The organism is Bradyrhizobium sp. IAR9 (assembly GCF_013408065.1).
Taxonomy (GTDB): Bacteria; Pseudomonadota; Alphaproteobacteria; order Rhizobiales; family Xanthobacteraceae; genus Bradyrhizobium.
Window position 1 is genome coordinate 57499 of sequence record NZ_JACBZW010000017.1, and the last position, 112394, is coordinate 169892.

The window sequence follows — 112394 nt, forward strand, 5'->3', positions numbered from 1 at the left end:
CCGAGCGGCAGCCAGGCATAGATACCGGCGGCCTCCTGCCGGATCATGCCGGCGCGCAGCATCAGCCGATGCGAGACGATCTCCGCCTCTTTCGGATTTTCCTTCAGGATGGGCAGAAAGAACCGCGACAACCGCATGGTAATACTCTGGGAATCAGTGATGCGTTGCAGTGAAACCGGATTGAGAGCGAAAACACAAGACCGGGAATGAGGAAAAGCCGCTAACGCAACGGAATTCCTGTCATTTTTCCGTCGGACTTCAGGTTCAGCCCGAGCTGCGGCTCACGGCGGCGTGACGTCGAGTTCATCTTCGAGCGTGATCTGCTCGAAGTCGGTCACCAGCGCGTCGATCCGCGCGTGCCAGCGGCCGGCAAAGGGCAGCTCGACCTTGCGCACATGCCAATAACCATCGGGCCCGAGCGAGGCCCTTCGCTCCATCGGCTCGATGCCGCGCTCGGGCAGGCTCAGGGTCAACGTCGCCTCCTTGGCCGCCAGCGGCGTCCCCTCGCCGGTCATGAGCTGGAGCACGACATCATTGGCCCCCGCCTTGCCTGGCGAGACCAGGACCTGGAACATCGCCTTGTCGCTATGGATGTGGATCGCCAAAGGCGTCTCCGGCACGATCGTCCGCGGCGGCGGCGTGAAGCGCCAGCCGGCGACCACCGCCAGGACGGCGAGAGCAATCGTACCTTCCAGCACGATCGAGCGCTTGAGCGCGGGCGTCCCTGTCTCGTTCCGTGCCAGGGCCGGAGTCAACCGGAACCGATTGAGCGCGGCCAGCGCCAGCAATCCCGTGACCAGAACTAGCTTGACCGAGAGGATCAGCCCGTAGCGAGTCTCGACCAGCGCTCCAGGCTTTTCGAGCTGCACGATCGCGAGTGCGAGGCCGGTCAAGGCCAACACGCCGACCGCGAGCGCAGCAATGCGGGAAAAGCGGTTCACAATCGCGAGCGTCGCAATCGTCGGCTTCGATACCAGCGCTACGAGCGGCGCGAGAGCACCGATCCAGATGGTGACACCGAGGCCATGAAGAAAGATTGCAGGCCGGGTCAACGCCTCAGGCGGGGCCGTTGCGGCGTGCCCGGTCATGGCGAGCGACAGACCGACGCCGACCAACGCCATGATCGCAAGAGCACGCGCGTACCACGCACTGCGCAGCGCCATCAACGCGAGTAGCATTGCAAGCAGGGCAACCAGCAGCGCAGGGCCGGCGCTGGTCGCGAGCGCGACTTTCCAGGGAGCAGCGGTCGCGAGGGCTGCCAGCGGCAGCCCGAGGAGATCGAGGCCCAACGCGCCGACGGACGCCACCGCGCTCGGGAGACCGAGCGCGAGCGCCATGCGCGGCACGGCCATGCCGGTCATCGACCAAGCAACCCAGCGCGCGAAGAACACGCCGCCGACGCCGATGAACAGCCCAACGTACAGGCCGACGCGCGCCAGCCAGATCAGCGCGTTCAACCCGCTATCCTCAGCGGCGGCAGGCTTCGTCGCGGTCGGCATGCCAATCGAGAAGATCACCGATCCGGTGACGGGATGACCGTCCTGCGAGATCACGCGATAGCTGACGACCGCGGTCCCCTCAGGCAGATCCGCCGGCATCGCGACCGAAATCGTCTCGCCCGATGCGCTAACGCGCGCATCATCCCGCGCCCTGCCCGCACCATCGATCAGCCGGATCGCGCCCGGCGTTACCGCCTCGTTGAAACGCAGCTCCACCGCCTTGGGCGCGGCCGCGAGCATGCTGCCGCTCGCCGGCTCAACCGAGAGCAGCGCCGCATGCGCCGACGCACCGCTTGCGAAGCCGGCAACGAGGAGCAGCGTCGCAAGCGCGGCGAAGAGGCGCATCAGGGTTTTGGCAGCAGTTTCACGCCCGGCGCCGGCGACTTGCCCTCGGACTTGCCCTCATGCGAATGCCCTGCCCCCGCCGCCGGAATTTCGATCCAGCGGCTGACGCCAGCCTCGCATTCCTGAACGACGGGGAAGTACAGCACCGTGTTCGGCTTCAGGCTGTCGGTCAGGAACGTGCTGAGGACGAATTCGTCATAGTTCTTGTCCGGCAGCTTGCCGCCGGACCACGCCACCTCCTTGACGCCGGAGGAGAGCTTGTTGCCGTGATAGTCGTACTCCGCGGCATATTTGCCCTCGACGACATCGATGGTCCAGCCGGCCTTCGGCATCGGCTTCACCGCGATCACCCCTTCCGGAATCTGCACCCGGATCTTCACCGTCGGCGAGCCCGCGCAGCCATGCGGCACAGTGAAGACGGCCTTGTAGGACGTGCCGACAGTGGCTTGCTTGGTCTCGATCGACACGTGCGCCGCCGCCGGCGAGGCGGCGAGCGCGGCAACCAGGATCAGGCAGGATTGCTTCGACATGTTCGGTCTCCCGAGAGTCCAGATCCGTCTCATTTCATCTTCATTCCCGAGTGATCCGGCATTTTCTTCATGTCCATATGACCTGAATGCCCGGCATCGCCAGGCGCCTGCGCGCCGACGCCCTGGACGTCGAGGGACACCGCGACCTTGCCGGCCTTCTCGAATTGCAGCGTCACCGGCACCTTGTCGCCCTGCTTGAACGCGCCCTTCAGCTCCTGGAGCATCAAATGATTGCCGCCGGGCGCGAGCTTCACCGTCTTGCCGGCATCGACCACCAGCCCCTTGTCGAGCGGGCGCATCTTCATCACGCCATTGTCCATCGCCATCTCGTGAATCTCGGCCTTGCCCGCGATATCGGCGGACACGCTGACCAGTCTGTCGGCCGCCGTGCCCTTGTTCTCGATGGTCAGATAGCCGCCGGCGACCTTCGCGCCGCCCGGCGTCGCCCGGCTCCAGGCCTGCGAGACGACGAGATCGCCGGCCTTGACCTCGTCGGCGACCGCCGGTGCTGCGGAGATCGCGAGAGCGAACGCAGCGAGCAGCACGTTTTTCGAGATTGTCTTCATATCGGTATTCCCTTTGCAGACTGAACTTCAGTGTTTGGAGCGTTGTTGCGCTGACCATTTTTCGAGATCGGCAATTTCAGCCGAGCCTTCGATCGTCGTGACGGTCCCTTCCGGGGAGATGAGCATGGTCCTGGGGATGTCGCCCTGCCAAGCCGGATCGATCTCGAACCGCAAACGCTCGACAAAGCCGTCGTTGAAGATGAAATTTTCGGTCGACGACAGACCCGCCTTGTCGAGCATCGATTGCGTGGCGGCCGGCAGGTTCGGCACGAGATCGGCGCTGACAGTGACGACGTCGACGTCAGGATGATCCTTGGCAAACTGGCCGAGCAGCGGCAGCTCGACCTTGCAGGGGCCACAGGTCACGCCCCAGAAATGCACGAGCACGGGGCGGCCGGCGTGCCCCCGAAGGACCCTTTGCCAAGTGCCGCGTTCGAATGGCTTCAAAGCGGGAGATGCGGCAAGCGCAGCCACTGAAGCGATCAGAACGACAAGTCCCGCAATGCCTACAAATCGAAATCTCATGGTTGGTCCTCGATAGCCCTGAGCCGATAGCCATCCGCCTTCGTCATCCACGACAGGTAGGTCTGCTTGCCGTTGGAGACGAGCAAAGGATGGTCGGACGTGTCGGTCGTACTCGATATCGTCTTCGGCGGCGACCACGTCTCGCCATCGTCGCGGGAGATCGTCATCTGGACCGAGGTCTTCTCGCCGTCGAACTCCTTCCAGACCATCACCGTTCCCGGCGCGCCCGCGAGCACGAAGGGGCGCGTCGGATTGCGATCCGGCCGCCCCAACGCCATCGGCGAAGAGAACGTGCGGCCTTCGTCGCGCGAGTGCGCGTAGAAAAGTCCCTTCCGCGCCTTTCCGTTGGTGTACCAGGCGACGTGATAGGTGCCGTTCGGCGCAACGGTGAGGCTCGGCCCATGGTGTGGGCAGGCATTGATCTGCCAGTCGTCGTTGCTGACCCGGCGGACTTCGCCTGGCGTCGCGACGTCGGTGAAGGTCATCACCGCGTGGTCGCGCACGCCGCCCTCAAAAATGTTCCTGAAGATTGCGACCGGCCGCCCAGACGCAGCGAATGCCAGCCCCAACCGGCAGCATTCGCAGGTGCCCTCACGCGCCAGCTTCGCGTCTGCGTAGGCGGTGCCGCCGTCGCTGGACGACGTGAAGAACAGCCCGGCCCCCTCGTACTTCTGTCCCGCTTCCTTCGCAAAAATGCGATTGCGCTTGTCCAGCCACGCCGCAAATACTGTTCCATCCTGATCGAGCGCCAGCGCCTCGAAACGTTGGCTCTCGTTGCTGGCGGTGATCGGCTTCAGCTCCGCGAAGCTTTTCCCGCCGTCGGCCGAGCGCGTGGTGAACACCTGACCGTTGAAGGCCTCGTCCCTGAAGGTCGAGAACGCGAGCGCGATGCCCCCCTTGCGGTCGACCACGATCTTCGGCCGCGCATCCGGCCCCCAATCGAGGTTCAGCCGCTTCGTCGTGACTTGAGTGGGCGTCGAGAAACTTCGGCCGTAGTCCTGCGAACTTGCGACCGAGACCTGCCCTCCCGCCATCCAGACCAGCCACAGCGTCCCGTCCGGACCGAAGGCGGGCGTCGCCTTGGTCGCACAGCGCAGCGTCGGCTCCTCGCACGCAGCTTCGGACGCGTGCTTGCCGTGCATCTGCCCCAGCGCCGCACCTTGCAGGCATGCGAGAGCGGCTATCGCGAGCAAGCCAGTTCGGATCATGGCCCTATTCCCTTCGAGAGCCCGGATCATTTGAAGGCCACCTTCATACCTGCAACGAACAGGCGTGGCGAGCCCGCATAGATCGACCCCGGTGCCGTGCTTGCGAGCGTGTTCCCTGGAATTTGCAGGCCGGCCGCCGTCACGGTGTTTGCGATGTTGTTTGCCGACGCAACATAGGTGCGATCGAATACGTTCCTGACCTCAAGAAACAGATTGAGTGACTTGAAGGTGTCCGACACCAAGTCGGTCTTGTAATGGACGTTCACATTGACCAGCTCGTAGCCCGGCGCCTTCAGCAGATTCGCGTTGTCCATGTAGAAAGAGTCCTTCCACTGGACCTCGACGAAGCCGCCGAGGCCTGCCAGCGGGCCGGCGAACTCGTCGTAGCCAATTCGAGCCGTCAGCTCGTTGGGCGAGATACCAGGAATTCTATTGCCGGCACGGTTGAAGCTGAAGACGGCGCCATTGGTGATGTTCTCGACATATTCGGTGTAGACCTCGTCGAGATAGGTGTACGCCGCCATGAACCGCCAGCCCGGATAGAACTTCCAGTCGGCGGCAAGCTCGATGCCCCGATGCTCCGATCGCGGCGCGTTGAACGAGTAGTTTACACCCGCGACCGATGTGGCCTGGTTGACGATCTCGTTACGGAAAAACTCGTAAAAGCCGGTCGCGCTGAGCTTGAACGCGCTGTTCGGCGTCCAATCGAAACCGAGATCGTAGCCAAGATTCTTCTGGGCCTGGAGCTGGGTATTGTTGCCCGGCAATCCCGTTTGAGCGACGAAAAGATTTGAGACCTGCGGTGTGCCATACCCCGTGGCAACGCGTGCCCGGAACAGCCATTCGTTGTTGAGATTGTAGAGCAACGCCAACTCTGGCGCAGTATTTTGAAACTGCCGGTCCGCGGTCGTCGGCGTCGTCGTGGTGATGCCGGTGGGACCAGCATATGAATAGGCCGTGTTGGTGCCCTTGAGCAAGGTCGTCTCCCAACCGATGCCCGCAACGGCCGTTAGCGACGATGTAAGCTTGAGCTCTTCCCTGGCACGAACACCATAATTGGTCGTCTCGCTGTAGAGATTGCTCGACAGCCTGCCGAGCGTCGCGTTGCCTCCCGGCATCACGTTTCGCGTATCGCTCGATGCCGTCAGGGTGTTGTAGAAGGCGCCGAAGAACGCGGTGGACTCCAGGCCGAGAATCTCTCCGCGCTTGGTGAGATCACTCATGTAGTTGTAGGACGGGAAGTCGCCGATCGAGCTGGTGGAGCCAGTTGGCTGACTGATGTTCCGGTCGTCGAACACGAACTGGTTGCGCCAGGTCGTATTGTTGTCGAAATCGTGCTCCCACCGGCCCCCGACGATGGTGCGGCGGTCGTTGCGGCCGAGCCCGGCCTGTACGGCCGTCTGCGTATCGGTCCCGGCGGTCGCGTTGAAGCCATTGTTGAACAGCCTGACCGTACCGCATCCGGGCGCCGCCGTGGCACCGGTCGCACAGCCCTGCTGGAAGGGATTTTGATAATATTGGTTCAGCGTGGAGCGAAGCGGCAGCCGCGCGCTGAGATCGTTGTTGATGATCTTGACCGTGAAGCGGTCGTCCGGCGTCGCCTTGAGCGTGCCAAGGAAGTTGACGGTCTGCGTATTGAACCAACTATTGCCGATATAGCCGTCGCCTCTTGTGTCGCTCGCAAACAGCGAGCCCTCGAAGTTCCCGACCTTCTTGCCGGCCGCAAGGTAATTGTTGAGGTAGCCATAGCTGCCGCCGTCGACGCCGTATTCGACGCCGTCGATCGTGCCGCCCGGCCGTGTGCGGAAATTGAGCGCGCCGCCGGTCGCATAATTGCCGTAGAGCGCCGATGAGGGGCCGCGGATCACGTCGATCGCACCATAGGCGTGGGGATCGATCAGGTCGCTACGCGACAGTCCGTCCGGCTGCGTGACGGGGAATCCGTCGTCGAAGATCACGAGATTGCGGATGCCGAATCCGTTCCGGGCATTGGATCCGCGAATCGAGATGCCGAAATCGCGCGGACCATTACCCTGCTTGATCGAAATGCCCGGACTGTCCCGCAAGACGTCGCTGACCGAAAACGAGGGCCGGTTGTCGAACTGGCTGCGATCGATGGTCGTCGCGGTCTGTCCGGCCGGCGCCTGATTGAGACCGGCCCGCACTGCGCCGGCGGACATCGTGTTGCTCTGCCCCTGGGCACCGTCGGTCGCGTTCGGCGCGACCGGCCTCGCTGCGCGCGCCGCCGAAGCGGAGAGCTGCCGCGTTGCCCGGGTGATTGGCTTGGGACGGGACGTCTTGGGCGCCTCGACCGTCACCGCGGGAATCGCTTCCGAGGCAGCCTGGGCGAGCGCGTCTGAACCGATCGGGGACACCAGTCCGAAAAGCACGGGCAAGCCCGCGCGCCCGATCGCACGAATGCGTAACATCTCTTGAATTCCTGACATCCGGCACCTCGACCGGTCCATTGAGCACGCCCATCGGCACAGCAACGGCGCGCGCCAATGGTTCGGTTTGTCGCTACGTCAGGAAAATTGAGGGGGGGCGCGGGCCTGGGCGCTCGAACCCCTGGGAGCGGCGATGGCGGACGCATCCGCCGGCTGCCACACCACGCGCGCGGCATGGCGGAAGGGAATCGAGAGTGCCGCGTGCGTCGGCGAATCCAGCGACGCGCCCGCTTGGGCCAGACAACACAGGGCGCACGCACCCGCATGCGCGGTCGGGGTGCCCGTCCGATCGTCGAGGCCACCCTGATCGCTCGCACTGTGGCAGATGACGGCGACTGACAGCGGATCGGCGATGGCTTGTCCCGTCGCCCAACAGGCGGCGATCGGCGCCAGCACCTGCATCACCAAGGCGAGCAGGACCAGGGGTAGGAATTTCTGTAACCGCGCGCGCATCCGCCGAACCGTTCGTTCGTCTGCTAACTAAACACCGCGCCGGGCCCAAGTCGAGATCAGTTCCGCCGCCTTCTTGGCCCAGCGCAAATTTGTCGGAAAACCATGGTCGGGCTACCCCATCATGGGCTCAGGGGCCGGCATTTGAGCCAGATCAAACGGCCCGAATTCCACAGATTTCTTATATCTGTCATATACTTGCGGGGTGGGAAGCCCGATCATTTCGTCTATTGCTCGAATTTTGAACATTCGTTGCCGAAAATGATGACAAGTGAGAAAAGTTGATCTAGCATCCCCTTGCTCAGGCTGGCCGTGAGGTCGAAGTCTGGTGGTCCAAGTCTCGGGAGGAGCCCCTGGCGCGCAAAACGCAGCGTCGCCCCGTCAATCAAGAGCAAATCTTAGAATCGGGGATAATAGGGTCGACACAATTTTTGAGCGGGGCCAGGGCCCCGCTCTTTTTTTGTCCGCATGGCACTTTCGCCGATGAATATGCCCTCCAATCCAGTCGAACTCAGCTTTGAACTCGCGGCCTCGCGCTGCGCGGATCTCACGCCCCTCGTCTACCAGCGCCTGTTCGACGAGCATCCCGAAACGCAGGTGATGTTCCGCTCGGAGGGCGCCGACCTCGTGAAGGGATCGATGCTCGCGCTGACGATCGAGGCGATTCTCGATTTCGCCGGGATGCGTCATGGGCATTTCCGGCTGATCGCCTGCGAGGTGGCCTCACACGACGCCTATGGCACGTCGCCCCAGCTGTTCACCGCCTTCTTCACCATTATCAGGGATACGCTGCGCGATCTGCTCGGCGATGAATGGTCGATCGAGATCGCGCAAGCCTGGGACACATTGCTCGTCGACATCGACGCACTCGCCGGCACGACGGCCTGACGCTTTGCGCTGCACCAACGCGGCGTGCTGCGATGGCGCGTGTGATTGCAGATTGAGTGGCATCAACTCTTGTGAGACACTTTCGACATCGGTTGCGCAATCAATGACGCGCCGACGATAAAATTTATGGGAGCGAGCGATGTCCGGGACGAAAGATTTCTCGACGACGAGGCGCGATCTTCTTCAGGCGGCTGCGACCGCCGGCGCCGGAGCTGCCCTCCTCGGCAGCATGGGCATAAACCCCGCATTGGCCGCCGAGGTCGGGCGAAGCGAGAAGCCGTTGAAGGCGGCGTTCTCCAATGCAGGCCTGCAGGCTACATGGTGCGCGCAAGGAAAGCAGGCCGCCGAATTCTGGGGCAAGCTGTTCAACGTCGAGGTCACCTGGTTCGACGGCCAGCTCGACGCCGTGAAGCAGCGCGCGGCCATCGACAACATGGCCTCGCAGAAATGGGACTTCGTCGCGATCCAGGCCTTCGGTATCGGCACCCTCACCCAGCCTGTGCAGAAGATGATCGACGCCGGCACGCCCGTGATCGACATGGACACGCTGATTGCGCCGCTCGACCAGATCAACGTCCACTCCTTCCTCGCTCCCGACAACGAGTTCATGGGCGCCTCGGTGACCCAGGCGCTGTGCAACGCGATGGGCGGCAAGGGCAAGATCATCATGACGCAGGGCGCGCTCGGCCACACCGGCGCGCAAGGGCGCGCAAAGGGCTTCACCAACACGGTGAAGCAATTCCCCGGGATCGAGGTGCTGGACACCCAGCCGGCCGACTGGGACGTCTCCAAGACCGCGCGCCTCTGGGAAACATACCTGACCAAGTATCCGCAGATCGATGCGGCATTCTTCCACAATGACGACATGGCGCTCGCCGCCGCCAACATCATGAAGGCGCGCGGCCGCACCAACATCCTGATCGGCGGCGTCGATGCCATGCCGCCGGCGATCCAGGCGGTGAGCGAAGGACGCATGTTCGCGACCGTCCGCAATCCGTCCTGCCGCATCCATGGCGGCGCCATCATCGCGGGCGTCTCCGCCGTGGTCGGCGGCGAGAAGAGCGGACAGGGCATTCCCAAGAACGTCGTCACCGACGGCCCGGTCGTGACCAAGGCCAATGCCGCCGGGATGCAGTGGATGCAGGATCACTTCCTGATCTGAGCTTTCATGCCCGAGGTGCGTTCGCCCATCCTTGAACTGCAGGGCATCACGAAGAGCTTCGGCGGCGTCGAAGCGCTTCGTGGTGTCGACTTCGCGCTCCATCCCGGCGAGATTCACGGTCTCGTCGGCGAGAACGGGGCTGGAAAAAGCACGCTGATGAAGATCATCGCCGGCGTGCATACCGAATTCTCCGGCCGCTTCCTGATCGACAGTCAGGAGACGCATTTCCGCTCGGCGCGCGATGCGCATGCGGCCGGCATTGCCATGGTGCACCAGGAGCTCTCTGTCGCGCCCGACCTCACGGTCGCTGAGAACGTTTTCCTTGGCAACCAGCCAACCAACGCCCTTGGCCTCGTGCAATGGCGGCGCATGGCGCGCGAGGCCGGCGAGCAGCTCGCCCGCTTCGGCATCGACGTCGATCCGATGAGCAGGCTGGGTGATTTGCCCATCGGGCTGCAGCAGTTGATCGAGATCGCGCGCGTGCTGTTCTCCGGTGCCCGCATCGTGATCCTGGACGAGCCGACCTCGGCCCTCTCCCCGCCCGAGGTCGAGCGGCTGTTCGCGACGCTGCGGCGGCTGCGTGAAGAAGGCACCAGCATCGTCTTCATCTCGCATTTCATCGAGGACATCCTGCGCGTGTCCGACACGGTGACCGTGTTCCGCAACGGGCGGAAAGTCGCAGAGACGGCCAGCGCCGCCACCAGCAAGGGCGCGCTGATCGAGGCCATGATCGGGCGCGGCGGCGAAGCGCTCGAGCACAGCTACACCGACGACCTGCTGCTGCCGCAACCGAGCGACAGCGCGGTGGTTCTGAAGGTCGACCAGCTGACGCTCGCCCGCAGCCTGAAGGACATCTCCTTCGAGGCGCGCGCTGGCGAGGTGCTGGGCATCTACGGCTTCATGGGCTGCGGCCAGCAGGAGCTGTCGCGCATCCTGTTCGGCAAGCTGAAGCCTGATAGCGGCGCGCTTCTCGTCGAGGGTCAGCCAAAAACCTTTGCCAGCACGGCGGCGGCGCGGCGCGCCGGCGTGGCGCTGGTGCCGGAGAGCCGCCGCGACATGCTGTTCCACCAGGAGCCGGTCTACAAGAACATCTCGATCAGCATTTTGGACCGCATCTCCTCCCTGCTGCTCAAGCCGGCGCAGGAGCGCGATATCGCGAAGCGTCAGGTCGAGCAATTGCAGATCCGGCCCCCGGTGGTCGGCCTCGATCTCGGCATGCTCTCCGGCGGCAACCAGCAGAAGGTGGCGCTGGCAAAATGGCTGACCTATCCGCCCAAGCTCCTGGTGCTGTGCGAGCCGACCCGCGGCATGGACGTCGGCGCCAAGAACGACGTCATCAACATCGTCCGCGACCTCCGCGCCAAGGGACTCGCGATCATCGTGCTGTCGACCGAGCCGGAAACGGTGCTGTCGCTGGCCGACCGCATCCTCGTGCTCAAGCGCGGCGCACTGGTGCGGGAATTCAAAAACGAGCCGGTCAGCAAGGACCGCCTGCTGCAAGCGGCGTGACGGAGAAGCACAATGACGAGCAGTGAGACGGCTTTGGCGGCGGGGCAGCGGGCGCGCGGGCTGGCGCCCTTCCTGCGCTCGCAGATGCGCAACATCGCCCCGTTCCTCACCCTGATCTTCCTGTCCGGCTTCTTCGCCTTTGCCAGCCCCTCCTTCGCGACGCTCGACAATCTCGGCAACATCCTCACGCAAGTGTCGGTCACCGGCATCATCGCCGTCGGCCTCACCTTCGTGATCCTGTGCGCCGAGATCGACCTCTCGATCGCCAGCATCGCCAATGTCACGGGCATCGCGGTCGCCTACTTCACGCTGCAGGAATCCTACGTCAACATCGCCAACATTCCCCTCCCCGGCGCGGTCGCCATCCTGCTATCGATCCTGCTCTGCGCCTTGCTCGGCCTCGTCAATGCGCTGGGGCTGACCGTGATCGGCATCCCCTCCTTCATCATGACGCTGGCGATGATGCAGATCGCCGCCGGCATCTCGGCGCTGCTGGTGCGCGGCCAGATCGCCTACAAGGTGCCGAGCCTGATCACCACGCTCGGCTCCGGCTCGATCGGCGGCATCCCCTGGCTCGTCATCATCGCCGCGCTAATGCTGCTCGGCGGGCATCTGGTGCTGACCTACACGCGCTTCGGCCGCTACGTCTACATGGTCGGGGGCAATCGCGAGGCGGCCGAATATTCCGGCCTCAACGTCAAGCTCATCCTAGGCGCGGTGATGGTGATCTCGGCGGTGTGCTCGGGCATCGGCGGCATGCTCGGCGTCGCCCATTTCGGCAGCGCGCAGCAGAACGAGTTCGACACCTATCTGCTCGACTCCATCGCCGCCGTCGTGGTCGGCGGCACCAGCCTGTTCGGTGGCCGCGGCGGCATCGGCAACACCATCGTCGGGCTTTTCGTTCTCGGTGTGCTCAACAACGGCCTCGATCACGTCAACATCGACAGCTTCCTGAAGATCCTGATCCGCGGCCTGATCCTGCTGGCCGCACTGGTCATCAACGTCTATGCGCAGCGGCTGAGGGAAAAGGCGGCGGACTAGACAGTCCTCAAAACAAAAACTGCGAAAACAACCCCATGCACAGTAGAAACTGTGAGGAAGTTCAGCTGCTTATCGAAGCCGCAAGTGCGTGAGCCCACCGCACCGGGATTGACCCGTCGGGCAAAACAGAAGCAGAAGCAACAATGACCCCGTCATCCCTAAGGAGCGGAGCAGGCGATGCGACAGCATCACATGCGGAGCCTCAGGATGAGCGGCCACGCTGCCAGCCGCTTCGAGGCGCGTTGAAGAAGCGGCCACCTCAGGGTGACGGTGACAGGGCAAGGCTCGCTGCACCGATCTCATCCGCCCGCCAACACCTCACCGCGTGTCCATCGGCTCGCGTCTCCAGCAGCGGCCCCGGCTCGTGCCGGCACACCGCCTCCGCATAACGGCATCTTGGGCTGAAGGCGCAGCCGTTTGGGGGATTGAGCGGGTTGGGAAGGTCGCCGCCTGTGGTCGCCAGCGGGGCATGGTGTAACGGATCAGGAATCGCGGCGATCAGGGCTTGCGTATAGGGATGCGCCGGGCGCTCGAAGATCTCGCGCCAGTGGCCGTTCTCGACGATGCGGCCGAGATACATCACCGCGACGCGGTCGCTCATGTGCTCGACGACGCCGAGGTCGTGGCTGATCATGATGTAGGACAGGCCGAGCGTGTCCTTCAGTTCCAGCAGCAGATTGATGATCTGAGCGCGGATCGAGACGTCGAGCGCCGAGACCGGCTCGTCGCAGATGACGATTTTGGGGTTGAGGATCAGCGCGCGAGCAATGCCGATGCGCTGGCGCTGACCGCCCGAGAATTCATGCGGGTAGCGGCCCGACTGCTCGGGCCGCAAGCCGACATGCCGCAGCATGATTGCGACGCGATCCTCGATCTCGCTTTTCGCGGTGACGCCGTGCACCCGCAGGGGATCTTCCAGCGTGCGGCGAACGGTCTGGCGGGGATTGAGCGAGGCGTAAGGGTCCTGAAACACCATCTGCACGGTGCGCGCCAACGCCTTCCGATCGCCGGATTGCCTGCTCCTCACGACCTGCCCGTCCAGCACGATGCGGCCGCGCGTCGGCGTCAGCAGGCCAAGGATCGACAACGCGACCGTCGACTTGCCGGAGCCGGACTCGCCGACGAGGCCGAGGCATTCGCCGCGCTTCAGCTTGAGATCGACGCCATCCACGGCACGCAGCATCCGCTTGCCGCGGCCCAGCAGGCCGCCGCCTAGCGGAAAGTGAACCGCGAGATCCTCAACGCTGAGGATGAGGCCATCGTCCGGCCTTCGGTCACCCAGCATATTTTGCGGCTCATGCATGGTGATGACACCTGACCAGACCGCCCGCCGCCAGCAGATCCGTCTCCGGCGCGATGGTCCGGCAAATATCGGTCGCCTGTGCGCAGCGCGGATTGAACCGGCAGCCCTCGGGGAAATTCGTGATCGCCGGGACGACGCCCGCGATCTCCTTGAGCCTGGTGCGGCCGAGCGCAGCGCGGCTGCCGAGCCTCGGCAGCGAGGCGACCAGGCCTTGCGTATAGGGGTGCGAGGGCGAGCGGAAGATATCGGCCGAACCCCGCTCCTCGACGATGCGGCCGGCATACATCACGGCGACGCGGCGGCAGACGTTCGCGACCAGGCCGAGATCATGGCTGATCATCAGGATGGCCGTTCCCCGCTCGGCGCACAAATTCCGCATCAGCTCGATGATCTCGGCCTGCACGGTCACGTCGAGCGCCGTGGTCGGCTCGTCGGCGATCAGGAGATCCGGACCGCAGGCGAGCGCAATCGCGATCATCACGCGCTGGCGCATGCCGCCGGAGAGCTGGTGCGGGTAATCGTTGACGCGGCGCTCAGGCGCGGGAACGCGGACGCTCGCCAGCGCCTCGACCGCCAGCCGGCTCGCTTCCCGCCAGCTCTTGCCCTTGTGCAGCACGAACATCTCGGCGATCTGCCGGCCCACGGGCGAGACCGGGTTCAGCGCCGTCATCGGCTCCTGGAAGATCATGGCAATGCGGTTGCCGCGCAACTCCCGCTGCCTGGCGGCGGAGAGGTGCTGGATCTCCTGTCCTTCGAACCGGATGACGCCGCCGCCGATCGAGAGCGGCGGCCGCAACAGCCCGATCAAGGCCAGCGCCGTGATGCTCTTGCCGCAACCGGATTCGCCGACGAGGCCGAACGTCTCGCCGCGTGAGATGCGGAACGAAATGCCCTCGGCCGCCGCGACGCGCCTCGATCCGTCGTCGAGATCGATGCGCAAATCCTCAACCTCGATCAGCGGCGCGCCGGTCATGTCCGCCGGCTCCGCGATTGGGGATCGAGAATGTCGCGCAGGCCATCGCCGAGCAGGTTGAGGCCAAGCACGGTCAGGAAGATGGCGAGGCCCGGAAACACCGAGAGCCACGGCGCCGTCGTGATCTGCTCGCGGGCCTCCGACAGCATGCTGCCCCAGCTTGGAAACGGCGGTCGGACGCCGAGGCCGAGGAACGACAATGCGGCTTCGGACAACACCGCGCTGCCCATGCCCAGCGTGCCGATGACGATGATGGGGCCCAGCATGTTCGGCAGCAGCTGCGTGATCATGATGCGCAGATCGCCGTAGCCCAGCACGGTCGCAGCCTGCACGTAGCCCTGGCTCCTCAGCGACAGCGCCGAGGCCCGCGCAATCCGGCACGTAAAGGACCAGTTGGTCAGCCCGAGTGCGATCAGCAGGCTGGTCAGGCCAGGTCCGAGCACCGCCATGATCGCCAGCGCGAAGATCAGCGAGGGGATCGCGAGCATGAGATTGGTCAGGGCGTTGACGACATCGTCCCACCAACCGCCAAAATAGCCGGCGCTCAGCCCCAAGGCCACGCCGATGACGCTGTTGATGAGCTGAGAGATGATGCCGACCGTCAGCGAGACCCGCGCGCCATACACGACGCGGGAATAGATGTCGCGGCCCTGGTCGTCGGTCCCGAACCACCAGGTCCAGCTCGGGGGCTCCTCCGCATTCATCAAATTGGCGTCCATGACCGGATCGGTGTGCGCCAGCCAGGGCGCGAGCAGGCCGACCAGGATCGCCAGCGCGAACAACACCCCACCGATGACGAGATTGGCGCGGAGCTTCATTGCAAGCGCTCCACCGCGAAAAGGATAATCGTGTGTGGCTTTAGCGAGAACTCGCCGCGGGCGCGTTTCGCCTCTCCCGCTTGCGGGGGCGGCCGACGCGCTCGGAGAGCGCGGCGGGTGGGGGCTCTCGCCACACAGGGAACCCCGATGCGGAGACACCCCCACCCCGACCCTCCCCCGCAAGCGGGAGAGGGGGCGCAGCACCCGTGACGCCACACCGCGCGCCTCGTATGCGATTGCCTTCCCGTCCAAGCGTGATGGAGCCCGCCCGCGCTCATGCGTATCTGATCCTGGGATCGATCACGCCGTAGAGTACGTCGATCAGCAGATTGATCGCGAGAAAGGCCAGCACGACGACGAGAATGGAGCCCTGGACCGCCGGAATATCGCGCTGCAAGACACTGTCGACCAGCAATGAGCCGATCCCCGGCCACGAGAACAGTTTCTCGACCACGACCGCCTGCCCCATCAGGCCACCGAATTGCAGGCCGACGGTGGTGAGAATGATGACGAGCGCGTTGCGCATCACATGCCACTTCACCACCCGCGTCTCGCTCATGCCCTTGGATCGCGCGGTGCGGACGAAATCGGCGGTCATGATCTCGAGGACCGCGGCGCGCGTCGTCCGGGCAAACAGCGCCATCGGCGAGACGCCGAGCGTCACCGCCGGCAGGAGCAGATATTTCAGTCCGCCATCGCCATAGCCGAAACTCGGCAGCCAGCCGAGCTTCAACGCGAACAGGTACATCAGAACCAGTCCGAGCCAGAATTTGGCGATGGAAAGGCCCGACACCGCGACGACCATGGCAAGCGTATCGACGATTCCGCCCGGTCGCAGTGCCGCGATGAAGCCAAGCGGCACGCCGATCACGACCGAGAACGCCATGGCTGCGAAGATCAGTTGCAGCGTCGGCCATGCCCGCTTGGCGATCATGGTCGTGACAGGCTCGCGGGTCCGGAACGAGGTGCCGAAATCACCGGTCGCGAGCTTGGCAATGTAGGCGCCGAAACGCACGTAAACGGGATCGTCGAGGCCGAGCTGCTTCTTCATGCGCAGCTCGACCTGCGGATCGCTGTCGTCGCTCATGGAGGAGACGATGCTGCCGGGAACCACGCTGAACAGCACGAAGACCAGCAGCACGACGGCGAGCACGGTCGGAATGGTCTGCAGCAGGCGACGGAACAGGAAGGAGAGCATCGGCACTTTTCCTCTCTCCCTCCATCGTCTGTGGCGACGGAGGGAGCGCGAGAGCGTATGTCACTTCGCGGGCGAGGTCTCGTCGACCCAGAGGTCTTCGACGTTCTGATGGGTCAGCTCCGTGGCGTTGAGCTGAATCCCCTTGAGCCACGGCTGCACCGCCATGACCGCCTTGTTGTAGTTGAAGAACCAGACCGGTGCCTCCTCATAGAGCAGCGCATTGGCCTTTTGCAGCAGTTGGGCGCGCTTTGCCGGGTCGTCGGCCTGCCCGGCCTCGTCGACGATCTTGTCGAAATCGGCGTTCTTGAAGAGCATGTAGTTGCAGGCTGGCTGCGGAGTCGACGAGTGGAAGCACTTGAGGGCCGCCTGCGGATCCGGGCCGCTCGCCTGGGAATAGATGAAGGCCTGGTAGTCGCCGGTGCGAACCACCTCCGCCAGCACCGCGGTCTCGACCTGCTTGACCTTCGCCTTGATGCCGACTTTGTCCAGCATCGGGATTACGGCCGAGACGATCGGCAAGCCCCAGCTCTCGTTCTGGCTGGTGGTCCATTCGAACTCGAAGCCGTTGGGATAGCCGGCCTCGTTAAGCAGCTGCTTGGCCTTGGCGGGATCGTAAGCGTACGGCTTCATCGCCTTGTCGTAAGCGGGCGAGGTCAGCGGCAGCCAGCTGGTGGCGCGATAGGCCTTGCCCTTGACCAGCTTGTTGATGATCAGGTCGGTATCGATCGCGTAGTTGATCGCCTGTCTGACGCGCTTGTCGGCGAACGGCTTGAATGACGGATTCATCCCCATGTAGCGGGTGAAGACCTCGGCGACCTCGACGATGGTGCCCTTGAGATTGGCGTCGGACTGATAGGCCACATATTGCGCGGGCCCGAGCACCGAGGTGTCGACCTCCTTGTTGCGGAAGGCAACATCGCGCGCCGCGGCCTCGCCCATGATCGACACGACGATCTTGTCGGCGTAGGGCTTGCCGGGCTTATAGAACCGATCCCACCGCTCCAGGACAATGCGCGATCCCGGTACGTGCTCGACGAATTTGAAGGGCCCGAGACCGATCGGCTTCTGGATAAAACTCTCCTTGGCGCCCTCGTCGGCGGGATAGATCGAGGTCAGCGCGGTGAAGAAGTAGAAGCCGGGATCGACCTTCTCGGTCAGCTTCATCTCGACGGTGAAGTCGTCGATCTTCTTCAGCCCGGAGATCTCCTTGGCCTGGCCCTTCTCGACCGCGGCCGCCCCCTCGATCACGCGGACAAACCGCGCGCCGGGATAGGCCTTGGTGCCGTCCATGATGCGGGTGTAGGACCAGATGATATCGTCGGCCGTCATCTTGCGGCCATTGTGGAAATAGGCGTCGTCGCGCAGCTTGAAGGTGTGAACGAGACCGCCGCCCGAGACCACATCCTCCTTGGCAAGCTCCAGGACCGGCTTGCCCTCCGCGGAATTCCAGATGTACAGCGAGCGGTGCAGCGCCTTGGCGTAGATCTCGTCCTGGGCACGCTGCGTGGTGTGAATGTCCAGACTGGTGAAACTCGAGCCATAGGGCGCGGTCATCCGGATGGTTCCGCCCTTGCGCGGCGTCTGGGCCTCCGCAGATCCAGCGAGCGCCAGTCCCAAGCCCGCGACGATCGCCATCATCCTGAACATCATGTGTCCCCCACCAACGCAGGTATTCCGATCAGGGATTTGATCATTCGCGGCCTGTCGAATGCAAGCTTCGTTTTTGATGGAGACCAATGTCAGTTCCGGAAGGCGGCCGTCCGGCGATGCCTTCGGGGCCGGTTGCATCCGCCCGGCGATGCAAGCCCTCGATTGACGCGGTGCGTCATCGAGCAACGGGAATAGTGAACATTTCTCGCGATCGGCGCGACCAAGCTCAGGACCGTTATCTGAGCCCCAGGGATCGCGGAAAACAAGGATCGCGCAAAAAAATGACCCGCCGAACGCTAGGTATCCTGCTCGCCGGCAGTCTGGTCGCCGCGACAGCGGCGATGGCGATCCCCGTCACGCCGGACCCTGCCCGCGACGGCCCGACGAAAAACATTCAAATCAATTGGTCCCACACCAAGCGGTCAAACGGGTTTGTCGACGATACATGGTGGGCACTCAGGGGCCGTTGCGCCCCGGACTATCTTGGCGAGCGCCTGCTCTGCGACACTGTCGGGCTTCTGACACAAGCCGCGAGCCGGACATTCGAGGCCAAGATGTCCGACGACATGGGCCTGCCGCTGGTCGACCGTTGGACCCTGATGACCGCGAAGAATTCGCCTTTCATGAGGTCGGCTCACGTCGAGACGCCGCTCAGTCTCGAGGACGTGCTCGGCTTCTATCGCGCTGCACTCGAAAAGCGCGGCTGGACCGAGAACGACGGAGCGGTCGTCGCGCCCGACAGAGCCGTCGTCGCCTTCACGACGTCAGACGGGCCGGCGCTGCTCCGGCTCGTCCGTCAGGGCAACACAACGATCGCCGACCTTGCGCTGCGCAAGCCGTTGGCCGCCACGGCCAAAATCCGGCCGGCGCCGGGACAAGTGATGTTGTTGCTCGGCAACAAAACGGATGAAGCGGCCGACATCACCGTCAATGAGCGAACCATCAGACTGGCGGCTCACGCCGGAGAAGAACTGATCGATTTTGACGCCGCTGCGGATGAGTTGCCTGATAGCCAGAAAATTGATCTGCCGCCGGGCCAGTACAAGGTCACCCTGAAGCTCAAGGGCAGCGCGGCCCAGACGCGTGAGTTCGAGGTCGCGGTCAACGAGACCTGGGGTCTGCTGGTCGGCCCCGAAGGCGCGCCGCTGCCGATGCGAATGTATTGAGCGCGCGCTGGCGTCTTGGACCGTCATCCTGAGGTGCGAAGCATGCGATGCGAACGCAGCGCGTGCTGAGCCTCGAAGGATGAACGGCCGCGATGCAGCCGGGCTGTCGCCCTTCGAGGCCTTCGCTACGCTCCGGCACCTCAGGGTGACGATGAAACATTGGCGCCTGTTGCACCGCTTTGTCATTGCGAGCGCGGAGGCGCGCTCCTCGCCATGAACTCTCTCAACCCGTTAGCTCCGGCCTCCAGTCCCGCAGTTTTCGCGCAGCACCCGTTACATCGCTAATCGTCCGAAACGTCCCTGTCTCCACCATCATCGCCCTCGCCAGCCGCACCGCGCGGGCTTCGCTGACGGCGCGCTTCTTCGAATCCTCGATCAGCTCGAAGTCGATGTTGTGGGCAAGGCCGAAGATGCGGCGGATGGTCTTTGCGGCGGCGAAGCCGACCGTGTCGGCGAACAGGCGCTGCATGTAGGCTTGGCGCTCGGCCTCCAAACGCGCAGCGCCCTGCGCGCCGGCAAAGAGTGAGACCGGATAGGCATCGCCAGTGCCATTCGCTCGCCAGAGGTCGAGGAATTTGCCGGCGAACTCGTTCCAGACCTGCTCGATCGTCTCCAGCACCCAGGCCTCGAACGCGGCCCGCTCGCCCGGTGCGCGCTCGTGCCCGGCGGAGGCAAAATAGGCCATCACAAGGTTGGCCAGCACGGCGCCGACGTCGAACCCCATCGGGCCATAGAATGCGAATTCCGGATCGATCACCCGCGTCTGGTTGTTCGTCACCATGATCGAGCCGGTGTGGAGGTCGCCGTGGAGCAGCGCCTCGGGGCTTGCCATGAACTTCAGCTTCAGCCGGGAGATCGCGACATGCAGCTCCATGTCATCGCGCAGGCTTGCAGCGAGCGCATCGAGATACGGCGCAGTCCAGCGGTTTTGCTCGGCGATGCGGTAGGGATCGGTGAAGATCAGATCCTCGGTGATCTTGCAGAGCGCATGATTGCCGGCGAAGGCCGCAATGCCTTCCTTCTTCTCGGCGGCGGACAGCGCGAGGTCGGAGGTGAAGAACAGCGTTCGCGCCATGAAGGTGGTGATGTCACCGACGAAGCCCGGGTATTTCGTTCCCGCAACCAGCCCCTTGCGCATGATGATGTGGGGCTCGAGCAGCTCCATCACCGTCAGCGCCAGGGCCTCGTTGTGATGCAGCAAAGCCGGCACGAGGCCGGGCGCGAGCTGGGCCTGCCGGGACAGAGCCAGATATTCGTAATGGGCCCGCGACAGCGGCAACGGCCAGCTTTCGCCGACGAGGCGGACATAAGGCAGCGCCTGCTTGACGGCGACGCCGCCGCGCCCGCCCTTCATGATGAAGACGAGATTGAGATTGCCGTCGCCGACCTCGGTGATCTCCCATGAGGCCGGCTCGCCGCCGAGGAGTGCGGCGATATCGGGAAGGCCTGCGAGATAATCCCGCAGCGCCGCTTCATGCAGAATTCGATAGTCCCCCGCCCGGTCCCCGGTCATGACGATCCCACCCCATGCTTGGCATGGCCTGGTCGTTACTCCCGCTTCTGGCAAGCTTGGGCGATCCCGGCCATTCTTTTGGTCGGATCGTAATCGCAATCAAAGCGGTCCGCCACCCGTGTATCGCCGGCGCACCCCGGGACCAGTTGCACCGAAAGTTCTTCGTGTCGGACGACCAAGCCGGGGGTCGCGAGCCCACCATTTGCCGATTTTTGGAACACAAGCGGGCTGAGGCAGTTTTGCGTGTCTGAGATTTTGAAGGAGTTAGCGATGAGCCGCGGAATGCCCTCCATGACTGCCCTTCTGGCGATGCTGGCCATGGCCGGCTATCAGAACCGCGACAAGTTGGCAGAGCTGCTGAAAGGTGCGACCGGCGGCTCATCCGCGGGCGGTCAGCAGCCGCCTGGGGGAGTGCTTGGTAATCTCGGCGGCATGCTCGGCGCGGGCGGGATCGGGGGCCTGCTCAATGGCGGCATTGGCGAGCTCCTGGAGCGGTTCAACCAGAACGGCCAGGGCGAGGTCGCCGATTCATGGGTGAAGCCCGGACCCAACAAGGAGATCTCGTCGCCTGAGCTGAGGAATGCGATCGGCTCCGACGTTCTGGAGAAGCTCGAACAGCAGACGGGGCTCTCGCAAGACGAGATCCTCACAAGGCTAACCCGGGAATTGCCCTCGGCGGTCGACAAGTACACGCCGGACGGACGTCTGCCTGAGGCATAGCTGTTGCCGCTTAATCTGGAAGAGGTGTGGAAATGGGTATTCTCTGGACAATCATCATCGGCTTCGTCGCCGGTGTGATCGCCAAGTTCATCATGCCTGGCGAGAACGAGCCGTCCGGCTTCATCCTGACGACCATCTTGGGGATCGTCGGCGCCTTCGTTGCGACTTACCTCGGGCAGGCGCTCGGATGGTATCGTGCCGAAGAAGGTGCCGGACTGATCGGTGCGGTCGTCGGCGCGATCATCGTGCTGTTCGTCTACGGGCTCTTCGCCGGCCGACAACGCCGAGCGATCTAGCCCGCCTGCGTGAGCGGCTGATCGGGCGTGCGCGAACTCGCGCCGCATCGAGCAGGCGGCGGCGCGCTCATGCCTGCGAGCGCCGGATCGTTACTCCCGCTCCAGGAAGCTCGACCCGATCTCGGCCTTTCTTTTGATCGGATCGTAATCGCAATAGACGCTGTCCGCCACCAGCGTGTAGCTGGCGCTGACCGTGTATTTGTCCAGCTTGGCGGAGTTGAGGCCGATCACCGAGGTGCTCTTGCCTCCGTTCCATTTGAACGGCGTCGAGCTCTTGGCCTGCTCGCAGGCCATCACCGCTTCGTTGAAGACATAGCCCTCGACGAACGCCTTCAGGGTACGCACCTGCGCGGCCATCCGCCATTCGAAATAGCCGATGGCACCGATGCCGGCGACGATCAGCACCAGAAGTGCAATGACGATCCTCTGAAAAGTCATTCGGTCCCCCAAACAATGTCGTCAGCAAAAACGTCTAGCAAGAACGTCTAGAAAGGCATTCCCATCAATTTCGACAGGCGCTCGATCGAGAGATAGCCGGCGTGATAGGCGACCATGCCGAGGCCGTAGATGATCGCCGAGATGATGGTGGTCCAGATCAGCTTGCGGCCCATCCGCGTCAGGATCGGCGCACCAGGGTCGGTGCCGGGCGCACCGACGCCATCCTCGTGCTGGCTGCGTACGCCGAACGGCAGCGTCAGGAACAGCGCGACCCACCAGATGACGAAGTAGATTGCAATCGCGGTTGAGATCTGGATGGCCATGGTTCGGCCTTATGCCTGCTCGATCTCGACCAGCGCGCCGGAAAAATCCTTCGGGTGCAGGAACAGCACCGGCTTGCCATGGGCGCCGATCTTCGGCACGCCGTCGCCGAGCACCCGCGCGCCCTCCTTCACCAGCGTATCGCGCGAGGCGATGATGTCGACGACCTCGTAGCAGACATGGTGGATGCCGCCGTCGGGGTTACGCTCGACGAATTTTGCGATCGGCGAGGCCTCGCCGAGCGGTTCGATGAATTCGATCTTGGTGTTGGGCAGCGTCGCGAACACGGTGATGACGCCGTGCTCGGGCAGCGGCACGGCTTCCGAGATCTGAGCGCCGAACGCGGCGCCATAGATCCTGGCGGCCTTGACGGCGTCCTTGGTCGCGATCGCGACATGGTTGAGCCGGCCTAGCATGCGTCTTCTCCCCTTACACTGTCAGTACGTGTACCAGACAGGGGGGCTTTTTGCCCCAATGTTCGTTGATCACGGCCCGGACAGCACGTCGCACCGACTCGCCCAATGCGTCGGGGTCGCGGCGGCGCGCCTTCGGCAGGCCCTCGATGGTGGAGACCACGGCATCGAAGACGAGGTCGTCGAAGGGCTCGCCTGCCCTGTTCTTCTCGGGGATGCCGACCAGATCGACCTCGGGATCGTCGGCCAGCTCGCCCTGCTCGGTCATGGCAATGGCGACGAACGCGCAGCCGGAAAACGCCATGCGCCGCCGCTCGACCACGGCTCGGGACTTGGAGTCCTCCAGGATCGTGCCGTCCTTGTAGAGGCGGCCGGAAGGCACTTCGCCAATGATGCCGGGATCGCCCGGGCCGAGCTTGATCAGGTCGCCGTTGCGGACCACCAGCACGCGCGGCACGCCGGCGGCGCGCGCGAGCTTGGCGTGCTCGTTCAGGTGCAGCGCCTCGCCGTGGACGGGGATCAGGAGCTGCGGCTTCACCCAGCCAATCATGTCGCGCAATTCGTCGCGGCGGGGATGGCCGGAGACGTGGACCAGATGGTCGCGGTCGGTGATGATCTCGACGCCCTGCAGCACGAGGTTGTTGATGATCGAGCCGACGGCCTTCTCGTTGCCCGGGATTGTCCGCGAGGAAAAGATGACGCTGTCGCCGCGGTTGAGCGTGATCTCGGGATGGTCGTCATTGGCGATGCGCGCCAGCGCCGCGCGCGGCTCGCCCTGGCTGCCGGTGCACAACGCCAGCACCTTGTCCTGCGGCAGATGGCCGTAAACCTCGGGCGAGCGGAAATTCTGCACGCCATCGAGATAGCCGCATTCGCGCGCGACCTGCACCACGCGCTCCATGGCGCGGCCAACCACGACGACCTCGCGGTCGGCGGCCCTGGCAGCGGCAGCGACGGCCTTGATGCGCGCGACGTTGGAGGCGAAGGTCGTGACCGCAACGCGGCCCTTGGCTGATTTTACCAGGTCGATGATGGTGCGGGCGACCTCGGCTTCCGAGGGTGAACGGCCATCGCGCACCGCGTTGGTGGAATCGCCGATCAAGGCGAGCACGCCCTCCTCACCGAGCTCGCGCAGCCGCTTCTCGTCGGTGGGCGCGCCAAGCGTCGGGGTGGGGTCGATCTTCCAGTCGCCGGTGTGCAGCACCGTGCCGGCTTCGGTGTGGATCGCCAGCGCATGCGCCTCCGGAATCGAATGCGCGACGGGAATGAACTCGACGTTGAACGGGCCGACGTCGACGCGGCCGCCGGACGGCACCACCGTCACCGGGATCTTCGGCGCGTTGCGCTCGGCGGCGCATTTGGCCTCGAACAGCGCAGCACTGAACTGCGTCGCATAGATCGGGCATTTCAGCTTCGGCCAGAGATCGATGATGGCGCCGAAATGGTCCTCATGGGCGTGGGTCAGCACCAGGCCCATCAAGTTCTTGCGCTCCTTCTCCAGGAAGCTGATGTCGGGCATGATCAGGTCGATGCCCGGCAGATGCTCTTCGTCGCCGAAGGAGACGCCGAGATCGACCGCCATCCAGGCGCGCTGCTGGCGGTTGCCGAGGCCGTAGATCGACAGGTTCATGCCGATCTCGCCGACGCCGCCGAGCGGCGCAAACACCAGTTCGTCGGGCTTGGCCATCACGCAGCTCCCACGGAGGCGGCCGAGCCGAAGAACACCTCACCCGCGGCGACCGGTACCCGGCGGCCCTCCGCGGTGCGGACGATCAGACAGCCGGTGTCGTCGATGGTGTCAAAAATGCCTTCCAGCGTCATCGTCCCCGTGTGGATTGCGACCCGCTCGCCGAGGCCGGCGGCGCGCTCCAGCCACAGCTTGCGGATCTCGGCAAAGCCGCTTCCATTGTCCCAGATGCCGCGGAACTCGACCCAGGCGTCGGATAGTGCCGAGAACAGCTCCTCGGCACTGATCTGCACCCCGAGCGCCGCCAACGACACCGCGGGCGTCGGCACGCCCTCGGGCGCTGCAACGACATTGGTGCCGATGCCGACGACGACGGCCAGGCGGTCGCCGATGGCTTCGGCTTCGAGGCCGATGCCGACGAGCTTCTTGCCCCCGGCCAAAACGTCGTTCGGCCATTTCAGGGCGTAGCGCGGACGATCAGGGCCGAGGCGGATTGCGGCCTCGAGGCTGACCTTCTCCAGCGCGGCCTCCTCGGCCAACCCGGCGGCAAAGCCGAGCGTGGCGGCGACGGCCGGCGCGACGTCCATGACCTCGAGGATGCTGGCGGCGAGATTGCCGCGGGGCGCGATCCAGGCGCGTTGACGGCGGCCGCGGCCGGCGGTCTGCTCCGACGTGACGAACCACATTGGGCCGCGCTCTCCGGCCCTCGCACGTTCGATCGCCTCGGTATTGGTCGAGCCGGTCCGCTCGAACGCCGCGAGCCTGTAGCCCGCGGACGATGCGCGAGGACCGAGCGCGAAACCCATCCTAGAACAGCGACTTTGCCGCGGCGGAGGCGACGCTCACCACCGGACCTGCGAACAGCGCGAACAGGATATTGAACAGGCCGAAAACCGCCAGCACCGTCTTCACCTCGACGCGCACCGGATCGACCTGGCCGGCCGGCTCGTCGAAATACATCGTCTTGACGATGGCGAGGTAGTAGTAGGCGCCGACCACGCTGGTCAGCACGCCGACGACCGCGAGCGTAAACAGGTTCGCCTTGATGGCGGCGACGAAGACGTACCATTTGGCGAAGAAGCCGGCGAGCGGCGGAATGCCCGCCAGCGAGAACAGCAGCATCGCGAACATGAAGGCGAGCAGCGGATTGGTCCGCGACAGGCCGGCGAAATCGCTGATCTGCTCGACCGCCTGGCCGTTGCGGCGCATGGCGAGGATGATCGAGAACGAGCCCAGCGTCATCGCGACATAGATCACGATGTACATCAACACGCCCTGCGCGCCTTCGACGGTGCCGGAGGCAAGGCCGACTAGCGCGAAGCCCATGTGGCCGATCGAGGAATAGGCCATCAGGCGCTTGATGTTGCTCTGGCCGATCGCGGCGAAGGAGCCGAGCGCCATCGAGGCGATCGCCACGAACACCAGGATCTGCTGCCACTGCGAGACGATGCCCGGGAAAGCGGTGAGCGTGACGCGGGTGAACACGGCAAGCGCGGCGACCTTCGGCGCCGACGCGAAGAAGGCGGTGACCGGGGTCGGCGCGCCCTCGTACACGTCAGGCGTCCACATGTGGAACGGCACGGCCGAAACCTTGAAGCAGAGGCCGACGAGCAGGAAGACCAGACCGAACACGAGGCCGACATTCGAGATCGTCGCGGCCGCCGCGATGCCGGTGAAGCTGACCGTGCCAGTGAAGCCGTAGATCAGCGAGGCGCCGTACAGCAGCATGCCCGAGGACAGTGCGCCGAGCACGAAATACTTCAGGCCGGCTTCGGTCGACTTGGCGTTGTCGCGGTTCGAGGCCGCGACGACATAGAGCGCCAGCGACATCAGTTCGAGGCCGAGATACAGCGAGATCAGGTCGCCGGCCGAGATCAGCACCATCATGCCGAGCGTCGAGAGCAGCACCAGGATGGCGTATTCGAAGATGCGGCGCGAGGGGTCGGACAGGAACTCGGTCGACAGCACCAGCGTCACCGCCGAGCCGATCAGGGCCAGGATCTTCATGAAGCGGGCGAAGTCATCGACGATGAAGCTGCCGCCGAAGGTCACCTGCTTGCCCGCGGGCAGCATGTATTCGAGCACGCCGACCACGACCAGGAGCACGACCGCCAGCGAGGTGACCGCACCGGTCGTCCCCTGCCCGCGATAGGCGCCCAGCATCAGCAGAGCCATGGCGCCGATCGCGAGCACGATCTCGGGCAGCACCGGCGCCAGTTGATAACCTGCAGTCTCAAAGCTCATGGCGATATCCTGACCTGCCCGATCACTGGAGCAGTGCGGCGGCCTTCACGGCCGTCACAGCGGTGTTGTAGTTGTTGACGAGTTGCTGGACCGAGGCGGCCGACATGTCGAGCACCGGCTTCGGATAGACGCCGAACAGGATCGTCAGCGCGATCATCGGGAACAGCGTCAGGCACTCGCGGAAGGTGAGATCCTTCATGCTCGCCAGCGATGGCTTGACCAGCGCCCCGAACACGACCTTGCGGTAGAGCCACAGCGCGTAGCCGGCCGAGAGGATCACGCCGAAAGTGGCGAAGAACGCGGTCGGGATCGAGACCTTGAAGGTGCCGAGCAACGTCATGAACTCGCCGACGAAGCCTGATGTGCCGGGCAGACCGACATTGGCCATGGTGAAGACCATGAAGGTCAGCGCGTAGAGCGGCATCCGGTTGACGAGGCCGCCATAGGCCGCGATCTCGCGGGTGTGCAGGCGGTCGTAGACGACGCCGACGCAGAGGAACAGCGCCCCGGAGACGATGCCGTGCGAGATCATCTGGAACATGCCGCCGGCGACGCCCTGCATGGTGCCGGCGAAGATGCCCATGGTGACGAAGCCCATATGCGCGACCGAGGAGTACGCGATCAGCTTCTTCATGTCCTCCTGCATCAGGGCCACCAGCGAGGTGTAGATGATGGCGATGGCCGAGAGCGTGAAGATCAGCGGCGCGAAGTCGTGCGAGGCCAGCGGGAACATCGGCAGCGAGAAGCGCAGGAAGCCGTAGCCGCCCATCTTCAGCAGGATCGCGGCGAGGACCACGGAGCCCGCCGTCGGCGCTTCGACGTGCGCGTCGGGAAGCCAGGTGTGCACCGGCCACATCGGCATCTTCACCGCGAAGGAAGCGAAGAAGGCGAGCCAGGCCCAGGTCTGCAGCGACCGCGGCACGGCAGTGTGCATCAGCGTCGGAATGTCGGTGGTGCCACCATTCCAGTACAGCGCCATGATGGCGAGCAGCATCAGGACCGAGCCGAGCAGCGTGTAGAGGAAGAACTTGAACGATGCGTAGACCCGGCGCGGGCCGCCCCAGACGCCGATGATCAGGAACATCGGGATCAGGCCGCCTTCGAAGAACAGGTAGAACAGCACGAGATCGAGCGCCGAGAAAGTGCCGACCATCAGCGTTTCCAGGATCAGGAACGCCATCATGTATTCGCGGACGCGGTTGGTGATCGCCTTCCAGCTCGCGATGATGCAGAACGGCATCACGGCGGTGGTGAGGATCACCAGCGGCAGCGAGATGCCGTCGACGCCCATGTGGTAGGTGATGCCGGTGGCGAGCCAGTTCGCCTTCTCGACGAACTGGAAGTCGGGATTGGCCGGGTCGAACCGCATGACCAGGATCACCGACACCGCGAAGGTGATCAGCGTGGTCCAGAGCGCGATCCAGCGCGAGTTGCGCTTGGCAGCCTCGTCATCGCCGCGGCTGAGATAGACGATCAGCGCGCCGACCAGCGGCAGGAACGTCGTGACCGATAGGATGGGCCAGGTTGTCATTTACTGGCCTCCAAAGCCGAACATGAACCAGGTGATCAGGCCGGCGGCGCCGATCAGCATGGCGAATGCGTAGTGATAGAGATAGCCGGTCTGGATCTTCACGACGTTGCGGGTGACGTCCAGGACGCGAGCCGAGACGCCGTCGGGACCGAGGCCGTCGATGATGAAGCCGTCGCCCTTCTTCCAGAGCTGATAGCCGATCCACTTCGCCGGACGGACGAAGATGATGTCGTAGAGCTCGTCGAAGTACCATTTGTTGAGCAGGAACTGGTACAGCATCGGCTGCTCTTTAGCGAGCTGCACAGGGATGTACGGCCGGCGGATGTAGAACAGGTACGAGACGAGGAAGCCCAGCACCATCATCACCGTCGGCAGGAAGGCGATGGTCTCGGGGATGTGGTGCATCTCCTCGATGATGTGCGGGTTCATCTTCACGGATTCGCGGAAGAACTCCTCGATGCCGTGACCGGCGAACAGCTCCTTGAACGGGAAACCGGCGACGATGGAGCCGACTGCGAGCACGCCGATCGGGATCAGCATCCAGATCGGAGCCTCATGCGCGGCCTCATAGTGATGCTCGTCATGCGGCTCGCCATGGAAGGTCTTGAAGATCAGGCGCCAGGAGTAGAACGAGGTCAGGCCGGCGGCGACGACCGTCATCAGGAAGCCGTACATCGCAAACGGAATGTGCGAGGCGTAGGCGGACTCGATGATCGCGTCCTTGGAGAAGTAGCCGGCGGTGAGCGGGAATCCGGTGAGCGCCAGCGTGCCGACCACCATCACCGCATAGGTGTAGGGGATCTTCTTCCAGAGCCCGCCCATGTTGCGGATGTCCTGCTCGTGGTGCATCGCGTAGATCACCGAGCCGGAGCCCAAGAATAACAGCGCCTTGAAGAAGGCATGCGTGAACAGATGGAACATGCCGACCGAATAGGCCCCTGCCCCCATCGCCACGAACATGTAGCCGAGCTGCGAACAGGTCGAGTAAGCGACGATGCGCTTGATGTCGTTCTGGACGAGGCCGATGGTCGCGGCGAAGAACGCTGTGGTCGCGCCGAAGAACATCACGACGGCCTGCGCATTCGGGGCGAGTTCGAACAGCGGCGACAGGCGCGCCACCATGAAGACGCCGGCGGTGACCATGGTCGCGGCGTGGATCAGCGCCGACACAGGCGTCGGGCCTTCCATCGCGTCCGGCAACCAGGTGTGCAGCAGGAACTGCGCCGACTTGCCCATCGCGCCCATGAACAGCAACAGGCAGGTCAGGGTCAGCGCATCGGCGTGCCAGCCGAGGAAGTTGATGGTCTTGCCGGTGAGGCCCGGCGCGGCATGGAAGATGGTCTCGAAATCGGTCGAGCTGGTCAGCATGAAGATCGCGAAGATGCCGAGCGCGAAACCAAAGTCGCCGACGCGGTTGACCACGAAGGCCTTGATCGCCGCCGCATTCGCCGACGGCTTCTGGTACCAGAATCCGATCAGCAGATAGCTCGCCAGACCCACGCCTTCCCAGCCGAAGAACAGCTGCACGAGGTTGTCCGCCGTCACCAGCATCAGCATGGCGAAGGTGAACAGGCTGAGATAGCCGAAGAAGCGCGGCCGGTTCGGATCCTCGTCCATATAGCCGATGGAATAGAGGTGCACGAGCGAGGACACGGTGGTCACCACCACCAGCATCACGGCCGTGAGCGTGTCGACCCGCAAGGACCACCAGACCTGAAGATCGCCGGAGAAGATCCAGGGCAGCAGCTGGACCCTGATGTCGTGATGCATGAAGCCGACATCGACCAGCGTCATCCAGGACAGCGCGGCCGAGACGAACAGCAACGCGGTGGTGATCAGCTCGGCACCGCGCGACCCTGCCGCGGCCGGCTCGACCGGGCCGTGGCCGTGATCATCGTGGGCGTCGTCGTGATGGCTCTCGTGGATGACGGACGCATCCTCGTTGATCGTATCGGACGCATGGACGTGCGCGTGCGCGCCATGGCCATGGTCGCCATGATGCTCGACCTCGTCGCCCGAGGGGTTGCGGGCATGCGCGCCGAACAGCGCGATCAGGCCAGCCAGAATGGCGCCCAGCAGAGGCAGAAAGACAATTGCCTGAACCATGACTGAGCTCAGCCCTTCATCAGATTGACGTCCTCAACCGCGATCGAGCCGCGGTTGCGGAAATAGACCACCAGGATGGCGAGACCGATCGCGGCTTCAGCGGCAGCGACGGTGAGCACCAGAAGCGCGAAGACCTGGCCGACGATGTCGCCGAGGAAGGTCGAGAACGCGACGAGGTTGATGTTGACTGAGAGCAGGATCAGCTCGATCGACATCAGGATGACGATGATGTTCTTGCGGTTCAGGAAGATGCCGAGGATGCCGAGCGTGAACAGGATCGCGCCGACCGCCAGATAGTGTCCGAGCCCGATCGTCATTTCACCCACTCCGCCGCGTCAGAGTCCTGGAGCCCCTGCCCCGGCGCCACCTTGCGCATCGCCATCGCCATATCGGGCGTGCGCGCGTTCTGAACGTTGATGTCCTGCCGCTTCACGCTCGCCTTGTGCCGCAGCGTCAGCACGATGGCGCCGATCATGGCGACCAGCAGCACCATGCCCGAGAGCTGGAAGTAGTGGATGTACTTCGTATAGAGCACCAGCCCGAGCGCCTCGGTGTTCGAGACGTTGGCCGGGATCGCCGCCGTGATCGTCTTGGCGACGCCGGGGTTGATGACCCAGAAGCCGACGGTGAGCAGCAGCTCGAACAGGAAGATGCCGCCGATCACCAGGCCGACCGGCAGGTACTCGATGAAGCCCTCGCGCAGCTCGGTGAAGTCCACGTCGAGCATCATGATCACGAACAGGAACAGCACCGCGACGGCGCCGACATAGACGACGATCAGGATCATCGCCAGGAATTCGGCGCCCATCAGCACGAACAGGCCGGAGGCGTTGACGAAGGCCAGGATCAGGTACAGCACGGAGTGCACGGGATTGCGCGAGACAATCACCATCACGGCCGAGGCGACACAGACGCCGGCGAAGAGATAGAAGAACAGCGCGGGAAGGATCATGCCCTCACCTCACCGGTACGGCGCGTCGAGCTCGATCGCTTTCGCGATCTCGCGTTCCCAGCGGTCGCCGTTGGCGAGCAGCTTGGCCTTGTCATAGAACAGTTCCTCGCGGGTCTCGGTCGCGAACTCGAAGTTCGGACCTTCGACGATGGCGTCGACCGGGCAGGCCTCCTGGCAGAGGCCGCAATAGATGCACTTCACCATGTCGATGTCGTAGCGAACGGTGCGGCGGGTGCCGTCGTTGCGGCGCGGGCCGGCCTCGATGGTGATGGCCTGTGCCGGGCAGACGGCTTCGCACAGCTTGCAGGCGATGCAGCGCTCTTCGCCGTTCGGATAGCGGCGCAGCGCATGCTCGCCGCGGAAGCGCGGCGAGATCGGGCCCTTCTCGAACGGATAGTTCAGGGTCGGCTTCGGCTGGAAGAAATAGCGCATGGCGAGGAAGAACGCCGAGACGAATTCCGACAGCAGAAGCGAGCGTGCAGTGGCGTTGACGTTGATACCCATGACGGCCCTCACTTCGGCGCGATGCCGGCGAAATGCAGCACGCCGGCCACCACGATCACCATCGCCAGCGACAGCGGCAGGAACACCTTCCAGCCGAGGCGCATCAATTGATCGTAGCGGTAGCGCGGCACGATCGCCTTTGCCATCGCGAACAGGAAGAACATGAAGAAGACTTTGAGCGAGAACCAGATGATCCCCGGCACCCAGTTGAAGGGCGGCAGGTCGACCGGCGGCAGCCAGCCTCCGAGGAACAGGATCGTCGCCATCGCGCACATCGTGACGATCGCGACATACTCGCCGAGCATGAACAGCAGATACGGCGTCGAGCCGTACTCGACCATGAAGCCGGCGACGAGCTCGGATTCGGCTTCCACGAGGTCGAACGGCGGACGGTTGGTCTCCGCCAGCGCCGAGACGTAGAACACCACGAACATCGGGAACAGCGGCCAGACGTACCAGTTCAGGATGGTGAGCTGCGGCAGTCCGATCAGGCTGGCGAGCCCGCGGACATGCTGGGCCTCGACCACGGCCGACAGGTTCAGCGTACCGGCGCAGAGCAGCACCGTGATGATGACGAAGCCGATCGAGACTTCATAGGACACCATCTGCGCCGCCGAGCGCAGCGCGGCCAGGAACGGGTATTTCGAGTTCGACGACCAGCCGGCCATGATGATGCCGTAGATCGACAGCGACGAGATCGCGAAGATGAAGAGGATGCCGACATTGATGTCGGAGATCACCCAGCCGAGATTGGTCGGGATCACCGCCCAGGCCGCGAGCGCGAGCACGCATGAGACCAACGGTGCAAGGAGAAACACGCCCTTGTTGGCGCCGGCCGGAATGATCGGCTCCTTCAGCACGAACTTCAGCAGGTCGGCGAAGGACTGAAGCAGGCCCCAGGGGCCGACCACGTTCGGGCCGCGGCGGATCTGCACCGCCGCCCAGATCTTGCGGTCGGCGAGCAGGATGTAGGCGATCGCCACGAGCAGGACGACGAGCACCAGGACGCTCTGCGCGACCATGATGATCAGCGGCCAGAGGAACCCGGTCCAGAATGCGCTTTCGAAGAATTCCATCAGATCACGCTCACTCCGCTGCGGTCAGCATGTGCCCGGAGGCGAGGCGCGAGCATTCCGCCATTACGGCAGACGCACGCGCGATTGGGTTGGTCAAATAGAAGTCCTCGACCAGCGGCTTGAACGGCGCCTTCTCGGGCGAACCGCCCTTCCCCGCCAGCTTCTTGATCTGGTCGGCCGAGCCGGCCTCGATCTGGTCGAGACGGATCAGATGCGGCACGGCCTTGAAGATCGCCTGGCGCAAGGCGGCCAGCGAGTCATAGCCGAGCTTCTTGCCGAGCGCCTCCGACAGCGCACGGACGATCGCCCAGTCCTCGCGAGCTTCGCCCGGCGGGAACGCGGCGCGGCCCGTCATCTGCACGCGGCCTTCGGTGTTGACGTAGATCGCGGACTTCTCGGTATAGGCGGCCGCCGGCAGGATCACGTCGGCGCGATGCGCGCCGCGGTCGCCATGGGTGCCGATATAGACGACGAAGGTACCATCAGGCGCGTTGATCTCGTCGGCCCCGAGCAGGAACAGCAAGTCCAGCGTGCCGAACGTCGTCATCTGCGCGGCGTTCAGGCCGCCGCCGGTGGCAGAGAAGCCGATATCGAGCGCGCCGACGCGCGAAGCGGTCTCGTGCAGCGCGCCAAAGCCGTTCCAGCCGTCCTTGACCGCACCGACATCGAGCGCGAGCTTGGCGGCGGCGGCGAAAATGGCGGCGCCGTCGTGACGCGAGGCCGCGCACGCGCCGACCAGGATGATCGGATTCTTGGCGTTCTTCAGCACGTCCATGAACGAGTGCTTGCCGGCCGCGAGCTCACCGAGCGTATCGGTGCCCGCGCCGAGATGGTCATAGTCGTAGGTCAGATCGACCTTGGCCCCGATCACGCCGACCTTGAAGCCGCCGGCGCGCCAGCGCTTGCGGATGCGGGCGTTGAACACGGCCGCCTCTTTCCGCGGGTTCGCGCCGATGATGAGCAGCGCATCCGCCTGCTCCACACCCGCCAGCGTCGGGTTGAAGATGTAGGAGCCGCGACCGAGCGCGGGGTCGAAGGCGTCGCCGCCCTGCACCGCCAGATTGCCCGAGCCGTATTTGGCGAGAAGATCCTTCAGCGCGAACATCTCCTCGACGCCGGCGAGGTCGCCGGCGATCGCGCCGATGCGCTTGCCGTCGGTGCGTGCTGCCTTGGCGGCGATCGCGGCGAAAGCCTCGGTCCAGCTCGCCGCGCGCAGCTTGCCGGCTTCGCGGATGTAGGGCCGGTCCAGGCGCTGGGTGCGCAGGCCGTCGACGACGTGGCGGGTCTTGTCGGATATCCACTCCTCGTTCACGGCCTCATTGATGCGCGGCAGCACGCGCATGACTTCGCGGCCGCGGGTGTCGACGCGGATCGCAGATCCCAGGCCGTCCATCACGTCGATCGACTGGGTCTTGCCAAGCTCCCACGGGCGCGCGGCAAACGCGTACGGCTTCGAGGTCAGCGCGCCGACCGGGCAGATGTCGACGAGATTGCCCTGCAGTTCCGAGGTCAGCGCGTGCTGGAGATAGGTCGTGATCTCCATATCCTCGCCGCGCCCCGTGGCGCCCATCTCGGGCGCGCCGGCGACTTCCGCCGAGAAGCGGACGCAGCGCGTGCACTGGATGCAGCGGTTCATCGACGTCTTGACCAACGCGCCGAGATATTTGTCCTCGACCGCGCGCTTGTTCTCGGCGAAGCGGCTGGTGTCGACACCATAGCCCATCGCCTGGTCCTGCAGATCGCACTCGCCGCCCTGGTCGCAGATCGGGCAGTCCAGCGGATGGTTGATGAGAAGGAACTCCATCACGCCTTCGCGCGCCTTCTTCACCATCGGCGAACGGGTGGAGATCTCCGGCGGCTCGCCCTTGGGGCCGGGACGGCAGTCGCGCACGCCCCAGGCGCAGCTCGCGACCGGCTTCGGGCCGCCCTTCACCTCGACGAGGCACATCCGGCAATTGCCGGCGATCGACAGCCGCTCGTGATAGCAGAAGCGCGGAATCTCGGCGCCGGCCGCCTCGCACGCCTGAAGCAGCGTGTACTCGGCGGGCACATCGATCTCTTTGCCGTCGATGATGAGCTTGGTCATTCTTCTTACTCCGCCGCGACCATGTTCACGGGATCGCGGACGCCGATATCGTCAACATCGGCCCTATGCGAATACTGGTCGATACGCGCTTCGATCTCGTGACGGAAATGCGCGATCAGGCCCTGGATCGGCCATGCCGCAGCATCGCCGAGCGCGCAGATGGTGTGGCCTTCGACCTGCTTGGTGACCTCGAGCAGCATGTCGATCTCGCGCTTGTGGGCGCGGCCTTCGGCCATGCGGGTGAGCACGCGCCACATCCAGCCCGTGCCCTCGCGGCACGGCGTGCACTGGCCGCAGCTCTCGTGCTTGTAGAAATAGGAGATGCGGGCAATGGCGCGGATCAGGTCGGTGGACTTGTCCATCACGATCACGGCCGCGGTGCCGAGGCCCGAGCGCAGCTTGCTCAGGCTGTCGAAATCCATCGGCGTGTCGATGATCTGCTCGGCCGGCACCATGCGCACCGACGAACCGCCGGGGATCACGGCCTTGAGGTTGTCCCAGCCGCCGCGGATGCCGCCGCAATGCTTGTCGATCAGCTCACGGAACGGGATGCCCATCGCCTCTTCGACGTTGCAGGGCCGCTCGACATGGCCGGAGATGCAGAAGAGCTTGGTGCCGACATTGTTGGGACGGCCGATGCCGGCGAACCAGGCCGCGCCGCGGCGCAGGATGTCCGGCGCAACCGCGATGGACTCGACGTTGTTGACGGTGGTCGGACAGCCGAACAGGCCGACATTGGCCGGGAACGGCGGCTTCAGGCGCGGCTGGCCCTTCTTGCCTTCGAGGCTTTCGAGCAGCGCGGTCTCTTCGCCGCAGATATAGGCGCCGGCGCCGTGGGCGACGTAGATGTCGAACGGCCAGCCGTTGACGTTGTCCTTGCCGACCAGCTTGGCTTCATAGGCCTGGTCGATCGCGGCCTGCAGGTGCTCGCGCTCGCGGATGAACTCGCCGCGGACATAGATGTAGCAGGCATGCGCGTTCATCGCGCAGCTCGCGATCAGGCAGCCCTCGATCAGGAGATGCGGATCGTGCCGCATGATCTCGCGATCCTTGCAGGTGCCGGGCTCGGATTCGTCGGCGTTGACGACGAGATAGCTCGGCCGGCCGTCGGTCGATTCCTTCGGCATGAACGACCATTTCAGACCGGTCGGGAAGCCGGCGCCGCCGCGGCCGCGCAGGCCTGACGCCTTCATCTCGTTGATGATCCAGTCGCGGCCCTTGTCGATGATGTTCTTGGTGCCATCCCAGGCGCCGCGGCGCCGCGCACCCTCGAGCCCCCAATCGTGGAGGCCGTAGAGGTTCTTGAAGATGCGGTCCTTGTCCTCGAGCATATCAGTGCTTTCCGATCAACGAATGGTCTGCTTGTAGGCAAGTCCGGCGGCGCAGACGGCGAAGGTCAGCGCCCAGAGCAGACTGGATTCCAGCGACGCGTTCAGGCCGAAACGCTGCAGCAGGAAAATGAAAGCGGCCGCCACGGCGGCGTGCAACGCGATGAAGCCCCACTTTTTCATGGCATCGCTCTCCTGCACGGAAGGCTGCGAGAGATCACCCATCAGGTGCTCTCCTTCAGCGAGGTCGGCCCGGTGATCGGCGCCGAGAACTGGCGGCCGTTCTGCGGACCGGGCTTGGGCGGATTGCCCGAGGCGAAACCGTCGAGCACCTTGCCGAAGCTTTCCTTGGTCAGGTCCTCATAGGTGTCCTTGCCGATCAGCACCATCGGCGCGTTCACGCAGGCGCCCAGGCACTCGACCTCTTCCCAGCTGAAATTGCCGTCCTTGGAGAGATGGAAGGGCTCGTGATGGATGCGGTGCTCGCAGACGTGGATCAGGTCCTCGGCGCCCCGCAGCCGGCACGGCGTGGTGCCGCAAACCTGGACATGGGCCTTCTTGCCGACGGGGGCGAGCTGGAACATCGTGTAGAAGGTCGCCACCTCCAGCACGCGGATGTAGGGCATGTCGAGCATGTCGGCGATGACGCGGATCGCGGCTTCCGAGACCCAGCCGTCGTGCTGCTCCTGGGCCCGCCAGAGGATGGCGATGACGGCGGAGGCCTGACGTCCCGCCGGATATTTCGCGATCTGCTGCTTGGCGAATGCGAGGTTCTCCTCCGTGAACGCAAAGCTCGCGGGCTGGACTTCCTTCGGTGCTAATCGGCGAACGGACATCTCTTCAATCTCTCACTGCATGCGGCGCGCTGTTTTCGCATTCAGGGCTTCGATCCTGTCCTGCCAAAATGCGCTTGCGGTGCCGAAAACATTGTAGCCGACATGGGTCGAGACCTTGATGCGGTCGAGGATCGACAGCTCGGTCACGGTCTCCATCCGGTTGCTGCGCGGATCGAACACGATCAGCTTCAGCGGGGTCTGTTCGAGGATGAAGCGCGACACTGCATGAGAGCGGTCGCTGCCGTGCTCCTCGCACATGATGACGCTGTCGGCCTGGAGCAGACGCGCGCCGCCCTTGATCGCCTCGATCTCGACGCCCTCGACGTCGAGCTTGATCAGGTATTTGCCGGCCCTTGCGACTTTGCCGTCCTCGATCAGATTATCGAGAGCGATGACCGGCACGTCCTCACCGCCCGCGGAGGGATCGCCGGCGATGCTGAAGGCCTCGTGCTTGGTGCCTGAAAGACGCGCGGTGCCGCGGGTGGCGCCGATCGCGCATTTCATGGTCTCGAAGCGATTGCCGTTGACCCGGGCGTTGTTGGCGAGCTTCGGATAGTTCTGCCCCGACGGCTCGATCGCGATCGCCTTGTGCGAGCCGAACGGCTTGCTCGACACCAGCACCGACCAATAGCCGTAATTGGCACCGCAATCGAGCAACGTGTAGTCGACGTCGACGCTATCGGCGAACAGCAGCTCGAGCTCGTCCTCATAGTTGTAGGAGCGGTTGAGCAGCTTGCTCCAATAGCCGTCGCCGTAAGGGAATTCGAACACGGCATCGGGATTGAGCCTGATCGCGATGTTGCGCTCAGGCAGCGTCTTCCGCAGCAAATTCGCGCAGGCGATGTAGCCCATATGCGAGAAGTGCGAGGAGATCTTCGATCCCGTCACAAGCGCCAAGGCAGCCGTCCGCTCCCACAGGTTGGCCCCTTCAAGGGCCCCCGAGGCGCGGTCAAACTGGATTGGCGCCTGCTGCCCCATCACCGATCGACCTCTCCGAACACGATGTCGAGCGAGCCGAGGATCGCCGAGACGTCGGCGAGCAGATGGCCGCGGCAGATGTGATCCATCGCCTGCAGATGCGCAAAGCCCGGCGCGCGGATCTTGCACTTGTACGGCTTGTTGGTGCCGTCGGAGATCAGATAGACGCCGAACTCGCCCTTGGGCGCCTCGACCGCGGCGTAGACTTCGCCGGCCGGCACGTGAACGCCTTCGGTGTAGAGCTTGAAGTGGTGGATCAGCGCTTCCATCGAGCGCTTCATCTCGCCACGGCGCGGCGGCGCGACCTTGTTGTCGGCGACGACAACGGGGCCCTTCCCGTCGGGCGCGTTCAGCTTCTGGATGCACTGTTTCATGATGCGGATGGACTGGCGCATCTCTTCCATGCGGATCAGATAGCGGTCGTAGCAGTCACCGTTCTTGCCGATCGGAATGTCGAAATCCATCTCGGCGTAGCATTCATAGGGCTGCGACTTGCGCAGGTCCCAGGCCGCGCCCGAGCCGCGCACCATCACGCCCGAGAAGCCCCACTCCCAGGCCTCCTTCAGCGGCACCACGCCGATGTCGACGTTGCGCTGCTTGAAGATGCGGTTGGCGGTGAGCAGGCGGTCGAGATCGTCCACGACTTTCAGGAACGGATCGCACCAGGCCTCGATGTCGTCGACCAGCTTCTGCGGCAAATCCTGATGCACGCCGCCGACGCGGAAGTAAGCCGCATGCATGCGGCTGCCCGAGGCGCGCTCGTAGAACACCATCAGCTTCTCGCGCTCTTCGAAGCCCCACAGCGGCGGGGTCAGCGCGCCGACGTCCATCGCCTGCGTGGTGACGTTGAGCAGATGCGACAGGATGCGGCCGATCTCGCAATAGAGCACGCGGATCAGCTGGCCGCGGCGCGGCACCTCGATGCCGAGCAGCTTTTCGGCCGCCATGCAGAAGGCGTGTTCCTGGTTCATCGGCGCGACGTAGTCGAGCCGATCGAAGTAAGGGATCGCCTGGAGGTAGGTCTTCTGCTCGATCAGCTTCTCGGTGCCACGGTGAAGCAGGCCGATATGCGGATCGACGCGCGCGACGACTTCGCCGTCAAGCTCCAACACCAGACGCAGCACGCCGTGCGCGGCCGGATGCTGCGGCCCGAAATTGATGGTGAAGTTGCGGAGATTTTCAGGTTGCTCGTTCATGATCAGACCTTCGGCCCCGCTTTTTCATCCCCCGGAAGCACCGGGTAGTCGGCACCTTCCCACGGAGACAAAAAGTCGAACTTGCGGAATTCCTGGTTGAGCCGGACGGGCTCGTACACCACCCGCTTCTCCTGGTCGTCGTAGCGGACCTCGACGAAACCCGTGGTCGGGAAATCCTTGCGCAGCGGATGGCCCTCGAAGCCGTAATCGGTGAGGATGCGGCGCATGTCGGGATGGCCGACGAAGAACACGCCGTAGAGGTCGTAGGCCTCGCGCTCGAACCAGTCGGCGCCGGGGAACAATTCGATCAGCGACGGCACCTGGGTGGTCTCGTCGGCCTGGGCCTTGAGGCGGATCCGCGCGTTCAGGGTCGGTGACAGGAAGTGATAGATCACGTCGAAGCGCTTCTCGCGCGAGGGATAGTCCGCGGCCGTGATGTCGGTGAAGTTGATGAAGCGACAGTTCGGATCGTCGCGGAGGTACTTGACCACCTCGACGATCTTGCTGGCTTCGACATCAACCGTGAGCTGGTTGAAGGCCACCGAATGACCGATGGCGGCGCCCGGAAGCGCGCTAACGATCGTCTGCCCCAGTGCGTCGAGCTTGGCGTCGTCCATGACGTAAAACCTTAGCGTTCGATGGTGCCGGTGCGCCGGATCTTCTTCTGCAGCAGCAGCACGCCGTAAAGCAGCGCTTCCGCCGTGGGCGGGCAGCCCGGCACATAGATGTCGATCGGCACGATGCGGTCGCAGCCGCGCACGACCGAGTAGGAATAGTGATAGTAGCCGCCGCCATTGGCGCAGGAGCCCATCGAGATGACATAGCGCGGCTCGGGCATCTGGTCGTAGACCTTGCGCAGCGCAGGCGCCATCTTGTTGGTCAGCGTGCCGGCGACGATCATCACGTCGGACTGGCGCGGCGAGGCACGCGGCGCGAAGCCGAAGCGCTCGACGTCGTAGCGCGGCATCGACACCTGCATCATCTCGACCGCGCAGCAGGCGAGACCGAAGGTCATCCACATCAAGGAGCCGGTGCGGGCCCAGGTGATGAGGTCGTCGGTCGCAGCCACGAAGAAGCCCTTGTCGGACAGCTCGGAATTGACCTCGAGAAAGAACGGATCATTGGCCCCGACCGGCCGGCCGGTCGACGGATCCAGGATGCCCTTGGGGGCCGGCGCGATAGCCGGACCTGTGGACGACACGGGGTTCAATCCCATTCGAGTGCTCCCTTCTTCCATTCATAGGCGAACCCGACCGTCAGCACGGCGAGGAACACCACCATGGACCAGAAGCCGGTCGCGCCAAGCTTGCCGAACGCCACCGCCCAGGGAAACAGGAACGCCACCTCGAGATCGAAGATGATGAAGAGAATGGCGACGAGATAGAAGCGGACGTCGAACTTCATGCGCGCGTCGTCGAAGGCGTTGAAACCGCACTCATACGCCGACAGCTTTTCCGGGTCCGGCTGCTGGAACGCCACGACGAAGGGCGCGATCAGCAGCACGAGGCCAATGAGGCCCGCTACCCCTATAAAGACGACGAGTGGAAGATAGTTCTGCAGAATGCCGCTCATGGCGAGCCCTTTTTCCCGCAGCCTCGGGACAGCCACGGATTCGTCCGATTTGGAATTATTCTGAGCCTTAGCGCAGTGCACCAATGGGCGCAAGACACGCTCTTTTTAGGCCCTTTGCCGCCCCCAGAACGGTGAAAATCCCGGAATCACCCCGCGTTGGTATGGAGCAGATCGCCAAGGCCAGCAAGGGCGGTTCGGGCCCGCGGCCGTGGCGTCTGCTGTTTGGGAAGGCCCACTTTATGTAGGCCGCGGCGCGGCAAAATACACATTAAAACGACGATTGCCGCTGGTCGGCCGCATTCCCACCCACCAAGCCCGCAGCCGCTCCGAGCAGCCTATCCACAGGCAAGGCAGGCACGAGCCATGCATCGCGCGGGGGGCGAGCCCCGCCTCAGGCGATATATTGCAGTCCGGCCGGGGTCCAGCCGCGAGCGCGGCGACGGCGACATCCTGGGCCGTCGCGCGCGCCGCGCTCGGATGAGCTTCGGGCTGGGGGGCATAGCCCGGGAGCTCATCTATCTCGTGAGGAAGAGCGGCGGCGCCAGATGGCGCCGCCCTTATCCCGCCCTCACCATTTGTAGGAGACGCTGGCGGTGACACGCCGGCGATCGCCGTAGAAGCACGACGTGGCCGACGCGCAGCTCGCGACATAGATCTTGTCGGTCAGGTTGATCACGTTCAGCGCCGTACGCCAGTTCTGCCATTCATAGTGGAGCGCGAGATCGCCGAGCACGACTGCGGGAACTTCGAGGGTGTTTGCAGCATCCGCCCAGGACGGGCCGATGTAACGCACGCCACCGCCAAAGCCGAACCCTTCCAACGGTCCATCCTTGAAGGTGTAGTCGGCCCATCCCGACACCAGAAGCTGGGGCGTATTGGTCGGCGTCTTGCCGACGAGGGTCGGGTCGAGGTCTTTGCTGTTGAAGAGATGATAGGACGTGAAGGCGCCGATGAACTTCAGCTCCTTCGTGGCATTGGCCACCGCTTCGAGCTCGATGCCGCGCGAGGTCACCTCGCCGGTCTGGTTCTGCAAGACCGGAACGCTGCCCGGTAATGTCGTCGCGACGTTTTGACGGACCAAATCGAAAGCCGAAACCGTGAAATAGCCATCGAAGCCTTTTGGCGCGACCTTCACGCCGATTTCGGCCTGCTTGCCGGTCTCCGGCAGGAACAGCTGGTTCGTCGCATTGAGGCCGATGATCGGATTGTAGCTCGTCGAATACGAGACGTAGGGCGCGATGCCGTTGTCGAAATTGTAGATCAGTCCGGCGCGGCCGCTGAACCTGCTGTCGTCACGACTGGCAACGGTTGCGCCGGTGTCCCGCGCTTCTTGCGTCGTTTCGACCCAGTCATTGCGGCCGCTCAGCACCAGCGTGAAGTTGCCGAGCTTCATCTGGTCCTGGAGATAGGTGCCGGCCTGCTTCTGTGTGATGAGGAAGTTACGGAACGGCGCGCTCGGCAACGCAACCTCGGCTCCCCCATAGGCCGGATTGAAAACGTTGATCGAGGGTACGCCGAATCCGAAGGCTTGATAATCGTCGATCTGGTAGCCTCTCAGATCGACGCCGAACAGCATTGTGTGTCTGACCGGACCGGTGTTGAAGCGATACTCGAGCTGATTATCGAGATTGGCCTGGTTGGCGGTGTTCTTCGCGTACCAATTATATCGTCCCATCGTGGCGGTGTTGATGCTGTCCCAATCGTTGCCGACATAGCCGCGGTAGCTGATGTCGACATGCGCAAAGCGGGCGTTCTGGCGGAACGTCAGGTCGTCGGTTAGATTGCGCTCGAACTGATAGCCCAGCATCTCCTGCTCGCGCGTGAATTTGTCCACGCTTGGATCTCCGACGAAGAAGCTCGTGGGAATCTTGCCGAACGGCGCGTTCGTCACCGTGCCCTGGTAGGGCAGGAAGTTGATGCCGCGGGTGTCCTGCTTCGAGGCAGACGCAAGCACTGTGAAGCTCGTGTCGGCATCCGGCTTCCACGTGAACGACGGTGCGATGACGTAGTTGTTGTCCGGCGTGAAGTTGACCTGCGTGCCGCCGTTCTGGACCTGGCCGACCACGCGCGCGAACAGTTTGCCGTTCTCGGGGCTCGTCGCGACCGGACCGCCCATGTCGAAACTGATATAGGCATTGCCGAAATTATTGACGCCGGCCTCGATGTAGCGGATCGGCTCGGCCGGCGGCATCTTGCTGATGACGTTGACGATGCCGCTCGGGCTTGATCCCCCGTAAAGCACCGCCGACGGACCGCGCAATACCTCGACCCGCTCCATGTTGGGGGTCTGCAGTTTCCAGCTGGCATAGGACGTGTAGAACAGCTGCATGCCGTCGAGAAACAGTCCGATGTCCTCGGACTTGAAGCCGCGGATCAACCACCAGTCGTTGCGGGTATCCGTGCCGAAAGTCCCTGCGCGCACGCCGGCAGTGTAGCGCAGGACCTCATCGAGCTTGTTGGGCTTCTGGTCGCGGATCTGCTCGGCGCCGATGACGGATACTGACTGCGGCGTCTCGATGATCGGCGTGTTGGTCTTGGTGCCGGACGAACTGCGACCCGCGACGTAGCCGTTCACTGGGCCGCGCGGCGTCTCGACGAAGCCGACGTTGCGCTGCGGCTGCGGCCTGTTCCTGTTGGCGATCTGCTCCGACGACCGCGGCGCACGGCGCTGAGGGGTCGTGGTCGCGCGGCGGCGCGCTTCCGGGGCGGTGACGGTCACCGGCGGCAGGCTCGCTGCGCCACCCTGCGCGGACGATTGTGCAAGCGATGCCTGCGGCATCAAAACCCAAGCGGACGCGGTCGCCAACACGGCCGACCGCAGCATTCCAAGACTGTTCAACGCGCCACCCCAAAGCTGCATGTTCGATGCGTCATGCCGCCTGTCCCCGGACGGCATGCGCTTGGAGGTGACGCTTATGGGAGCGCGCGAGAATTCCCTAATTGAAAGCTTCTTAGAAAGACTCTTAGAAGCGATCCAACATGTTCAGAGATTGCTGGATGATCAGCGCGCGTTCTTCTCGCTCTCGAGCATCTCGGCGGCGATCGCCGTGAGCTGGTCGACCTGTCCCAGCAGCGTGTGGAACTCGGCTTCGCTCAGCTGTTCCAGCAGGCGCCGATTGCGCTCCTGCGCGCCCTCGACGATCGCATCATGCGCGGCGAGCCCCGCTGGGGTCAGCGAGATCAGCACCTCGCGGCTATCTTTCGGATTCGCAGTCTTTGCGATCAGCTTGCGCGAGAGCAGATTGGCCAGCGCGCGGCTGATCTGTCCCTTGTCCTGGCCGACGGCTTCGGCGAGCCGCGCCACGCTCATCGGCGGCCGGCGGCCCAGCGAGGCGACGAGACCGAACTCGACCGAGGACAATCCGGTAAGGCGCTTGTAACGCAGGATCGCGCCGCGCTTGAGCAGATTGGCAAGCACCATCAGTCGCGACGACAGCATCAAGGTGATCGGGGCCGACGGTTCGCTCTCGTCCGCTGCGGGCGACGTCGCCCCGCCCCTGCTCTCGGTCTGGCTCATCATCCACCTCTGCCAAGAAAGCCCAAGCCTGCCAAGCCCGACGCTGCCAAGTCCGGGCCTGCCAAGTCCGAGCCTGCCAAGTCCGGCCGGACGCTTCATCAAATGCGATTAAGAGGCATTTGGAAGATCGTTGACATTGTCATCGAATTATCTTTCACTGGATCCAAGTGCCGAAAAGGGCCGGCCAAAGCGGGAGGAACCAGGTATGACCATCACCCAGCGGGATCGTGACCTCGGCACGGCCTATGCGATGAAGCCGGCGCACACCCGCACCGAGCTCACCTCGGTCGCGCGCGGCACGCCGATGGGCGAGCTGCTGCGCCGTTACTGGCACCCGGTCGGGCTCGTCGGTGACGCCACCGACACACCGAAGAAGGTGCGCGCGCTCGGCGAGGATCTGGTGCTGTTCCGTGACAAGCATGGCCGCGCCGGCCTGGTGCACGCCCGATGCTGCCACCGCGGCACCACGCTCTACTATGGCAAGGTCGAGGAGGACGGCATCCGTTGCTGCTATCACGGCTGGAAGTTCGACACCCGAGGGCCACTGCCTGGAGCAGCCCTGCGAGCCCGACGGCGGCCAGTTCAAGGACAAGGTGCGCCAGCCCTGGTATCCGGTCGAGGAACGCTACGGCCTGATCTTCGCCTATATGGGCCCGGCCGGGAAACGCCCGGTGCTGCCGGCTTACGAATGCCTGGAGACAATGGACGACGGTGAGCTGGTCGAGGCCGATGATTCCTCGATCGGCGGCGGTGGCCCCGCCATCATCCCCTGCAACTGGCTGCAGCATTTCGAGAACGTGGTCGATCCCTATCACGTGCCGGTGCTGCACGGCTCGTTCTCCGGACCGCAATTCACCAACATGATGGCGTCGATCCCGGAGGTGAGGTTCGAGAAATCGCCGCGCGGCGTCCTCGTGCGCTCCGAGCGCAAGCAGGACGACGGCAAGGTGTTCTATCGCGTCAGCGAGGCCGCGCTGCCGACGCTGCGCGTCGTGCCGAATCCGCGCGTCGCGCAGTTCGCGCGCGTCGAGTCGATCGGCTGGGTGCTTCCGATCGACGATGGCTCCTTCCGGATCTACGTCGCCGGCCGCGTCAAGAACTCCGGCGACATCAGCCGCATGCGCTCGAAGTTCAACGGCAAGTTCTGGTGGGACATGACCGAGCAAGAGCACCAGCAATTTCCGGGCGACTATGAGGCCCAGGTCGGCCAGGGCGAGGTGACGATCCATTCCGAGGAGCATTTCGGCCAGAGCGACCGCGGGATCCTCATGATCCGGCGCATGCTGAGCGACCAGCTCGACGCACTCGCCGCAGGCCGCGACCCGATCGGCGTCTCGTTCGATGCCGGCGCGCCGCCGGTCGAATTCGAAGCGGGGAATTACATCCGCGAAGGCTGACCTTCCAGCCCCTACTTCCGGGCTGGACCATTAACGACAATAAACACAAATTGGGGGAAGCGATGGTCGATGTGACGTCACAGATGTCGGTGCAAACGGCTGCCGCGGCAAAGCCCCCGGCGCGGCGCTATTACGTGCTGGGGCTGCTCACCATCATCTACGCGCTGAACTTCCTCGACCGCACGATCTTCAACGTGCTGATCGAGCCGATCAAGAAGGAGTTTGCGCTCAGCGACACCATGATGGGCCTGCTCGCGGGCTTCGGCTTTGCGCTGTTCTATTCCCTGCTCGGCATTCCCATCGCGCGCGTCGCCGACCGGCTCAACCGGCGCAACATCGTGGCCGTCGCCTTTGCATTCTGGAGCGCGATGACGGCGCTGTGCGGCGCAGCCACCAGCGTAACCTCGCTGGCACTGGCGCGCATCGGCGTCGGCATCGGCGAATCCGCCGGCTCACCCGCCTCGCAGTCGATCGTCGCCGATCTCTTCGCCAAGAACGAGCGCCCGCGCGCGCTCGGCATCTACGCCATCGGCACCTATCTCGGCGTCTTCCTCGGCTATTTCGTCGGCGGCTACGTCAACCAGCACTATGGCTGGCGGATGGCCTTCTATGTCGCCGGCCTGCCCGGCATCCTGCTCGCACTGGTGCTGTGGCTGACGATCTCCGAGCCGAAGCGCGGCGCGATGCAGGAGAGCTTCGTGCCCGAGCCGCTCGGGCCAACGCTACGTTTCCTGGCGTCGCAGCGCAGCTTCATCATCGTCCTGATCGGCTTCTGCCTCACCACCTACACGAACTACGCCACCGCGGCCTGGATCCCGCCGTTCCTGGCGCGCGTGCACCATCTGTCGAGCGCGGAGATCGGCACCTATGCCGGCACCTTCAAGGGCCTCGCCGGCATGGCCGGTACCCTGCTCGGCGGCTTCGTGGTGGCGCAAGTCAGCCGCCGCGACGACCGCTGGAAGCTGTGGGCGCCTGCGATCACCTCGGGCCTCGCCGGGCCGGTGTTCGCGCTGTGCATGCTGACGCAGGATTTCGCGATGATGGTCGCCATGCTGGCGCTGACCTCGTTCCTGGTCGGCTTCCATCTCGGCCCGATCTTCGCGATCGCGCAGACGGTGGCCAAGCCCAGCATGCGCGCGCTCGCCTCCGCGCTGATCGCGCTCACCGCCACCTGCTTTGGCCAGGGCGTCGGCCCGCTCGCAGTCGGCATGGTCAATGACGCCCTGAAGGGCAGTTATGGCGCAGAGGCCGTGCGCTATTCCCTGCTCTCGGCGGCGGTCACGACCACGCTCGGCGCCCTCTTGTTCATCTGGGCCGCCCGCGCGATCCGGGACGACATCGGCCGTGCCGCGGCCTGAGACCGACCCGGTGAGCCCGCCCGGCGAAACCAGCCGGGCGGCGAGATGAAACCATTTTGCGGAACCCGTGAAACCATCCGGAAACAGATGGTCCTTAAGACATGAGCCTACAGACGGCGGCAAAGCCCGTCGGGAGGCTCAGATGAACCACTCAATTCACTCTGCTGATCGTGCGACCCACCTGAAGATCGTGGTGGTGGCGCTGGTGGCTGGCATCACAGTGGCGGCCTTCGGCATCGCAGCCCGCACCAATGCCGATTACAGCCAGACCGCCCAGTCCACCCACGTCATCAAGGCCGGCAAGCCGGTGGTGGTGACGAGCGCGGGGACGTCCGAGATTCGCTGATACGTCCTCTTCCGGGCTGACCGATGGCCGCCTCCGGGCGGCCTTTTTCGTTTTCCAGAGCAATGCTTAGCCGAGTTGCACCGGTGAAGCGCAACGTCCTTGACTTCACTCAGCCCCGCCTTTAATTCCCCCCTCGTTCCGCGCGCATCGAGCGAACCACGCGGGAGTAGCTCAGTTGGTTAGAGCGCCGGCCTGTCACGCCGGAGGTCGCGGGTTCGAGCCCCGTCTCTCGCGCCATTTTGGCAATCCCTTCATAGTCTTAGCTTGAACTTCTAGACTTCCGCGGCATCTGCGCCGGCGATTGCCTGCCGCTGGCGGGAACTCTCGGCATAGTCAGCCCGCGCCCGAATCGTCTACGTCTCAAAGGACTTAGAGGGATCCCCACGCACTCTCGGCTTTTCCAGGGATACCCTGTCATTGGACAACCGAGGAGGCCAGTCATGGCTAAGAAGGATCCGGCCAAGAAGGATTCGACAAGGAAGGCAGCTGCTCCCGCCACTATCACGCTCAAGCACCTCGCCGCCGATATCGCCGAGAGCCAGGAGCTGTCGAAAAAGCGCGCCGAGGCGGTCCTGACCGACATGGTCGATTTGATCGCCAAGCACCTTAGGAAGGGCGACCGGGTCCGCATCGTCGGGCTCGGCATCCTCCAGGTCCGCAAGCGCGCCGCCCGCACCGGCCGCAATCCCGCCACCGGCGAGCCGATCCACATCAAGGCCAGCAAGAAGGTTACCTTCCGCCCGGTCAAGGAACTGAAAGAGGCGATCTGAGGCTACGCTTCGTTAAGCCTGATCCCACCTCCTTCCTGCCGCAACGCGGCCCGCTTTTCTGGTATACCGGCTGCTTCCCTGACCCCGGCGGTTTGACCAGAAATGTCCTCCCTCACCTTTTCGCATACCGTGACCGAGCGCTTCCTGCGCTACGTCACCATCGACACCCAGTCCGATCCGGAATCCCCTCGCTCGCCCTCGACCGAGAAGCAGAAGGATCTCGGCCGCGTGCTCGCCGCCGAGCTGAAGGCCATGGGCGTCGCCGACGCGCATCTCGACGATTACGGCTACGTCTACGGAACGATCCCGGCCACCACGGACAAGAAGGTGCCGGTGATCTGCTTCTGCTCGCACATGGACACTTCGCCCGACGTCACCGGCAAGGACGTCAAGCCGCAAGTTCTGAAGAACTATCGCGGCGGTGACATCACCCTGCCAGGCGATGCCAGCCAGGTGATCCGCTTCAACGAGCACCCCGCGCTGAAGAACCAGATCGGCAACGACATCATCACCACCGACGGCACCACGCTGCTGGGCGCCGACAACAAGGCGGGCGTTGCCGAGATCATGGATGCCGCGCACTTCTTCATCAACAACCCCGATGTGAAGCACGGCACCATCAAGATCCTGTTCACGCCGGACGAGGAGATCGGCCGCGGCGTCGACAATGTCGATCTGAAGAAGCTCGGCGCCGATTTCGGTTACACCATGGACGGCGAAAGCGCCGGCTGCGTCGAGGACGAGACCTTCTCGGCCGACGGCGCCACCATCACCATCAACGGCGTCAGCGCCCATCCCGGCTACGCCAAGGGCAAGATGGAGCACGCGATCAAGATCGCGGCCGCCATCGTCGAACGGCTGCCGAAGGAAGGCTGCTCGCCGGAGACGACCTCGGGCAAGCAGGGCTTTCTGCATCCGATCGGCATCGAGGGCGCGCTGGAGCAGGCAAGGCTCTCTTTCATCGTCCGCGACTTCACCGAGGAAGGGCTGAAGGAGAAGGAGGTCCTGCTCGAGACCATCGTCAAGGACGTGATGAAAGACTATCCGCGCTCGACCTACACGTTCGAGGTGCGGGAGCAGTACCGCAACATGAAGCAGGTGATCGACCGTCACCCGCACGTGCTCGAATACGCCATCGAGGCGATCCGCCGCGCCGGCCTGCGCCCGATGCGCACCGCGATCCGCGGCGGCACCGACGGCTCGCGCCTGTCCTTCATGGGCCTGCCCTGCCCCAACATCTTTGCCGGCGAGCACGCGTTTCATTCGCGGCTCGAATGGGTCAGCCGGCAGGACATGGAGAAGGCCGTGCAGACCATCGTGCATCTGGCGATGATCTGGGAGGAGAAGGCCTGACGCCTCCCATTGTTATGCATGCCGAAATGGCCGGGCTTGCCGCTCGGCCATCTGCTTTGGAGCTACGGCACCGGCATTGCGCGCGGATTGCGATGGAAGCGATTTGAGCTCGCCATCCAATTCGGCAATGGTTCTCCATCGCGATGCCGCCCACCGGCCACAGCCGCCGCCCACGCCACCGCGGCACCGATCAGGGTCGCGGCCGCGACCGAGAACGCCACGATGATCGAGTTGCGCCGCGCACGGTTGATGGCAGTCTTGGAGTCCGCGATCAGCGCATCGACCCGCCGTTCGGCGTCGGGGGCCTGTAGCCCCGTCAGACCAGCAACCTGCTGCACCAGATAGGCTCGGTCGTCGGTGCTGACTCCGCTATGGCTGGACGACGTCATCAGAATCCGTCCCGCCTCAGCGCGTGCCTCCCTCAGATCGATGTTTGGGGCGCGACGCGGCGCGCGGAACAGCTTGTCGAGCTCGTAGCTGAGCAGCGGCTCGGCCGCGGACGTATTGCTTGCCGAGCTGCGCATCGGCGAACGGTCGATCGCGGCAGCGCCGAGCAGCGCGAGCAGAGCCGCGCCAGCCAGCACGGCCAGGGCCCAGGAGGTCAGCCCGTGCAGGCCGTCCCGTCGCTCGCCATCGTCTTCGATCGTCGCCAGCGCGGGCGCTGGTCGCGTCGTCCGGCCGGCGATGTAGCCACCGAACCCGAAGCTGATGATCGCCTGGATGATCAGGTACAGCCCGGACAGCAGCGCCAGCGCCGCCGAGGCATCGCGCCATGTCGGCGAGGCTGAACTGACACCCAGGCCGACCGCGACGCCAAAGCCGATCAGGATGAACGACATTGCACCGGCGGCGAGAGCGCCTGCGAACACCGAGCTCCACTGGATGGTCCGGCGGTTGTCGGACGCCGCCCCGCCGCCCTCCATCATGTCTTCCCGTACGAGCGTTTCCATTGCCGTTCTCTCAGCGCAGGCCGAAGAACGACAGGATCGCCATGATCACGACGATCAGGCCGATCAGATAAATCAGTCCGTCCATAGTCCCATCCTCCTCAAACATTCCTGATCGCTAATCGGGACGAATGAGGAACGTTCCTAATTCGGCATCGAAGTGCGGAACGAACCGGCCCGATGCGCATTGTCTGCTCAAGTCCCAAGGATGAAGATTGTGAGCACGAAGGCCTCAGCCGGTCAGCCCCGGGCTGGGGCCTTCCTTTTGCGTTTCCTGTCCTATGTTAACGACGCCGGCTCTGCGATCATAAAGGATGCCACCGGGGCGGAACCTCCGGATCGGGGAGAGCCGCGTGGACCGCAGAACGGCGTGCCTTCATCAGGCAGATGCATTTCGGGAAAAGGCGATCGCCGATCCCGAGCAGCACGACAGATGGATCGATGAAGCCATCAAATGGCTGGAGCGGGCGATGGAAGCCGGCCGTTGCGCAATCGACCCGGCCGAGGACGGCGACACCGGCGATGTTCCAGAAGCGGCAGCCGACGCTCAACTGGGCCTGATCACGCGCCAGTGAGAAGCGCTGGCATATGCGGCCGGCACTGCGGCAATTCTTCAAGGGACGTAACAATGTTGCGGGTCGACACTGTTCCCGCCCCCATGCTAGGCCGGGCACAGACCGCAACCAGAGTGACGTCGTGCCCGCGAACCGCCAGCCCTCAGGAACTTGCCGCCGGTGCAATTGGCGCGGGCTCCTGTCTGTGCTGATCGCGGTCGTCTATCTGCTCGCGGGCGCGCTGCATGGCTCGCACGACATCGACGTCACCACGCCCGGCGGCGGCTCGGAGATCGCCGCGGTCCTTGATGGTCCCACGGGCCATAGTGACCACAAGGCCATCGGCGGACATCATTGCCATGGCTGCTTCTCGCTGACCGTGACACAGCCGGCGCCTGCGGCCGCATCGGTCGCGCTTGCAGCTGCATCGAGCCCGCAGCATGCGCCCCGGCTCGCCGGAATTACCCCCGATACCGATTCTCCGCCTCCCAAACATATTGCCTGAACGGATTGGTCGGGCGTCCGCGCCCATTAGGTTCATCCTTCACAGGTCGGTTTTATGTTTCGCAGGAGAATGGCCGCGCGCCTGGCGTGCGCGGTGGCGTGTCTGATTGCCGGATCGGCGATTGCGCCGTCGCACGCCCAGACTTTGACGATGCGAAGCGCGCTGTCGCGCGCGCTGGCCGCGAGCCCACGGCTGACGGCGGCGGAGCGCGACGTCGGCATCGCCACGGGCCAACGGATCCAGGCCGGCGCCCTGTTCAATCCGGAGCTGTCTTACGAGCAGGACGATTCATTCGGTTCCGGCAAGTACCGCGGGACGCGTTCGGCCGAGACCACGCTCCAGATCAGCCAGGCCTTCGAGCTGTTCGGCAAGCGCGACGCGCGGATCGCCGCCGGCGCGGCCGGTATCGAGGTCGCCGCGATCCAGCGCAAGGCGGTCAGGCTGGAGGTGCTGTCGGAGACTGCGATCGCCTTCCTCAGCGTGCTCGGCGCGCAGCGGCGCATCCAGATCCTCGACGAGCAGATTGCCGCGATCGACCGCTTGACGCCGCTCTTGCGCCGTCGCGTCGAGGCCGGCGCCTCCTCGCCGGCCGAGACCGGCCGCGCTGAAGTCGCCTCCGCCCTGGTGAAGGCCGACCGCGAGCGCTTCAAGGCAACGCTGGCCAGCGCCCGGCGCGAGCTTGCGGTGCTAATGGGCGAGGCATCCGCGAAATTCGGCGAGGTCTCCGGCCGGCTCGACACCATGGGCAAGCCGCCGACGTTCCAGTCGGTGGTCGCCGCCATCGACGCCAATCCGCAGCTGGTGCGCTGGACCGCGGTCTTCGCCCAGCGCAATGCCGAGCTCTTGCTGGCACGGCTCAAGCCCTATCCGGACGTGCGGATCGCGGCCGGATGGCGTCACTATAACGAGACCAATGACGATGCGGTGCGGCTCTCCCTCTCGGTGCCGATCCCCGTGTTCGACCAGAACCAGGGCAACATCCTCTCGGCGCAGGAAAGCCTCGCCAAGACCAAGGCCGAGCGCGAGGCCAACCGCAACGCGCTGATCGTGATTGCCGGCCGCGCCTACGACTCGCTCCAGGGCTCGCTGCGCGAGCTCGCGGTGCTGCGCGAGACCGCGATCCCCAAGGCCGTCGAGGCGTCCGAGGCGATCTCGCAAGGCTACGGCCAGGGCCGCTTCACCCTGCTCGAGGTGCTCGACGCGCAGGCGAGTGTTACCCAGGCGCGGCTGCGCGAGCAGGAGGCGCTTCAGAATTTCCACGCAGGCGTTGCGACCATCGAAGGCCTCGTCGGCAATCCCTTCACGCTGGCGCGGGAGAGCGCACGATGAAGACGTCCTCCACCATTCTCGTCGCCATCGTTGCCGCCGCCCTCGGCGCTTACGGCTATTCCCTGCTCGGGCCGGCCACGCCCGCGCATACCGAGCACACTGAGCATTCCGAAAAGAAGCCGAACGACCATGTCGAGCAGGATGAGCACGGCGCCGACCGCATCCGCATCTCCGACGTCAAGCTGGCAGCCGCGGGCGTCACGCTCGCCGAAGCCGCGAGCGCGACCCTGACCGACACGCTCGCCTTCAACGGCATTCTGCGCGCCAACCAGGAAGCCGTGGTGCAGGTGACGCCGCGCTTTCCGGGCCTCGCCAAATCGATCCAGAAGCGCATCGGCGACAAGGTCGGCAAGGACGATCTGCTCGCCGCGATCGAGAGCAACCAGAGCCTCACCGTCTACGAGCTGAAGGCGCCCATAGCCGGAACCATCATCGAGCGGCAGATCTCGCTCGGCGAATACGCCTCCGAGCAGAAGCCGGCCTTCGTCGTCGCCGACCTCTCCACCATCTGGGTCGACCTGTCGATCTACCGGCAGGACCTCCGGCGCGTCCACCTCAACGACGAGGTGCTGATCGATCCCGACGATGGCCGCGGCGAAATCAAGGGCACGATCTCCTACATGGCGCCGATCGGCTCGAGCGAGACCCAGACCGCGCTTGCACGCGTGGTGCTGCAAAATCCGGACGGCCGCCTGCGGCCCGGCCTGTTCGTCACGGCGCGGCTGATCCTCGCCGCACGCAACGTCGCGGTCGCCGTGCGCAGGAGCGCGATCCAGACGCTGGAGAACCGGACCATCGTGTTCGTTCGCGAGGACGGCGACAAGATCGAGGCACGCCCGGTCGAAACAGGCGATTCCGATCCGCGCCATGTCGAGATCAAGGCCGGCCTGTCGGCAGGCGAGCACTACGTTGCCGAGAACAGCTTCGTCGTGAAGGCGGAGATGGGCAAGGGCGAGGCCGAACATGATTGAGCGCCTGATCGCCGTCTCGCTGCATCAGCGCTGGCTGGTCCTGCTGTTCGCGCTCGGCGCCATCGCTTTCGGGACCTGGAATTTCCAGCGCCTCCCGATCGACGCGGTGCCTGACATCACCAACGTCCAGGTCCAGATCAACACCCGCGCGCCCGGTTATTCGCCGCTCGAGACCGAGCAGCGCATCACCTTCCCCGTCGAGACCGCGATGGGCGGACTGCCCAAGCTCGACTATACCCGCTCGCTGTCGCGCTACGGCCTCAGCCAGGTGACGGTCGTCTTCAAGGACGGCACCGACATCTTTTTCGCCCGCCAGCTCGTCGGCGAACGCATCCAGCAGGTCAAGGACCAGCTTCCGGCCGGCGTCCAGGTCGCGATGGGTCCGGTCTCGACCGGGCTCGGCGAGATCTTCATGTACACCGTCGAAGCGAAAGCGGGCGCCAAGACGCAAAGCGGTCACGACTATTCGCTGACCGATTTGCGCACGGTGCAGGACTGGATCATCAAGCCGCAGCTTCGCAACGTGCCAGGGGTGATCGAGGTCAACACCATCGGCGGCTTCGAGCGGCAATTCCACGTGCTGCCGGACCCGGGCAAGCTGATGGCCTACCGGCTCGGCTTTCGCGACGTCATGACGGCGCTCGCCGCCAACAACGCCAATGTCGGCGCCGGCTATATCGAGCGCAACGGCGAGCAATATCTGGTTCGTTCGCCGGGCCAGGTCGGCAATATCAGCGAAATTCAGGACATCGTCATCGGCTCGCGGGGCGGCAATCCCGTCCGGATCAGGGACGTCGCGACCGTCACGGAAGGCCGCGATCTGCGCACGGGCGCCGCGACGCGCGATGGCGAGGAGACCGTGCTCGGCACCGCCATGCTGCTGATCGGCGAGAACAGCCGCACCGTGGCCCGCCGCGTCGCGGCCCGTCTGGAGGACATCGCCAAATCGCTGCCCGATGGCGTCGTGACGCGAACCGTCTATGACCGCACCGATCTGGTCGAAGCCACCATCCGCACGGTCAAGAACAACCTCCTCGAGGGCGCGGCGCTGGTGGTGGCCGTGCTGTTCCTGATCCTCGGCAACATCCGCGCCGCCCTCGTGGTGGCCTGCGTCATTCCGCTGTCCATGGCGATGACGATCACCGGCATGGTCGAGACAAAGGTCAGCGCGAACCTGATGAGCCTCGGGGCGATCGACTTCGGCATCATCGTCGACGGTGCCGTGATCATCGTCGAGAATTGCCTGCGCATGCTGGCCGCGGCCCAACGCGAGAAAGGCGGCCTGCTCACGACCTCCGAGCGGCTGCGCGCGATCCTGCGCGGGTCGAGCGAGGTGATCAAGCCGAGCCTGTTCGGAACGCTGATCATCGCCGTGGTCTATCTGCCCGTGCTGACGCTGACGGGCGTCGAGGGCAAGATGTTCACGCCGATGGCGTTGACCGTGCTGATGGCGCTGGGCGCAGCCGTGCTGTTCTCGATCACCTTCGTGCCGGCGGCCGTCGCCATCTTCGTCACCGGCAAGGTGTCCGAGCACGAAAACCTGTTCATGCGGATCGCCAAGCGCGCCTATCTTCCCCTGCTCCGCTTTGCCATCGACAACCGGCTCGCGGTCGCCGTCATGGCTGCATTCATCGTGGTGGCAAGCGGCATCGCCGCTTCGCGGATGGGCGGCGAGTTCATTCCAAGCCTGGACGAAGGCGACGTGGCGCTGGCCTCGATCCGGATTCCCGGCACCAGTCTGACGCAATCGCTGGACCTGCAGAAGGCGCTGGAAAAGCGCATCACGCAGATTCCGGAGGTGAAGGAGTTCTTCACCCGCATCGGCACCGCCGAGATCGCCACCGATCCGATGTCGCCGGCGCAGACCGACGGCTACATCATGCTGAAGCCGCGCAGCGAATGGCCCGACCCGGGCAAATCGAAATCGGAGGTGATCGAAGCGATCGACAAGGCCGCCGACGACATTCCCGGCAGCGCCTATGAGATCTCCCAGCCGATCCAGTTCCGCGTCAACGAGCTGATCTCGGGGGTGCGCAGCGACGTCGGCGTCAAGATCTTCGGCGATGACCTCGACATCCTGCAAGGCGCGGCCAAGCAGGTCGAGGCCGCGATCCGCGGCATCCGCGGCGCCAGCGACGTCAAGATCGAGCAGGTCGCAGGGCTTCCGATCCTCACCGTCCGCCTCGATCGCCAGGCGCTCGCCCGCTACGGCCTCAGCGTCGGTGAGGTGCAGGGCATCGTCGAGATCGCGGTCGGCGGCAAGTCGGCCGGCAAGCTGTTCGAGGGCGACCGCCGCTTCGACATCGTGGTTCGCCTGCCGGAGCATTTGCGCGGCAATCTCGAGGCGATCCGGGCGATCCCGATCCCGCTGCCGCCCGGCGAGGACGCAGCAACCGGCACGGCCGTTCGCACCGCGCTGTCCGCCTCCCCACTCACCCAGATGCGCTATGTGCCGCTGTCGTCGGTTGCAACCGTCGACGCGACGCCCGGCCCGAACCAGATCAGCCGCGAGAACGGCAAGCGGCGCATCGTCGTCACCGCCAACGTCCGCGCGCGCGACCTCGGCTCCTTCGTCACCGAAGCCGAGACGGCCGTCGCCGAGAAGGTCAAGCTACCTCCGGGCTACTGGATCGGCTGGGGCGGCCAATTCGAGCAGTTGGTCTCCGCGACAAAACGACTGATGATCGTGGTGCCGGTGGCGCTTCTGCTGGTGTTCCTGCTGCTGTTCATGGGCATGGGATCGGCGGCGCACGCGGCGCTGGTGTTTTCCGGCGTGCCGCTGGCGCTGACCGGCGGCGTCGCCGCGCTCTTGCTGCGCGGCATTCCCCTGTCCATCAGCGCCGGTGTCGGCTTCATCGCGCTGTCGGGCGTCGCCGTCCTCAACGGCCTCGTCATCATCGCCTTCATCGAGCGGCTGCGCAGCGAGGGGCGGCCCCTCGTGGAGGCCGTGCGCGAAGGCGCGCTGACGCGGCTGCGCCCGGTGCTGATGACGGCGCTGGTCGCCTCGCTCGGCTTCGTGCCGATGGCGCTTGCGACCGGTGCCGGCGCCGAGGTGCAGCGGCCGCTGGCGACCGTGGTGATCGGCGGCATCATCTCCTCGACCGTGCTGACATTGCTGGTGCTGCCGGCGCTCTACGTGCTGTTCCGCCGTGACGCCGCAAACGAAACGCCTACAATGGCGCCTGATTTGGCGACGTCCGGGGAGCGCTAGAATTGGGCAGCCTCGACCATCACGGTCATCACCACCATGATCATGGCGACCATGGTCACAGCCATGTCCATGCCCCCGCCAATTTCGGCAAGGCGTTCGCGCTCGGTATCACGCTCAACACCGCGCTGGTCGTGGCCGAGGCGGTCTACGGCTATCTCGGCAACTCCACCGCCCTGCTCGCGGACGCCGGCCATAATCTGTCCGACGTCCTCGGTCTGGTCGTGGCCTGGGGCGCCTCGATCGCGGCACGGCGCGCGCCGAGCGGCCGCTTCACCTACGGTTTTCGCGCCTCCACCATCCTGGCGGCGCTGGCCAACGCGGTGTTCCTGCTGGTTGCGACCGGCGCAATCGGCTGGGAGGCGATCCTGCGCCTGCGCGAGCCGGAGCCGGTCGCGGGCGTGACCGTGATGGTGGTCGCCGGCATCGGCATCCTCATCAACGGTTTTACCGCCCTGCTGTTCGCAAGCGGACGCAAGGACGACATCAACATCGAAGGCGCCTATCTACACATGGCCGCCGACGCTGCGGTCTCGCTCGGCGTCGTCGTCTCGGCCGCGCTGATCATCTGGACCGGCTGGCTCTGGCTCGATCCCGTCACCAGCCTCGTCATCTGCGCCACCATCCTGTGGAGCACGACCAGCCTCTTGCGCGGCTCGATCGACATGTCGATGGCGGCAGCGCCCAAGGGCACCGACCTCGCCGCGATCAGAGCTTTCCTGCTCGCGCGTCCCGGCGTGTCGGCGATCCATGATCTCCACGTCTGGCCGATCTCGACCACCGAGACGGCACTGACCTGCCACCTCGTCATGCCCGCTGGGGCCGGCGATGCCTTCCTGATGGAGACGGCGCAGCTCCTGAAGGCGACCCATCGCATCGGCCACACCACGCTTCAGATCGAGACCCATCCGGACAATGGCTGCGCGCTGGCGCCGGATGATGTGGTGTGACCGCGTCTATGCCTCGCTGCCGCCGGCCCGGCCGGCCCTGGCCCTGAGCCAATCGAACAGCACACTCCCGAGGATCGCGCTCGAGCCGGCGAGGAAGGGAATGACGTAGTACGCGTAGCGATTGAGCCCATAAACGAGGAAGGTCGGAAACGCGGCGCTGACCATTGCCAGCAGGATCATCAAGGTGCCGCCGGCAACCAGGCGGCCGGAAGACCGCCGGACCCAACCCGCACGGCTCGCGGGGACGCCGATCAGGAGCACGAGCGCAAGGCAGAGTGCCGCCGAGGACAGCCACAGCATCGCACCCGGACGATCGTCGTATTCGGTCGAGACTTTCACCCCGCAGCACAGCACGACCAGATCCGAACTCGGCGCGTAACCACGCGCAAAGAGACGGTTCAGATTGAGCTGAAGCTGATCCGCGGTCGGCAGCAGCCGCGACAATGGCCACCAGGGCTTGTAATAGTCCTGAACCAACTGTCCGGACTTCAATCCGGTCGGACTGCCGAAGAACGGGAACCTGTCGCGGTCCATGAAGAACTCATAACCCTGCGGACTGGGCGTCCGCCGCGCCACCGAATTTGCGTCGAACAGCAGGAAGAACATTTCCCGCAGAAAGTGCTTCGTAAGGTGGCGATAGAGCGTCGACGGCGTCGTCAGCGTTTCGATGAAGATGTCACGCACGACCCTCTCGAGATCCGCCTCGCTGTCGCCGGTCTTCGCCAGCCGGTGCATCGCGCCGAACGGCCACTGGTAGACACCGATGTCGGGCCATCCCCGAGGCGTGTCCTCAGCCCGCATCTGCTCGACGTACCCCCGCGCCTGCGCCTTCCGGTCGAGATGAACACCATGCTCGAAATCGCCGGAATAGCCGACCACGAAGGCCATCACGGCCAGGGTCTCGTTGCCCGCGGGGCGCTTGCCGATCGCCAAATTGATCGCCGCCGGCGTCAGGTAGACGACTGATGCGACAAAGCCTGCCAGCGCAAGTACGCCGAGCCGGCGCAGCAGTCCCGCATCCAGCACCACCACCAGCCACAACAGAATGATTGCAGCCTGTCCTATCGCCGCCGACCGGCAGGTCAGCAAGGCGCCGAGCGTCAAGCCAACGGCCGCTGCGGCCGGCAACGCTGGCCATTTCCTGAAGGCGGCGCCCGCGGCGATGAATGCCGCAAGACTGACCAGGAAGTTGGAGATCGTCTCGGCACCGATTGTATTGTCGTAGTGGACGATGCGGCCGTGCAACGCCGCCAGACAAAACGCCACGAGCGCGAAGAAACGTGGCGCGCCGGCAAAGCGCACGATGGCCGCGACGAAAAGCGCAGTGCCGACGCTCATCAGGTGCTGCGCGATGACGAAGACGAGGATGTGCGGGCCGAACAGTTTTGAGAGCAGCACAAGGAAGGCGGCCACGCCGTACGGCCGCTTCATCATATCCTCAAGATATTGTCCTCTCAGGATGGATTCGGCCTGGATGATATAGGCCGCGCTGTCTTCGTGGATGAAGTGATCCGGCCAGGCCGCCAGGAAAGCAAGGTGGACCATCAAGGCCAGGCCGATTGCGCAAACCCAGACCCAGAACCACGCGATGGAGTTCACCCACCCGAGCACCCCCCATGAAGAACCAGTGCGCTGGTCCAGTGCTCGATCCATTTTCAATGCCCGCAGATGGTCATGTTCGAACCGCGATGTCACGTCGAAGCCTGGCTCGTCGGCGCCGACGCGGTCTGTGAGCGCCCCGCCAACCATCGCGCCGCCCAACGATTGATCGGGCGTTCGAACATCATCCAGGACGCCGATGAGATCGCGATGACGAGCACGAGCAGACCCCAGCGCCAGATCTCGCCATTCGCCTTGTCGAAGTGCCTCCATGCCGCCAGCCACGGCAAGAACATGAACACCGGCCAGTGCCACACATAAATGCCGTAAGAGATATCGCCGAGTCTGACGAGCAAGCGCGGCGCATATGGTAGCAGCGTCAAGGCGGCAACGGCCAGGCAGCACGCCAGCGGCGTCGACCATATCGTCAGCTGCGGGCCAACAACGTAGGCGACGACCGCCAAGACCAGAAACGCCAGACTGGAGATCCAGCGCGGCGAAAACCGCGCGACCATCATGTAGGCGAACACGCCGGCGGCGAAGTCGGCATAGTGACCGTCGGCAAAACGAGAGATGATCGGCGGCTGCGGCTCGATGCCGCGTCCGATCCACGTGGCGGCGATGCACCAGACGAACAACAGTCGGGGTCCGCCAAGCGGGATGAGCACTGCGGAGACGAGATAGAAAATCACCTCGTATTCGAGTGTCCAGCCAACCGCGTTCATGGGGGCGGGCTGCGGAACGATCAGGAGCGAACGCACTATCCGGCCCAGCTCGATCTCCTGCGGTGGCCCGCCGATGCTGCGGCTGAAGAACACAATCATGACCAGCGTTGCGAGCGCATTGAGGGGATAGATGCGAAAGAAGCGTTTGGCGAGGAAACTGAACGGTGTGTAGCCGGGCGCCGTCGAGACGTAGCAGACAATGAACCCGGAAATGGCAAAGAAGAGGTCGACCCCGTCGGCGCCTCGATTTGCCAGGAACCTCCAAGTAACGAGTTGGGATGCATCGAAGTGGTTCAGCGCTAGATGCGTGTGAAAATAAAACACTGCCAGAGCAGCGACCGCCCGCCCGAGCTGCACGCCGGGCAGCCGACCCTGAAGTTGAACATCTCCCATCCCGCACACAACCTAGCAGCGCCCCCGGCCCTGTGCAATGTCACACGGCCCGAGCAGGTTCACGCCTAAAGCGGCTCCGATGACGGGCGACTACCCCGCCTTCGCGGTCACGATCCAGATCGCGCCCTGCAGCGAAACCGATTGCCCCTTCAGGAACGGCGCGAGCATCTCGCGGATCGACGCCTTGGCAGCCGCGTACGTCTCCGGCGGATGTCCCTGCAGCGCGCGGCTGGCGGGGCCGATCTGCAAGGCGCCATCAACCGCGGCATCGAGGCCGCCGCCGATCGCCACATCCATCGCCAGATTGCGCGGCTCCATCGCCATGTCGACGAAACCCGCTCCCTTCAGGATGCGCATCACGCGCTCTTCCGAGGCGAAAGCGAACGGGCCCGGCTCCTCCGGCCCGACCGGCGGCATCTTCGGCACGTGTTTGTAGACCGCCATCAGCGGCGCCATCATCCACGGATTTTCCTTTGGCTCGCGCCAGCATACGAAGGCGAGCCGCCCGGTCGGCTTCAGCGCTCGCCGCAGATTGGTGAAGGAGGCAATGGGATCGGCAAAGAACATCACGCCGAAGCGCGAGGCCAAGAGATCGAAGCTCGCCGGCTCGAACGGATGCACGGTGGCGTCGGCCAGCACGAAATCGAGCGGCAGGCCCTTTGGCGCAAACGCGCGCGCCTGTGACAGCATCGGCTCGGACACGTCGAGGCCGAGCGCGAACCCATCGGGCGCCACCGCCTTGGCGAACGCGAACGTCGTCGCGCCGGAGCCGCAGCCGACATCGAGAACGCGCTCACCGGGTCTCGGCTTGGCGCAGTCGATCAGCGCCTCGGCAATCGGTCCGAGCAGGCTCTCCTGGGCCGCATGGCGATCGGCCCAGCGCTGGCCGCTCGGGCCGTTCCAATAGGCGATCTGATCGGCGTTTTGCTCGTGTCCGCTTGGCTGCTGCATGGTGTTCCCGGTCATTCCCATTCGCGATGCCTATCCCGTCGCGGTTTTGCAATTGCACAGGGGCGATACCACGTCGGGATGGCGGGCGCACCCCTTCAAGGAGTCAAGACGGGTCGCACGCCGAGCCCGGAATTACGAGATTGCGATGGTCGAATCGCCTCGGCTCATTCGACGCGCTTCGCGCAGGCACGCCCGACAGACATGTCGGTAGATGAGATCGAGCAGAGCACACATTGGCCAACCCTCCGTTGTGACTTGCGGGCGGACATTGGCCGATGCCGGTACGGGCGCCTGTGATGTTCGTCACATTAGGCGCCTTTGCCTCCAGGGCACACTGCGACTACTCTGATCACATTGCGATTTGGGGCTGCAATGGGCGCGATTCGGATTTTTCTATTTTTTCTGACGATATTCTGCCTGGGCTGCGGATCGGCGCACGCTGAAAAGCGCGTAGCTCTCGTCATCGGCAATTCCGCCTACAAGAGCGTGCCCCGGCTGACCAATCCGGTGAACGACGCCTCGCTGGTCGGCGGCATGTTCAGGAAGGCCGGCTTCGACACCGTGGACGTCAAGCTCGACCTGAGCGTCGTCGACATGCGCAAGGCCCTGCGCGAGTTCGGCAGCAAGGCGCGCGAGGCCGACGTCGCCGTCATCTATTATGCCGGTCACGGGATCGAGCTGGACGGCAACAATTATCTCGTTCCGACCGACGCCGCGCTGGAGACCGATACCGATGTCTTCGACGAGGCTTTTCCGCTCGATCGGCTGCTGTTCGCCATCGAACCGGCCAAGCAGCTCCGCCTCGTCATCCTCGATGCCTGCCGCGACAATCCCTTTGCCAAGACGATGAAACGGACGGTGGCCGCGCGCGCCATCGGCCGCGGCCTCGCCAAGGTCGAGCCGACCAGCCCGAACACCATGATCGCTTTCGCCGCCAAGGCCGGCTCAACGGCCTCGGACGGCGACTCCAGAAACAGCCCGTTTGCCGCAGCGCTGGTGGAGCGGCTGCCGACGCCGGGGCTCGACCTGCGCAAGGCGTTCGGCTTCGTCCGTGACGACGTGCTCAAGAACACCGGTTACAAGCAGGAGCCCTATGTCTACGGTTCGCTCGGCGGCGACGACATGCCGCTGATCGCGGCGAAGCCTGTCGTCGCCGGGCCCCAAGCAAATCCCGATAGCGAGATTCGGCGCGACTACGAATTGGCGCTTCAGCTTGGGACACGCGACGGATGGACCGCCTTCCTCAACCGCTTTCCGAGCGGCTTCTATACCGATCTCGCCAAAGGCCAGTTGAACAAGATCGCCGCCGAGGAAACCCGTGCGACCACGGCAGACAAGGCCCGGCAGGCGGAAGAGGAGAAGGCCCGCCTCGCCGCCGAGCGCGCCAACAAGGCCGAACAGGAGAAGGCGGCAGCCGCGGCCAAGGCGGCCGAGGAGAAGCGTCTCGCTGCCGAGAAGGCCAAGCAGATCGAGGAGGCCAAGGCCGCGGCTGCGGAGCAACGACGGAAGGACGCCGAGGCGGCAGTCGCGAAGGCAATGGCCGAGAAGCAGGCCGCGGAGAAGGCGCTCGCCGAGAAGCTGGCGAACGACAAGGCCGCCGCCGAGACGGCCGCAAAGCTGGCCGCGGAAAAGCAGGCCTCTGCCAGCGCGGAGCAGAAGGTCGCAGCGATAGCGCCCTCTTCGACCCCGCCGACAATGTCGCCGCAGGAAACGACGAAGCTGGTTCAATCGGAACTGCGCCGCGTCGGCTGTCTCTCCGCCTCCGCGGATGGGGACTGGAATGCCTCGTCTCAACGTTCGCTGACGCTGTTCAACAAATACGCCGGCACGAAGTTCGATGCCAAGCTCGCGAGCTTCGATGCCCTCGACGCGATCAAGGCCAAGCCGGGACGCGTCTGCCCGCTGGTCTGCGACCATGGCTTCAAGGCCGACGGCGATGCCTGCGTGAAGATCACCTGTCGCGCTGGCTACCGCGTCAATGACGACAACGAATGCGAGAAGGTGCAGGACAAGAAGCCGGTCGCCAAGCGCGACGACGCGCCCGCACGGGACACGGAACGCAAGAAGACCGAAGCTGCTCCGTCCAAACCGCAATCGAGCGGGCAGATCGTGTGCGGACAGGCCGGCTGCCGTCCGGTCCGGCCCGGCTGCCGCCTCGAAGGCAATTCGCCGGCGCTCTTTGCGAAGGGGAATATGGGCGGATACACAAACGTGGAAGTCTGCAACTGAGTTGCGCTTTGGGCTCCGACCCGACGTAGCCGGTCTCATCCGCGCGCATTACGGCCGCATTGGTTTCACCGAATGGCCACATCGGAATCAGATGCCAACCAGATTTCGTCGATAGGTTTCGCCATTCCTCAAACTGGAAAAGGCATGACCATGCGCAGCTTCACGGCATCCGTCATCGTTGCAACTCTCTGTCTCGGAACACCGGCTCTGGTGCAGGCACAGGGCGCATCGTCGCAACCGGGCGCGGAACAGCCGTCCACGCAGTCCAGCACGGAAATCCGGAGCATACAGGTTGTAGACGTCAAGGAATTGCAGCCGGCCGTGCGCGCGAAGGTCGATGAACTCGTGGCGCACACAAGCGACAAGGACATCCAGTCGCTCCGGCAGTCCATCGACGCCACACCGCAAGCAGCCTCCGTGCTCAAGGCCAAGGGCTTGAGCTCGTCACAAGTCGTCGCGATCAACATCGCCGATGGTGTCCTGACGATGTTCACCAAGACAGCCTGACAATCAGGCGGGGTTCCGGGCCGAGGCGTTGCGCAGTGGCGGCGAGCACGATCGCCGCCTCCTCGGGCGCGCTCGGCCCTTGCTCCGACACCCGCCGAGGCGCTAAAGAGGCGCCGTGGGGCGGTTAGCTCAGCTGGTTAGAGCATCTCGTTTACACCGAGAGGGTCCGCGGTTCGAATCCGTGACCGCCCACCAGCCTTCGCTCGCTTCGCGAGCTTCGGCTCGGCAGGCCGGCATTGGTGCTCGTGGTGAAGGCGGGCTCTGAGCCGCGAGCTTCGGCTCGGCAGGCCAACCTCAATCCTGCGGCCTCCCCGGCAGCAGCGGCACCGCGTCGATCCACACCGCCGCCGACTGGCACCAGATCTGCCTGACGGGGCGCAATTTGTCGCGCTGGCGGATAGAGCCCCAGCGGATGCCCCAATCGTCGGCCTGGTCGCCCTCGCCGCTGGTGAACAGCGGGGAACCGCAATCGGCGCAGAAGTGCTGGAAGCGCATCCGGCCGTTGTCGCCGCGCTTGCCGTAGATCTTGGGCGTGCCGCCGGTCAGGCGGACATCAGCGCCGGCACAGACGGCCGTCACCCGGAACGGTGAGCCGGTCAGCGTCTGGCAATCGGTGCAGTGACAGACCGAGACGGCCTCCGGATCGACCTCGGCCTCGAAGGTGATCGTCCCGCAATGGCATTGCCCGTCGATCTGCATCGGCCTCCTCCCCCTGCCCCAAAACAAAAACGGCGCCCGAAGGCGCCGTTTTATCATCTTTTCGTTGAGCCTCAGTGAGCGGTCAGGCCGCCGGCGGCTTCATCGCCGTCCGGCTTCACCGTCACCTTGGTGTCCTCTTCCCAGACGATCGGCACCGGCTTCTTCACCAGCGCCTTGGCGACGACGTCGTCGAGGCGCGAGACCGGGATGATCTCCATGCCGCCCTTGATCGCATCGGAAATCTCCGTGAGATCCTTGGCGTTGTCCTCGGGGATCAGCACCGTCTTGATGCCGCCGCGGGCCGCAGCCAGCAGCTTCTCCTTCAGGCCGCCGATCGGCAGCACCCGACCGCGCAGCGTGATCTCGCCGGTCATCGCGACATCGTGGCGGACCGGGATGCCGGTCATGACCGAGATGATCGCGGTGGCCATGGCGACGCCCGCGGACGGACCGTCCTTCGGCGTCGCGCCCTCCGGCACGTGCACGTGGATGTCGCGGCGATCGAACATCGGCGGCTCGATGCCGTAATTGATCGCGCGCGAGCGGACGTAGGACGCCGCCGCCGAGATCGACTCCTTCATCACGTCACGCAGATTGCCCGTGACCGTCATCTTGCCCTTGCCGGGCATCATGACGCCTTCGATGGTCAGCAACTCGCCGCCGACATCGGTCCAGGCAAGGCCGGTGACGATGCCGACCTGCGGCTCGCTCTCGATCTCGCCGAAGCGGTACTTCGGCACGCCGAGCAACTCTTCCAGAGTCTTCTCGGTGACCTTGACCGACTTCTTCTTGGAGATCATCAGCTCCTTCACCGCCTTGCGGGCGAGTGTGGACAGCTCACGCTCCAGGTTACGCACGCCCGCTTCGCGGGTGTAGCGGCGGATCAGAAGCAGCAGGGCGTCGTCGTCGATCGAGAACTCCTTGGAGTCCAGGCCGTGCTTGGACACCGCGTTCGGGATCAGATGCTTGCGCGCGATCTCGACCTTCTCGTTCTCGGTGTAGCCGGCGATCCGGATGATCTCCATGCGGTCCATCAGCGGGCCCGGAATATTGAGCGTATTCGCGGTCGTGATGAACATCACGTTGGACAGATCGTAGTCGACCTCGAGATAGTGGTCGTTGAAGGTCCCGTTCTGCTCGGGGTCGAGGACCTCGAGCAGAGCCGAGGACGGATCGCCGCGGAAATCGGCGCCCATCTTGTCGATCTCGTCCAGCAGGAACAGCGGATTGGACGACTTCGCCTTGCGCATCGACTGGATGATCTTGCCGGGCATCGAGCCGATATAGGTGCGGCGGTGACCGCGGATCTCGGCCTCGTCACGCACGCCGCCGAGCGAGACGCGCACGAACTCACGCCCCGTCGCCTTCGCGATCGACTTGCCGAGCGAGGTCTTGCCGACGCCGGGAGGACCGACGAGGCACAGGATCGGGCCCGTGAGCTTGTTGGCGCGCGACTGCACCGCGAGGTACTCGACGATGCGTTCCTTGACCTTCTCCAGACCATAGTGATCGGAGTCCAGGATGGCTTGCGCCGCTTCCAGATCCTTCTTCACCTTGGACTTCTTGTTCCACGGGATCGACAGCAGCCAATCCAGGTAGTTGCGCACGACGGTCGCTTCCGCGGACATCGGCGACATCTGGCGCAGCTTCTTCAATTCATGCTGCGCCTTCTCGCGCGCTTCCTTGGAGAGCTTGGTCTTGGCGATCTTCTCTTCGAGATCGGCGAGCTCGTCGCGACCGTCGTCGTCGCCGAGCTCCTTCTGGATCGCCTTCATCTGCTCGTTGAGATAATACTCGCGCTGGGTCTTCTCCATCTGGCGCTTGACGCGTGAGCGGATGCGCTTCTCGACCTGCAGCACCGAGATCTCGCTCTCCATCAGACCCAGCACCTTCTCCAGGCGCGTGGTGACGGACAGAGTCTCCAGGATACCCTGGCGATCGGCGATCTTGACCGCGAGATGCGAGGCAACGGTGTCGGCGAGCTTGGCGAAATCGGTGATCGCCTGCACGACGCCGACGACCTCGGCCGAGATCTTCTTGTTGAGCTTCACATAGCTCTCGAAGTCGGACACGACCGAGCGCGCCAGCGCTTCCGCCTCGACCGACTTCGCATCGGTATCGGCCAGCGCAATGGCGGTCGCTTCGTAATAGTCGGCGCGATCGGTGTATTTCTGCACGCGCGCACGCTCGAGCCCTTCGACCAGCACCTTCACGGTGCCGTCGGGAAGCTTCAAGAGCTGCAGCACGCTGGCAAGCGTACCGGTCTCGTAAATGGCGTCGGGCGCCGGATCATCGTCGGACGCGTTCTTCTGCGTCGCGAGCATGATCAGCGCGTCGTTCTTCATCACCTCTTCGAGCGCGCGGATCGACTTCTCGCGACCGACGAAGAGCGGAACGATCATGTGCGGGAAGACGACGATGTCGCGCAGCGGCAGCACGGGATAGGCGTGCGTTTCGCCATGAACGATGGTTGGCCTGGGTTTTGGATTAGTCATGGCCTTTTCCTTTTGCTTTGCCCCCTTGCACGCAGCCCGCCATGCTCATGCGCAACCGCCACAAGGTGCCGAGGTGATCCGCAAAACCGATCGGTCCGTTTTTCGCGTTGGACCGGCTCGCCGGATCGGAACTGAGGCGAATCTGGAAGAGAATTTTCGCTCGCCGCCGACATTAGGTGGCTATCGACCCGGGGGGTGTCAAGTCATTGAAAAACGCGCGCCATCAGGCGCTTACGCAACGCGGTAAGCGACGCAACATCGGCTGCGGAGATACATTTCCGCAGCCCAGTTTGAGGATACAATTGGAGCGTTCCAGCGCCGAAAGATCAGGCGCTGGCGTTCTCGACGGCGCGATCGGACCGATCGGCGTAGATGTAGAGCGGACGCGCCGTTCCTTCCACGACTTCGCGCGAAATCACGACCTCTTCCACACCTTCCAGGCCCGGCAGATCGAACATGGTCTCGAGCAGGATCGCCTCGAGGATCGAACGAAGGCCCCGCGCACCGGTCTTGCGCTCGATCGCCTTGCGGGCAACCGCGCCAAGCGCCTCGTCGGCGAAGGTCAGCTCGATGTTCTCCATCTCGAACAGCCGCTGGTACTGTTTCACCAGCGCGTTCTTCGGCTCGGTGAGGATCTTCTTCAGCGAGGTCTCATCGAGGTCCTCGAGCGTCGCCACGACCGGCAGACGGCCGACGAACTCGGGGATGAGGCCGTACTTCAGGAGGTCCTCAGGCTCGACGTGACGGAAGATCTCGCCGGTCCGGCGGTCTTCCGGCGCCATCACCTGGGCCGCGAAGCCGATCGAGGTCGACCGTCCGCGCGCCGAGATGATCTTCTCGAGGCCGGCGAAGGCACCGCCGCAGATGAACAGGATGTTGGTGGTATCCACCTGCAGGAATTCCTGCTGCGGATGCTTGCGGCCGCCCTGCGGCGGGACCGAAGCCACCGTACCTTCCATGATCTTGAGCAGCGCCTGCTGCACGCCCTCACCCGACACGTCGCGCGTGATCGAGGGGTTGTCGGACTTGCGGCTGATCTTGTCGATTTCGTCGATGTAGACGATGCCGCGCTGGGCGCGCTCGACGTTGTAGTCGGCGGCCTGGAGCAGCTTCAGGATGATGTTCTCGACGTCCTCGCCGACATAGCCGGCCTCGGTCAGCGTCGTCGCATCGGCCATGGTGAACGGCACGTCCAGGATGCGGGCGAGCGTCTGCGCGAGCAGCGTCTTGCCCGAGCCGGTCGGACCGATCAGCAGGATGTTCGACTTCGCGAGCTCGACGTCGTTGTGCTTGGTCTGGTGGTTGAGGCGCTTGTAGTGGTTGTGCACCGCGACCGACAGGACCTTCTTCGCATGGCTCTGGCCGATCACGTAGTCGTCCAGGACCTTGCAGATTTCCTTCGGCGTCGGAATGCCGTCGCGCGACTTGACCAGCGAGGATTTGTTTTCCTCGCGGATGATGTCCATGCAGAGCTCGACGCACTCGTCGCAGATGAAGACCGTGGGACCCGCGATCAGTTTGCGGACTTCGTGCTGGCTCTTGCCGCAGAACGAGCAATATAGCGTGTTCTTGGAGTCGCTCGTGCCGACCTTACTCATTCATGTCTCCGTCCGCGGTTCGATCCCGTTCCGCTCGATCGCTCCATTCCGACACAGTGGTCGGCATGAAGCTTAAGTAGAGCAAATTCCGTACCAAAAAAGACCCTACGCGTTACATCCCGTGCGAATCACGGTCACTCGATTCTCCGCGATCATAGCCGATCAATCGTAGCCAACCATGCTGTCACCCGACTATCAAGAATTCGCTAATCGGGGGTCGCCGGCTACCCGTGACAATACCGTGATTTCCGGTCTTGGCACGGGCGAAGTGATCGAAATCACCCCGGCGTTGCTGGATTACCACGAAAAACAAGCACGAAAGCGGAACTTTCTGCTTGTCGCAGGGCGCAAATACCGTTTTGCGACGCGCGCACGCGTCCATAGCGTGAACGCCAACTGACGGTATGAGGCGATCCCAAGGAGTTGCCCAAGGGCTGAACAAGGGATCGCCGCAGAGCCCCAGTAGTGCTACGGGGTCTTCGCCGCCGCCGGTTCCTCGGCACGCTTGTCGATGACCTTGTCGACCAGGCCGAACTCCTTGGCGTCGTTCGCGGTCAGGAACTTGTCGCGTTCCAGCGCGTCCTCAATCGCCTTGTAGGTCTGGCCGGTGTGCTTCACGTAGATCTCGTTGAGCCGCTTCTTCAGGTTCAGGATTTCCTGCGCGTGCAGCATGATGTCGGTGGCCTGGCCCTGGAAGCCGCCGGAGGGTTGATGGACCATGATGCGCGCGTTCGGCAGCGAGAAGCGCATGTCCTTCTCGCCGGCGGCGAGCAGCAGCGAGCCCATCGAGGCCGCCTGCCCCGTGCACAGCGTCGAGACCGGCGGGCGGATGAACTGCATGGTGTCGTAGATCGCAAGGCCCGACGTCACCACGCCGCCCGGCGAATTGATGTACATCGAGATTTCCTTCTTCGGATTTTCCGCCTCGAGGAACAACAGCTGTGCGACGACCAGCGTCGACATGCCATCCTCGACCGGACCGGTCAGGAAGATGATGCGCTCCTTCAAGAGGCGCGAGAAGATGTCGTAGGCGCGCTCGCCACGGTTGGTCTGCTCGACCACCATGGGCACGAGGTTCATGTAGGTTTCAACCGGATCGCGCATGAGTCACCTAGGGTTTTTAAGAGGCGGACATCGCCAGGCTTGACTGCCAGTTTGAGCTGGATCTGCTGAAGGCCGATGGACGTCCCGTGATGCAGGAACTTGGTAGAGGTAGAAGGCGTACCGACAGATATAGCCCAATTCGCGCCTGACAAGTGCGGAGCGCATTAAGGCTTAATCCGTCGGGCAGTTGAAGCTGATTCGCACAAAGAGGCCCAGCCGGCCACCTGGCTAGCTGGGCCTCTTCGCTGATCATCCTTAATGGATGGCTGCCTCAGAGCCCCATTCCGATGGTATCGGAACGGGCCTCAGGCCGCGGTCTTTTCCGCTTCGTCGTCCTTGTAGAGGTCCTCGCGCGAGACCTTCTTCTCGGTCACGTTGGCGAGCTCGAGGATGAAGTCGACGACCTTGTCCTCATAGATCGGTGCACGGAGCTGGGCCAACGCCTGGGCGTTGCTGCGGTAATAGTCCCAGACCTCCTTCTCGCGGCCGGGCATCGAGCGGGCGCGCTCGATCACGGCGCGGCCGACCTCGTCGTCGGTCACGGTGATCTTGTTCTTCTCGCCGATCTCGGAGAGCACGAGACCGAGCCGCACGCGGCGGTCGGCGATCTTGCGGTACTCCTCCTTGGCCTTGTCTTCAGTGGTGTCCTCGTCGGCAAAGGTCTTGCCGGCGGAGTCCATCTCGGCCTTGACCGAGTTCCACATCAGATTGAACTCCTCGTCGACCAGCGAGGGCGGCGCCTCGAAGCGATGGGCTTCGTCGAGGCGGTCGAGCAGCGCGCGCTTGACGCGCTGACGCGTCGCGCCGGCGAACTCGACGTTCAGACGCTCGCGCGCGGCTTCCTTGAGCTTGTCCAGCGATTCCAGGCCAAGCGTCTTGGCGAACTCGTCGTCGATCGCGATGTCCTGCGGCGCCTCGATCGAGGTCGCGGTGGTCTCGAACTCGGCCGGCTGGCCGGCGAGCTTGTCGTTCATGTAGTTCTTCGGGAACGACACCTTCAGCGTGCGGGTCTCGCCCGCGCCGATGCCGATCAGTTGCTCCTCGAAGCCGGGAATGAAGGTGTTGGAGCCGATCACGACCTGGATGCCTTCGCCGGTGCCGCCCTCGAAGACTTCGCCGTTGATGGAGCCCTTGAAGTTGATGGTGACGCGGTCGCCGGAGGCGGCCTTTTCGCCCTCGGCCTTCGCGGCATAGCCGCGGTTGGTGTCGGCGATGCGCTTGATCGCCTCGTCGACATCGGCGTCGGTGACATCGGCGACGGGCTTCTCGACCTGGAAGGACTTGAAGTCGGCGAGCGCGATTGCCGGCACCACCTCGATCGCAACCGTGTAGGTCAGATCGGTCTTGCCGCTCAGGAGCTCCTCGACCTCGGCCTGCTCGCTCGGCATGGTGATCTTGGGCTCGGTCGCAAGGCGGAAGCCGCGCTCGGAGAACAGCTGCGTGTTGGTGTCGCGGATGGTCTGGTCGATGGTCTCGGCCATCACCGAGCGGCCGTAGACCTTCTTCAGGTGAGCAACCGGCACCTTGCCGGGACGGAAGCCGTTGATGCGGACCTTGTCCTTGAGGTCAACGAGCTTGGCACCAGCCTTGGCGTCGAGATCAGACGCGGGAACGCTGATCTTGAACTCGTGCTTCAAACCTTCCGAGAGGGTCTCTGTGACCTGCATGGCGTCCAATCTTCTTCTCGTTCGGTCCCGGCGCGCATGCATCGGGACGCTGTCATCGATCGATCCGGCGCGAGGCAAACGCCTCAACGCCGGTGCTTCATCGAACCGGCTCCCGGCGGACAAACTCCGCGCGAAAGCAGGTCTCGTAATCCGTGCAAACGCGATAAGCGCTTGGTGCGGGCGGAGGGACTCGAACCCCCACAACTTTCGTCACTGGAACCTAAATCCAGCGCGTCTACCAGTTCCGCCACGCCCGCGTGAATTTGCATCCAAACCGGCCGCGATGCCGCGGGCGGCCGGGCTTATAACATGTGCCTGACTGTTCGCAGCAAAAAAATGGCCCGATGGAGGCAGGCTTTACGTAGGCACGATCGCTGGACTTATCCAGCGTGGCGTGGTCCGGATCGGCCCATGAAAACGCGGTTCTTTGACCCGACCCGACGTGAGCTTTTGGCCGGCCTTGCCGCCGGGCTTGGCACCGGGCTTGGCGCCTCGGCGGCCGGGTTGGTCGCCAGCAGTGCCGCGCCGGCCCTGACCGCCCAGCTTTCCCTTCAGGCAAGGCCGCAAACCCTGGCTCTCAGGCCGGGGCAGCCCGCTACACCAATCTGGGAGCTGGCCGCCGTAAGCCACCTCGGGAACGTCCGTCTCAAGCGCGGCGATCGCTGCGAGGTGGTGTTTCGCAACGACCTGCCTGTCCCGCTTGCCCCAACCTGGTACGGCCTCAATGGCCCAGCCGCGGCCGACCCGCTGCGCGGGCGCGCGCCCGCCCCGCCCGGGACGACCGAAACCTCAATTATTTCAGTACCAAGCGCGGGAACCCTGCTGGCGGACTTCCGCCTGTTCGAGGACGTCCTGACGCGGCCTGCGCGCCCGCTTCCGGTCATCGCGCAGGAGGCAAACACTGGCATCGTCGATCGCGACGAGGTCCTGCTGATCGAGGAATGGCGGCTGCGGTCAGACGGCACCGCACTCCCCCCGGGACGCGCTCCAAAGGACGCGACGCCGCTCTATACGCTTAACGGGCAGACTTCATTTGAACTCTCAGCTGCAGCTGGCGAGCGTTTGCGGCTGCGCTTTATCAACGGCTCCCAACGCACTGTTCTGGCGATCAAATTAGAAAACCACGACGTCCGGGTGATGGCCCTGGACGGACAACCAGCCGAACCGTTTCCGGCGCGCAATGGCGCTCTGGTCCTGGCCCCGGGCGGGCGTGCCGATGCCATCGTGGATGCGGCCAGCTCGGCCCCGATTCTGCTCCATGACGGCAAGGAGGCGCACCAGATTGGCTCGCTTGCCGTCTCCGGCAGGCTGGAGCGCCGCGCGCCGCTGTTGCCGCCGCAGCCGCTTCCTTCCAACGACCTGCCCGACAAGCTCGATCTCAGAGGAGCCCTGCGGTTCGATGTCGCGCTCGGCGCGGCCGATGCTGGGTGGGCACGGTGTGCCGACTTCTCCAGATCCTCCGCCCCGGCCTTCCGCGCCAAGCCCGGCCGCACCGTCGTGCTGGCCCTCAAGAACCCCGGCCCTATGTCGACCGTCTTCCATCTGCACGGCCACCACTTCCGCCTGCTCGACAAGCTCGACGACGGCTGGAAGCCGTACTGGCTCGACACGCTCGCGGTCGAGCCCGGCCAGACCCAGCGCATCGCCTTTGCGGCGACCGCATCCGGACAATGGCTGCTCGAATCCGTCGTCACGGACTGGGCCGCGCCGCGGCTGGTGCGCTGGTATGGGGTGGAGTGAGGTTGCGGCTATGCGTGCGGTTTGGCCGTCAGTTCGATGCCGAGCGCCTTCATCACTGCGATGGTCGTTTTGAGCGTCGGATTGCCGTCGGTACTGAACGAGCGATAGAGCTGCTCGCGAGAAAGACCGGTTTCCTTGGCAATCTGCGCCATCCCCTTCGCACGGGCGACGACGCCAAGCGCATGCGCGATATAGGCGGCGTCCTCGGTTTTGAACGCCTCTTCCATGAACACGGCAATGGCTTCATCGGATTGAAGGTCCTCGGCCGGATCGTAAGTCGTCAGCTTCTTGCCCATCTTTATTCGCTCCACATCTCGGCAAGGCGCTTGGCCTCCTTGATGTCTTTCGCCTGCGTGGCCTTGTCGCCCCCACACAGCAAAATGATGATCGTCTTGCCCCGCTGCTGAAAATAGATCCGATAGCCGGGGCCGTGGTGGATACGCAGTTCGCTCACCCCATCGCCGACCGGCTCAACGTCGCCTGCGTGGCCTTGAGCTAGCCGATCCAACCGCGACGCGATCAACGCTCTGGCGCGCTCATCCCGCAGACGCGATCGCCACTTTCGGAACGTCTCAGTCTGCTTGAGTTCGACCACCTGTAGTTTTTAGACTACAATCGATCTGCGATCAAGTGGTCTTCGCTCCCAGAGGTAGCGAGCATCGGGCTCCCTCTCCTCGTTCCTCGAGCCGTCGGATTCATCGACCAACTCGAACCCACGCGCCTCATAGAAGCGCCGCGCCGGCGCATTACGCTGGAAGGTCCAGAGCTCGAGCCGGTCGTAGGCGCCTTTGGCGACGTCGAGGAGCTCACTGCCGGCGCTGCGGCCCTGGGCTGGGGGGAGCACGTAGAGCTGCTCGATCCAGCCCTCGCGGAACGCGATGATCCCGCTGAGCACGTCGCCGTCAAAACATCCCCACACCCGGCACGTCGGAAAGACCCGGTCGCGATAGAACCAGCGATCCTCGTCCGGCGTGTGCAGCCCGGCGAGCCATGGCATCGCCTGGTCAAACGCGATCCGATGGACTTGCGCCGCTGCGCCCATGTCGGCGAGCGCGAGCTGTCTGAGCACTAGTACTCCACCCCCAGCGCATCATAAATCCGCCGGTGCACGGCCGGCAGCGTCTCGGTCAGGTCCTCCGCGATCAGGCCCGGCCCGGCTTCGCGTCCCGCCTCGCCATGCATCCAGACGCCGATGCTGGCGGCCTCGAACGCCGACACGCCTTGCGCCAGCAGCCCTGCGATGATGCCGGCGAGCACGTCGCCGGCGCCCGCGGTGGCGAGCCAGGGCGGCGCGTTGGCGGCGATGGTGGCGCGGCCGTCGGGGGCGGCGATCGTGGTGTCGGGTCCCTTCAGGAGCACGACGGCGCCGGAGCGCTCGGCGGCATCGCGCACGCGCTCCAGCTTGGAGCGGCCCGGAAATTTGTTGCTGAGGTCGGAGAACAGGCGCGGAAATTCGCCCTCGTGCGGGGTCAGCACCACCGCATTGTCTTGCGAGGACTTGATCGATTCGAACAGGCGCTCGGGGGTTGCGGCAAAGCTCGTCAGGGCATCGGCATCGAGCACCAGACGACGCTGCGCACCGAGCGCGGTGTGAACGAGATCGCAGGTGCGCTCGCCGATGCCCGCGCCGGGGCCGATCATGCAGGTGTTGTAGCGCTTGTCGCCGAGCAGCTCGCCGAACTCGACGACGGTATCGACGGGGCGAACCATGACAGCCGTGAGCGCGGCCGCGTTGATCGCGAGCGCATCGCGCGGGCTCGCCAGCGTTACCAGGCCCGCCCCTGCCCGCAGTGCACCGCGCGCGGCCAGCCGCGCAGCGCCGGTCGCCGCCGCATCGCCGGAGACCGCCAACACATGCCCCCGCGCGTATTTGTGGCCGTCGATACGCGGTACCGGAAAAGCGGCGCCCCAGACATCCGGATCGTCCTCGAACGTCTGCGGCGCGATCTCGTCGAGCACCTGCGCGTCGATGCCGATGTCGGCGACGCGCACGCGGCCGCAACGCATCCGGCCGGGGAGCAAGAGATGCGCCGGCTTCTTGCGAAAGAAGGTGACGGTCTCGGTGGCGTTCACCGCCGCGCCCATCACCGCCGCGCTGGTGCCGTTGATGCCGCTCGGCAGGTCGACCGCGAGCACGGGGGCGCCGTTGGCGTTGATCGCCTCGATCATCGCGCGCGCCTCACCATCGACGGGACGGCTGAGGCCTGCGCCGAACAGCGCATCGATGATCAGCGCCGGCCGTCCGATCGCCTGCGGATTGAACGGGAGCACCGGGTGCTTCCAGCCGCGCGCGGCGGAGGCCGCGTCGCCCTGGAGCTGGTCGCGCTCGCACATCAGGATGACTGAGACCTCCCGCCCCTGCGCGGCGAGCTCGGCGGCTGCGACAAAACCATCACCGCCATTGTTGCCGGGGCCGGCCACGATCAGGATCGGCCCCTCCTCCACCAGCGCCTGGGCGGCATCGGTGACGGCCTGGCCCGCGCTCAGCATCAACTTGAAACCGGGCGTGCCGGCCGCGATGGTGAGCTGGTCGGCGCGCTGCATTTCAGCGGTGGTCAGAACTTCCATGCCACTTCCCTGGTCCAAACGCCTTTTCAACAGGCACGTTCCGTTCCGCCCCACCCTCGGGAACATCGATCTGCACACATATTGAACCGTTTGCCTATTTCGTAGTCTTCGGTATTTTGTGCAGGTCGGCACCACTACTCAGAGATGCTCGTTAAAAGGCTGATAACGCTCCAATAATCAGGGCATTTGCAACTTGGCATAGACCCTGCTTTCGAGGAAGCCGCTTCGGTTCGTCGTGCTCACTGGCATTTATCAAAGTGTGGCCGGCCGTTGTTGCCGGATTGGTCAGGGATCCCGGCATAGCGAAGACAAGATCGTGCGTTAAGAAAAGCGCATCCTGACGAAGACGTTGCTATTTGATCGAAAGGCCGGGAGGCGCGCAGTGAAGAAAATCGAAGCCATCATCAAGCCATTCAAGCTCGACGAGGTGAAGGAAGCGCTTCAGGAAGTCGGCCTTCAGGGCATCACCGTCACCGAAGCCAAGGGCTTTGGCCGGCAGAAGGGGCACGCCGAGCTCTACCGCGGCGCAGAATACATCGTCGACTTCCTGCCCAAGGTGAAGATCGAGATCGTGATCGGCGACGATCTGGTCGAGCGCGCCATCGACGCCATCCGCCGCGCAGCGCAGACCGGTCGCATCGGCGATGGTAAGATCTTCGTCTCCAACATCGAAGAGGCGATCCGCATCCGAACCGGCGAATCCGGGCTGGACGCTATCTGAGCCGGGTGCTATCCCGAATTTTGCGACACTCCGACTAGAAAGAAGGCTGCTTCGGCGGCCTGATTTCGTTTGTGCGGTCGCGCAAAACTCGCCCGAGCGAGAATAATTTTGCTCATCTGGAAACCGACCCGCAGAGCCAAAAGGGGTATGCATGAAGACCGCCAAAGACGTCCTGAAATCGATCAAGGACAACGACGTCAAGTACGTCGACCTGCGCTTCACCGATCCGCGCGGCAAGTGGCAGCATGTGACGTTCGACGTCAGCATGATCGACGATGACATCTTCGCCGAAGGAACGATGTTCGACGGCTCCTCGATCGCCGGCTGGAAGGCGATCAACGAGTCCGACATGTGCCTGATGCCCGATCCGGTCACCGCGACGATCGACCCGTTCTTCGCCGAGACCACCATGGTCATCACCTGCGACGTGCTCGAGCCGACCACCGGCGAGCCCTACAACCGCGACCCCCGCGGCATCGCCAAGAAGGCCGAGGCCATGGTGAAGTCGATGGGCGTGGGCGACAGCGTGTTCGTCGGCCCCGAGGCCGAGTTCTTCGTGTTCGACGACGTGCGCTATTCGGCCGAGCCCTACAAGACCGGTTTCCGGCTCGACTCCTCGGAGTTGCCGACCAACTCCGACACCGAATATGAAGGCGGCAATCTCGGCCACCGCATCCGCACCAAGGGCGGCTACTTCCCCGTGCCGCCGCAGGACTCGGTGCAGGACATGCGCTCGGAGATGCTCGGCGCCATGGCCAAGATGGGCGTCAAGGTCGAGAAGCATCACCACGAGGTCGCGTCCGCCCAGCACGAGCTCGGCATGAAGTTCGACACGCTGACGCTGATGGCCGACCACATGCAGATCTACAAGTACTGCATCCACCAGGTCGCGCACATCTACGGCAAGACCGCCACCTTCATGCCGAAGCCGATCTTCGGCGACAACGGCTCGGGCATGCACGTGCACCAGTCGATCTGGAAGGACGGCAAACCGGTGTTCGCCGGCAACAAATACGCCGACCTGTCGGAGACCTGCCTGCATTACATCGGCGGCATCATCAAGCACGCCAAGGCGATCAACGCCTTCACCAACCCGTCGACCAACTCCTACAAGCGTCTGGTCCCGGGCTATGAGGCCCCGGTGCTGCTCGCCTACTCCGCGCGCAACCGCTCGGCCTCCTGCCGCATCCCCTACACCGCTTCGCCGAAGGCCAAGCGCGTCGAGGTGCGCTTCCCCGATCCGATGGCCAACCCGTATCTCGGCTTCGCCGCGATGCTGATGGCCGGCCTCGACGGCATCAAGAACAAGATCGATCCGGGTCCGGCGATGGACAAGGACCTCTACGACCTGCCGAAGGAAGAGCTGAAGCAGATCCCGACCGTGTGCGGTAGCTTGCGCGAGGCGCTGGAAAACCTCGACAAGGACCGCGGCTTCCTCAAGGCCGGCGGCGTGTTCGACGACGACTTCATCGACGCCTATATCGAGCTGAAGATGACCGAAGTCGCCCGCTTCGAAATGACCCCGCATCCGGTCGAGTTCGAGATGTACTATTCGGGCTAAGCAGCCCGGACGTCTGCGACAAGCAAAAGGCGCTCCGCAAGGAGCGCCTTTTCGTTTGAATCGTAGCGTGTACGACCTGCCCGCTACCAGGTCGCCGTAAAAGCCTTCTGCAGCTCGGCCGGCGCCGTCACGCCGCCCGCGATCAGCAATTGCGTGAGCACGCGCGCCTTCTGCGGATTGAGGTCCTCGGACACGACGAAGCCGTTCTTGTCGTCGTCGACCTCGACGTTCCTCGTGACGAAACCCGAGCGAACCCGCGTCGAGCGAACCACGATGATGCCCTTCTTCGCCGCCGCTTCGAGCGCGTCGAGCGCCGGCTTCGAGGTGTTGCCGTCGCCGACGCCGGCCAGCACGATGCCCTTGGCGCCGTGCGAAATGGCATCCTCGATCGGAACGGCGTCCATGTTGGCGTGCGAGTAGACGATCGCGACGCGCGGCAATTGCTCGCCGGCCGGAAGCTGATAGATCGCGCGCTTGAGACCTTGAGCCTGCGCCATGAAGCGAATGCCGCCGGCGGTGTCGACATAGCCGGCCGGGCCGTCATTGGCGGAACTGAACGTCTCGATGCTGGTGGTGTTGGTCTTGGTGACCGAGCGCGCGCCCTGAATCTTGTCGTTCAGCACCGCCATCACGCCGCGCCCGCGCGAGCGCGGGTCGGCCGCCACCTGCACCGCCTCGTAGAGATTGCCGGGGCCGTCCGCGCTCACCGCCGTCGCCGGCCGCATCGAGCCGACGATCACCACCGGCTTGTCGCCCCGCACCACGTTGTCGAGAAAGAACGCGGTCTCCTCCAGCGTGTCGGTGCCGTGGGTGATGACGACTGCATCCGCCTCGTTCTTGTCGAAGGCCTCCTGGATGCGGCGGGCCAGCGCAAACCAGACCTTGTCGTTCATGTCCTGGGATCCGATCGACGAGATCTGCTCGGCATTCAGCTTTGCGAGCTTGTCCAGGCCCGGCACCGATTGCATCAGCTGCTCGCCCGAGATCTGGCCGGATTTATAGGCGCCGGTCGCTCGCGCGTCGGCCTGGCCTGCGATGGTGCCGCCGGTCGCAAGCACGAGAATGCGCGGCAGGCTGCCCGATTCCGCGGCCTGCGCCGTGGCGATGCCCCACGACCAAAGTGCGAAGGCGATCAGCGGAACGGCGAGGATTAACGGCCGATTTCGGCGGTGGATTGCGGGTCTGGCGGCATGCTTCGTCATCGAATTCTCCTCCCGTTCAAGTTGGGAGCGATATTCGACACGCCCAATGGGGCCGAAGATGGGTCAACCCAATGCTTGTCGCTAAGGATTATCCCGCCGCGGCATAAAATGGTCGAGCAAGCCCGTCGGCAGCGGAAAGACCACGGTCGATGACCGTTCGCCCGCGATATCGTGCAGGGCCGCGAAGTAACGCAGCTGCATCGCCTGAGGCTCCTGCGCGAGAATCCGGCCGGCCTCGACGAGCTTTTCGGCAGCCTGCTGCTCGCCCATCGCATTGATCACCTTGGCACGCCGCAGGCGCTCCGCCTCGGCCTGTTTGGCAATCGCGCGCACCATGGTTTCGTTGATATCGACGTCCTTGATCTCGATGCCGGTCACTTTGATGCCCCAGACGTCGGTCTGCTTGTCGAGGATCTCCTGGATGTCGGCGTTCAACCTGTCGCGCTCGGCCAGCATCTCGTCGAGCTCGTGCTTGCCGAGCACCGAGCGCAACGTCGTCTGCGCGAGCTGGCTGGTGGCGGCCATGTAATCGCCGACCTTGATGATGGCTCGTTCGGGATCGACGATGCGGAAGTACAGAACGGCGTTGACCTTGACGGACACGTTGTCCCGCGAAATCACGTCCTGCGGCGGCACGACCTGCACCATCACCCGGAGGTCGACCTTGACGAGTTGCTGCACGACCGGAATGAGGATGATGAGGCCCGGGCCCTTCACGCCGGTGAAACGGCCGAGCGTGAAGATGACGCCACGCTCGTATTCGCGCAGGATTCGAATGGCCTGGGATAGAAACATGATGACAAGCAGCAGAAGCGCCGCATAAGTCAGATATTCCAGCATCATGATGTACCTCCCTCACCGGTCCTGGCCGGTGCGCGCCGTATCAGCAGCGTCAGGTCGACGACGTTCGCGACTTCGACCGTCTCTCCGGGCTTGAACGTTTCGGCGCCACGCGCCTGCCAGCGTTCACCATGGGCGAAGACGTGACCTTCGCTCCCACTCCAGTCGAGAACCTCGGCGGGCAAGCCTCGCATCGCCTGAGCGCCGACCCGCTCCGGAGCCCGGGCGGCACGCCGAAGCGAACCAAGAACGACCAGAGCAAAGCCGGCGAACACGGCTGCCGTGATGCCGATCACCCACCACGACAGGTGGTAACCGGGCGCCTCGACCCTGAAGAGCATCAGCGCTCCCAGCACGAAAGCGATGATCCCCCCGAGACCGATCACCACCGTCGGATTGAAGGCTTCGACCGTGAGAAGAACGATACCGACCAGCATCAGGGCAAGGCCGGCATAGCTGATCGGCAGCAAGTTGAGCGCATAGAGACCGATCAGCAGGCAAATCGCGCCGACCACGCCGGGAGCGACGGCCCCGGGAGACATGAACTCGAAGATCAGGCCGTAGATGCCGACCATCAGGAGAATGAACGCCACATTCGGATCGGTGATGACCGCCAGGAAGCGGGATATCCATCCGGGGTCGATGGCTTCGACGACCGCATCCTTCGTCGCGAGACGCTGCGTCTTGCCGCCTGCAACCTCGACCTCGCGGCCATCGAGCTGCCTCAGCAACTCAGCCTGATCGCGCGCGACGAGTTCGATGGCATGGGACTGCAGCGCGCCGTTGGCAGAGAGAGTGGCGGCCTCACGGACCGCCTTCTCCGCCCAATCCGCATTGCGGCCACGCAGCTCCGCAAGGCTGCGGATGAAGGCAACCGCGTCATTGGTCACCTTTGCCGTCATCGCATCCTTGAACTGATCCTTGGACTGATCCTTGGACTGATCCTTGGGCTCGCTCTGCTGGTCGCCGTCCTTCTTGTCCTTGCCGCCCTTGTCCGGTGTACCGCCCGGCAGCCCCGGCAGCGGTCCGCCAATCTGCACCGGCGTTGCCGCACCGATATTGGTGCCCGGCGCCATCGCCGCGATGTGGGTCGCATAAAGGATATAGGTCCCCGCGCTCGCCGCGTGGGCGCCGGAGGGAGCGACGTAACCGACGACAGGGACGGGCGAGGCCAGCACATCCGCAATGATCTCGCGCATGCTGGAATTGAGACCGCCGGGCGTGTTGATTCTCAGAAGCACGACCTGGGCGCGCCGTTCGCTTGCCTTGGCCAAGGCCTCCTTCACGTAACTGGCCGACGCAGGGCCAATGGCCCCTTCGATCGACACAATCAGTGCAAGGCGGCTGTTCTCCTCCGCTGAGCTGGGAAGGAGGCAGCAGATCAAAGCAACGACGCCAATCGCCGCAACGAGGGCCGCCTTCATGGTCTGCACGGCAGGGCTCCCTTGCAGAGCATATGGTGTTGGTCTCTCGAACCTCAATGCAGCCGTGCGCTGGTGCAGGCCCCTGTCGTGATTGTGCGATGCAATGGAAACCGCCCCGTAGATCGGTTGAGCACGGGGCGACGGCGGGCGGACCATGCCTTGAGCTGATCCGCCCACGCATTCCGTGCTGCTAGCGCCGCGCGATCCGCGCCCCGTCCGCTCCGATCGCGCCGAACGTGCTCGCGATGATCTCAGCGGTCGGCTGCATGCCGCCGAGCGACCAGTGCGAGGACTCCTGCTCATCGATCCCGACCCAGACGTTGCGGCGGAAATCCGGGCTGCCTGCCCTTCGACCTCGACCAGGAGGTCGGTAACGCAGCCGATCAAGGCGATCGCGCGCACGACCGGCCATGAGGACGAGAGCAGCTTTCGCAAGGCGTTCCGCAACCGCACCTTGATGTCACCGCAGGCCTATCGCGCGCGACGGATGGAGCGGACGATGTGAGGCGCCTTCGAGCCGCCCGCTTTCGTTCTGCATCCGACTCCACTTCGTTCTCAAAGAACAAATCAGAGCCGCAAAAATCGGGGCGGACCAATTCCTACTGATTGGTTTACGTGGGGCGGATTAGCCGAAGGCGTAATCCGCCGACTGCTGGTGCACGCGCTCTCCAAAGTCGCCATCCGTGCTGCCGTCTCTTGCCCAGTCCTCCGGAAATAATCCGGACTGTACGTCTCGGGGCATTGAAGCTGCCCAATCAAGACAAGATGGCGGATTACGCCTTCGGCTAATCCGCCCTACACACCAGCGCGCGTCGTCACTCGTCCGGAAAATTCACACCGATTGCGGTCACCACCGGCGCCCATTTCGCCAGTCCTCGTAGGGCGGATTAGCCGAAGGCGTAATCCGCCGACTGCTGGTGACGCTCATGCGCTCTCCAAAGTCGCCATCCGTGCTGCCGTCTCTTGCCCAGTCCTCCGGAAATAATCCGGACTGTACGTCTCGGGGCATTGAAGCTGCCCCATCAAGACAAGATGGCGGATTACGCCTTCGGCTAATCCGCCCTACGGCGCGCTTTGGGCCAATGCGGCGGATGCGAGCAGGAGAAGGACGGCGACGGTAGCGCTGCGCTTCATCGCGAGGCCATCCCATCGCGGGAGAAATTCGGCCATTGAGCTGCCCTTAGCGAACAACGCCAGCCGCGTCGTCGCCGCTCGGAATCAGCCAATCGAGTCCGATCAGGCACGCTTCGAGGATAACGAACGCGACAATGCCACCGACCCAGCCGAAGAAGACGATGGAAAAGGTCCCGAGCAAGATTGCGCAAAACAGGTCGGCAAGCACCTTGCAGACGCGGAAGTCTCGGTCTTGTCCAGATGGGAAATACGGCATCGGGCTCCCCTTTCGCTGCTCTGGGCCTGGACTTAGCCACAGCGCGAGGCGACCGTCTACTCCGCCAGCCTGCTGATCAGTTGCGACGTCGCAATCGAGGTCTAAGGCTCCCTGCGCAAGGGCAGCGTTCGCAGGTCACCGACAGGCCTCTAATATTTTTGGATCAATCCCCGGGCGGGGATACCTCCTCAGTTCTTCGGCTGGCCGAAATCGAGCGGCGGCGGCAGCTCGATGTCGGGAATTTCGATCTTGATCTTGTCCAGATCCACCTTGGTGGGAGCATCCAGCAGCCCGGTGACCGTGATCGGAAATGCGATCACGACCGCAACCATGATCGCCTGCAGGCCGATCCAGGGCATCGCGCCCCAATAGATGTCCGAGCTCTTGACCTCCTTCGGCGCCACGCCGCGCAGGTAGAACAAGGCGAAGCCGAAGGGAGGATGCAGGAAGGAGGTCTGCATGTTGACGCAGAGCATGACACCGAACCAGATCAAGGCAGCGTCCGCCCCGACGATGGGGGTGAGCAGCTTCTGCGCGATCGGTGCGATCATCGGGATGATGATGAAGGCGATCTCGAAGAAGTCGAGGAAGAAGGCGATGAAGAAGATGAACAGGTTCATGAAGATCAGGAAGCCCCAGACCCCGCCCGGCAGCGATGTCAGCATGTGCTCCAGCCAGACACCACCGTTGCAACCGAGAAAGACGATCGAGAAGCAGGTCGATCCGATCAGGATGAACGTCACCATGCAGGTGATGCGCATCGTGGTCTCGTAGCCCTGCTTGACCAGCAAGCGCAGGTCCGGAATCCTGATCGCCTCGATGCAAACCCAGGCGACGGCGAGATAGGCAATCGCGAAGGCGATCTTGAACGGCAGATTCGGCGTGAGGTAGATGCCGATGATCGTGCCGACACCCGCCGCCGCGACGCCGACGAGCAGCACCTTGTGACCGGCCGAGCTGAAATCCTTGTGATGGATGACGGCAAGGACGATCGCGCCGACGGCGCCCATCGCGCCGGCTTCGGTCGGGGTGGCAAGGCCAAGCATCATCGTGCCGAGCACCACGAAGATCAGGACGGCGGACGGGATGATGCCCAAAAGGCATTTGCGCCAGAGCGCCCAGCCCGTGAGCGTCCTTGCTTCCTTGGGCACTGCCGGGACGTGGCCCGGCTTGATCACGCTCAACGCAAACGTGTAGCCGGCGAAGAGTGCGATCTGGAGGATCGATGGGCCCCAGGCGCCCAGATACATGTCGCCGACCGACTTCCCGAGCTGGTCCGCGAGCACGATCAGAACCAGCGAGGGAGGCACCAGCTGGGTAATGGTGCCGGAGGCTGCGAGCACGCCGGTGATGTAGCGCATGTTGTAGCCGTAGCGGATCATCACCGGCATCGAGATCAGCGCCATCGCAATGACCTGCGCCGCCACCGTCCCCGTGATCGCACCGAGGATGAAGCCGACGATAATCACGGAATAGCCGAGACCGCCGCGAACGGGGCCGAACAACTGCCCCATCGAATCCAGCATATCCTCGGCGAGGCCGCATCGTTCGAGGATCGCGCCCATGAACGTGAAGAATGGAATTGCCAGCAGCAGCTCGTTCGCCAGAACGCTGCCATAGATACGCTCCGGGATGGCCTGGAGGAAGCTGAATCCGAAGAATCCTTCGTGGATCGCGAGAAATCCGAACGAAAGCCCGAGAGCGGCCAGCGTGAAGGCGACCGGAAATCCGATCAGCATGGCCAAGACCAGCCCGCCGAACATCAGCGGCGGCATCATCTCAATCGTGATCATTGGGTCGGCCGCTCATATTTTGCGTCGATGGTGACTTCACCGCGCAAGGCGGCGGCGCGTTTGATGGCCTCCGAGACGCCCTGCAGAGCGACCATGAAGAACCCGGCCGGCAGCACGAACTTGATCGGCCACCGCAGGAGACCGCCCGCGTTGTTGGACATCTCTCCGATGATGAACGAGTTGTAGAACATCGCCCATGAGAGGTAGCTGAGGAGCAGGCACGCCGGGACGAGGAAAACCAATGTCCCGATCAGGTCGAGCCACAGCTGGCCGCGTTCGGACAGCATGAGGTAGAGGATTTCGACGCGCACATGCTCGTTGCGCTTGAAAGTGTAGGACGAGCCGAACATCACGACGACGGCGAACATATACCACTGCGTCTCGAGCCAGCTGTTGGAGCTGTAGCTGAAGGCATACCGGATCATCGCATTTGCAGCGCTGACCACGCAGGCCGCGAGCACCAGAATATTACAGACGTTACCGACCTTTTCGTTCAGCCAGTCGATAGCCGTACTCACCGCCAACAATGGGCGCATCGATGCCTTTTCCCCGCTCGCTGAGTGCTACCCCCGAACGCGCAGGACCATGGCGCTGAATCAGCGACCGTCCAGGTCTGCGCGGGAGCTAGTTCACCCTCCTGATGCTTCCGCTCATTATTGTTGTCGGTTTTCGCCGGGATGTATTCGGGTCCCGGCCGCGCGTGAAGCACGGCACCTTTACCGTCAGCAATTTCGTGGTCAACAGGAAAATGGACAGTTTGCCGCAGTGACCTCAAAAATGAGTCACTGTGCCTAATTTGGTCGATGCACGAGACAGCCGGCAATCCGGCTCTCGGACCCGCCTAACCCTCGACGTCGTACTGCTTGCAGAGGTGATCGCCGATCTGGACAAGCATGGCGACGCATTCAGGGTAGCCGGGCCGATCCGAGGTGGCCCGGTCTGCGCTGGCTCGAAACTCCCAGGAATTGCCATCACGGAGGATCGAAATCGTCATTCCATCGGGACAATCGGCATGAACCTTCAACTCGGCCTTGGCCATGGCGATCAGCTCGCTTTCAGTCTTCACAGGTCTGCTCATGAAAGTCATCCTCCGTCCCGGGACAGAACTTAAGGTGTATCTGCCAAACCCACCAAGCAAGTCTTTCCGATAAAGCGGCTCCCGGCATTGGGATAGCGCAATGCGTCCCTGCCAGGGCCCCTCCCGAGAGGCGTCGGGCAAAACACCCGGTCAAGCCCTCCACGGAAAAATATTCCTCTTTCCCGAATTTCGGATTTGTGGCATAGACGCCTCATCCCGGCCCTGCCAAAGGGGCGCTTCGCGATCGTCACGAAATGCGGGCCGGGTGGCGGTGGACGCGGTAGCGCCGGCGCGATCAGCCTGATGACAGGGCGGGCAACCGTGAGTCTTCAGGGGACGCGATACGACCCGGCGCGGTCACAGCGGTTTCGTCGATGCCTGGGGGCGAGCACACGCAAGCCTCCGGATATTCCGGCGGGATCGTCCGCGGACGGAGAAGTCGTGTGGTCCTGACGCCCGGGGTCTGTGCGTCAAGGCTTGCGGTGATGCGGCGGTCCGACCGGGCACGTGCATCGATCATTCCCGCAAGGCGACGGGGGCAATAGTGCATCGCTCCCCGAGGAGAGCACGAAGGACACCGTTAAAACCATCCGCGCAGGGAAGGCCGGGCGACCGGCATCACCTGTGGTCCACCCCGTGTGCATCTTCGTCGCGCACGGACTTGGGGTGCCGCCGGCGCCCGGCCTTCCCTGCGCCCTTTGGCCTTCAAAGCGCGCGAACGAAGCGACAAAGCTCGGGCGAAATGCGCCGCGAGAATGCGAGCGCGCGTCTGCCACCACACACTCCCTGTCATCGCCCGCGCAGGCGGGCGATCCAGTATTCCAGAGGCCATCGTGATTGAACCGAGAAGCCGCAGCGTACTGGATTCCCCGCTCCAGTGCGCAAATGCGCACAAGGCGGGGAATGACAGTGTCATTTGGAGAAGCACACTGCCGGCCCACTCTCTGTCATTGCGAGGAGCTCTTGCGACGAAGCAATCCAGACCGTCTCCGCGGAAAGACTCTGGATTGCTTCCGCCTTCACCAATGCTTCGGCGGACAAGTCGCTGCACTCGCAATGACGAGCTTAACGCAGCTGTGCGCCAGATTTCGCTCTCGTGCCCTACGCCGCCGCGCGCTGCCGCGCGGCCAGCGCTTCACCGAAGGCTTCGAACAGCTTGCGGTTGATCGGATTGTGCTGCGGATCGTATTCGGCGTGCCATTGCACGCCGAGCGCGAAGGTCGGGGCTTCCGCGATGCGGATCGCCTCGATGGTGCCGTCCTCGGCGACGCCCTCGACCAGCACGCGCTTGCCAGGCTCGAGGATGCCCTGGCCGTGCAGCGAATTGACCCTGATCTTCTCGCAGCCGAGCAGTTTTGCGAACGCCCCGCCCGGCGTCAGCTCGACGTCGTGACGGTCGGCGAACACCACGGTCGGATCGGGGTGGATCTCGCCGTTCTCGAGCCGGGGCATGCGATGGTTCATGCGGCCGGGAATTTCGCGGATCTCCGGATGCAGCGAGCCGCCGAAGGCAACGTTCATCTCCTGGAGGCCGCGGCAGATGCCGAACAGCGGCACACCGCGGGCGACGCAGGCGACCGAAAGCGCCAGCGCCACCTCGTCGCGATGGATATCGTACGGCTCGTGGCGCTCACACGGGTCGACATTGAAGCGGGTCGGATGGACGTTGGCGCGGGCGCCAGTGAGCACGATCCCGTCGACCACGTCGAGCAGCGCGCCGATATCGGTGATATCGGGCGCACCCGCGAACATCATCGGCAGGCCACCGGAAACCTCGGCCACGGCGCGCAAATTGCGCTCGCCCACCATCTGGACCTGAAATCGATTTTCGACGCGATGGGCATTCCCGATCACGCCGACGACCGGCTTTCTCATCTGTCGTTCCGCGCCTCTCCGATAAGAAGATTCTCCAAACATGCCCTTGGGCTGGAACAAATTCAACAGAAGGGATCGCGGACGGCAATGCTATTTTCGCGCAAATGCCTCCCGGGCCTCGCCCCCGGCGGGCAGCCCGGCGGCCTGCAGCGCGGTTGCGGCCGGATCGCCCCGCGCGGCCAGCCAGGGCAGTTTCGCGTCGATGCCGCGCGTCACGGGCTCTCCGAGCGCCCCACCGAAATCAACCGGCCAGAACCCGTTGGGCACGACTTCGACCGTGATGCCGCGGATCGCATACCCCTCGCCCAGAACCGCCTCCGCGTGGTCGCGGGCGACGAGGCGCGCGGTCTTGGGATCCTTGGGATCGCCCAAGCTGACGAGCACCGGCACGAGGTCTCCCTGCACCGGGACAACGCCGGTCTGCCGGTGGATATCGTTGAACGAGACGCGGTTGCCACGCGCGGCGCCATAGGCACGGAGCGCGACATAATTGATGTCGTCGAAGTCCAGCTTCGCGTCCTGCCGGTGCGCCAACAATGCCACCAGATTCTTGCCTTTGGCGCCGGCCTGGCCGAGGTCGACGAACACGGCCTCCCCGCGCGTGGTGGTGCGGCCGCCGCGGTTATAGTTGCGGTCGGGCACGACGGCCAGAACGCCGGATCCGGTCTTGATGCCGTCAGGTGTCGTGACCTCGACCGTGAGACGAAATTTGTGGCCGGGCCGGTTGATCCGGATCTGGTCGCCGACCACGAGCACGGCCAGAAGCCCGAGCAGACCGGCCCATTTGCTGATGAAGCTCAAACCGCCCCCATTGTTCTTTCCTCATCGCTCTGCACCGTTGGCAAGCCGACGTCAAACCAGCGCGTTGACGCGGTCTTGATCCGAAGCGCGTTTGTCGAGAGAGTGCAGCGCGCATTGCGCTGAAAAGGACCCGATGTGACCATGTCGTCCAAAGATGAACGCTCCCGGACCCGCGGCGACCTCGCTTGGGCGATCTCGGTCGGGGGCATCGGTGTCGTGCTGTTCACCGCGCTGCTCGCCTTCACCTGGTATTTTGCTGCCACCCTGCTGCTGATCTTCACCGGCATGCTGCTTGGCCTCGGCCTCAACGCGCTGACGGGCGCGCTCGGCCGCCGCGTGCCCCTGCCGCATCCGGTGCGGCTCGCGATCGTCTGCACCGCGCTCGCTTTGATGCTCGCCGGCATCGCCTATCTCGGCGGCGCCACCATCGCCGAACAGGCTTCGCTGCTGAGCAAGACCATCAAGTCGCAGATCGGGAACGTGAAGTCGTTCCTGGACAACCACGGCATCGACACCAGCTTCTTCGATTTCGGCAACGGCGCGACCGACGCCTCGGCCACTGCGCCCTCGGAGACGGCGCCCGCACCAGCAGCGCCCTCGCGCGGTCCCCTGCCCGGCGCCGGCGCGCTGGCCTCCAGCGGCGGCGCGATCGTGAGCCAGACCTTCAAGCTGCTGCTCGGCACCATCCACGGTGTCGGCAACATCTTCATCGTGCTGTTCCTGGGCTTCGCCTTCGCCGCCCAGCCCGCAATCTATCACGATGGTCTGCTGTTCCTGGCGCCGGCGAGGCACCGCACCCGCGTCGCCCTCATCATCGACCGCACAGCCGAGACGCTGGAGCGCTGGCTGATCGCGCAGATCATCGTCATGCTCGCAGTCGGCGTGGTGACCTGGATCGGGCTTGCCGTCATCGGCATCCCCAGCTCGTTCATCCTGGGAATTCAGGCCGGCCTGCTCGCCTTCATCCCGACCATCGGGGCCATCATCGCCGGCGTCGTCGTGGTGCTGGCGAGCCTCGCCTCGGGCTGGATCCCGGCGCTATCGGCCTTTCTGCTCTTCATGGGCGTGCACGCCATGGAGAGTTACGTGCTGACGCCGATCCTGCAGCGGCAGGCGCTGGACATCCCGCCGGCCACCCTGTTCGCGTTCCAGATCCTGCTCGGCGTCGTGTTCGGCATCTGGGGCCTGGCGCTGGCGCTGCCGCTGGTCGCCATCGCCAAGGTCATGATCGACCATTTCAAGTCCTATGAGGCGCCGACTCTGGCAGAAGCGGCCTAGAGCATGATCCGGAAAAGTGTGCAGCGGTTTTCCGATAAGATCATGCTCCAGAAATAAGCCCTCAGGTCGTGAGCACAGTCTCGGTGTGCTCGACCTCGGGCGGCGAGGCAAAGTACTGGCCAACGAGGCCGCGCCATTCGGTGAAATTCTCCGAGCCGCGGAAATCGACGGTGTGATTTTCCAGCGTCGCCCATTTCACCATCAGCCGGTAGCGCTGCGGCTTTTCGATCGATTTGTGCAGCTCGAAGCCGTGAAAGCCCTTGGAGCGGCCGAAGGCGGCCTTGGCTTTGGCGACGGCGGCCTCAAAATCCTTCTCGCTGCCCGGCTTGACGTCGATTTGCGCGATCTCGGTGATCATCGGTTTCCACCCGTTTTTTGTTCGATAGGCGTGTCTAGCGCAGCCGGCGAAAAAGAAAAAGGCGCCGAAACGGCGCCCTGGTCGGTCCAAAAATGCAGGTCTCTCAGATGAGCAGCAGAACGCTGCCCGCCACGATCAGGGCGCAGCCGATGAACAGCGCGAGCGGCCAGTAGCTGCGGCGGCCTTGCGTGTAACGCCCCTGCGCGCGGCGCTCGGTGATCAGCGCGCTCTCGTATTCATCCGCAGTGGAGAACAGACAGGCGAAACCGCTGCGTGCCGAGGCTGCAGCGGCTTCGAGCGACATCAGGGCAGCTTGCGGATTCTGTCGACGGATCGATTCCATGACCGCAATGGTAGGGATCGAATGGTAAACAGAGGATTACCGCGATGCTGCCTTGCGTCTCAGGCGGTGGCCGGCCGCGGCTGCGGCGCACTGATCCGCGCGGCGCTCTGGCGGCGCCAGTTCTCCAGCGACAGCGGCAGCTCCTCCGCCGCCTCGACGCGGTTACGGCCGCCGCGCTTGGCCTGGTAGAGCGCGGTGTCGGCGGATGCCAGCAGCACCTCGAGCTCGGTGCCGGCGGGCCCGCCGGCGACGCCGATGCTGACGGTGGTGTCCACCGGACCCTCGTCGACCACGACGCCGGAGGTCTCGAACGCCTCGCGCACGCGCTCGGCGACCAGCACGCCCTCCTCCAGCGAACACGGCAGCAGCGCTGCGAATTCCTCGCCGCCGATGCGGCCTGACATGTCGGTGATGCGCAAATTGCTGACGACGACGGTCGAGAACAGTTTCAGCATCTCGTCGCCGGCGGGGTGGCCGAAGCGGTCGTTGATCGACTTGAAGTGGTCGATGTCGAAGATCATCACGGTCACGGGACGTCCGGCCTTGGCCTCGCGCTCGATCACGCGGCCGCAGGCTTCCGAGAAGCCGCGGCGGTTGAGCATGCCGGTCAGGGGATCGGTCGACGCGGCGGTGCGGTGCGCAGTCACGGTGCGCTCGGACACCAGCATGAAGATCACGAACACGGTGCCGACGGCATAGAGGATCAGTTCGACCGCGAACACCTTGACCCAGATGCTCTGGGAGAAGCCGGCATCGTGCGGACGCAGGAAGCTGCCGATCAGGACCGGCAGCATCAACACGCAGCCATGCATCACCGGCATCACGAAGGCGGGCCAGCGCCGCTGCAGGCTCTTGCGCCGTTCGGTCCAGAGCTCGCTGGCGGTCAGTGCCGCATAAACCGAGACGATGCCGGCGCCGACGATCATCCGCAACATGGATGCCTCGGGGGCGAGCAGCGTGACGGCGGCGACCCAGGCGAGCGCACCGAGCACGAGGCCCGGCCAGTTCGGCTTGCGGCCGTGGAAGACGCGCGCCGCATTCCACACCATGCCGCAGGCGACGAAGCCGACCGCGTTCAGCGCAAGGTAAAGATGCGGGCCCAGCCTGTCGCCGGCTGCGGTCCACAGCGCGACGGAGGCGGCACCGAGCAGATACGCGGTGCCCCACCATTTCAGTGCAGGGCTATTCTCCTGCCTGCCGAAAAACACCATCATGGCGCCGAGCAGTGCGGCAACCATGGTGGCGACCAAATAGAGCGTGATGCTATCGAGCGACATCATGTCGGCCCCCTCTAGAACATAGCAGTTACGCGACCGGCCCCAGCCGTTTGCGCGCCCTTCCGAATGCGACGCTAGGTCGCGCGGGTTCCATTCAGGTTTTCGCGGGAGGCCAAGTTTTCGGGAAACACGCCATCAATTTGCATACAAACGAACAACAAAAAGGGCGCTGAAATCAGCGCCCTTTTGCATCTCATTGAAGCCGCTTTCGCGGCGAATGTGACCGAAGCGATTAACGCTTCGAGAACTGGAAGGACCGGCGGGCCTTGGCCTTGCCGTACTTCTTGCGCTCGACCACGCGGGAGTCGCGGGTCAGGAAGCCGCCCTTCTTGAGCACGGAGCGCAGCTCCGGCTCGAAATAGGTCAGCGCCTTCGAGATGCCGTGACGGACCGCGCCGGCCTGGCCGGACAGGCCGCCGCCGGCAACCGTGCAGATCACGTCGTACTGGCCGGAACGCTGGGCCACCGAGAACGGCTGCTCGATCATCATGCGCAGCACGGGACGGGCGAAATAGACCTCGACCTCGCGCGAGTTGACGGTGACCTTGCCGGCGCCCGGCTTGATCCAGACGCGGGCGACCGCGTCCTTGCGCTTGCCGGTGGCATAGGCGCGGTTGAACTTGTCGACCTTCTTCTCGTGCTTGGGCGCATCGGGCGCCGCCGCCGTCTTGAGCTGCGAGAGCTGGTCGAGCGACTGGATGGATTCGGCCATGTTATGCGGCCCTCGTGTTCTTGCGGTTCAACTTGGCGATGTCGATCTTCTCGGGCTGCTGCGCCTCGTGCGGATGATCGGCGCCGCCGTAGACACGGAGGTTGCCCATCTGCACGCGACCGAGCGGGCCACGCGGGATCATGCGCTCGACGGCCTTCTCGAGCACGCGCTCGGGATGCTTGCCCTCGAGGATCTGGCGCGCGGTGCGCTCCTTGACGTGGCCGACATAGCCGGTGTGCTTGTAATAGGTCTTCTGCTCGCGCTTGCGCCCCGTGAGGACCGCATGCTGCGCATTGATGATGATGACGTTGTCGCCGCAATCAACGTGCGGGGTGTAGGTCGGGAGGTGCTTGCCGCGCAGGCGCATGGCGACGATGGTGGCGAGGCGGCCGACAACCAGACCCTTGGCGTCGATCAGCACCCACTTCTTCGTCACCTCAGCCGGCTTTGCCGAAAAGGTTTTCATGTCAGAGTTTCCGTGGACGGGGAGCATCGGCGCGAACACCGCGCCGGACTGCGCGGTTTTCTAGAGAAGAGACGCGCAACGGTCAATGCCCATGAACCGAAATTAGCATCGCAATATCAATGGCTTGAAAATATGGTGCTATATTACCTGCGAAAAGCTCAAACATTTGGAATGGAATAGGTCGAGGTGACATGGGCGATCGGATCGGGCGAGCTGCCGGACAGCAGTTTCACCTCCCCGACCGCCAGCCGCTTGCCGAGCTTGAGCAGCCGAGCCTCCGCCAGCACGTCCTGACCGGGCTGGCCCTTGCGCAGGAAGTTGATGTTGAGATTGGTGGTCACGGCGAGCCCGACCGGCCCGATCGCGGACAGCAGCACCACGTACATCGCGAAATCGGCCAGCGCCATTAGCGTCGGGCCGGATACGGTTCCGCCCGGCCGCAGCATCCTTTCGCTGTAGCGCTGGCGCAAAAGGCAGGTCTGACCGTCCGCGCTTTCGATCGTGATGTCGTCGCCGCTGAACGCCTGGGGAAACTCGTGACGGAGGAACTGCTCGACCTCTGCCACGCTCATTTTCGCTGACGCCATGCTGTTCCCCACCCTCGCTTCACTTGCCCTGTTACATTAAGTTATCTGCGTCATTCAAATGCAATAATCCAACGGAAACGCTTCGATGTCCGCCCAGGCTGCCCGCGCCCCCTCCCCGCAACCGCCGATTCTGCTGCGCGAGACCGTAGGCCCGATCGCCGTGCTGACGCTGAACCGCCCCGCCGCGCGCAACAGCCTGTCGGCGGCGATGATCGCCAGCCTGCATGCGGAGCTCAACGAGATCCGCGATGACAAGGCCGTCCGCGGCGTCGTGATCGCGGCCAACGGTCCGGCCTTCTCCGCCGGCCACGACATGAAGGAGCTGACCGCGCGCCGCACTGACGCCGATCGCGGCCGCGCCTTCTTTGCCGAGATGATGACCGCCTGCAGCGCGATGATGCAGGCGGTCGTGCACCTGCCAAAGCCTGTGGTCGCTGCCGTCCAGGGCATCGCGACCGCGGCTGGCTGCCAGCTCGTGGCAAGCTGCGATCTCGCCATCGCCTCGGAGGCAGCACACTTCGCCACGCCCGGCGTCGACATCGGCCTGTTCTGCTCGACACCAATGGTGGCACTGTCGCGCAACGTGCCGCGCAAGCAGGCGATGGAGATGTTGCTGACGGGCGAGCCGATCCCGGCGACCCGCGCCCGCGAGATCGGGCTCATCAACCGCGTGGTGCCCGCCGGCACTGAACGCGACGCCGCGATCGAGCTCGCGCAACAGGTCGCGCTGAAATCCGCCTACACCGTCAAGCTCGGCAAGGAAGCATTCTACCGCCAGGCCGAGATGAGCCTTGCGGATGCCTATCGCTATGCCGCAGAGGTGATGACCGAGAACATGATGGCGCGCGACGCCGAGGAAGGCATCGGCGCCTTCATCGAGAAGCGCGCGCCGACATGGCGGGACGAATAGTCAACTCCTCATCCTGAGGAGCCGCGGAACGCGGCGTATCGAAGGATAGAGGCCTGACTGTGGCTTGATGGTTCGAGACGCGCGTGCCGCGCTCCTCACCATGAGGGTCAGAGAAAGAAAAAGATGAACCACGACGCCTATTCCGACAATTACATCCGCGCCATCCTCAACAGCGTGAAGTCGATCGCGATGGTCGGCGCCTCGCCGGTCAACGTGCGACCGAGCTATTTCGCGTTCAAATATCTGGCGCAGCGCGGCTACGACATGATCCCGGTCAATCCCGGCCATGTCGGCAAGGAGCTGCTCGGCAAACCCTTTATCGCCTCGCTCTCCGACATCGGCCGTCCCATCGACATGATCGACATCTTCCGCAATTCCAGCCACATCATGCCTGTCGTCGAAGAGGCGCTCACGCTCGACCCGCTGCCGAAGGTGATCTGGATGCAGCTCGGCGCGCGCGATGACGTAGCGGCGGCGAAGGCGGAATCGGTCGGTATCAAGGTGGTGATGAATCGCTGCCCCAAGATCGAATATGGCCGCCTGTCATCCGAGATCTCCTGGATGGGCGTGAATTCGCGCACGCTCAGCTCCAAGCGCGCGCCGGCACCGACGCAAGGCATGCGGCTATCCCTCAATCGGATGAGTGTCGGCGGCGGCGACACTGCGGCCTCCGATCGCGCGGCCAAAAACAAGACCGAGCAAAGCTGACGCAATTGCGAGGGATTCATTTTGCCAACGCGACAATGCGTAGCAAGATCATTCCCAAATGGTCTTGACGTGAAGCGGCGCCTTGACGGCGAGCGCGGCGCCCATCAGCATGCCGCGCGATTTCAGACCAAGAGAACAGGACGCCCTCAATGAGCGATCGCCTTCCGGGATTTTCAACCCTCGCCGTGCATGCCGGTGCACAGCCCGACCCCACCACCGGTGCGCGCGCGACGCCGATTTATCAAACCACCTCGTTCGTGTTCAACGATGCCGACCACGCCGCCTCGCTGTTCGGTCTGCAGGCGTTCGGCAACATTTATACCCGTATCGGCAATCCCACCAACGCCGTGCTGGAAGAGCGGGTCGCCGCGCTCGAAGGCGGCACGGCCGCGCTTGCGGTGGCCTCGGGCCATGCCGCGCAGGTCGTGGTGTTGCAGCAATTGATGCAGCCCGGCGACGAGTTCATCGCTGCGCGAAAACTCTATGGCGGCTCGATCAACCAGTTCACGCACGCCTTCAAGAGCTTCGGCTGGAACGTGGTGTGGGCCGATCCCGACGACGTCGCGAGCTTCGAGCGCGCGGTGACGCCGCGCACCAAAGCGATCTTCATCGAGTCCATTGCCAATCCCGCCGGCAGCATCACCGACATCGAGGCAATCTCGACGGTGGCCCGGAAGGCGGGCGTGCCGCTGATCGTCGACAACACGCTGGCCTCGCCCTACCTGATCCGCCCGATCGACCACGGCGCCGACATCGTCGTGCACTCGCTGACGAAGTTTCTGGGCGGTCACGGCAATTCGCTCGGCGGCATCATCGTCGATGCCGGCACCTTCGACTGGTCGACCGGCGGCAAATATCCGATGCTGTCGGAGCCGCGACCGGAATATCACGGCATCCGCCTGCAGGAGACCTTTGGCAATTTCGCCTTCGCGATCGCCTGCCGCGTGCTGGGCTTGCGCGACCTCGGCCCCGCGCTGTCGCCGTTCAACGCCTTCATGATCCTGACCGGCATCGAGACGCTGCCGCTGCGCATGCAGAAGCAATGCGACAATGCGAAAGCGATCGCCGAATTCCTCGCCGGCCAACCGGCGGTGGCCTCGGTCAGCTATGCCGGCCTTGCGAGCGACAGGTATCACCAGCTCGCGCGCAAATACGCGCCACGGGGCGCGGGCGCCGTGTTCACCTTCAGCCTGAAGGGCGGCTATGACGCCGGCGTCAGCCTGGTGTCGAAACTGCAGCTGTTCTCGCACCTGGCCAATGTCGGCGACACCCGCTCACTGGTGATCCACCCGGCCTCGACCACGCACAGCCAGCTCGACGACGCCGCCAAGGTGAAGTCCGGCGCCGGCCCCGACGTGGTGCGGCTCTCGATCGGCATCGAGGACAAGGAAGACCTGATCGCCGATCTGGAACAGGCGCTGGGGGCGTAGTCACCGCAGTCATTCCGGGGCGCGCGGCAGCGCGAGCCCGGATTCTCGACGCCCGGTTCGGTGCTTTGCACCGCCCCCCGAATGACGGTCGCTTTGGCGACCGTCAGTTAACGATCATTAACCATATCTGCCCCATACATCGTCTTTGGATCGCCCTTTTGATTCGGAGCCGACGATGCTGCGCTGGATGGTGCCTGCCCTTGCGGCGATGCTGACGGTTTCAGCCGCCGTTGCCGCCGACTTGCCGGCCACGCCGAAGCGGCGGGCCGCAGCTCCCCCGCAGGAGCCGCCGCAGGTCTATGTCGATACCGATCCGGATGCGCTGATCTCGCCGGCCTATGGCGTCGGCAGCTACATCCGCAACCTGCCGGGCACACCGCTGCTGCCGGGCTCGCACACCCTGCCGGGCTATTACGGCCGCCCCTGGAGCTACGACTATCAGGGTGCGTATTACGGCGGGAAGCAGGTCGATTATTTCTGGCGCCTGCCCTATTCGTGCGGCATCTACGGCTATTGCTGATCAGCCGGGCTGGCCAACTGGAACCGCGCGCGGCTGCGCCTCCGCAGGTCGCCGCGAAGCGAGCCGCTCCACCTGCATCACCGCAAGCGTCAGCACGACGATTGCGACCGCCTGGTGCGACAGCGCGAGATCAATCGGCACCTGGTTGAGCAGCGTGAGAATGCCGAGCACCGCCTGCAGGCTCACCGCCGCGAGCAGCCAGAGCGCGCCGCTTGCCGCCGCACCTGCGCGCGAGCGCACCGCGTCGAACGCGTGGAGCGCGGCCAGCGCGAACAGCGCATAGGCGGTCATGCGGTGCTCGAACTGCACCGTCAGCACATTGTCGAACATGTTGCGCCACCACGGCGTCTCGAACCACAGCCGCTCGGCCGAGGGAATCAACGCGCCGTCGATCTGCGGCCAGGTGTTGTAGGCGCGCCCCGCGCGCAGGCCCGCAACCAGTGCGCCGAAATAGATCTGCACGAACGTCACGACGAGCAGCAGCGCGCTCGTGAAGCGCAGCCGCGCCGGTGCTGCGATCTGCGGCCGCTCCTTGAGCCGCCGCACCGTCCAGACAATGCCGGCGAAGATCAGCAGCGCGAGCACGAGATGCGTCGCCAGCCGATATTGCGACACCTCGACCCGTCCCGTCAGGCCCGAGGCCACCATCCACCAGCCGACCGCGCCCTGAAGCCCGCCAAGCGCGAACAGCAGCCACAGCCTGCGCTTCAATTCACCGGACAGGCCACCGCGCCACAGGAAGAACAGGAACGGCAAGAGATAGGCGACGCCGATGAAACGACCGAGCAGCCGGTGGCTCCACTCCCACCAGAAGATCTGCTTGAACTCGGACAGGCTCATCCCCGCATTGAGCTCGCGATATTGCGGGATCTTCTTGTAGGCCTCGAACGCCTCGGTCCACTGCGCCTCCGACAGTGGCGGCACGCTGCCCGTGACCGGCTTCCATTCGACGATCGAGAGGCCGGATTCCGTCAGCCGTGTCGCGCCGCCGACCAGCACCATCAGCGCGATCAGTGCGGCGACCGAGATCAGCCACCAGCGCACGGCGCGATGCGGGTTGGTTGGGACAAAATTCGTCGTCATTTCAGAGGTTAAAACCAGGGCTTGAACCGGACTGCGTGCCCCTTATAGTCCCCCGCTCCCGCAGCGCAAGTTACGCGAAAGCCGCTAGTAGTCCGTCATGACGATCCGCACCCGCAAGTTCCTCGGCGCCATCCTGCTCCTCGTGCTGGCCACGGTCTGGGCCCTGCTCGGCATGGCGGCGGCGCAGATGCCGTGGATCGCCGAGTCCGGCTGGCGGCAAGCGATCTATTACGTGGTGGTCGGCATGGGCTGGGTACTGCCGGCGATGCCGATCGTGAGCTGGATGCAGCGGCCTGATCGCGTTAAGTCTGGCTCGTAGCGGTCGGCCTCACCGGCGCAAACGCAACACCCGACACCAGTACGCGCAACATGCGCAGCGAGCGTACGCGGCCATCCCAGGAAATCCGCGGCAGCGCGCGCAGATTGGTCCGCCCCTCCGCGTCCACGATACCCGGGATCGTCGACACCGCGCTGGCAAAGCCGGCCTCCTCCGCCATCACGACGTGGCTGCGCCGGAACGAGGTGCGGTCGCCGAACGGAAAGGCGAGATGCTTGACATCGCGGCCGAAAGCGGCTTCGGCAACGGCCCTGCCCATCGCCATCTCGCGCAGCGCCGCACTGTCCTTCATGTTGGTGAGAACGGGATAGTTCACGGTCGCGCTGCCGATCGTGACGAGTGGATCGGCAGCCAGCTTCGCCAGATCCTCCCAATCCATCGACGCCTCGCGCGAGAGCGTGGCAAGATCAATGCGGTAGCGCGTACAGAGATCGGCGATCGCGGCCGATAGATCCGCCGGTGACAGCGAGCGCAGCCAGCTCTCGAGATGCGAGAACAGCGCCTGCTTCTCGGCATTGCCGGTGACGGTGAAGCGCTGCTCCCTCTCGCCCATCATCAGGTTGATGCGGCTCTCGCGCGCGATCACCTGTTCGAGCCCGAGCCACCAGGCCTGCCCGACACCATCGGGAAACGCGGTGGGCACGTAGACCGTGAAGGGCACGGCGTGATGCGTCAGCACCGGATAGGCGAAGTCGATGAGATCCTTGTTGGCACCATCGAAGGACAGCGCCACGAAACGCCGTTTCTCCGGCAGTGTCACCGCGCGCCGGCAGACCTCGTCCATGCCGAGAAAATCGTAGTTCCAGCGCTTCAACGCGCGAATGGCACGGTCGAGAAATTGCGGCGTGATCTCGTTCGCGCGCAGCGGCTGAAACCCGCCGCCCCGCCGTGGCCGCACCCGCGCAAAGCGCAGGATGGCGCCGGCACCTCGGCTGCGCAGCGCGGCCTGGCCGGTGAACCAGGCCAGCTCGAGGCGCAGCCGTTCCAGCCATCTGTCGTCGGATGCCAAGATCCCACCTTCGCGCCCCAGGGCGCCGTTCCCTCTCCATTGTCCTTACCCTTTGTTGACATTTCTTTGCAAAGGTCGGCCACAGGCCGAATTACGTCTATTTTGATTTCTCGACAGGTTTCGCGAATGACCATGGCTGCGGCGATGCAAAGCCGGACGGCAGAAGCGCCAGCGCGGTCGAAAGCGAGCCGTATCGCGCATGTCGATATCGTCACCGATCTCGGCGCCGCCGAGGCGGTCTGGCGCGCCTTCGAGGAGCCCGGCCATCTCTTCACGCCCTATCAGCGGTTTGATCTGCTGAGCCCCTGGCAGCGACTGGTCGGCGAGCGCGAGGGCGCGCGGCCCTTCGTCGTGATCGGCCGCGACGCCGATCAAAGGCCATTGATGCTGCTGCCGCTCTCGCTGCGCCAGAGCCACGGCGTGCGCACGGCCTGCTTCATGGGCGGCAAGCACACGACCTTCAACATGGGCCTGTGGGATGCCGCGTGCGCCGCACAGACCAGCGCCGCCAATCTCGAAGCACTGCTGGCGCCGCTGCGCGAACATGCCGACGTGCTCGCGCTGACACAGCAACCGCTGCGCTGGCGCGACCAGCCGAACCCGTTTGCGCTGCTGCCGCGACAGAGCGCGATCAACGGCTGCCCGCAGCTGGTGATGGAGCCCGGCGGCCCGCCGCCATCGCGGATCAGCAATTCGTTCCGCCGCCGCCTCAAGAGCAAGGAAAAGAAGCTCCAGCACCTCGCCGGCTATCGCTATCATCTGGCGACGTCCGATGCCGACGTCACCCGCCTGCTCGACTGGTTCTTCCGCGTCAAGCCGGCGCGGATGGCCGAACAGAAGCTCCCGAACGTATTCGCCGAGCCCGGGGTCGAACAGTTCATCCGCAGCGCCTGCCTCGCGCCGCGCGGCGAAGGCCGCGTCATCGACATCCACGCGCTCGAATGCGACGACGAGGTGATCGCGATCTATGCCGGCGTCGCCGACGGCGAGCGCTTCTCGATGATGTTCAACACCTACACGATGTCCGAGCACGCCCGCTACAGCCCCGGCCTGATCCTGATGCGCTACATCATCGATCGCTACGGCGAGCGCGGCTACCGCTCGCTCGACCTCGGCATCGGTTCGGACGACTACAAGCGGATGTTCTGCAAGGACGACGAAGATATCTTCGACAGTTTTGTTCCGCTGACCTCGCGCGGCAAGCTCGCGGCGATGGCGATGTCATCGCTCAGCCATGGCAAGCGCCTGGTGAAGCAGAACCAGATGCTGTTTGATCTGGCCAGGCGGCTGCGGCAGGCGTTCGGGTAATATCTCTCCGCGAACGCCGATATCGTAGGGTGGGCAAAGCGAAGCGTGCCCACGTCTTTTGCGGCTGTCTTGGACACGCCGTGGGCACGGCGCAAGTGCGCCTTTGCCCACCCTACGATTTCGCGTGTGCGGAGAGAGAAAGAAGAAGCCTACGCCGCCACCACGCGGGGCGCATCCACCGCACCCGAAGCCTGCACCGGCTTGCTCAACATCGTCACCTCGCTGAAGCCGACCGCCCTCAGCTGCTCGCACATCAACGTACGCGCATCCGCCGTCATCGACGCATCGGGCACCACGACGGCGCGGGCATGCGCCGTCAGCAGCTCGGCCGGAAGGTCGGAGGCGCTGCCGGCGTCGATCAGCACGTGATCATAGGCGCGCAGCAGCGCGTCGATGGCCAGCGTCACCCGCGGCGATTGCAGCACGCTGCGGTCGAAGCCGGGACGGCCGGCCATGACGAGATGCAGCCGCGACAGCTTGTCCCGGGTGATGATTTGCGCGAACGACGCCTCGCCCTGCATCAGCTCGGCAAGGCCGGGCGCCGAAGCGTCGACCGACACCGCGGCAATCGTCGGCGAGGACGCGGCGAGATCGACCACGACGACGCGCGTCTCGCGGGCCAGATGCCGGGCGAGCGTCAGCGTCGACAGCGTGATGGCTTCACCGGAAGCGGTGCCGAGCACCGTGACCTTCCTCGCCGCAGCGCCCGCCGCGCGCAGGCTGCCGGCCAGATGTTCGATCTCGGTGAATTCTGTGACGTCGGCATCATCAGGCATCTCCGGCTGAAGCGGCGCGGGCTCCGCCATGACCGCATCGGCGATCGGCTCGACCGCGGGCCGGACAACCGGCTGGACGACCGGCTGGACAGCCAGTTCCTGGCGCACCGGTGCCTGCGTTTGCACCGGGCTGAACGCGGCCACCGTGCGCGGCGCGGTCTGGCGCAACAACTCGCCGGTGACGACGACGCCGGACGAAAGCAGCAGCGTGGCGATCGTCGCGATCAGCACGATCGGCAGCTTCTTCGGATAGGCTGGCGTATTCGAGACGATGGCGCGCGAGATGATGCGGCCATCGGTGGGCGCGGTGTCGATGGTCTCGCGGGTATTGGCCTCGCGGTACTTGGCGAGATACCCCTCGAGCAGGTCGCGCTGCGCCTTGGCCTCGCGCTCGAGCGCGCGGAGCTGGACATCCTGGCCGTTGGTGGCGGCCGCCTGCTTCTTAAGCTGTTCGAGACTTATCGACAGCTCCTGCACCCGACCGCTGGCGGCCTTCGCATCGTTCTCTAGCGCGCGCGCGATCTTGGCCGCCTCGTCCCGAATCTGGTTGTCCAGCTCGGCGAGCTGCGCCTTCAGTTCCTTGATGCGCGGATGGTTGCCAAGCAGCGTCGAGGATTGCTCGGCGAGGGTCGCCCGCAATGCCACACGCTGCTGGGAAGGCCCGCGCACCGCGTCCGAGTTCAGAACTTCAGACGCCTCGATCGGCTTGCCGCTCTGGAGCATCTCGCGGATCAGGCGCGCCTTGGATTCCGCATCTGCCTTCAGCGCGCGCGCATTGTTGAGCTGGGTGTTGACCTCGCCCATCTGCTGGTTCGACAGCGTGGTGTTGTTGGTGCCGACGAACAGGCTCGACTTGGAGCGGAAGTCCTCGACCCTGGCCTCGGCGTCGGAGACCTTCTTGCGCAGGCTCTCGATCTCGCCGGCGAGCCACTGGCTGGCGTTCTTGGCCTGCTCCTGGCGCGCGCCCTGCTGGAGCACGAGATAGCCGTCGGCGATCGAATTGGCGACGCGCGCGGCAAGGTCCGGATCGGCGGACTGGAATTCGACCACGATCACGCGCGACTTGTCGACGGCGTAGGCCTGGAGACGATCGTAATAGGCATCGAGCACGCGCTCTTCCGGCGTCATCGAGAACGGATCGCGGCCGATACCGATCATCGCGGCCAGCGACTTCAGCGGGGAGATGCCTTGCAGCACGGGATCGAATTCGGGGCGTTCGGCGAGCTTGTTCTTCTTGATGATCTCCCGGGCCAGATCGCGCGACAGCACCAGCTGCACCTGGCTGGTGACGGCCTCGGCGTCGAGCGCCTGCCGCTCCTCGGTGCGGTCGCTGCTCGGACGCAGGAACACGTTCTCGCGGCCGTCGATGAGGATGCGCGATTCGGACTTGTAGCGCGGCGTGACGAGATTGACGACGGCGACGGATGCGACGAGCGCCAGCACCGTCGGCACGATGATCCAGCCGCGCTTGCGCGCCAATGCCGCGCCGAGCGCGTGCAGATCGATATCGCCGGATTCGACTTGGGCCTGCTTGGTGACGATCGGCGCAGGCTTTGCTTCAAGCCTGACTTCAGTCTTGGTCTCGACCTTGGTCTCAGGCTTGGTCTCAGCCTTGGTCTCAGCCTTGGGCGCGACTTCGGGTTTGGCCTTTGAGACGGCTCGCGCAACCACGGCCTTGTCCTTGCCGGCACGCCAGAACGCTAAACGCATCGAACACTCCCGCAGGGGCAACGCCACTAAGCTACCTCAACCGTGGCGATTACACTCCATTAAGGTTGCCGCTGGGTTAATCGCGGCATGCGGCGACGTGCGCAGGCGCACTCGTCACCGTTTGTTAACCACGAGGCCCCTTAATCCGTCTCGATATTTTCCTAGGATTTGTTCGGCATTCGCCGTCGCGCGCTGGTTTTGACTCATGCCCCCCTCTCCTGACCGGCCGCTTCGTATCCTGCACGCCGTGCGTGCTCCGGTCGGCGGCATCTTCCGCCACATCCTCGACGTCGCCAACGGCCAGGTCGACCGCGGCCATCATGTCGGCATTCTCGCCGACAGTCTCACCGGCGGCGAGCGCGCCGACAAGGCCCTTGCCGAGCTCGCGCCGCGGCTGAAGCTCGGCGTGCACCGGCTCGCGATCCGCCGCGAACCGTCGCCGGACGACGTTCTTGTGTGGTTGCGCATGCGGCGCCTGATCGCCACGCTCAAGCCCGACGTCATGCATGGCCACGGTGCCAAGGCCGGCGCCTTCATCCGCATGCGGCGACGCTCCGACGACACCATCCGCATCTACACGCCGCATGGTGGCTCGCTGCACTACCCCCTCAACACCTTCAAGGGCGAGTTTTACGCGCGGCTGGAACGGACGCTGATGGGCGCGACCGACCTGTTCCTGTTCGAGAGCGCGTTCGCGCGCGACACCTATCAACGCATCGTCGGCACGCCCAAGGGCGTGGTGCATTGCGTCTTCAATGGCGTCACGCCCGAGGAATTCGAGCCCGTCGTGACCACCGACGATGCCACCGACCTCTGCTATGTCGGCGAGTTCAGGCACATCAAGGGCGCCGATCTCCTGGTCGATGCCGTGGCGCGCCTGCACGAGGGCGGCAAGAAGGTCACGCTGACGCTTGGCGGCGACGGCGAGGAAACCGCGGCGCTGAAGGCGCAGGTCGAGAGACTCGGCCTCACCCATGCGATCCGCTTCATCGGTCACGTCAAGGCGCGCTACGGCTTCTCCAAGGGGCGGCTGCTGGTCGTCCCCTCGCGCGGCGATTCCATGCCCTATGTCGTGATCGAGGCCGGCGCCGCCGGCATTCCCATGATCGCTTCCCGCATCGGCGGCATTCCCGAGATCTTCGGCTCCGACAGTCCGGCCCTGTTCGCGCCGAGCAATTCCGAGGCGATGGCGGAGGCGATCGCCGCGGCGCTCGATGATCCCCAGACCACCGCGCAGCGCGCCGTGTCCTTGCGCGAACGCATCTCGGCGCATTTCTCGCAAGCCGCCATGGTCGACGGCGTGATCGCCGGCTATCGCGACGCATTTGTCAATCATTAACCATCCTTAAGCCCGCTTTAGAAAATCTTCCGATTTGTTCGATAATCGAAGGACCAGGGGATGCCGCCCGGGGCGCCAACGCTATTGGCCCGCGGGTGCTTGAAATGGACGTGGAAGCCCGTGGAACCGCTCAACGCACGCTCGATGCTCGATGCCGCGACCAGCGCCGCGGCTAAACCCGCTGACCAACCCTTTGTAGAGCGCCGCCGCCGGCTCTCACCCGCAGCCCTCGACGTCGTCAACCAGAAGGTCGCTCGCGCCTATTCGCCGATCGTGATCGCCGGCTTCGTGCGCGTGGCCGACTTCGCGCTGCTCAGCCTCGTCGGTATCGCGCTCTATGTCGGCTATGTCATGCCGCTCTCCGGCTTCAGCTGGGTCTATCCCGCGGAGGTCATCGCCGTATCGATCGCCGCCGTAGTCTGCTTCCAGGCCGCCGACATCTATCAGGTGCAGCTGTTCCGCGGTCAGCTCCGGCAGATGACACGGATGATCTCGTCCTGGTCGTTCGTCTTCCTGCTGTTCATCGGCATCTCCTTCTTCGCCAAATACGGCAGCGAAATCTCGCGGCTGTGGCTTGCCGCCTTTTACTTCCTCGGTCTCGCCGCGCTGCTCGCCGAACGCCTGGTGCTGCGCTCGCTGGTGCGTGGCTGGGCGCGCCAGGGCCGGCTCGACCGCCGCACCATCATCGTTGGCTCCGACAGCAATGGCGAGCAGCTGGTCGAAGCGCTGAAGGCGCAGGAGGATTCCGACATCCACGTGCTCGGCGTGTTCGACGACCGCAACGACAGCCGCGCGCTCGACACCTGCGCCGGCGCGCGCAAGCTCGGCAAGGTCGACGACATCGTCGAATTCGCCCGCCGCACCCGCGTCGATCTCGTGCTGTTCGCGCTGCCGATCTCGGCGGAAACGCGCATCCTGGAAATGCTGAAGAAGCTCTGGGTGCTGCCGGTCGACATCCGCCTCTCCGCGCACACCAACAAGCTGCGCTTCCGGCCCCGCTCCTATTCCTATCTCGGCGAGGTGCCGACGCTCGACGTGTTCGAGGCGCCGATCACCGACTGGGATCTGGTGATGAAATGGCTGTTCGACCGCGTCGTCGGCAGCCTCGCGCTGCTCGCGGCCCTGCCGGTGATGGGCCTGGTGGCGCTGGCGGTGAAGCTCGACAGCCCCGGTCCGGCGCTGTTCCGCCAGAAGCGCTTCGGCTTCAACAACGAGCGCATCGACGTCTACAAGTTCCGGTCGATGTACCATCATCAGGCCGATCCGACCGCCTCCAAGGTCGTGACCAAGAACGATCCGCGCGTCACCCGCGTCGGCCGCTTCATCCGCAAGACCAGTCTCGACGAGCTGCCGCAGCTCTTCAACGTGGTGTTCTCCGGCAACCTCTCCCTGGTCGGCCCGCGCCCGCATGCGGTGCAGGGCAAGCTCCAGAGCCGGCTGTTCGACGAAGCCGTCGACGGCTATTTCGCCCGCCATCGCGTCAAGCCCGGCATCACCGGCTGGGCCCAGATCAACGGCTGGCGCGGCGAGATCGACAACGAAGAGAAGATCCAGAAGCGCGTCGAGTTCGACCTCTATTACATCGAGAACTGGTCGGTGCTGTTCGACCTCTACATTCTCCTGAAGACGCCGATCTCGCTGCTGACCAAGAACGAGAACGCGTATTGAGCTTCCGTCATGCCCCGGCTTGACCGGGGCATCCAGTACGCCGCAGCGGCAGCTGTTTTGCGCAATGGCCGCCACGGCGTACTGGATCGCCCGGTCGAGCCGGGCGATGACAGCGGAATTTGTGACGACGAGTTGCGTAAGCGTATGAGCATGTGATGGCGTATGCGGCGACAGCCGGTGGAGTGAACGTTGCCGTACCGGCTGCGCCCGGCGTGCTGGCGCTGCAGCGTACGCTGGTGTGGCTGGTCGGCGCCTCCGGCGCGGTCGTCTTCATCGAGCCGAGCCCCTACGAGATCATGACGCTGCTCGCGGCGGTCACGTTCTTCGCCACCGGCCTGCGGCTGCGGCTCGCGCTGATGCCGCTGGTGCTGATGCTGGTCCTGCTCAATGTCGGCTACACGATCAGCGCCATCCCGCTGTTCGAGCAGTCCGAGGTGGTGAGCTGGATCGCGACCTCCTGGTACATGGCGGTGACCGTGGTGTTCTTCGCCATGGTCACGTCCGAGGATACCGCAGCCCGGCTCGACATGCTCCGCCGAGGCCTCGTGGTCGGCGGAATGATCGCCTCGCTGCTGGCGGTCGCCGGCTATTTCCACCTGGTGCCCGGCGGCAACGACCTTCTCACACTCTACGGCCGCGCGCGCGGCACGTTCAAGGACCCGAACGTGCTCGGTGCCTTCCTGATCCTGCCCGCGCTGTTTGCGCTGCAGAGCGTGGTTTCGGACAGACTGGGGAAGGCGTTCCGCAACGTCATCGCCTTCGGCATCATGTCGCTGGCGATCCTGCTCGCCTTCTCACGCGCCGCCTGGGGCGGCCTGGTGCTGACCTCCGCCTTCATGCTGGCGCTGATGGTGCTGACCAGCCGCACCAACGCGCAGCGCTCGCGCATCATCATCATGGCGATCGTCGCCGCCGTGCTGGGGCTGGCGCTGATCGCGGTGCTGCTGTCGTTCGATTCCACCGCCGAGATGTTCAAGCAGCGCGCGAGCTTCGACCAGAGCTACGACGAGGGCCGCTTCGGCCGGTTCGGCCGCCACATCCTGGGTGCGGAGATGGCGCTCGACCTGCCGTTCGGCATCGGCCCGCTGCAATTCCACCGTTTCTTCCCCGAGGACACGCACAATTCCTATCTCAACGCCTTCATGTCTGGCGGCTGGCTCTCCGGCGTGTGCTATCCCGCGCTGGTCCTCACCACCGTCATCATGGGCTTCAGGCACATCTTCGTCCCGGTGCCCTGGCAGCGCGCTTATCTCGCAGTGTTCTCCGCCTTCGTCGGCACCGTCGGCGAGAGCTTCGTGATCGACACCGACCACTGGCGGCACTTCTGGATGATGCTGGGCGCGATGTGGGGCATGATCGCCGCCGCGCAGATCTACAAGATCAGGGACGACGCTTCTTCAACTTGAGAGCCGGACGCTTTTCCGGCGGCGTGTCGAGCAGGCCCTTCAAGGCCTCGGTCGCCGCGAGCACACCCTTGTAGCCTTCGTTGGCGAAACGCAGCAGCAGCCGCAATTCCTCGTCGGAATAGCCGCCGAATACCTTCTCCATCGCCTGCTGCATCGGCACGTAGAATTGGCCGATCTTCATCGCCGCGTCCGGCACGACGGCGATGAAGACCTTGCGGCGGTCTTTCTCGTCCCGCTCACGGCGCACCAGCCCGGCCTTTTCGAGCCGGTCGACCACGCCGGTGATCGCGCCGGTCGTGAGGCCCGTGACCTCGGCGAGCCTCCCTGCGGTGACGCGTCCCTCGAGATACAGGATGTCCATGCATTCGAGATCGGAATTGGCAATTCCGGCAACGTTGGCAACGGTTTGCCCATAGAGCACGCCCTGCGCCGACGACCGGCGCATCGCCTCCTCAAGCTCGTGCAGCAGCGCGTTGCGCGCCTTCGTCCTTGACAAGGCCGACCTCATATCTTAGGCGATATATATCTTAGCCACTAAGAGATTTAGCGACCGTAATTCCTCCTAGCACCACGGAAACGTCGGGAGCAAGCCATGTCCTATCGACCACGCAAGGCCCTGATCATCGGCGCCGGCATTGCCGGACCCGTGGCCGCGATCCTGCTCCGCCGCGCCGGCATCGAGTCCGCGATCTACGAGGCCTGGCCCTATTCCAAGGGCATCGGCGGCGGCCTGCAGATCGCGCCGAACGGCATGCATGTGATGGACGAGATCGGGCTGGCGAACGAGTTGATCAGCCGCGGCTCGGTCGCGGAGGCCTTCGACTTCTATTCGCAGGGCGGCGCGAGGCTCGGCTCGATCAATCGCGACATGCAGCGGCGCTTCGGCCAACCCGCCGTGAACGTCTGCCGCGCCACGCTGAACGAAATCTTGATCGACAAGGCCTGGTGCGCCTGCGTTTCGCTCTATTTCGAGAAGCGCTTGATCAAGATCGAGGACCGCGGCGACCAGCCGATCATCGCCTATTTCGCCGACGGCACCACGGCCGAGGGTGACTTCCTGATCGGCGCCGACGGCGTGCACTCGATCGCCCGTCGACAGGTGGTGCCGGACGGACCGCAGCCCTTCAACACCGGACTGATCGGCTTCGGCGGCTTCGTGCCGCACGCCGTCCTCGACGGCAGGCCGATCGGCCGGCACGTCGAGACCACGTTCGGCCAGAGCGGCTTCTTCGGCTATGGCTATTGCAGCCCAGATCCCACGGACGGCGTGATGTGGTGGAGCACGCAGCCCGCGCAGGGCATGGACGCGGCTATGTTCCGCGCGCTCGACCCGTCGACGCTGAAGCAGCATCTGCGCGGCTTCCACCGCGGCTGGCACGACCCGATCCCTGATATCATCGAGGCCGCCGAGAACATCGTCGTCACCGACACGCTGGACGTCGCGACCCTGCCGACCTGGTCGCGCAAGCGCTCGCTGTTGATAGGCGATGCCGCGCACGCGACCAGCCCTCACGCCGGCCAGGGCGCCTCGCTGGCGCTCGAAGACGCGATGCGGCTTGCCCGCCTGATGCAGGAGGGCCAGGAGCTCGGCGCCACCTTTAGGGCATTCGAGGCGGAGCGCCGCCCGCGCACCGAGAAGATCGTCGCCATGGCGCGCCGCAACGGCAACAGCAAGCGCGAATTCAGCGCCACCGGCGCGTGGATCAGGAATCAGATGATCAAATTGTTGTTGCCGTTGGGATCAAAGAGCATGGATTTCATGTACGCATATGACGCGCGGGCAGCGTAGCGGCACGAACGCTGCCGTAGGGTGGGCAAAGGCGCAAAGCGCCGTGCCCACGATCTCGTCCTAATCGCGACAATGGTGGGCACGCTTCGCTTTGCCCACCCTACGGCACCGAGCTAGCTCTCAACGGTGAACGTCAGCCCCGCATTGTCCTGCAGCCGCTTGATCAGCTTGTGCTGCATCGCTGCGCCCGGGGTCCAGAACCCGGCCGGAACGTCCGCGGCGTCGCGGAGCAGGCAGATCGCGCATTCGGAAATCATCTTCGAGGTCGAGCCGTAGCCGGGATCGCGGTCGCCGGTGACGCCGGCGCGGACCTGGCGGCCGTCCGGCGCGATCGCGACATAAAGCAAATTGAAGAGTCCGTTGTCGCGCTCTTCCTTCGACGGCCCCTCGCCCGGCTTCGGCGCGTTCGGGCCGGTCTTCTCGGCATTGACCGCCATCACGCGCTTGGCGTTGGCCTCGCCCTTCTCGCCGGGACCGGTCAGGACCATCTCGTCGTAGACGAACTCGCGGCCGTAGGGAAAGCCCATCAGCATGTTGGAACGATGGACGTTGCGCGTGTTGATCAGTGCCATCATGAACGGCGCGGCCCAGGATTGCAGATCCTCCTCGTAAGCCGCTCTGTTGCCTTTCGGCTGCTTCGGACCGGTAAATCCGGGCGTCAACGCAAAATGGTCGTTGAGAATGGCGACGAGGCTGAGATCCTTGGCGACGGCATCGAAGGTCGCTTTCGCGCTCGCCGCGGTGCCGCCCGACAGGGTGCCGCGCATGTCGCGCACGCGGCCCTTGACGCGCGCAGCCGGCGCACCGAACACGCGCCTGGCCTCTTCCTGCACGAAGAACGTGCCGAGCTCGAACGGCACGGAATCATAGCCGCAGGAAAACACGATGCGCGCGCCGCTCGCCTTGGCCGCCGCATCGTACTTGTCGATCATCTGCCGCATCCAGACCGGCTCGCCGCAGAGATCGAAATAGTCTGTGCCCGCAGCGATGCAGGCCGCGAGCAGGTCCTCGCCATAGAATTGGTACGGACCGACCGTCGTGATCACCGATCTGGTCTGCGCCACCATCGCCTTCAGCGAGGCCGCGTCCGATGCATCCGCCACGATCAGCGGCGTATCCGCGGGCGCACCGATCGCGTCGCGCACCGATTTGAGCTTGTCGAGGCTACGGCCTGCCATCGCCCACTTCAGCGCCTTGTCGTCCTTGTAATTCGCCGCCAGATACTCGGCGACGAGCTGGCCGGTGAAACCGGTCGCACCGTAGACGACGATGTCGAATTTCGCAGAGCTCATGACTGGCCTTTACTTTTTCGCGTAACTTACGCCCATACCGGCGCGGACGTCGCTTTGAATGCCATAGGGCGGGATCGGATAGCGCAGGCCGTTCTTGGCCAGCGCCTTCATGCCTTCAATTGCCTTGGCGAGATGCGAAGGCTTCAAGGCCATCAGCATCTCCTCGTCCGGCACGCCGCCATAGCGCCGTTCGGCATAGCATGGCAAGGACAGGCTGGGCTCCCCGGTCTTGAGCGCCCGGCCCCAGGAATCCGCGCAAGCCGTCTCGCCGACGACGCCCCATTCGAACTTCTTGTAGCCGGTATATTGCAGCCCGTTGATCAGGATGATCATCTGACCGGGGGTCGCATAGACGAGGCAGATGTCGGGCGGATCGAGCCGGCCGCTGGCGAGCGGACTGACGGCAAGCGCCTCATAGTGTCCGAACGGAACCACGTCCAGCGCCTCCTGGCGCTTGCGCGCGTCCTCCGCGGTGCCGTGCCAGACCCCGACATAGTTCTCGCCGGCGAGCCATTTGTCGTCCTGCGGCGCAAGGCCGATCACCGCGCGGCACTGCGCGCCGACAAGGTCGTCGGCGGTGATGCCGACGGTCCAGCCGAGCCGTGCGGCCATGCTGACGATCTGGTCGGTGGTGTGGATCGCATTCGGCCGCCGGATTTTCGGGATCGCCTCCATGTCTGCGGCGCGCGCGAACAGCTTCATGCCGATCACATTCGTCTTCAGCCGCAGCAGGCTGTTGAGATCGGCGACGAGGCCGCCAAGATCGATGCTGTCTGCACTCTGCTGTTGCATGGCTTCCTCCGGGCCGGCGATCGTGCGCCGGTGTTGTGTTCTTATTTTGCAGCTCT

107 protein-coding genes, 3 tRNA genes and 1 pseudogene (1 of these 111 running past the window's edge) are annotated in these 112394 nt (G+C 64.4%); 39 read left to right on the forward strand and 72 right to left on the reverse strand.

Annotated elements, in window-relative coordinates:
• The 8 genes from proS to GGD67_RS33545 form a co-directional block, all read right to left on the reverse strand.
• Positions 1–137: the start of a proline--tRNA ligase gene (proS, locus tag GGD67_RS33510; RefSeq protein ID WP_018320182.1), read on the reverse strand. It extends 1183 nt beyond the left edge of the window; 137 of the gene's 1320 nt are visible here — the first part of the coding sequence; it begins with the start codon at positions 135–137; its stop codon lies off the left edge, out of view.
• A 144-nt stretch (positions 138–281) separates the two neighbouring features.
• Positions 282–1844 carry a CopD family protein gene (locus tag GGD67_RS33515; protein WP_179738759.1) on the reverse strand — a complete coding sequence of 521 codons (1563 nt, stop codon included), beginning with the start codon at positions 1842–1844 and terminating at the stop codon, positions 282–284.
• Entirely contained in the window at positions 1844–2374 is a 531-nt protein-coding gene (locus GGD67_RS33520; RefSeq protein ID WP_179738762.1) for a YcnI family protein, read from the reverse strand. The genes GGD67_RS33515 and GGD67_RS33520 overlap by 1 nt, the downstream gene beginning before the upstream one ends.
• Before the next feature lie 29 nt (positions 2375–2403).
• A complete protein-coding gene (locus GGD67_RS33525; protein ID WP_018320179.1) occupies positions 2404–2940 on the reverse strand; it encodes a copper chaperone PCu(A)C in 537 nt (178 codons plus the stop codon).
• Positions 2941–2967: 27 nt separating this feature from the next.
• A complete protein-coding gene (locus GGD67_RS33530; RefSeq protein WP_179738895.1) occupies positions 2968–3465 on the reverse strand; it encodes a TlpA disulfide reductase family protein in 498 nt (165 codons plus the stop codon).
• Positions 3462–4673, reverse strand: a complete 1212-nt coding sequence (locus tag GGD67_RS33535) for a sialidase family protein (RefSeq protein ID WP_179738764.1) — start codon at positions 4671–4673, stop codon at positions 3462–3464. Before GGD67_RS33535 ends, GGD67_RS33530 begins: the two co-directional genes overlap by 4 nt.
• A gap of 26 nt (positions 4674–4699) precedes the next feature.
• On the reverse strand, positions 4700–7102 hold the full coding sequence (locus GGD67_RS33540; RefSeq protein WP_246784360.1) for a TonB-dependent receptor family protein: 2403 nt from the start codon (positions 7100–7102) through the stop codon (positions 4700–4702).
• A gap of 96 nt (positions 7103–7198) precedes the next feature.
• On the reverse strand, positions 7199–7573 hold the full coding sequence (locus GGD67_RS33545) for a DUF2946 domain-containing protein (protein WP_018320175.1): 375 nt from the start codon (positions 7571–7573) through the stop codon (positions 7199–7201).
• Between the two features lie 480 nt (positions 7574–8053).
• Between GGD67_RS33545 and GGD67_RS33550 the strand changes: the two genes are divergently transcribed.
• The 4 genes from GGD67_RS33550 to GGD67_RS33565 all read left to right on the forward strand — a co-directional run bounded on the left by GGD67_RS33550 (position 8054) and on the right by GGD67_RS33565 (position 12170).
• Positions 8054–8458 carry a globin gene (locus GGD67_RS33550; protein ID WP_179738766.1) on the forward strand — a complete coding sequence of 135 codons (405 nt, stop codon included), beginning with the start codon at positions 8054–8056 and terminating at the stop codon, positions 8456–8458.
• 139 nt (positions 8459–8597) lie between these two features.
• Positions 8598–9620, forward strand: coding sequence for a sugar ABC transporter substrate-binding protein (locus tag GGD67_RS33555; RefSeq protein WP_018320172.1), 1023 nt, complete (start codon positions 8598–8600; stop codon positions 9618–9620).
• A 6-nt stretch (positions 9621–9626) separates the two neighbouring features.
• Positions 9627–11129, forward strand: a complete 1503-nt coding sequence (locus GGD67_RS33560) for a sugar ABC transporter ATP-binding protein (RefSeq protein WP_179738768.1) — start codon at positions 9627–9629, stop codon at positions 11127–11129.
• 12 nt (positions 11130–11141) lie between these two features.
• Entirely contained in the window at positions 11142–12170 is a 1029-nt protein-coding gene (locus GGD67_RS33565; protein ID WP_092257272.1) for an ABC transporter permease, read from the forward strand.
• A gap of 259 nt (positions 12171–12429) precedes the next feature.
• Here GGD67_RS33565 and GGD67_RS33570 read toward each other — a convergent pair whose 3' ends face one another.
• From GGD67_RS33570 to GGD67_RS33590, 5 genes are all read right to left on the reverse strand, one after another.
• Positions 12430–13473, reverse strand: a complete 1044-nt coding sequence (locus GGD67_RS33570; RefSeq protein WP_179738778.1) for an ABC transporter ATP-binding protein — start codon at positions 13471–13473, stop codon at positions 12430–12432.
• Positions 13466–14446, reverse strand: a complete 981-nt coding sequence (locus GGD67_RS33575) for an ABC transporter ATP-binding protein (protein ID WP_179738780.1) — start codon at positions 14444–14446, stop codon at positions 13466–13468. Before GGD67_RS33575 ends, GGD67_RS33570 begins: the two co-directional genes overlap by 8 nt.
• Positions 14443–15264 carry an ABC transporter permease gene (locus GGD67_RS33580; RefSeq protein WP_018320167.1) on the reverse strand — a complete coding sequence of 274 codons (822 nt, stop codon included), beginning with the start codon at positions 15262–15264 and terminating at the stop codon, positions 14443–14445. Before GGD67_RS33580 ends, GGD67_RS33575 begins: the two co-directional genes overlap by 4 nt.
• Before the next feature lie 274 nt (positions 15265–15538).
• Entirely contained in the window at positions 15539–16462 is a 924-nt protein-coding gene (locus GGD67_RS33585) for an ABC transporter permease (RefSeq protein ID WP_179738899.1), read from the reverse strand.
• Positions 16463–16522: 60 nt separating this feature from the next.
• Complete coding sequence (locus GGD67_RS33590) at positions 16523–18112, reverse strand: ABC transporter substrate-binding protein (protein WP_179738782.1); 1590 nt, start codon at positions 18110–18112, stop codon at positions 16523–16525.
• An 86-nt stretch (positions 18113–18198) separates the two neighbouring features.
• On the opposite strand from GGD67_RS33590, the gene GGD67_RS33595 reads away from it, so the two are divergent.
• Positions 18199–19278 carry a hypothetical protein gene (locus GGD67_RS33595; protein WP_246790885.1) on the forward strand — a complete coding sequence of 360 codons (1080 nt, stop codon included), beginning with the start codon at positions 18199–18201 and terminating at the stop codon, positions 19276–19278.
• 223 nt (positions 19279–19501) lie between these two features.
• On the opposite strand, the gene mtnK is transcribed toward GGD67_RS33595, so the two are convergent.
• Positions 19502–20791: an S-methyl-5-thioribose kinase gene (gene mtnK, locus GGD67_RS33600; protein WP_179738784.1), complete on the reverse strand. Its 1290-nt coding sequence runs from the start codon at positions 20789–20791 to the stop codon at positions 19502–19504.
• 35 nt (positions 20792–20826) lie between these two features.
• Positions 20827–21084, reverse strand: coding sequence for a hypothetical protein (locus GGD67_RS39120; protein ID WP_092257293.1), 258 nt, complete (start codon positions 21082–21084; stop codon positions 20827–20829).
• Between GGD67_RS39120 and GGD67_RS33605 the strand changes: the two genes are divergently transcribed.
• Both GGD67_RS33605 and GGD67_RS33610 read left to right on the forward strand, forming a co-directional pair.
• Positions 21062–21511, forward strand: a complete 450-nt coding sequence (locus GGD67_RS33605) for a YidB family protein (RefSeq protein WP_179738786.1) — start codon at positions 21062–21064, stop codon at positions 21509–21511. The genes GGD67_RS39120 and GGD67_RS33605 overlap by 23 nt on opposite strands.
• Before the next feature lie 32 nt (positions 21512–21543).
• Positions 21544–21807, forward strand: a complete 264-nt coding sequence (locus GGD67_RS33610; protein ID WP_179738787.1) for a GlsB/YeaQ/YmgE family stress response membrane protein — start codon at positions 21544–21546, stop codon at positions 21805–21807.
• Positions 21808–21897: 90 nt separating this feature from the next.
• On the opposite strand, the gene GGD67_RS33615 is transcribed toward GGD67_RS33610, so the two are convergent.
• The 23 genes from GGD67_RS33615 to GGD67_RS33725 form a co-directional block, all read right to left on the reverse strand.
• Positions 21898–22245, reverse strand: coding sequence for a hypothetical protein (locus GGD67_RS33615; RefSeq protein ID WP_028141470.1), 348 nt, complete (start codon positions 22243–22245; stop codon positions 21898–21900).
• Positions 22246–22292: 47 nt separating this feature from the next.
• Positions 22293–22568, reverse strand: coding sequence for a DUF1467 family protein (locus GGD67_RS33620; RefSeq protein WP_018320157.1), 276 nt, complete (start codon positions 22566–22568; stop codon positions 22293–22295).
• A 9-nt stretch (positions 22569–22577) separates the two neighbouring features.
• Positions 22578–22982: a methylmalonyl-CoA epimerase gene (mce, locus tag GGD67_RS33625; RefSeq protein WP_018320156.1), complete on the reverse strand. Its 405-nt coding sequence runs from the start codon at positions 22980–22982 to the stop codon at positions 22578–22580.
• Positions 22983–22995: 13 nt separating this feature from the next.
• Entirely contained in the window at positions 22996–24666 is a 1671-nt protein-coding gene (locus GGD67_RS33630) for a ribonuclease J (RefSeq protein ID WP_018320155.1), read from the reverse strand.
• On the reverse strand, positions 24666–25472 hold the full coding sequence (locus tag GGD67_RS33635) for a biotin--[acetyl-CoA-carboxylase] ligase (protein ID WP_179738789.1): 807 nt from the start codon (positions 25470–25472) through the stop codon (positions 24666–24668). Before GGD67_RS33635 ends, GGD67_RS33630 begins: the two co-directional genes overlap by 1 nt.
• 1 nt (position 25473) lies before the next feature.
• Positions 25474–26910 (reverse strand): NADH-quinone oxidoreductase subunit NuoN, encoded by a 1437-nt coding sequence (gene nuoN / locus GGD67_RS33640; RefSeq protein WP_018320153.1) that lies wholly within the window; start codon positions 26908–26910, stop codon positions 25474–25476.
• 22 nt (positions 26911–26932) lie between these two features.
• Entirely contained in the window at positions 26933–28441 is a 1509-nt protein-coding gene (locus GGD67_RS33645) for an NADH-quinone oxidoreductase subunit M (RefSeq protein ID WP_179738791.1), read from the reverse strand.
• Positions 28442–30547 carry an NADH-quinone oxidoreductase subunit L gene (nuoL, locus tag GGD67_RS33650; protein WP_179738793.1) on the reverse strand — a complete coding sequence of 702 codons (2106 nt, stop codon included), beginning with the start codon at positions 30545–30547 and terminating at the stop codon, positions 28442–28444.
• 8 nt (positions 30548–30555) lie between these two features.
• The gene (nuoK, locus tag GGD67_RS33655; protein WP_008547737.1) at positions 30556–30864 is read right to left on the reverse strand and encodes an NADH-quinone oxidoreductase subunit NuoK; all 309 of its coding nucleotides are present in this window, start codon (positions 30862–30864) and stop codon (positions 30556–30558) included.
• On the reverse strand, positions 30861–31499 hold the full coding sequence (locus tag GGD67_RS33660; protein ID WP_018320150.1) for an NADH-quinone oxidoreductase subunit J: 639 nt from the start codon (positions 31497–31499) through the stop codon (positions 30861–30863). Before GGD67_RS33660 ends, nuoK begins: the two co-directional genes overlap by 4 nt.
• 9 nt (positions 31500–31508) lie before the next feature.
• Positions 31509–32003, reverse strand: coding sequence for an NADH-quinone oxidoreductase subunit NuoI (nuoI, locus tag GGD67_RS33665; RefSeq protein ID WP_191093171.1), 495 nt, complete (start codon positions 32001–32003; stop codon positions 31509–31511).
• Between the two features lie 8 nt (positions 32004–32011).
• Entirely contained in the window at positions 32012–33079 is a 1068-nt protein-coding gene (gene nuoH, locus GGD67_RS33670; protein WP_018320148.1) for an NADH-quinone oxidoreductase subunit NuoH, read from the reverse strand.
• Positions 33080–33089: 10 nt separating this feature from the next.
• Positions 33090–35165, reverse strand: a complete 2076-nt coding sequence (gene nuoG / locus GGD67_RS33675) for an NADH-quinone oxidoreductase subunit NuoG (protein WP_179738795.1) — start codon at positions 35163–35165, stop codon at positions 33090–33092.
• Between the two features lie 5 nt (positions 35166–35170).
• On the reverse strand, positions 35171–36496 hold the full coding sequence (nuoF, locus tag GGD67_RS33680; protein ID WP_179738797.1) for an NADH-quinone oxidoreductase subunit NuoF: 1326 nt from the start codon (positions 36494–36496) through the stop codon (positions 35171–35173).
• Between the two features lie 15 nt (positions 36497–36511).
• Positions 36512–36718 (reverse strand): hypothetical protein, encoded by a 207-nt coding sequence (locus tag GGD67_RS33685; protein ID WP_092257322.1) that lies wholly within the window; start codon positions 36716–36718, stop codon positions 36512–36514.
• Positions 36718–37329, reverse strand: a complete 612-nt coding sequence (gene nuoE / locus GGD67_RS33690) for an NADH-quinone oxidoreductase subunit NuoE (protein WP_179738799.1) — start codon at positions 37327–37329, stop codon at positions 36718–36720. The genes GGD67_RS33685 and nuoE overlap by 1 nt, the downstream gene beginning before the upstream one ends.
• 12 nt (positions 37330–37341) lie before the next feature.
• On the reverse strand, positions 37342–38307 hold the full coding sequence (locus tag GGD67_RS33695) for an FkbM family methyltransferase (RefSeq protein ID WP_179738903.1): 966 nt from the start codon (positions 38305–38307) through the stop codon (positions 37342–37344).
• Positions 38307–39503, reverse strand: coding sequence for an NADH-quinone oxidoreductase subunit D (locus GGD67_RS33700; protein WP_018320142.1), 1197 nt, complete (start codon positions 39501–39503; stop codon positions 38307–38309). The genes GGD67_RS33695 and GGD67_RS33700 overlap by 1 nt, the downstream gene beginning before the upstream one ends.
• 2 nt (positions 39504–39505) lie before the next feature.
• A complete protein-coding gene (locus GGD67_RS33705; RefSeq protein ID WP_104462902.1) occupies positions 39506–40120 on the reverse strand; it encodes an NADH-quinone oxidoreductase subunit C in 615 nt (204 codons plus the stop codon).
• 11 nt (positions 40121–40131) lie between these two features.
• Positions 40132–40719 carry an NADH-quinone oxidoreductase subunit B family protein gene (locus GGD67_RS33710; RefSeq protein ID WP_026202310.1) on the reverse strand — a complete coding sequence of 196 codons (588 nt, stop codon included), beginning with the start codon at positions 40717–40719 and terminating at the stop codon, positions 40132–40134.
• Complete coding sequence (locus tag GGD67_RS33715; protein WP_018320139.1) at positions 40710–41075, reverse strand: NADH-quinone oxidoreductase subunit A; 366 nt, start codon at positions 41073–41075, stop codon at positions 40710–40712. Before GGD67_RS33715 ends, GGD67_RS33710 begins: the two co-directional genes overlap by 10 nt.
• Before the next feature lie 568 nt (positions 41076–41643).
• Complete coding sequence (locus GGD67_RS33720; RefSeq protein ID WP_179738801.1) at positions 41644–43899, reverse strand: TonB-dependent siderophore receptor; 2256 nt, start codon at positions 43897–43899, stop codon at positions 41644–41646.
• Between the two features lie 177 nt (positions 43900–44076).
• The gene (locus tag GGD67_RS33725; protein WP_179738905.1) at positions 44077–44592 is read right to left on the reverse strand and encodes a MarR family winged helix-turn-helix transcriptional regulator; all 516 of its coding nucleotides are present in this window, start codon (positions 44590–44592) and stop codon (positions 44077–44079) included.
• A gap of 205 nt (positions 44593–44797) precedes the next feature.
• Here GGD67_RS33725 and GGD67_RS40010 point away from each other — a divergent pair.
• From GGD67_RS40010 to pepT, 6 genes and pseudogenes are all read left to right on the forward strand, one after another.
• Positions 44798–45989: pseudogene (locus GGD67_RS40010) on the forward strand (Rieske 2Fe-2S domain-containing protein).
• Positions 45990–46051: 62 nt separating this feature from the next.
• Positions 46052–47347, forward strand: coding sequence for a spinster family MFS transporter (locus tag GGD67_RS33735; RefSeq protein ID WP_018320135.1), 1296 nt, complete (start codon positions 46052–46054; stop codon positions 47345–47347).
• A 142-nt stretch (positions 47348–47489) separates the two neighbouring features.
• Complete coding sequence (locus GGD67_RS33740) at positions 47490–47693, forward strand: hypothetical protein (RefSeq protein ID WP_018320134.1); 204 nt, start codon at positions 47490–47492, stop codon at positions 47691–47693.
• 160 nt (positions 47694–47853) lie between these two features.
• Positions 47854–47930 (forward strand) — tRNA-Asp (locus GGD67_RS33745).
• Positions 47931–48133: 203 nt separating this feature from the next.
• On the forward strand, positions 48134–48463 hold the full coding sequence (locus tag GGD67_RS33750) for an HU family DNA-binding protein (protein ID WP_179738803.1): 330 nt from the start codon (positions 48134–48136) through the stop codon (positions 48461–48463).
• Between the two features lie 102 nt (positions 48464–48565).
• Positions 48566–49816, forward strand: a complete 1251-nt coding sequence (gene pepT / locus GGD67_RS33755) for a peptidase T (RefSeq protein WP_179738805.1) — start codon at positions 48566–48568, stop codon at positions 49814–49816.
• A 62-nt stretch (positions 49817–49878) separates the two neighbouring features.
• On the opposite strand, the gene GGD67_RS33760 is transcribed toward pepT, so the two are convergent.
• Complete coding sequence (locus GGD67_RS33760; protein ID WP_018320131.1) at positions 49879–50766, reverse strand: hypothetical protein; 888 nt, start codon at positions 50764–50766, stop codon at positions 49879–49881.
• A gap of 350 nt (positions 50767–51116) precedes the next feature.
• On the opposite strand from GGD67_RS33760, the gene GGD67_RS33765 reads away from it, so the two are divergent.
• The 6 genes from GGD67_RS33765 (at position 51117) to GGD67_RS33790 (ending at position 58280) form a co-directional block, all read left to right on the forward strand.
• The gene (locus GGD67_RS33765) at positions 51117–51338 is read left to right on the forward strand and encodes a hypothetical protein (protein ID WP_179738807.1); all 222 of its coding nucleotides are present in this window, start codon (positions 51117–51119) and stop codon (positions 51336–51338) included.
• 121 nt (positions 51339–51459) lie between these two features.
• A complete protein-coding gene (locus GGD67_RS33770) occupies positions 51460–51822 on the forward strand; it encodes a hypothetical protein (protein ID WP_179738809.1) in 363 nt (120 codons plus the stop codon).
• Positions 51823–51876: 54 nt separating this feature from the next.
• On the forward strand, positions 51877–53151 hold the full coding sequence (gene ihpA, locus GGD67_RS33775; RefSeq protein ID WP_092257350.1) for a divalent metal ion exporter subunit IhpA: 1275 nt from the start codon (positions 51877–51879) through the stop codon (positions 53149–53151).
• Complete coding sequence (gene ihpB, locus GGD67_RS33780) at positions 53148–54122, forward strand: divalent metal ion exporter adaptor subunit IhpB (RefSeq protein ID WP_092257353.1); 975 nt, start codon at positions 53148–53150, stop codon at positions 54120–54122. The genes ihpA and ihpB overlap by 4 nt, the downstream gene beginning before the upstream one ends.
• A complete protein-coding gene (locus GGD67_RS33785) occupies positions 54115–57333 on the forward strand; it encodes an efflux RND transporter permease subunit (RefSeq protein WP_179738811.1) in 3219 nt (1072 codons plus the stop codon). Before ihpB ends, GGD67_RS33785 begins: the two co-directional genes overlap by 8 nt.
• A gap of 2 nt (positions 57334–57335) precedes the next feature.
• Entirely contained in the window at positions 57336–58280 is a 945-nt protein-coding gene (locus tag GGD67_RS33790; protein WP_179738813.1) for a cation diffusion facilitator family transporter, read from the forward strand.
• Between the two features lie 1691 nt (positions 58281–59971).
• On the opposite strand, the gene GGD67_RS33795 is transcribed toward GGD67_RS33790, so the two are convergent.
• Both GGD67_RS33795 and GGD67_RS33800 read right to left on the reverse strand, forming a co-directional pair.
• Complete coding sequence (locus GGD67_RS33795) at positions 59972–60997, reverse strand: acyltransferase (protein WP_179738815.1); 1026 nt, start codon at positions 60995–60997, stop codon at positions 59972–59974.
• A 90-nt stretch (positions 60998–61087) separates the two neighbouring features.
• Complete coding sequence (locus GGD67_RS33800; protein WP_179738907.1) at positions 61088–61948, reverse strand: class I SAM-dependent methyltransferase; 861 nt, start codon at positions 61946–61948, stop codon at positions 61088–61090.
• Positions 61949–62320: 372 nt separating this feature from the next.
• Here GGD67_RS33800 and GGD67_RS33805 point away from each other — a divergent pair, with 372 nt between their 5' ends.
• The 3 genes from GGD67_RS33805 to GGD67_RS33815 all read left to right on the forward strand — a co-directional run bounded on the left by GGD67_RS33805 (position 62321) and on the right by GGD67_RS33815 (position 64879).
• Positions 62321–64177: a caspase family protein gene (locus GGD67_RS33805; RefSeq protein WP_179738817.1), complete on the forward strand. Its 1857-nt coding sequence runs from the start codon at positions 62321–62323 to the stop codon at positions 64175–64177.
• Positions 64178–64321: 144 nt separating this feature from the next.
• Positions 64322–64684, forward strand: a complete 363-nt coding sequence (locus tag GGD67_RS33810; RefSeq protein ID WP_179738819.1) for a hypothetical protein — start codon at positions 64322–64324, stop codon at positions 64682–64684.
• Between the two features lie 118 nt (positions 64685–64802).
• A tRNA-Val gene (locus GGD67_RS33815) sits at positions 64803–64879 on the forward strand.
• A 99-nt stretch (positions 64880–64978) separates the two neighbouring features.
• Here GGD67_RS33815 and GGD67_RS33820 read toward each other — a convergent pair.
• The 3 genes from GGD67_RS33820 to clpX form a co-directional block, all read right to left on the reverse strand.
• The gene (locus tag GGD67_RS33820) at positions 64979–65383 is read right to left on the reverse strand and encodes a GFA family protein (protein ID WP_179738821.1); all 405 of its coding nucleotides are present in this window, start codon (positions 65381–65383) and stop codon (positions 64979–64981) included.
• Positions 65384–65454: 71 nt separating this feature from the next.
• The gene (gene lon, locus GGD67_RS33825) at positions 65455–67878 is read right to left on the reverse strand and encodes an endopeptidase La (protein ID WP_018320119.1); all 2424 of its coding nucleotides are present in this window, start codon (positions 67876–67878) and stop codon (positions 65455–65457) included.
• Positions 67879–68204: 326 nt separating this feature from the next.
• On the reverse strand, positions 68205–69476 hold the full coding sequence (gene clpX, locus GGD67_RS33830) for an ATP-dependent Clp protease ATP-binding subunit ClpX (RefSeq protein ID WP_018320118.1): 1272 nt from the start codon (positions 69474–69476) through the stop codon (positions 68205–68207).
• 178 nt (positions 69477–69654) lie between these two features.
• Between clpX and GGD67_RS33835 the strand changes: the two genes are divergently transcribed.
• Positions 69655–69876, forward strand: coding sequence for a hypothetical protein (locus GGD67_RS33835; RefSeq protein ID WP_143109056.1), 222 nt, complete (start codon positions 69655–69657; stop codon positions 69874–69876).
• Positions 69877–69944: 68 nt separating this feature from the next.
• Here GGD67_RS33835 and GGD67_RS33840 read toward each other — a convergent pair whose 3' ends face one another.
• From GGD67_RS33840 to GGD67_RS33850, 3 genes are all read right to left on the reverse strand, one after another.
• Complete coding sequence (locus GGD67_RS33840) at positions 69945–70580, reverse strand: ATP-dependent Clp protease proteolytic subunit (RefSeq protein ID WP_018320117.1); 636 nt, start codon at positions 70578–70580, stop codon at positions 69945–69947.
• A gap of 305 nt (positions 70581–70885) precedes the next feature.
• Complete coding sequence (tig, locus tag GGD67_RS33845; protein WP_092257370.1) at positions 70886–72247, reverse strand: trigger factor; 1362 nt, start codon at positions 72245–72247, stop codon at positions 70886–70888.
• A gap of 172 nt (positions 72248–72419) precedes the next feature.
• A tRNA-Leu gene (locus GGD67_RS33850) sits at positions 72420–72504 on the reverse strand.
• A 154-nt stretch (positions 72505–72658) separates the two neighbouring features.
• Here GGD67_RS33850 and GGD67_RS33855 point away from each other — a divergent pair.
• Positions 72659–73987: a multicopper oxidase family protein gene (locus GGD67_RS33855; protein WP_179738829.1), complete on the forward strand. Its 1329-nt coding sequence runs from the start codon at positions 72659–72661 to the stop codon at positions 73985–73987.
• 8 nt (positions 73988–73995) lie between these two features.
• Here the strand turns inward: GGD67_RS33855 and GGD67_RS33860 are convergent, their stop codons facing one another.
• The 4 genes from GGD67_RS33860 to GGD67_RS33875 are packed head-to-tail and all read right to left on the reverse strand — an operon-like array spanning position 73996 to position 76555.
• Positions 73996–74283 (reverse strand): addiction module antidote protein, encoded by a 288-nt coding sequence (locus tag GGD67_RS33860; RefSeq protein WP_018320114.1) that lies wholly within the window; start codon positions 74281–74283, stop codon positions 73996–73998.
• Between the two features lie 2 nt (positions 74284–74285).
• Positions 74286–74582, reverse strand: coding sequence for a type II toxin-antitoxin system RelE/ParE family toxin (locus tag GGD67_RS33865; RefSeq protein ID WP_179738831.1), 297 nt, complete (start codon positions 74580–74582; stop codon positions 74286–74288).
• 9 nt (positions 74583–74591) lie between these two features.
• Positions 74592–75056, reverse strand: a complete 465-nt coding sequence (locus GGD67_RS33870; protein ID WP_179738833.1) for a GNAT family N-acetyltransferase — start codon at positions 75054–75056, stop codon at positions 74592–74594.
• A complete protein-coding gene (locus GGD67_RS33875; RefSeq protein ID WP_179738835.1) occupies positions 75056–76555 on the reverse strand; it encodes an NAD(P)H-hydrate dehydratase in 1500 nt (499 codons plus the stop codon). Before GGD67_RS33875 ends, GGD67_RS33870 begins: the two co-directional genes overlap by 1 nt.
• A 382-nt stretch (positions 76556–76937) precedes the next feature.
• Here GGD67_RS33875 and GGD67_RS33880 point away from each other — a divergent pair, with 382 nt between their 5' ends.
• Positions 76938–77276 carry a P-II family nitrogen regulator gene (locus GGD67_RS33880; protein ID WP_007603495.1) on the forward strand — a complete coding sequence of 113 codons (339 nt, stop codon included), beginning with the start codon at positions 76938–76940 and terminating at the stop codon, positions 77274–77276.
• A 151-nt stretch (positions 77277–77427) separates the two neighbouring features.
• On the forward strand, positions 77428–78837 hold the full coding sequence (gene glnA / locus GGD67_RS33885; RefSeq protein ID WP_018320110.1) for a type I glutamate--ammonia ligase: 1410 nt from the start codon (positions 77428–77430) through the stop codon (positions 78835–78837).
• Between the two features lie 83 nt (positions 78838–78920).
• Here glnA and GGD67_RS33890 read toward each other — a convergent pair whose 3' ends face one another.
• The 3 genes from GGD67_RS33890 to GGD67_RS33900 form a co-directional block, all read right to left on the reverse strand.
• Positions 78921–80039 (reverse strand): asparaginase, encoded by a 1119-nt coding sequence (locus GGD67_RS33890; RefSeq protein WP_179738837.1) that lies wholly within the window; start codon positions 80037–80039, stop codon positions 78921–78923.
• Between the two features lie 81 nt (positions 80040–80120).
• The gene (locus GGD67_RS33895; RefSeq protein WP_018320108.1) at positions 80121–80882 is read right to left on the reverse strand and encodes a slipin family protein; all 762 of its coding nucleotides are present in this window, start codon (positions 80880–80882) and stop codon (positions 80121–80123) included.
• Positions 80879–82312, reverse strand: coding sequence for a nodulation protein NfeD (locus GGD67_RS33900; RefSeq protein ID WP_179738839.1), 1434 nt, complete (start codon positions 82310–82312; stop codon positions 80879–80881). Before GGD67_RS33900 ends, GGD67_RS33895 begins: the two co-directional genes overlap by 4 nt.
• Before the next feature lie 274 nt (positions 82313–82586).
• Between GGD67_RS33900 and GGD67_RS33905 the strand changes: the two genes are divergently transcribed.
• The gene (locus GGD67_RS33905) at positions 82587–82808 is read left to right on the forward strand and encodes a hypothetical protein (RefSeq protein ID WP_179738841.1); all 222 of its coding nucleotides are present in this window, start codon (positions 82587–82589) and stop codon (positions 82806–82808) included.
• A 675-nt stretch (positions 82809–83483) separates the two neighbouring features.
• Here GGD67_RS33905 and GGD67_RS33910 read toward each other — a convergent pair.
• The 6 genes from GGD67_RS33910 to GGD67_RS33935 form a co-directional block, all read right to left on the reverse strand.
• The gene (locus GGD67_RS33910) at positions 83484–83693 is read right to left on the reverse strand and encodes a hypothetical protein (RefSeq protein WP_179738843.1); all 210 of its coding nucleotides are present in this window, start codon (positions 83691–83693) and stop codon (positions 83484–83486) included.
• Between the two features lie 188 nt (positions 83694–83881).
• The gene (locus GGD67_RS33915) at positions 83882–85486 is read right to left on the reverse strand and encodes a TRAP transporter large permease subunit (protein ID WP_018320104.1); all 1605 of its coding nucleotides are present in this window, start codon (positions 85484–85486) and stop codon (positions 83882–83884) included.
• On the reverse strand, positions 85483–86022 hold the full coding sequence (locus GGD67_RS33920) for a TRAP transporter small permease subunit (RefSeq protein ID WP_018320103.1): 540 nt from the start codon (positions 86020–86022) through the stop codon (positions 85483–85485). The genes GGD67_RS33915 and GGD67_RS33920 overlap by 4 nt, the downstream gene beginning before the upstream one ends.
• Positions 86023–86327: 305 nt before the next feature.
• Positions 86328–86564, reverse strand: coding sequence for a hypothetical protein (locus GGD67_RS33925; protein WP_026202304.1), 237 nt, complete (start codon positions 86562–86564; stop codon positions 86328–86330).
• Positions 86565–87665: 1101 nt separating this feature from the next.
• A complete protein-coding gene (locus tag GGD67_RS33930) occupies positions 87666–88439 on the reverse strand; it encodes a gamma-glutamyl-gamma-aminobutyrate hydrolase family protein (protein WP_020508730.1) in 774 nt (257 codons plus the stop codon).
• Between the two features lie 90 nt (positions 88440–88529).
• Entirely contained in the window at positions 88530–89240 is a 711-nt protein-coding gene (locus tag GGD67_RS33935; protein ID WP_179738844.1) for a hypothetical protein, read from the reverse strand.
• A gap of 141 nt (positions 89241–89381) precedes the next feature.
• Here GGD67_RS33935 and GGD67_RS33940 point away from each other — a divergent pair, with 141 nt between their 5' ends.
• A complete protein-coding gene (locus GGD67_RS33940; protein WP_210286732.1) occupies positions 89382–90518 on the forward strand; it encodes an AI-2E family transporter in 1137 nt (378 codons plus the stop codon).
• A 61-nt stretch (positions 90519–90579) separates the two neighbouring features.
• Here the strand turns inward: GGD67_RS33940 and GGD67_RS33945 are convergent, their stop codons facing one another.
• From GGD67_RS33945 to GGD67_RS33970, 6 genes are all read right to left on the reverse strand, one after another.
• Positions 90580–90876, reverse strand: coding sequence for an antibiotic biosynthesis monooxygenase family protein (locus GGD67_RS33945; protein WP_035673823.1), 297 nt, complete (start codon positions 90874–90876; stop codon positions 90580–90582).
• A gap of 103 nt (positions 90877–90979) precedes the next feature.
• Complete coding sequence (locus GGD67_RS33950; protein ID WP_018320097.1) at positions 90980–91219, reverse strand: hypothetical protein; 240 nt, start codon at positions 91217–91219, stop codon at positions 90980–90982.
• A 59-nt stretch (positions 91220–91278) separates the two neighbouring features.
• Positions 91279–92499 carry a diguanylate cyclase gene (locus GGD67_RS33955; protein ID WP_018320096.1) on the reverse strand — a complete coding sequence of 407 codons (1221 nt, stop codon included), beginning with the start codon at positions 92497–92499 and terminating at the stop codon, positions 91279–91281.
• 229 nt (positions 92500–92728) lie between these two features.
• Positions 92729–93208, reverse strand: a complete 480-nt coding sequence (rpsI, locus tag GGD67_RS33960; RefSeq protein WP_018320095.1) for a 30S ribosomal protein S9 — start codon at positions 93206–93208, stop codon at positions 92729–92731.
• A 1-nt stretch (position 93209) separates the two neighbouring features.
• Positions 93210–93674 carry a 50S ribosomal protein L13 gene (gene rplM / locus GGD67_RS33965; protein WP_011087726.1) on the reverse strand — a complete coding sequence of 155 codons (465 nt, stop codon included), beginning with the start codon at positions 93672–93674 and terminating at the stop codon, positions 93210–93212.
• A gap of 158 nt (positions 93675–93832) precedes the next feature.
• The gene (locus tag GGD67_RS33970) at positions 93833–94261 is read right to left on the reverse strand and encodes a PaaI family thioesterase (RefSeq protein WP_018320094.1); all 429 of its coding nucleotides are present in this window, start codon (positions 94259–94261) and stop codon (positions 93833–93835) included.
• 85 nt (positions 94262–94346) lie between these two features.
• Between GGD67_RS33970 and GGD67_RS33975 the strand changes: the two genes are divergently transcribed.
• From GGD67_RS33975 to GGD67_RS33990, 4 genes are all read left to right on the forward strand, one after another.
• Positions 94347–95171 carry an enoyl-CoA hydratase gene (locus GGD67_RS33975; protein WP_179738848.1) on the forward strand — a complete coding sequence of 275 codons (825 nt, stop codon included), beginning with the start codon at positions 94347–94349 and terminating at the stop codon, positions 95169–95171.
• A gap of 123 nt (positions 95172–95294) precedes the next feature.
• The gene (locus tag GGD67_RS33980; protein WP_038973477.1) at positions 95295–95879 is read left to right on the forward strand and encodes a CoA-binding protein; all 585 of its coding nucleotides are present in this window, start codon (positions 95295–95297) and stop codon (positions 95877–95879) included.
• 149 nt (positions 95880–96028) lie between these two features.
• Positions 96029–97309: an O-acetylhomoserine aminocarboxypropyltransferase gene (locus tag GGD67_RS33985; protein WP_179738850.1), complete on the forward strand. Its 1281-nt coding sequence runs from the start codon at positions 96029–96031 to the stop codon at positions 97307–97309.
• Between the two features lie 175 nt (positions 97310–97484).
• On the forward strand, positions 97485–97829 hold the full coding sequence (locus GGD67_RS33990; RefSeq protein WP_018320090.1) for a hypothetical protein: 345 nt from the start codon (positions 97485–97487) through the stop codon (positions 97827–97829).
• On the opposite strand, the gene GGD67_RS33995 is transcribed toward GGD67_RS33990, so the two are convergent.
• Entirely contained in the window at positions 97830–98912 is a 1083-nt protein-coding gene (locus GGD67_RS33995; protein ID WP_179738852.1) for a COX15/CtaA family protein, read from the reverse strand.
• Positions 98913–99009: 97 nt separating this feature from the next.
• Here GGD67_RS33995 and GGD67_RS34000 point away from each other — a divergent pair, with 97 nt between their 5' ends.
• Positions 99010–99231, forward strand: coding sequence for a DUF2842 domain-containing protein (locus GGD67_RS34000; RefSeq protein WP_018320088.1), 222 nt, complete (start codon positions 99010–99012; stop codon positions 99229–99231).
• Here GGD67_RS34000 and GGD67_RS34005 read toward each other — a convergent pair.
• Positions 99215–100258: a polysaccharide deacetylase family protein gene (locus tag GGD67_RS34005; protein ID WP_179738861.1), complete on the reverse strand. Its 1044-nt coding sequence runs from the start codon at positions 100256–100258 to the stop codon at positions 99215–99217. The genes GGD67_RS34000 and GGD67_RS34005 overlap by 17 nt on opposite strands.
• Before the next feature lie 126 nt (positions 100259–100384).
• Between GGD67_RS34005 and GGD67_RS34010 the strand changes: the two genes are divergently transcribed.
• Positions 100385–101566 carry a GNAT family N-acetyltransferase gene (locus GGD67_RS34010; protein ID WP_179738863.1) on the forward strand — a complete coding sequence of 394 codons (1182 nt, stop codon included), beginning with the start codon at positions 100385–100387 and terminating at the stop codon, positions 101564–101566.
• A 149-nt stretch (positions 101567–101715) separates the two neighbouring features.
• Here GGD67_RS34010 and GGD67_RS34015 read toward each other — a convergent pair whose 3' ends face one another.
• The gene (locus GGD67_RS34015) at positions 101716–104052 is read right to left on the reverse strand and encodes an exopolysaccharide transport family protein (protein WP_179738866.1); all 2337 of its coding nucleotides are present in this window, start codon (positions 104050–104052) and stop codon (positions 101716–101718) included.
• 205 nt (positions 104053–104257) lie between these two features.
• Here GGD67_RS34015 and GGD67_RS34020 point away from each other — a divergent pair, with 205 nt between their 5' ends.
• The 4 genes from GGD67_RS34020 (at position 104258) to GGD67_RS34035 (ending at position 108465) form a co-directional block, all read left to right on the forward strand.
• On the forward strand, positions 104258–105391 hold the full coding sequence (locus GGD67_RS34020) for a glycosyltransferase family 4 protein (RefSeq protein ID WP_179738867.1): 1134 nt from the start codon (positions 104258–104260) through the stop codon (positions 105389–105391).
• A gap of 120 nt (positions 105392–105511) precedes the next feature.
• Entirely contained in the window at positions 105512–107059 is a 1548-nt protein-coding gene (locus GGD67_RS34025) for an undecaprenyl-phosphate glucose phosphotransferase (protein WP_177237148.1), read from the forward strand.
• Positions 107060–107068: 9 nt separating this feature from the next.
• The gene (locus GGD67_RS34030) at positions 107069–107215 is read left to right on the forward strand and encodes a hypothetical protein (protein WP_179738869.1); all 147 of its coding nucleotides are present in this window, start codon (positions 107069–107071) and stop codon (positions 107213–107215) included.
• A complete protein-coding gene (locus tag GGD67_RS34035; protein WP_179738871.1) occupies positions 107215–108465 on the forward strand; it encodes an O-antigen ligase in 1251 nt (416 codons plus the stop codon). Before GGD67_RS34030 ends, GGD67_RS34035 begins: the two co-directional genes overlap by 1 nt.
• Here the strand turns inward: GGD67_RS34035 and GGD67_RS34040 are convergent.
• Positions 108440–108910 (reverse strand): MarR family transcriptional regulator, encoded by a 471-nt coding sequence (locus GGD67_RS34040; protein ID WP_049814971.1) that lies wholly within the window; start codon positions 108908–108910, stop codon positions 108440–108442. The two genes, GGD67_RS34035 and GGD67_RS34040, sit on opposite strands and share 26 nt — an antisense overlap.
• Before the next feature lie 147 nt (positions 108911–109057).
• On the opposite strand from GGD67_RS34040, the gene GGD67_RS34045 reads away from it, so the two are divergent.
• Positions 109058–110254, forward strand: a complete 1197-nt coding sequence (locus tag GGD67_RS34045) for an FAD-dependent monooxygenase (protein ID WP_179738873.1) — start codon at positions 109058–109060, stop codon at positions 110252–110254.
• A 113-nt stretch (positions 110255–110367) separates the two neighbouring features.
• Here GGD67_RS34045 and GGD67_RS34050 read toward each other — a convergent pair whose 3' ends face one another.
• Together GGD67_RS34050 and GGD67_RS34055 are read right to left on the reverse strand one after the other, a co-directional pair.
• Positions 110368–111546: a trans-acting enoyl reductase family protein gene (locus tag GGD67_RS34050; protein WP_179738875.1), complete on the reverse strand. Its 1179-nt coding sequence runs from the start codon at positions 111544–111546 to the stop codon at positions 110368–110370.
• Between the two features lie 9 nt (positions 111547–111555).
• On the reverse strand, positions 111556–112338 hold the full coding sequence (locus GGD67_RS34055) for a DUF169 domain-containing protein (RefSeq protein WP_179738877.1): 783 nt from the start codon (positions 112336–112338) through the stop codon (positions 111556–111558).
• Positions 112339–112394: the final 56 nt, after the last annotated feature.

What these genes read in the sequence shown, in the direction of transcription:
- GGD67_RS33515 (WP_179738759.1), bottom strand. Translation starts at nt 1,844, where the DNA reads ATGCGCCTCTTCGCCGCGCTTGCGACGCTGCTCCTCGTTGCCGGCTTC.
- GGD67_RS33520 (WP_179738762.1), bottom strand. Translation starts at nt 2,374, where the DNA reads ATGTCGAAGCAATCCTGCCTGATCCTGGTTGCCGCGCTCGCCGCCTCG.
- GGD67_RS33525 (WP_018320179.1), bottom strand. Translation starts at nt 2,940, where the DNA reads ATGAAGACAATCTCGAAAAACGTGCTGCTCGCTGCGTTCGCTCTCGCG.
- GGD67_RS33530 (WP_179738895.1), bottom strand. Translation starts at nt 3,465, where the DNA reads ATGAGATTTCGATTTGTAGGCATTGCGGGACTTGTCGTTCTGATCGCT.
- GGD67_RS33535 (WP_179738764.1), bottom strand. Translation starts at nt 4,673, where the DNA reads ATGATCCGAACTGGCTTGCTCGCGATAGCCGCTCTCGCATGCCTGCAA.
- GGD67_RS33540 (WP_246784360.1), bottom strand. Translation starts at nt 7,102, where the DNA reads ATGTTACGCATTCGTGCGATCGGGCGCGCGGGCTTGCCCGTGCTTTTC.
- GGD67_RS33545 (WP_018320175.1), bottom strand. Translation starts at nt 7,573, where the DNA reads ATGCGCGCGCGGTTACAGAAATTCCTACCCCTGGTCCTGCTCGCCTTG.
- GGD67_RS33550 (WP_179738766.1), top strand. Translation starts at nt 8,054, where the DNA reads ATGAATATGCCCTCCAATCCAGTCGAACTCAGCTTTGAACTCGCGGCC.
- GGD67_RS33555 (WP_018320172.1), top strand. Translation starts at nt 8,598, where the DNA reads ATGTCCGGGACGAAAGATTTCTCGACGACGAGGCGCGATCTTCTTCAG.
- GGD67_RS33560 (WP_179738768.1), top strand. Translation starts at nt 9,627, where the DNA reads ATGCCCGAGGTGCGTTCGCCCATCCTTGAACTGCAGGGCATCACGAAG.
- GGD67_RS33565 (WP_092257272.1), top strand. Translation starts at nt 11,142, where the DNA reads ATGACGAGCAGTGAGACGGCTTTGGCGGCGGGGCAGCGGGCGCGCGGG.
- GGD67_RS33570 (WP_179738778.1), bottom strand. Translation starts at nt 13,473, where the DNA reads ATGCATGAGCCGCAAAATATGCTGGGTGACCGAAGGCCGGACGATGGC.
- GGD67_RS33575 (WP_179738780.1), bottom strand. Translation starts at nt 14,446, where the DNA reads ATGACCGGCGCGCCGCTGATCGAGGTTGAGGATTTGCGCATCGATCTC.
- GGD67_RS33580 (WP_018320167.1), bottom strand. Translation starts at nt 15,264, where the DNA reads ATGAAGCTCCGCGCCAATCTCGTCATCGGTGGGGTGTTGTTCGCGCTG.
- GGD67_RS33585 (WP_179738899.1), bottom strand. Translation starts at nt 16,462, where the DNA reads ATGCTCTCCTTCCTGTTCCGTCGCCTGCTGCAGACCATTCCGACCGTG.
- GGD67_RS33590 (WP_179738782.1), bottom strand. Translation starts at nt 18,112, where the DNA reads ATGATGTTCAGGATGATGGCGATCGTCGCGGGCTTGGGACTGGCGCTC.
- GGD67_RS33595 (WP_246790885.1), top strand. Translation starts at nt 18,199, where the DNA reads ATGTCAGTTCCGGAAGGCGGCCGTCCGGCGATGCCTTCGGGGCCGGTT.
- mtnK (WP_179738784.1), bottom strand. Translation starts at nt 20,791, where the DNA reads ATGACCGGGGACCGGGCGGGGGACTATCGAATTCTGCATGAAGCGGCG.
- GGD67_RS33605 (WP_179738786.1), top strand. Translation starts at nt 21,062, where the DNA reads ATGAGCCGCGGAATGCCCTCCATGACTGCCCTTCTGGCGATGCTGGCC.
- GGD67_RS39120 (WP_092257293.1), bottom strand. Translation starts at nt 21,084, where the DNA reads ATGGAGGGCATTCCGCGGCTCATCGCTAACTCCTTCAAAATCTCAGAC.
- GGD67_RS33610 (WP_179738787.1), top strand. Translation starts at nt 21,544, where the DNA reads ATGGGTATTCTCTGGACAATCATCATCGGCTTCGTCGCCGGTGTGATC.
- GGD67_RS33615 (WP_028141470.1), bottom strand. Translation starts at nt 22,245, where the DNA reads ATGACTTTTCAGAGGATCGTCATTGCACTTCTGGTGCTGATCGTCGCC.
- GGD67_RS33620 (WP_018320157.1), bottom strand. Translation starts at nt 22,568, where the DNA reads ATGGCCATCCAGATCTCAACCGCGATTGCAATCTACTTCGTCATCTGG.
- mce (WP_018320156.1), bottom strand. Translation starts at nt 22,982, where the DNA reads ATGCTAGGCCGGCTCAACCATGTCGCGATCGCGACCAAGGACGCCGTC.
- GGD67_RS33630 (WP_018320155.1), bottom strand. Translation starts at nt 24,666, where the DNA reads ATGGCCAAGCCCGACGAACTGGTGTTTGCGCCGCTCGGCGGCGTCGGC.
- GGD67_RS33635 (WP_179738789.1), bottom strand. Translation starts at nt 25,472, where the DNA reads ATGGGTTTCGCGCTCGGTCCTCGCGCATCGTCCGCGGGCTACAGGCTC.
- nuoN (WP_018320153.1), bottom strand. Translation starts at nt 26,910, where the DNA reads ATGAGCTTTGAGACTGCAGGTTATCAACTGGCGCCGGTGCTGCCCGAG.
- GGD67_RS33645 (WP_179738791.1), bottom strand. Translation starts at nt 28,441, where the DNA reads ATGACAACCTGGCCCATCCTATCGGTCACGACGTTCCTGCCGCTGGTC.
- nuoL (WP_179738793.1), bottom strand. Translation starts at nt 30,547, where the DNA reads ATGGTTCAGGCAATTGTCTTTCTGCCTCTGCTGGGCGCCATTCTGGCT.
- nuoK (WP_008547737.1), bottom strand. Translation starts at nt 30,864, where the DNA reads ATGACGATCGGGCTCGGACACTATCTGGCGGTCGGCGCGATCCTGTTC.
- GGD67_RS33660 (WP_018320150.1), bottom strand. Translation starts at nt 31,499, where the DNA reads ATGATCCTTCCCGCGCTGTTCTTCTATCTCTTCGCCGGCGTCTGTGTC.
- nuoI (WP_191093171.1), bottom strand. Translation starts at nt 32,003, where the DNA reads ATGGGTATCAACGTCAACGCCACTGCACGCTCGCTTCTGCTGTCGGAA.
- nuoH (WP_018320148.1), bottom strand. Translation starts at nt 33,079, where the DNA reads ATGGAATTCTTCGAAAGCGCATTCTGGACCGGGTTCCTCTGGCCGCTG.
- nuoG (WP_179738795.1), bottom strand. Translation starts at nt 35,165, where the DNA reads ATGACCAAGCTCATCATCGACGGCAAAGAGATCGATGTGCCCGCCGAG.
- nuoF (WP_179738797.1), bottom strand. Translation starts at nt 36,496, where the DNA reads ATGCTCGAGGACAAGGACCGCATCTTCAAGAACCTCTACGGCCTCCAC.
- GGD67_RS33685 (WP_092257322.1), bottom strand. Translation starts at nt 36,718, where the DNA reads ATGGGTGATCTCTCGCAGCCTTCCGTGCAGGAGAGCGATGCCATGAAA.
- nuoE (WP_179738799.1), bottom strand. Translation starts at nt 37,329, where the DNA reads ATGTCCGTTCGCCGATTAGCACCGAAGGAAGTCCAGCCCGCGAGCTTT.
- GGD67_RS33695 (WP_179738903.1), bottom strand. Translation starts at nt 38,307, where the DNA reads ATGGGGCAGCAGGCGCCAATCCAGTTTGACCGCGCCTCGGGGGCCCTT.
- GGD67_RS33700 (WP_018320142.1), bottom strand. Translation starts at nt 39,503, where the DNA reads ATGAACGAGCAACCTGAAAATCTCCGCAACTTCACCATCAATTTCGGG.
- GGD67_RS33705 (WP_104462902.1), bottom strand. Translation starts at nt 40,120, where the DNA reads ATGGACGACGCCAAGCTCGACGCACTGGGGCAGACGATCGTTAGCGCG.
- GGD67_RS33710 (WP_026202310.1), bottom strand. Translation starts at nt 40,719, where the DNA reads ATGGGATTGAACCCCGTGTCGTCCACAGGTCCGGCTATCGCGCCGGCC.
- GGD67_RS33715 (WP_018320139.1), bottom strand. Translation starts at nt 41,075, where the DNA reads ATGAGCGGCATTCTGCAGAACTATCTTCCACTCGTCGTCTTTATAGGG.
- GGD67_RS33720 (WP_179738801.1), bottom strand. Translation starts at nt 43,899, where the DNA reads ATGCTGCGGTCGGCCGTGTTGGCGACCGCGTCCGCTTGGGTTTTGATG.
- GGD67_RS33725 (WP_179738905.1), bottom strand. Translation starts at nt 44,592, where the DNA reads ATGAGCCAGACCGAGAGCAGGGGCGGGGCGACGTCGCCCGCAGCGGAC.
- GGD67_RS33735 (WP_018320135.1), top strand. Translation starts at nt 46,052, where the DNA reads ATGGTCGATGTGACGTCACAGATGTCGGTGCAAACGGCTGCCGCGGCA.
- GGD67_RS33740 (WP_018320134.1), top strand. Translation starts at nt 47,490, where the DNA reads ATGAACCACTCAATTCACTCTGCTGATCGTGCGACCCACCTGAAGATC.
- GGD67_RS33750 (WP_179738803.1), top strand. Translation starts at nt 48,134, where the DNA reads ATGGCTAAGAAGGATCCGGCCAAGAAGGATTCGACAAGGAAGGCAGCT.
- pepT (WP_179738805.1), top strand. Translation starts at nt 48,566, where the DNA reads ATGTCCTCCCTCACCTTTTCGCATACCGTGACCGAGCGCTTCCTGCGC.
- GGD67_RS33760 (WP_018320131.1), bottom strand. Translation starts at nt 50,766, where the DNA reads ATGGAAACGCTCGTACGGGAAGACATGATGGAGGGCGGCGGGGCGGCG.
- ihpA (WP_092257350.1), top strand. Translation starts at nt 51,877, where the DNA reads ATGTTTCGCAGGAGAATGGCCGCGCGCCTGGCGTGCGCGGTGGCGTGT.
- ihpB (WP_092257353.1), top strand. Translation starts at nt 53,148, where the DNA reads ATGAAGACGTCCTCCACCATTCTCGTCGCCATCGTTGCCGCCGCCCTC.
- GGD67_RS33785 (WP_179738811.1), top strand. Translation starts at nt 54,115, where the DNA reads ATGATTGAGCGCCTGATCGCCGTCTCGCTGCATCAGCGCTGGCTGGTC.
- GGD67_RS33795 (WP_179738815.1), bottom strand. Translation starts at nt 60,997, where the DNA reads ATGGGAGATGTTCAACTTCAGGGTCGGCTGCCCGGCGTGCAGCTCGGG.
- GGD67_RS33800 (WP_179738907.1), bottom strand. Translation starts at nt 61,948, where the DNA reads ATGCAGCAGCCAAGCGGACACGAGCAAAACGCCGATCAGATCGCCTAT.
- GGD67_RS33805 (WP_179738817.1), top strand. Translation starts at nt 62,321, where the DNA reads ATGGGCGCGATTCGGATTTTTCTATTTTTTCTGACGATATTCTGCCTG.
- GGD67_RS33810 (WP_179738819.1), top strand. Translation starts at nt 64,322, where the DNA reads ATGACCATGCGCAGCTTCACGGCATCCGTCATCGTTGCAACTCTCTGT.
- GGD67_RS33820 (WP_179738821.1), bottom strand. Translation starts at nt 65,383, where the DNA reads ATGCAGATCGACGGGCAATGCCATTGCGGGACGATCACCTTCGAGGCC.
- lon (WP_018320119.1), bottom strand. Translation starts at nt 67,878, where the DNA reads ATGACTAATCCAAAACCCAGGCCAACCATCGTTCATGGCGAAACGCAC.
- clpX (WP_018320118.1), bottom strand. Translation starts at nt 69,476, where the DNA reads ATGAGTAAGGTCGGCACGAGCGACTCCAAGAACACGCTATATTGCTCG.
- GGD67_RS33835 (WP_143109056.1), top strand. Translation starts at nt 69,655, where the DNA reads ATGCTGTCACCCGACTATCAAGAATTCGCTAATCGGGGGTCGCCGGCT.
- GGD67_RS33840 (WP_018320117.1), bottom strand. Translation starts at nt 70,580, where the DNA reads ATGCGCGATCCGGTTGAAACCTACATGAACCTCGTGCCCATGGTGGTC.
- tig (WP_092257370.1), bottom strand. Translation starts at nt 72,247, where the DNA reads ATGCAGGTCACAGAGACCCTCTCGGAAGGTTTGAAGCACGAGTTCAAG.
- GGD67_RS33855 (WP_179738829.1), top strand. Translation starts at nt 72,659, where the DNA reads ATGAAAACGCGGTTCTTTGACCCGACCCGACGTGAGCTTTTGGCCGGC.
- GGD67_RS33860 (WP_018320114.1), bottom strand. Translation starts at nt 74,283, where the DNA reads ATGGGCAAGAAGCTGACGACTTACGATCCGGCCGAGGACCTTCAATCC.
- GGD67_RS33875 (WP_179738835.1), bottom strand. Translation starts at nt 76,555, where the DNA reads ATGGAAGTTCTGACCACCGCTGAAATGCAGCGCGCCGACCAGCTCACC.
- glnA (WP_018320110.1), top strand. Translation starts at nt 77,428, where the DNA reads ATGAAGACCGCCAAAGACGTCCTGAAATCGATCAAGGACAACGACGTC.
- GGD67_RS33890 (WP_179738837.1), bottom strand. Translation starts at nt 80,039, where the DNA reads ATGACGAAGCATGCCGCCAGACCCGCAATCCACCGCCGAAATCGGCCG.
- GGD67_RS33895 (WP_018320108.1), bottom strand. Translation starts at nt 80,882, where the DNA reads ATGATGCTGGAATATCTGACTTATGCGGCGCTTCTGCTGCTTGTCATC.
- GGD67_RS33910 (WP_179738843.1), bottom strand. Translation starts at nt 83,693, where the DNA reads ATGCCGTATTTCCCATCTGGACAAGACCGAGACTTCCGCGTCTGCAAG.
- GGD67_RS33915 (WP_018320104.1), bottom strand. Translation starts at nt 85,486, where the DNA reads ATGATCACGATTGAGATGATGCCGCCGCTGATGTTCGGCGGGCTGGTC.
- GGD67_RS33920 (WP_018320103.1), bottom strand. Translation starts at nt 86,022, where the DNA reads ATGCGCCCATTGTTGGCGGTGAGTACGGCTATCGACTGGCTGAACGAA.
- GGD67_RS33925 (WP_026202304.1), bottom strand. Translation starts at nt 86,564, where the DNA reads ATGAGCAGACCTGTGAAGACTGAAAGCGAGCTGATCGCCATGGCCAAG.
- GGD67_RS33930 (WP_020508730.1), bottom strand. Translation starts at nt 88,439, where the DNA reads ATGAGAAAGCCGGTCGTCGGCGTGATCGGGAATGCCCATCGCGTCGAA.
- GGD67_RS33940 (WP_210286732.1), top strand. Translation starts at nt 89,382, where the DNA reads ATGTCGTCCAAAGATGAACGCTCCCGGACCCGCGGCGACCTCGCTTGG.
- GGD67_RS33945 (WP_035673823.1), bottom strand. Translation starts at nt 90,876, where the DNA reads ATGATCACCGAGATCGCGCAAATCGACGTCAAGCCGGGCAGCGAGAAG.
- GGD67_RS33950 (WP_018320097.1), bottom strand. Translation starts at nt 91,219, where the DNA reads ATGGAATCGATCCGTCGACAGAATCCGCAAGCTGCCCTGATGTCGCTC.
- GGD67_RS33955 (WP_018320096.1), bottom strand. Translation starts at nt 92,499, where the DNA reads ATGATGTCGCTCGATAGCATCACGCTCTATTTGGTCGCCACCATGGTT.
- rpsI (WP_018320095.1), bottom strand. Translation starts at nt 93,208, where the DNA reads ATGGCCGAATCCATCCAGTCGCTCGACCAGCTCTCGCAGCTCAAGACG.
- rplM (WP_011087726.1), bottom strand. Translation starts at nt 93,674, where the DNA reads ATGAAAACCTTTTCGGCAAAGCCGGCTGAGGTGACGAAGAAGTGGGTG.
- GGD67_RS33970 (WP_018320094.1), bottom strand. Translation starts at nt 94,261, where the DNA reads ATGGCGTCAGCGAAAATGAGCGTGGCAGAGGTCGAGCAGTTCCTCCGT.
- GGD67_RS33975 (WP_179738848.1), top strand. Translation starts at nt 94,347, where the DNA reads ATGTCCGCCCAGGCTGCCCGCGCCCCCTCCCCGCAACCGCCGATTCTG.
- GGD67_RS33980 (WP_038973477.1), top strand. Translation starts at nt 95,295, where the DNA reads ATGAACCACGACGCCTATTCCGACAATTACATCCGCGCCATCCTCAAC.
- GGD67_RS33985 (WP_179738850.1), top strand. Translation starts at nt 96,029, where the DNA reads ATGAGCGATCGCCTTCCGGGATTTTCAACCCTCGCCGTGCATGCCGGT.
- GGD67_RS33990 (WP_018320090.1), top strand. Translation starts at nt 97,485, where the DNA reads ATGCTGCGCTGGATGGTGCCTGCCCTTGCGGCGATGCTGACGGTTTCA.
- GGD67_RS33995 (WP_179738852.1), bottom strand. Translation starts at nt 98,912, where the DNA reads ATGACGACGAATTTTGTCCCAACCAACCCGCATCGCGCCGTGCGCTGG.
- GGD67_RS34000 (WP_018320088.1), top strand. Translation starts at nt 99,010, where the DNA reads ATGACGATCCGCACCCGCAAGTTCCTCGGCGCCATCCTGCTCCTCGTG.
- GGD67_RS34010 (WP_179738863.1), top strand. Translation starts at nt 100,385, where the DNA reads ATGACCATGGCTGCGGCGATGCAAAGCCGGACGGCAGAAGCGCCAGCG.
- GGD67_RS34015 (WP_179738866.1), bottom strand. Translation starts at nt 104,052, where the DNA reads ATGCGTTTAGCGTTCTGGCGTGCCGGCAAGGACAAGGCCGTGGTTGCG.
- GGD67_RS34020 (WP_179738867.1), top strand. Translation starts at nt 104,258, where the DNA reads ATGCCCCCCTCTCCTGACCGGCCGCTTCGTATCCTGCACGCCGTGCGT.
- GGD67_RS34030 (WP_179738869.1), top strand. Translation starts at nt 107,069, where the DNA reads ATGCCCCGGCTTGACCGGGGCATCCAGTACGCCGCAGCGGCAGCTGTT.
- GGD67_RS34035 (WP_179738871.1), top strand. Translation starts at nt 107,215, where the DNA reads ATGGCGTATGCGGCGACAGCCGGTGGAGTGAACGTTGCCGTACCGGCT.
- GGD67_RS34040 (WP_049814971.1), bottom strand. Translation starts at nt 108,910, where the DNA reads ATGCGCCGGTCGTCGGCGCAGGGCGTGCTCTATGGGCAAACCGTTGCC.
- GGD67_RS34045 (WP_179738873.1), top strand. Translation starts at nt 109,058, where the DNA reads ATGTCCTATCGACCACGCAAGGCCCTGATCATCGGCGCCGGCATTGCC.
- GGD67_RS34050 (WP_179738875.1), bottom strand. Translation starts at nt 111,546, where the DNA reads ATGAGCTCTGCGAAATTCGACATCGTCGTCTACGGTGCGACCGGTTTC.
- GGD67_RS34055 (WP_179738877.1), bottom strand. Translation starts at nt 112,338, where the DNA reads ATGCAACAGCAGAGTGCAGACAGCATCGATCTTGGCGGCCTCGTCGCC.